Source organism: Pseudomonadota bacterium (assembly GCA_026388275.1).
Taxonomy (GTDB): Bacteria; Desulfobacterota; Syntrophorhabdia; order Syntrophorhabdales; family Syntrophorhabdaceae; genus JAPLKB01.
Map to the genome: position 1 here is coordinate 1 of JAPLKB010000063.1, position 86,247 is coordinate 86,247.

Annotated in this window: 77 protein-coding genes, 2 tRNA genes and 1 other RNA gene; 58 read left to right on the forward strand and 22 right to left on the reverse strand. The window is 40.5% G+C overall.

Going from position 1 to position 86,247, the window contains the following annotated elements; translation table 11 throughout:
* Nucleotides 1-245 precede the first annotated feature (245 nt).
* Nucleotides 246-1,139, forward strand: coding sequence for a DUF4115 domain-containing protein (locus tag NT010_15535; GenBank protein ID MCX5807453.1), 894 nt, complete (start codon nt 246-248; stop codon nt 1,137-1,139).
* Nucleotides 1,140-1,179: 40 nt separating this feature from the next.
* On the opposite strand, the gene ruvB is transcribed toward NT010_15535, so the two are convergent.
* From ruvB to NT010_15560, 5 genes are all read right to left on the reverse strand, one after another.
* Nucleotides 1,180-2,157 (reverse strand): Holliday junction branch migration DNA helicase RuvB, encoded by a 978-nt coding sequence (ruvB, locus tag NT010_15540; protein MCX5807454.1) that lies wholly within the window; start codon nt 2,155-2,157, stop codon nt 1,180-1,182.
* A 56-nt stretch (nt 2,158-2,213) separates the two neighbouring features.
* A complete protein-coding gene (locus NT010_15545) occupies nt 2,214-2,828 on the reverse strand; it encodes a helix-hairpin-helix domain-containing protein (GenBank protein ID MCX5807455.1) in 615 nt (204 codons plus the stop codon).
* Nucleotides 2,825-3,310: a crossover junction endodeoxyribonuclease RuvC gene (locus NT010_15550; protein MCX5807456.1), complete on the reverse strand. Its 486-nt coding sequence runs from the start codon at nt 3,308-3,310 to the stop codon at nt 2,825-2,827. The genes NT010_15545 and NT010_15550 overlap by 4 nt, the downstream gene beginning before the upstream one ends.
* A 5-nt stretch (nt 3,311-3,315) precedes the next feature.
* On the reverse strand, nt 3,316-4,074 hold the full coding sequence (locus NT010_15555) for a YebC/PmpR family DNA-binding transcriptional regulator (protein MCX5807457.1): 759 nt from the start codon (nt 4,072-4,074) through the stop codon (nt 3,316-3,318).
* A gap of 20 nt (nt 4,075-4,094) precedes the next feature.
* Nucleotides 4,095-4,171: transfer RNA gene (locus tag NT010_15560), tRNA-Val, on the reverse strand.
* Nucleotides 4,172-4,370: 199 nt separating this feature from the next.
* Between NT010_15560 and NT010_15565 the strand changes: the two genes are divergently transcribed.
* The 4 genes from NT010_15565 (at nt 4,371) to NT010_15580 (ending at nt 8,337) form a co-directional block, all read left to right on the forward strand.
* Nucleotides 4,371-5,246, forward strand: a complete 876-nt coding sequence (locus NT010_15565; protein ID MCX5807458.1) for a radical SAM protein — start codon at nt 4,371-4,373, stop codon at nt 5,244-5,246.
* Between the two features lie 52 nt (nt 5,247-5,298).
* Nucleotides 5,299-5,886 (forward strand): IMP cyclohydrolase, encoded by a 588-nt coding sequence (locus NT010_15570; GenBank protein ID MCX5807459.1) that lies wholly within the window; start codon nt 5,299-5,301, stop codon nt 5,884-5,886.
* Nucleotides 5,887-5,908: 22 nt separating this feature from the next.
* Entirely contained in the window at nt 5,909-7,210 is a 1,302-nt protein-coding gene (gene purD / locus NT010_15575) for a phosphoribosylamine--glycine ligase (protein MCX5807460.1), read from the forward strand.
* A gap of 62 nt (nt 7,211-7,272) precedes the next feature.
* Nucleotides 7,273-8,337: a 3-isopropylmalate dehydrogenase gene (locus NT010_15580; GenBank protein MCX5807461.1), complete on the forward strand. Its 1,065-nt coding sequence runs from the start codon at nt 7,273-7,275 to the stop codon at nt 8,335-8,337.
* 257 nt (nt 8,338-8,594) lie between these two features.
* Here NT010_15580 and NT010_15585 read toward each other — a convergent pair whose 3' ends face one another.
* A complete protein-coding gene (locus NT010_15585) occupies nt 8,595-8,867 on the reverse strand; it encodes a helix-turn-helix domain-containing protein (protein ID MCX5807462.1) in 273 nt (90 codons plus the stop codon).
* A gap of 168 nt (nt 8,868-9,035) precedes the next feature.
* Here NT010_15585 and NT010_15590 point away from each other — a divergent pair, with 168 nt between their 5' ends.
* The 16 genes from NT010_15590 to NT010_15665 all read left to right on the forward strand — a co-directional run bounded on the left by NT010_15590 (nt 9,036) and on the right by NT010_15665 (nt 28,556).
* Complete coding sequence (locus tag NT010_15590) at nt 9,036-10,034, forward strand: FAD binding domain-containing protein (GenBank protein MCX5807463.1); 999 nt, start codon at nt 9,036-9,038, stop codon at nt 10,032-10,034.
* 1 nt (nt 10,035) lies between these two features.
* Nucleotides 10,036-10,506 (forward strand): (2Fe-2S)-binding protein, encoded by a 471-nt coding sequence (locus tag NT010_15595; protein MCX5807464.1) that lies wholly within the window; start codon nt 10,036-10,038, stop codon nt 10,504-10,506.
* A gap of 4 nt (nt 10,507-10,510) precedes the next feature.
* Complete coding sequence (locus tag NT010_15600; GenBank protein ID MCX5807465.1) at nt 10,511-12,802, forward strand: xanthine dehydrogenase family protein molybdopterin-binding subunit; 2,292 nt, start codon at nt 10,511-10,513, stop codon at nt 12,800-12,802.
* Between the two features lie 46 nt (nt 12,803-12,848).
* On the forward strand, nt 12,849-13,271 hold the full coding sequence (locus tag NT010_15605) for a VOC family protein (GenBank protein ID MCX5807466.1): 423 nt from the start codon (nt 12,849-12,851) through the stop codon (nt 13,269-13,271).
* A gap of 54 nt (nt 13,272-13,325) precedes the next feature.
* Nucleotides 13,326-14,471: a saccharopine dehydrogenase NADP-binding domain-containing protein gene (locus NT010_15610; protein ID MCX5807467.1), complete on the forward strand. Its 1,146-nt coding sequence runs from the start codon at nt 13,326-13,328 to the stop codon at nt 14,469-14,471.
* Nucleotides 14,472-14,557: 86 nt separating this feature from the next.
* Entirely contained in the window at nt 14,558-15,817 is a 1,260-nt protein-coding gene (locus tag NT010_15615) for an aminotransferase class III-fold pyridoxal phosphate-dependent enzyme (GenBank protein MCX5807468.1), read from the forward strand.
* 92 nt (nt 15,818-15,909) lie between these two features.
* Nucleotides 15,910-17,400: an ATP-binding protein gene (locus NT010_15620; GenBank protein ID MCX5807469.1), complete on the forward strand. Its 1,491-nt coding sequence runs from the start codon at nt 15,910-15,912 to the stop codon at nt 17,398-17,400.
* 18 nt (nt 17,401-17,418) lie between these two features.
* The gene (locus NT010_15625; GenBank protein MCX5807470.1) at nt 17,419-18,759 is read left to right on the forward strand and encodes a sigma-54 dependent transcriptional regulator; all 1,341 of its coding nucleotides are present in this window, start codon (nt 17,419-17,421) and stop codon (nt 18,757-18,759) included.
* Nucleotides 18,760-19,085: 326 nt separating this feature from the next.
* Complete coding sequence (locus NT010_15630) at nt 19,086-20,252, forward strand: ABC transporter substrate-binding protein (GenBank protein MCX5807471.1); 1,167 nt, start codon at nt 19,086-19,088, stop codon at nt 20,250-20,252.
* 62 nt (nt 20,253-20,314) lie between these two features.
* On the forward strand, nt 20,315-21,181 hold the full coding sequence (locus tag NT010_15635) for a branched-chain amino acid ABC transporter permease (GenBank protein ID MCX5807472.1): 867 nt from the start codon (nt 20,315-20,317) through the stop codon (nt 21,179-21,181).
* A gap of 11 nt (nt 21,182-21,192) precedes the next feature.
* The gene (locus NT010_15640) at nt 21,193-22,149 is read left to right on the forward strand and encodes a branched-chain amino acid ABC transporter permease (GenBank protein MCX5807473.1); all 957 of its coding nucleotides are present in this window, start codon (nt 21,193-21,195) and stop codon (nt 22,147-22,149) included.
* Entirely contained in the window at nt 22,146-22,949 is an 804-nt protein-coding gene (locus NT010_15645; protein MCX5807474.1) for an ABC transporter ATP-binding protein, read from the forward strand. The genes NT010_15640 and NT010_15645 overlap by 4 nt, the downstream gene beginning before the upstream one ends.
* A complete protein-coding gene (locus tag NT010_15650) occupies nt 22,949-23,656 on the forward strand; it encodes an ABC transporter ATP-binding protein (GenBank protein ID MCX5807475.1) in 708 nt (235 codons plus the stop codon). The genes NT010_15645 and NT010_15650 overlap by 1 nt, the downstream gene beginning before the upstream one ends.
* Nucleotides 23,657-23,680: 24 nt before the next feature.
* On the forward strand, nt 23,681-24,361 hold the full coding sequence (locus tag NT010_15655; protein ID MCX5807476.1) for a flavin reductase family protein: 681 nt from the start codon (nt 23,681-23,683) through the stop codon (nt 24,359-24,361).
* A 145-nt stretch (nt 24,362-24,506) separates the two neighbouring features.
* Nucleotides 24,507-26,489 carry an ABC transporter substrate-binding protein gene (locus tag NT010_15660; GenBank protein MCX5807477.1) on the forward strand — a complete coding sequence of 661 codons (1,983 nt, stop codon included), beginning with the start codon at nt 24,507-24,509 and terminating at the stop codon, nt 26,487-26,489.
* Nucleotides 26,490-27,026: 537 nt separating this feature from the next.
* On the forward strand, nt 27,027-28,556 hold the full coding sequence (locus NT010_15665) for an AMP-binding protein (protein ID MCX5807478.1): 1,530 nt from the start codon (nt 27,027-27,029) through the stop codon (nt 28,554-28,556).
* Nucleotides 28,557-28,613: 57 nt separating this feature from the next.
* Here the strand turns inward: NT010_15665 and NT010_15670 are convergent, their stop codons facing one another.
* Nucleotides 28,614-29,336 carry a FadR/GntR family transcriptional regulator gene (locus NT010_15670; GenBank protein MCX5807479.1) on the reverse strand — a complete coding sequence of 241 codons (723 nt, stop codon included), beginning with the start codon at nt 29,334-29,336 and terminating at the stop codon, nt 28,614-28,616.
* Between the two features lie 190 nt (nt 29,337-29,526).
* On the opposite strand from NT010_15670, the gene NT010_15675 reads away from it, so the two are divergent.
* The 11 genes from NT010_15675 to NT010_15725 all read left to right on the forward strand — a co-directional run bounded on the left by NT010_15675 (nt 29,527) and on the right by NT010_15725 (nt 41,268).
* Nucleotides 29,527-31,026, forward strand: coding sequence for an AMP-binding protein (locus NT010_15675; GenBank protein ID MCX5807480.1), 1,500 nt, complete (start codon nt 29,527-29,529; stop codon nt 31,024-31,026).
* Nucleotides 31,027-31,123: 97 nt separating this feature from the next.
* Nucleotides 31,124-32,161, forward strand: a complete 1,038-nt coding sequence (locus NT010_15680; GenBank protein ID MCX5807481.1) for a TRAP transporter substrate-binding protein — start codon at nt 31,124-31,126, stop codon at nt 32,159-32,161.
* Nucleotides 32,162-32,274: 113 nt separating this feature from the next.
* The gene (locus NT010_15685; protein MCX5807482.1) at nt 32,275-32,760 is read left to right on the forward strand and encodes a TRAP transporter small permease; all 486 of its coding nucleotides are present in this window, start codon (nt 32,275-32,277) and stop codon (nt 32,758-32,760) included.
* Nucleotides 32,753-34,060 carry a TRAP transporter large permease gene (locus NT010_15690; GenBank protein ID MCX5807483.1) on the forward strand — a complete coding sequence of 436 codons (1,308 nt, stop codon included), beginning with the start codon at nt 32,753-32,755 and terminating at the stop codon, nt 34,058-34,060. The genes NT010_15685 and NT010_15690 overlap by 8 nt, the downstream gene beginning before the upstream one ends.
* Before the next feature lie 75 nt (nt 34,061-34,135).
* Nucleotides 34,136-34,597: a PH domain-containing protein gene (locus NT010_15695; GenBank protein ID MCX5807484.1), complete on the forward strand. Its 462-nt coding sequence runs from the start codon at nt 34,136-34,138 to the stop codon at nt 34,595-34,597.
* Between the two features lie 340 nt (nt 34,598-34,937).
* A complete protein-coding gene (locus NT010_15700; GenBank protein ID MCX5807485.1) occupies nt 34,938-36,080 on the forward strand; it encodes an acyl-CoA/acyl-ACP dehydrogenase in 1,143 nt (380 codons plus the stop codon).
* 145 nt (nt 36,081-36,225) lie between these two features.
* On the forward strand, nt 36,226-37,254 hold the full coding sequence (locus tag NT010_15705) for a TRAP transporter substrate-binding protein (protein MCX5807486.1): 1,029 nt from the start codon (nt 36,226-36,228) through the stop codon (nt 37,252-37,254).
* Between the two features lie 83 nt (nt 37,255-37,337).
* The gene (locus NT010_15710) at nt 37,338-37,826 is read left to right on the forward strand and encodes a TRAP transporter small permease (GenBank protein MCX5807487.1); all 489 of its coding nucleotides are present in this window, start codon (nt 37,338-37,340) and stop codon (nt 37,824-37,826) included.
* Nucleotides 37,819-39,120, forward strand: a complete 1,302-nt coding sequence (locus NT010_15715; GenBank protein ID MCX5807488.1) for a TRAP transporter large permease — start codon at nt 37,819-37,821, stop codon at nt 39,118-39,120. Before NT010_15710 ends, NT010_15715 begins: the two co-directional genes overlap by 8 nt.
* 48 nt (nt 39,121-39,168) lie before the next feature.
* On the forward strand, nt 39,169-40,716 hold the full coding sequence (locus NT010_15720; protein MCX5807489.1) for a long-chain-fatty-acid--CoA ligase: 1,548 nt from the start codon (nt 39,169-39,171) through the stop codon (nt 40,714-40,716).
* 78 nt (nt 40,717-40,794) lie between these two features.
* Nucleotides 40,795-41,268 (forward strand): response regulator, encoded by a 474-nt coding sequence (locus tag NT010_15725; protein MCX5807490.1) that lies wholly within the window; start codon nt 40,795-40,797, stop codon nt 41,266-41,268.
* 40 nt (nt 41,269-41,308) lie between these two features.
* Here the strand turns inward: NT010_15725 and NT010_15730 are convergent, their stop codons facing one another.
* Nucleotides 41,309-41,644: an S-layer homology domain-containing protein gene (locus NT010_15730; protein MCX5807491.1), complete on the reverse strand. Its 336-nt coding sequence runs from the start codon at nt 41,642-41,644 to the stop codon at nt 41,309-41,311.
* A gap of 35 nt (nt 41,645-41,679) precedes the next feature.
* Here NT010_15730 and NT010_15735 point away from each other — a divergent pair, with 35 nt between their 5' ends.
* On the forward strand, nt 41,680-42,150 hold the full coding sequence (locus NT010_15735) for a Fur family transcriptional regulator (protein MCX5807492.1): 471 nt from the start codon (nt 41,680-41,682) through the stop codon (nt 42,148-42,150).
* A 130-nt stretch (nt 42,151-42,280) separates the two neighbouring features.
* Nucleotides 42,281-44,464 carry a catalase/peroxidase HPI gene (gene katG, locus NT010_15740; protein ID MCX5807493.1) on the forward strand — a complete coding sequence of 728 codons (2,184 nt, stop codon included), beginning with the start codon at nt 42,281-42,283 and terminating at the stop codon, nt 44,462-44,464.
* Between the two features lie 112 nt (nt 44,465-44,576).
* Here the strand turns inward: katG and NT010_15745 are convergent, their stop codons facing one another.
* Both NT010_15745 and NT010_15750 read right to left on the reverse strand, forming a co-directional pair.
* A complete protein-coding gene (locus NT010_15745; protein ID MCX5807494.1) occupies nt 44,577-44,777 on the reverse strand; it encodes a hypothetical protein in 201 nt (66 codons plus the stop codon).
* A 96-nt stretch (nt 44,778-44,873) separates the two neighbouring features.
* Nucleotides 44,874-45,398, reverse strand: coding sequence for a ParB/RepB/Spo0J family partition protein (locus NT010_15750; GenBank protein ID MCX5807495.1), 525 nt, complete (start codon nt 45,396-45,398; stop codon nt 44,874-44,876).
* Nucleotides 45,399-45,850: 452 nt separating this feature from the next.
* On the opposite strand from NT010_15750, the gene NT010_15755 reads away from it, so the two are divergent.
* From NT010_15755 to NT010_15800, 10 genes are all read left to right on the forward strand, one after another.
* Nucleotides 45,851-46,945, forward strand: coding sequence for a (Fe-S)-binding protein (locus NT010_15755; protein MCX5807496.1), 1,095 nt, complete (start codon nt 45,851-45,853; stop codon nt 46,943-46,945).
* A gap of 1 nt (nt 46,946) precedes the next feature.
* A complete protein-coding gene (locus NT010_15760; GenBank protein MCX5807497.1) occupies nt 46,947-47,726 on the forward strand; it encodes an electron transfer flavoprotein subunit beta/FixA family protein in 780 nt (259 codons plus the stop codon).
* Nucleotides 47,723-48,658: an electron transfer flavoprotein subunit alpha/FixB family protein gene (locus NT010_15765; protein ID MCX5807498.1), complete on the forward strand. Its 936-nt coding sequence runs from the start codon at nt 47,723-47,725 to the stop codon at nt 48,656-48,658. Before NT010_15760 ends, NT010_15765 begins: the two co-directional genes overlap by 4 nt.
* 27 nt (nt 48,659-48,685) lie before the next feature.
* A complete protein-coding gene (locus tag NT010_15770) occupies nt 48,686-51,397 on the forward strand; it encodes an FAD-dependent oxidoreductase (protein ID MCX5807499.1) in 2,712 nt (903 codons plus the stop codon).
* Nucleotides 51,398-51,488: 91 nt separating this feature from the next.
* Nucleotides 51,489-53,162: a CoB--CoM heterodisulfide reductase iron-sulfur subunit A family protein gene (locus tag NT010_15775; protein MCX5807500.1), complete on the forward strand. Its 1,674-nt coding sequence runs from the start codon at nt 51,489-51,491 to the stop codon at nt 53,160-53,162.
* 125 nt (nt 53,163-53,287) lie between these two features.
* The gene (locus NT010_15780) at nt 53,288-53,698 is read left to right on the forward strand and encodes a hydrogenase iron-sulfur subunit (GenBank protein ID MCX5807501.1); all 411 of its coding nucleotides are present in this window, start codon (nt 53,288-53,290) and stop codon (nt 53,696-53,698) included.
* Nucleotides 53,688-54,698, forward strand: a complete 1,011-nt coding sequence (locus tag NT010_15785) for a 4Fe-4S binding protein (protein ID MCX5807502.1) — start codon at nt 53,688-53,690, stop codon at nt 54,696-54,698. The genes NT010_15780 and NT010_15785 overlap by 11 nt, the downstream gene beginning before the upstream one ends.
* Nucleotides 54,685-55,185 (forward strand): (Fe-S)-binding protein, encoded by a 501-nt coding sequence (locus NT010_15790; protein MCX5807503.1) that lies wholly within the window; start codon nt 54,685-54,687, stop codon nt 55,183-55,185. Before NT010_15785 ends, NT010_15790 begins: the two co-directional genes overlap by 14 nt.
* Nucleotides 55,182-55,862, forward strand: a complete 681-nt coding sequence (locus tag NT010_15795; protein ID MCX5807504.1) for a heterodisulfide reductase-related iron-sulfur binding cluster — start codon at nt 55,182-55,184, stop codon at nt 55,860-55,862. The genes NT010_15790 and NT010_15795 overlap by 4 nt, the downstream gene beginning before the upstream one ends.
* Complete coding sequence (locus NT010_15800) at nt 55,859-57,598, forward strand: FAD-dependent oxidoreductase (protein MCX5807505.1); 1,740 nt, start codon at nt 55,859-55,861, stop codon at nt 57,596-57,598. Before NT010_15795 ends, NT010_15800 begins: the two co-directional genes overlap by 4 nt.
* A gap of 397 nt (nt 57,599-57,995) precedes the next feature.
* Here the strand turns inward: NT010_15800 and NT010_15805 are convergent, their stop codons facing one another.
* The 7 genes from NT010_15805 to NT010_15835 form a co-directional block, all read right to left on the reverse strand.
* Nucleotides 57,996-59,189: a response regulator gene (locus NT010_15805; GenBank protein ID MCX5807506.1), complete on the reverse strand. Its 1,194-nt coding sequence runs from the start codon at nt 59,187-59,189 to the stop codon at nt 57,996-57,998.
* Nucleotides 59,186-60,058 (reverse strand): OmpA family protein, encoded by an 873-nt coding sequence (locus NT010_15810; protein MCX5807507.1) that lies wholly within the window; start codon nt 60,056-60,058, stop codon nt 59,186-59,188. Before NT010_15810 ends, NT010_15805 begins: the two co-directional genes overlap by 4 nt.
* Nucleotides 60,055-60,909, reverse strand: a complete 855-nt coding sequence (gene motA / locus NT010_15815; GenBank protein MCX5807508.1) for a flagellar motor stator protein MotA — start codon at nt 60,907-60,909, stop codon at nt 60,055-60,057. Before motA ends, NT010_15810 begins: the two co-directional genes overlap by 4 nt.
* 16 nt (nt 60,910-60,925) lie before the next feature.
* Entirely contained in the window at nt 60,926-63,709 is a 2,784-nt protein-coding gene (locus tag NT010_15820; protein MCX5807509.1) for a response regulator, read from the reverse strand.
* A 240-nt stretch (nt 63,710-63,949) separates the two neighbouring features.
* Entirely contained in the window at nt 63,950-64,876 is a 927-nt protein-coding gene (gene porB / locus NT010_15825) for a pyruvate synthase subunit PorB (GenBank protein MCX5807510.1), read from the reverse strand.
* On the reverse strand, nt 64,873-66,048 hold the full coding sequence (gene porA / locus NT010_15830) for a pyruvate ferredoxin oxidoreductase (protein ID MCX5807511.1): 1,176 nt from the start codon (nt 66,046-66,048) through the stop codon (nt 64,873-64,875). Before porA ends, porB begins: the two co-directional genes overlap by 4 nt.
* Complete coding sequence (locus NT010_15835; protein MCX5807512.1) at nt 66,045-66,338, reverse strand: 4Fe-4S binding protein; 294 nt, start codon at nt 66,336-66,338, stop codon at nt 66,045-66,047. The genes porA and NT010_15835 overlap by 4 nt, the downstream gene beginning before the upstream one ends.
* Nucleotides 66,339-66,729: 391 nt before the next feature.
* Between NT010_15835 and NT010_15840 the strand changes: the two genes are divergently transcribed.
* The 7 genes from NT010_15840 (at nt 66,730) to NT010_15870 (ending at nt 72,276) form a co-directional block, all read left to right on the forward strand.
* Nucleotides 66,730-67,017 (forward strand): GYD domain-containing protein, encoded by a 288-nt coding sequence (locus NT010_15840; GenBank protein MCX5807513.1) that lies wholly within the window; start codon nt 66,730-66,732, stop codon nt 67,015-67,017.
* A 91-nt stretch (nt 67,018-67,108) separates the two neighbouring features.
* On the forward strand, nt 67,109-68,149 hold the full coding sequence (purM, locus tag NT010_15845; protein MCX5807514.1) for a phosphoribosylformylglycinamidine cyclo-ligase: 1,041 nt from the start codon (nt 67,109-67,111) through the stop codon (nt 68,147-68,149).
* Nucleotides 68,150-68,251: 102 nt separating this feature from the next.
* Nucleotides 68,252-68,324, forward strand: a tRNA-Ile gene (locus NT010_15850).
* Between the two features lie 92 nt (nt 68,325-68,416).
* Nucleotides 68,417-69,127, forward strand: a complete 711-nt coding sequence (locus NT010_15855; GenBank protein ID MCX5807515.1) for a C4-type zinc ribbon domain-containing protein — start codon at nt 68,417-68,419, stop codon at nt 69,125-69,127.
* A gap of 394 nt (nt 69,128-69,521) precedes the next feature.
* An RNA gene (rnpB, locus tag NT010_15860) (RNase P RNA component class A) lies at nt 69,522-69,890 on the forward strand.
* Between the two features lie 177 nt (nt 69,891-70,067).
* On the forward strand, nt 70,068-71,714 hold the full coding sequence (locus tag NT010_15865) for a glycosyltransferase family 39 protein (protein MCX5807516.1): 1,647 nt from the start codon (nt 70,068-70,070) through the stop codon (nt 71,712-71,714).
* A 109-nt stretch (nt 71,715-71,823) separates the two neighbouring features.
* Nucleotides 71,824-72,276: a GNAT family N-acetyltransferase gene (locus tag NT010_15870; GenBank protein MCX5807517.1), complete on the forward strand. Its 453-nt coding sequence runs from the start codon at nt 71,824-71,826 to the stop codon at nt 72,274-72,276.
* Between the two features lie 129 nt (nt 72,277-72,405).
* On the opposite strand, the gene NT010_15875 is transcribed toward NT010_15870, so the two are convergent.
* A complete protein-coding gene (locus NT010_15875; protein MCX5807518.1) occupies nt 72,406-73,833 on the reverse strand; it encodes a transglycosylase SLT domain-containing protein in 1,428 nt (475 codons plus the stop codon).
* A 148-nt stretch (nt 73,834-73,981) separates the two neighbouring features.
* On the opposite strand from NT010_15875, the gene NT010_15880 reads away from it, so the two are divergent.
* The gene (locus NT010_15880) at nt 73,982-74,911 is read left to right on the forward strand and encodes a terpene cyclase/mutase family protein (protein MCX5807519.1); all 930 of its coding nucleotides are present in this window, start codon (nt 73,982-73,984) and stop codon (nt 74,909-74,911) included.
* 179 nt (nt 74,912-75,090) lie between these two features.
* On the opposite strand, the gene fmt is transcribed toward NT010_15880, so the two are convergent.
* The 3 genes from fmt to NT010_15895 form a co-directional block, all read right to left on the reverse strand.
* The gene (gene fmt / locus NT010_15885) at nt 75,091-76,011 is read right to left on the reverse strand and encodes a methionyl-tRNA formyltransferase (GenBank protein MCX5807520.1); all 921 of its coding nucleotides are present in this window, start codon (nt 76,009-76,011) and stop codon (nt 75,091-75,093) included.
* Nucleotides 76,008-76,508 (reverse strand): peptide deformylase, encoded by a 501-nt coding sequence (gene def, locus NT010_15890; GenBank protein MCX5807521.1) that lies wholly within the window; start codon nt 76,506-76,508, stop codon nt 76,008-76,010. Before def ends, fmt begins: the two co-directional genes overlap by 4 nt.
* A 250-nt stretch (nt 76,509-76,758) precedes the next feature.
* Complete coding sequence (locus tag NT010_15895) at nt 76,759-77,994, reverse strand: Tm-1-like ATP-binding domain-containing protein (GenBank protein MCX5807522.1); 1,236 nt, start codon at nt 77,992-77,994, stop codon at nt 76,759-76,761.
* 358 nt (nt 77,995-78,352) lie between these two features.
* Between NT010_15895 and NT010_15900 the strand changes: the two genes are divergently transcribed.
* The gene (locus NT010_15900; protein ID MCX5807523.1) at nt 78,353-79,165 is read left to right on the forward strand and encodes an alpha/beta hydrolase; all 813 of its coding nucleotides are present in this window, start codon (nt 78,353-78,355) and stop codon (nt 79,163-79,165) included.
* 180 nt (nt 79,166-79,345) lie between these two features.
* On the opposite strand, the gene NT010_15905 is transcribed toward NT010_15900, so the two are convergent.
* A complete protein-coding gene (locus tag NT010_15905; protein MCX5807524.1) occupies nt 79,346-79,549 on the reverse strand; it encodes an isocitrate/isopropylmalate family dehydrogenase in 204 nt (67 codons plus the stop codon).
* A 358-nt stretch (nt 79,550-79,907) separates the two neighbouring features.
* Between NT010_15905 and NT010_15910 the strand changes: the two genes are divergently transcribed.
* The 5 genes from NT010_15910 to NT010_15930 form a co-directional block, all read left to right on the forward strand.
* A complete protein-coding gene (locus NT010_15910) occupies nt 79,908-80,699 on the forward strand; it encodes a LamG domain-containing protein (GenBank protein MCX5807525.1) in 792 nt (263 codons plus the stop codon).
* Nucleotides 80,700-81,447: 748 nt separating this feature from the next.
* The gene (locus NT010_15915; protein MCX5807526.1) at nt 81,448-81,699 is read left to right on the forward strand and encodes a hypothetical protein; all 252 of its coding nucleotides are present in this window, start codon (nt 81,448-81,450) and stop codon (nt 81,697-81,699) included.
* 92 nt (nt 81,700-81,791) lie between these two features.
* Nucleotides 81,792-82,940, forward strand: a complete 1,149-nt coding sequence (locus NT010_15920) for a (Fe-S)-binding protein (GenBank protein ID MCX5807527.1) — start codon at nt 81,792-81,794, stop codon at nt 82,938-82,940.
* Nucleotides 82,941-82,998: 58 nt separating this feature from the next.
* Nucleotides 82,999-86,076, forward strand: a complete 3,078-nt coding sequence (locus tag NT010_15925) for a CoB--CoM heterodisulfide reductase iron-sulfur subunit A family protein (protein ID MCX5807528.1) — start codon at nt 82,999-83,001, stop codon at nt 86,074-86,076.
* A gap of 37 nt (nt 86,077-86,113) precedes the next feature.
* A partial coding sequence (locus NT010_15930) for a hydrogenase iron-sulfur subunit (GenBank protein ID MCX5807529.1) occupies nt 86,114-86,247 on the forward strand: 134 nt, incomplete at its 3' end.

Sequence of the window (86,247 nt, forward strand, 5' to 3'; positions counted from 1 at the left end):
ACCTTTCTTCTGGGTATTCTTTGATCCGCAATAGGGACAGTTTTTTTACCCATTTTACAGCCCCTTTTATTTTTGATGGCATAAAGCGTTGATAGTATAGCATTTAGGAGCTATTTTCGGCCCTAAAAAATCGTATTAAGCTATAAATTATTATAAAATTTTATTGAAAAAGTTTCTAAATAACTTATAATAATACAAAAAGGTTAATTGATTGGTTTTACTTACAAAAATTAATTTTTAAAAAAATGAAAAATAAAAACCCTTTAGGAAAATCACTAACTGAAATTATTGCAAAAACTAAAATTTCATCAGATGCAGATCTTACAATAAATAACGATATAAAAATTGAATCGGTTATCCAAAATAAAGTTAGTGAAAGTAAAAAAATTAAACAGAACCTAGTAAATCATACACATCCTCTGGAATTAAGTGCAATTGGACAATTACTTAAAAATAAAAGAGAAGAAAAACTGCTATCTGTTGAATTCATAGCAAGTAATCTTTGTCTGCAAAAATCCATTATTGAATCTATTGAACATGGAAATTGGGGAAACCTGCCTCATATAGTATATGTAAAAGGTTACGTGAGAAAATATGCTGAATTTTTGGGAATTTATGACCAAATACTGCCGTATATAGTTGAAAACCAATTAGAAAAAAATGCTGAAAAATCAAATAATCAAAGAAGCAACAAAATTGAGAACAAGATAAAATATTTTTCTACGCAGAAAAAAATGCCGAAGACTATATATATATATTCAGCCATTATTATTTTGATCTTAGGATTCTTTATTTTTGAAAAGACACAAAAGGATATTTCGGAAATATCAAAACTCGAAACTGCAGTGCAGGTAGCTAACAATATTAATAATAATGATAATAAAAGAAGTATCCCTGATATTATTGATACAAAAAAACTTTTGATTACCTGTCATGAAAGGACTTGGATAAGTGCAATCATTGATGACACAGAAAAAAAAGAATTCATGCTTAAACCTCAAGAAGTTGTAATGTTCAACGCAAAAGAAAAATTTGATCTACTTATTGGCAATGCCGGTGGTGTAAAACTTATACTTAACGGAAAGGACATTGGTTTTACCGGTGAAAACGGCCAAGTAAAAAGGGTAACCTTACCCTGAATGTCGTATGCCCTTCATAGTTTAGATTCCTATTTTGTAGTTAAAATAAGGAAACTTCCGACTTGCCGCTGTATGGAATGTTAAGGTGAAAATAAGCTTTCTCTGTGGCCCTTCTACCCTGCGATGTTCTTATTACAAAACCTGTTTTCAGCAAATATGGTTCGATCACTTCTATCAACACATCTGTTTCAATTTGAAGAGTTGCAGCAAGTGCTTCAATACCTGCCGGACCACCTTTATAGTTCAAAATAATTGTCTGCAATAGTTTTCTATCCAATTCTCCAAGCCCGCATTTATCAATACCTTCTAATTCCAATGCATTTATTGCTACTTTTTTTGTTATAATTCCATCTGCCCTAACTTGTGCATAATCACGAATCCTTTTTAAAAGCCTATTTGCAACCCTTGGTGTCCCTCTTGCTCTTTTTGCAGTCTCAAAGGCACCGTCATCATCTATAATAATTTTTAATATTGAGGCAGAACGCTTAATAATACTAACAAGGTCATTTTCATTGTAAAAATCAAGGTCTCTTGTAATCCCAAATCGTTCTCTTAATGGAGAAGACAGGAGCCCAGCTCTTGTTGTGGCTCCAATTAAAGTAAAATTTTCCAATCTGTATCTGTGGGTCCTTGCGTGTACGCCTTTGTCAAAAATAAAATCTACTGCGAAATCTTCCATTGCCGGGTAGAGAAATTCTTCTACGATCTTTGGTATTCTATGAATTTCGTCAATAAAAAAGACGTCCCCATTCTCTAAATGTGTAAGGAGTCCCATTAAATCCCCACCTTTTTCAAGTGCCGGCCCTGAAGACGTAATTATTTTTGCACTCATCTCATTGGCTATGATATGTGAAAGTGTTGTTTTTCCTAAACCAGGCGGACCGTTAAATAGAATATGCTCTAAGGGTTCATTTCTTTTTAATGCTGCTTCAATAGCAATTTTAAGCGTATCAACAATTTTTTCCTGACCTATGTATTCTGAAAGCAGCTTGGGTCTTAAATTAATATTTTGATCAATATCAAGCGCGTCGTCTTTAAGAATTACCTCTGAATAACTGTTAATTTCTTCGTCAATCAATATCTTTGACCCCTATATACTTCTTCAAATAATTCTTCGGAAGAAACTATGGATGGATTTTTTTTCATAGCATCGTCAATCATTTTACGTGCCTCTGTTATTTTATGCCCTAATTGAGAAACCAGTACGCTTTCAACTTCTTTTCTGAAATCTTCTTTAATTTCAGTTGTTGTAGCTGTTTCCGGGATAAGCGCGTATTTAGCAGTTTTCCCTTTAAGAGTGGCAACAATTTTCTCTGCTTTTCTTTCACCTATTCCTTTGAGTTGTTTTAAGGTTTTTATATCTTTATCTTCAATGGCTCGGGCAATTTCCCTGACTGGCCTTGTAATTGCCTTTATAGCAGCCGCAGGACCTATGTCCTCAACAGAAATAAACAACTCAAAAAAATCTTTATCTAGCTCGTTTTTAAAGCCAACAAGGATTGGTTTCGGTTGCCTCTCCGTTTGATTGTAAGATATGAACAGGTTTAATGCATCATCAGGTTCAGTTGTTTTTTTTATTTCATTTAATACATAAAACGGGATCATTATATCATACCCAACTCCATCAACGAGAAGAACAACGCGATCATCGTATATCTTTTTCAGCTTGCCTTCAAGATAAGATATCATTGGAGCCTCAAGGAACTATCTCTATAAAATGCAGTTAATGCTATTGCCAAAGCATCTGAAGCATGGAAAGACTTGATTTCCCCAATATGTAGTATTTTTTGAATTGTTTCACTGACCTGTTTTTTGGTTGCGCTGCCATATCCAACTAATGCATTTTTTACTTCTTTTGGGGTAATTTCTATCATTTTTATTTTATTTTGCGAAACCAAAAGGTATATAATGCCAAGTACACTCCCTAATAGTATGCCTGCTCTGGGATACCTTACAAGAGAAAAAGCGTTCTCTATTGCAATAACGTTTGGTTCAATGATTTCGATAAGATGGCTCACATCATTGTATATCTGCAAAAGCCTTCCTGAAATGTGTGAATCTGGAAATGTTTTAATGGAACCACATTTCAAAAGGGAAGGAGATGGACTACTGCAATTAATCGCACCGAAGCCTGTACTTGCCAAACCTGGGTCAATGCCAAGTATGATCACTTAATCTACTTGCCACCAGCTAATCTTTCCATTTCTTCAAAAGAGATATCGAAGTTTGCATATACTTTCTGCACATCTTCAGAATCTTCGAGCATCTCCATCAATTTTAACATTGTATCTGCAGTTTTCCCTTCAAGTTTAACGGATGTTTGTGGCACCATACTGATTTCTGCGACAGTATATTTTATATTATTTGATTCAAACATTTTTCTTATGGTTTCATAACTTGCAACATCTGTTATTACTTCTATTTCGCTATCATCCGAGGTAACATCCTCTGCACCCGCCTCAAGGGCAAGCTCCATAATTTTATCTTCATCTACATTGCTTTTATCAAAAGATATATATCCTTTTTTACCGAATAACCATGATACACAACCTGTCTCACCAAGATTTCCACTATACTTCGTGAGCATATGACGGACATCGGCAGTTGTCCTTTTTTTGTTATCAGTGAGTACTTCCACGAGGATAGCTACACCTCCTGGACCATACCCTTCATAAGTATACTCTTCGTAACTTACACCACCTTCAAGTGCACCAGCCCCTTTCTTTACTGCCCTTTCAATGTTGTCTCTTGGCATATTTTCAATTTTTGCTTGAGCTATAGCCGCTCGAAGTCTTGCATTTGATTCGGGATCGCCACCGCCAATCCTTGCTGCTGTAGTAATTTCTTTAATAAGTTTTGTGAATATTTTTCCGCGTTTTGCGTCAGCTGCACCTTTTTTATGCTTTATTGAACTCCACTTGCTATGTCCGGACATTGTGCCCCCTGGTTATTAAATGGTGGGCAGTATAGGATTCGAACCTACGACCTCTGGTATGTGAGACCAGCGCTCTAACCACCTGAGCTAACCGCCCATTTTGCTTTTAATGTTACTATAAATAAAAAAATAAAATCAATGTTGACTATATTTTTAGCATAGGTTTCTATCAATTTGAAACCTTTTTTATCAGTTAATGCATAAATTATATTTAATTTTTTCTGCTAATCGTTTATTATCATTGCATGGGAAAATTTACTTTTGGACCTGTTCCTTCCAGGAGGCTTGGGTTTTCGTTGGGTGTCGATATAATCCCAAGAAAAATTTGCACATTTGACTGCATATATTGCCAGATTGGAAAAACGACAAATCAGGAAATAAAAAGAAAAAGTTTCTTTAATGCAAATGAAATAGTTAAGGAAATAATTACCAAGGCAAAACAGCTAAGTCATATTGACCATATAACATTTTCCGGGTCAGGAGAGCCCACACTAAACTCGGATATTGGTTCAATGATAGGAGAAATTAAGAAAAGTATAGATATTCCTATAGCGGTTATAACAAACGGATCACTCTTGAATGATGAAGAGATAAGGAATGATCTTTGCTTGGCAGATGTTGTTTTACCATCACTTGATGCGGCAAGCGAAGATATATTCCGATATATCAACAGGCCTCACTCCTTGATCGAAATCAATACAATCATTGAAGGTATGAAAAAATTTAGAGATACCTATAAAGGGAATATCTGGCTTGAAATTATGCTTATTAAGAATGTAAACGATAATCCTGAAGAGCTTGAAAGGCTAAAAAAGGTTGTTAAGTATATTGGTGTTGAAAAAGTACAACTAAATACCGTTATCAGGCCCCCGGTTGACAGAACAACAGATGGTATTAGCAGTGCAGAGCTTGATCAAATTAGTAAATTTTTTGGCCATGAATGTGAAGTTATATACAATTTTGAAAAAGAAATAAAAAAGAACGAGGAGGAAGATTGGTCGGAAATGGTATTAGATATATTAAAGAGAAGATCATTAACTGTGAATGATATAATGAAAATCACAGGAAAACCGGAAAACAGGGTGAAAAACAGCCTAAATATTATGGAAGCTGAAGGAAAAATAAAACAGTTTATTTTTGAAGACAACATATTTTACATAATAAATTATTAAAAAATAAGTGCTTATATCATAACTATTTTTGGATATACAGAAAGGAGAGTTTATGAAAATTAGAAGAGCAGTTGTCAGTGTATCGAATAAATCCGGTCTGTCGGAGTTAACACCTTTTTTAAAAAGCTATGACATAGAAATACTTTCGACAGGTGGTACAAAAAAATATCTCGATGGAATTGGCGTCAATCCAATAGAAATCAGTGCATATACCGGATTTCCTGAAATTATGGATGGAAGGGTAAAAACACTACATCCTAAAGTCCACGGAGGAATTCTGAACATCAGGGATAACGTTGATCATCAAAGATCGATGGATTCTCTAGGCATAAAAAATATAGATATGATTATCGTAAACCTCTATCCATTTAAGGAAGTTATAAGCAAGGGCTGTACATTCGATGAAGCCATAGAAAATATTGATATTGGCGGTCCTTCCATGATAAGGGCAGCAGCAAAAAATTACAAATACGTTACAGTTGTTGTAGATCCTGAAGATTACACAAAAGTAATGGACAATATGAAGCAAAATAACGGCGAGACTACAGAAGACATAAGATTTTACCTTGCAAAGAAAGTTTTTTTCTTTACATCTGATTATGACAGCGCTATCTATACATATTTGTCTGGAATAAAATAGGTTATAAGAAGGAAAAAGATTTATGAAAATTCTTGTAATAGGCAGTGGCGGTAGAGAACATGCCCTTGTTTGGAAATTATCACAATCACAATATTTAGATGCCATTTTCTGCATTCCTGGAAATGGTGGGATTTCTGAAATTGCCGATTGCATTGATATGGATATAGCCAATATAGAGAATGTCATAACTTTTGCTAAAAAAGAAGGTATCGGGCTTGTTGTTGTTGGGCCAGAAAATCCCCTATCTATAGGCATAGTAGATGCCTTTGAAAAAATAGGTATACCAATATTCGGGCCTTGCCAAAAAGGGGCTATGCTTGAGACAAGCAAGGTTTTTGCGAAAAAATTAATGGACAAATACAAAATATCAACCGCTCCCTTTAAAGTATTTTCAAGCTACACAGATGCACGAACTTACCTTGATGGCTTAATGCCGCCTTTTGTTATAAAAGCGGATGGATTATGTGCGGGAAAGGGTGCTTATGTCATAACAGAAAAAGAAGAAGCGAAGAAGGTATTGAAAGATTTAATGGTCACTAATATTCATGGTAATGCAGGAAGTAAGGTTGTTATTGAAGAGTTTCTGCCTGGCATTGAAGCTTCATATATTGCCTTTACTGACGGTACATCTGTTCTTTCAATGCTACCTTCTCAAGACCATAAATCCTTATTTGATGATGATAAAGGACCCAATACAGGCGGTATGGGCGCATATACCCCCATACCTTTTATAGACAGGAATCTGGAAGAAGAGATAGATAGAGAGATAATGAGCAAAACAGTTAATGCGTTGAGAGATGAGGGCATAAATTACAAGGGTGTGCTGTATGGCGGTCTCATGTTGTCAGAAAACAACAATCCATATGTTCTTGAATTTAATGTGAGAATGGGAGACCCGGAAACACAGCCTATATTATTCAAAATGAAAAGTGATATTCTCCCGATACTTCTTGCATGTGCGGAAGGCAGATTGAATACCATAAAAAATATTGAGTGGAGAGAAGGTGTATCAATCTGTGTTGTAGTAGCGTCTCGAGGATATCCTGACAAACCTGAGATAGGGAAAATTATTGAAGGACTGGAAAAACTTAAATATAAAGAAGATATTATGGTGTTTCATGCAGGTACAAAAAGGGTAGGGAATGAGTTTTTAACATCAGGGGGAAGGGTTTTAGGAGTTACTGCTATCGGCAATACATATAAAGATGCAATAAGAAAAGTATATGATGCAGTATCATGCATAAACTTTGAAGGAATGCAATATAGAAAGGATATAGGCAAGAAAGCTTTAATAAGGAAACGGGAAAACGACAATAAAGAATGAAACGTTAAAAGCGCTTAATCTAAGTTTTTCATTTTAATATATTAATAAATCAGGAGGAATAGATGTCTAAAGCATATAATATTGGTGTAATCCCAGGTGATGGAACAGGCCCTGAGGTAGTGGCGGAAGGCATTAAAGTTTTAAACGCTGTATCCGACAAAATGGGATTTTTATTAAAGTATACTTATTATGATATTGGTGGAGAAAGGTATTTAAAAACTGGTGAAACACTGCCTGATAGCATCCTCGGTGAAATGAAGCAGCATGATGCGCTGTTTCTTGGAGCAGTGGGGCACCCTGATGTAAAACCGGGAATATTAGAAAAAGATATTCTTTTAAGAATACGCTTTGAACTTGATCAATATATTAACTTACGACCTGTAAAATTGTATGAAGGTGTCGATACACCGTTAAAAAATAAAGGACCGGAAGAAATTGATTTTATTGTTGTCAGGGAGAATACTGAAGGGCTGTATACAGGGTCGGGCGGGGTTTTGAAAAAGGGTACAAAAGATGAGGTTGCAATACAGGAATCCATAAATACAAGAAAAGGGGTTGAAAGATGTATTAGGTTTGCCTTTGCATACACAAAAAAGCGTAATAAAAATAATAAATTAACTTTATGCGGGAAAACAAATGTTCTTACATATGCATTCAACCTCTGGGATAGGACGTTCAATGAAGTAGCAAAAGAATATCCCGACATAAAAACAGACTATGCCCATGTGGATGCAACCTGTATGTGGATGGTTAAAAATCCTGAATGGTTCGATGTTATAGTCACCGATAATATGTTTGGGGATATAATAACAGATCTTGGCGCAATTATTCAGGGTGGATTAGGTATAGCATGCGGCGGAAATATAAATCCTGAAGGTGTATCCATGTTCGAACCAATGGGTGGTTCTGCTCCAAAATATACTGGCAAAAATATAATCAATCCTTTTGCTGCCATACTTTCAGGTGGTATGATGCTTGAATTTATTGGAGAAGAAGAAAGCTCGAAATTAATAGATTTGGCGGTCCAAAGAGCACTTAAAAACGATATTAAATCCCTTGATGCAGGTAAAATGGGTATGGGCACAAAAGAAATAGGAGATCTTATCTCAAATTATATTAAAGATTAGAAAAATCAGTTATGGCCTCTGACAAGATCGGAGGCCTGTATCATTTGGGCGCTTTCATATTACCTTAAAATAAATAAAAATACGAAAATCAGTCTTTTTTTTACTTCAATGTTATTTAGTTATACCTGCCAAGTCTGAACTAAACATAATCCCGAAAGTGTCAAAAGCTGTAAACCCCATACAGGATTGGGCTGCCTGATTGAGTTTTGTTCGGCCAGCCTTAAACTAACCGATATATTGGGTGATAGGTTAGTTAGTTAGATATCGGTTGCAGCCTTGAGTTCTTTGAGCTTTTTACTTAGTGTATTTCTGTTTATTCCAAGAAGTTTAGAGGCCTTTGAGATGTTGTTATTCGAAATTTTCATGGCAGAAATTATAAACACTTTTTCAATAACAGCCTGAACGTTCATTAATACGTTGTCATTGTTATTTGTTTTTGAAAGCAAGAGGTTATCTGCTATAAATTCAAGTTTTACCTCAAATAGATCATATAACTTATCAATATCATTATCTCTAACATTATTTATCATAAATAAACTGGTCATAAATATTTTGTTGACAAAAAAAATAATAAAATATAGTTTTAGACATATTGTATACGATTTATACTAATATTATTTGTTTAAGTATATTCAATATTAATAGCTGATGTCAAGATGTATAAAAATATTAAGGAGCATTAAACAAGGAGGTCCCTTATGAGACTGCCGCCTTTTAATATTTTAGAGCCAGGCACTAAAAAAAGTGCATTATCAATACTCGAAAACCATAGAAAAGAATTGAAAATTATTGCTGGGGGGATTGAAGTTGTTGTAATGATGAAGCTTGGCCTTTCAGCGCCATTATATTTAATGAGTTTGAAAAAAATAAAGGGCTTAAGGGGTATTAAAAAAAGAAATAATGAAGTTATCATTGGAAGTTCAACTACTATAAAAGAGATTCTGCAGTCTCCTTTAATAAATGATAATTTTAAATGTATTGCACAAGCAGCTCAATTATTGGCAGCTCCTCCAATACAAAACAAAGCTACCATTGGAGGTAACATACTTCAAAATACACGTTGCTTATATTACAACCAGTCGGAGCTTTTCAGAAACGGACTTAAACCATGTTTCAAGGGCGGAGGCAACATTTGTCATGCAGTCAAGGGCGGAAAGCATTGTTCCAGTGTATATCAGGGTGATATGGCGCCTTCATTAATTTCCTTTGGTTCAATGGTGAAATTGGAAAAAAAAGATTCTTCTCGTACTGTTTTATTATTAGATTTATTTACCGGTAAAGGCGAGAGTCCGTTTTCAATTCAGGATAATGAGCTTTTAACTCAAATCATTATACCGTTACCCGATGAAAATTACGGCTCTTCATATGAAAAATTGAGAATTAGAAAAGGTTTGGAATATCCTCTGGTTTCAGCGGCTGTATTTCTTTCAGAAGACAATGATGGCAATTTAGATAATGCGAGAATTGTTATCGGCGCTGCAGCTTCTGCTCCTAAAATAATTGAAAATGCATCATCATATATGAATAGGAGAAATCTTTCTACTGAATGCATAGATAAGGTTGTAAATCTTGCCGACAATCTGTCGAAAATGGTAAACAACCTATCCGTTCCGGCTGTATATCGACGAAAAATGGTTAAGGTTGTAATAAAGAGGTCCCTTCAAAATGCCTTTCAAGATTTAAAAAAGGGGGCTTAACATGGATAAAAAGACCATTCTATTAAAAATTAATGATGAAGAATATAGCATAACAACTTGCCCAAACCGCACTTTGCTTGAAATTCTACGAGATGATCTATCTCTCACAGGGGCAAAGGAAAGCTGTGGAGAGGGTGCATGTGGAGCCTGCACAGTTTTGTTGGATGGCCTCCCTATGCGGTCATGTTTACTTCTTGTAACAGAGGCTGAAGGAAAAGAAATTACAACAATTGAAGGCTTATCCGGCAATGGGAAGCTTGATCCTATTCAAGATGCTTTTATTGAATATCACGCCATACAATGTGGTTTTTGCAGCCCAGGAATGATATTGACTGCATATTCACTTTTGAAGAATAATCCTGATCCTGATGAAGAAGAAATAAGACATGCCATATCCGGCAATATTTGTCGTTGTACAGGATATGCAAAAATTGTTGAAGCCATACAAGCGATTTCTACAAAAGGGAGATAGAGCTATGGAAAAATATTCTCTCATTGGAAAAAGTGTAAAAAGGATTGATGTAACTTCAAAAGCAACCGGTGAGGCAATTTTTTCGGCAGATATCAAACTTTCCCGGATGCTTGTGGGAAAAATATTGAGATCGCCATACCCACATGCCAGAATAATTCGCATTGATACATCCGAAGCTGAAAATATCTCAGGAGTAAGAGCTGTTGTTACTGCATCGGATACATCAGGTGATAAATGGGGTGTTTTTCGTTATACGCAAGATCAGCAATTTTTGCCGACAGATAAAGTAAGGTATGTCGGTGAAGAAGTAGCTGCCGTGGCTGCAGTTGATGAAGATACTGCTATTAAGGCATTAAAGCTCATCAGAGTCGAATATGAAGAGCTTCCGGCTGTCTTTGATGTTGAATCCGCCCGTAAGCCTGGCGCTCCACTTATCCACGAACAATATCCTTCAAATATCAATATAAATATCAAAATAGATGTCGGTGACATAGAAAAAGGGTTCCAAGAATCTTATTATGTTCGTGAAGATACATTTATGGCTCCTGAGGATTCATACTTTCAGGGTGAGCCATATGCTGTAGCAGCGCATTTTGACCAGTCAGGCAATCTTGAGATATGGATGCCCAATGCAGGGCCTCATCTAAAAGCCAAACCGTTGTCGAATGTGCTGAAAATTCCTCTTAATAAAGTAAGAGTCCGTAAAGTAAGAATTGGCGGTGCATTTGGAGGCCGTTCAGAGATTTCTCCTGCTGATGTAATATGTGCGCTTCTTGCAAAAAAATCACAAAGACCTGTAAAAATTGTTTATACACGCGAAGAAAATTCAATAGCAACCCGCCAGGCCCACTCTATGGTTGCTACAATTAAAACCGGTGTCGATAAAGAGGGTAGGGTATTAGCAAGGGATATTACATGCTACATGGATGGCGGTGCATATAGCAGCACAGGCCCGATTGCTGTCAGTGTTCCTTTTTTATGTATGGAACAGGCATATCGTATGGATAATGTGCGCTATAATGGATACAGAATTTTTACGAACAAACCTGTCAGGGGCATGTTCCGTACACACGGAAGGGCTTTTGCATGCGGGATTGATTTGCAGCTTGATATGATAGGAAAGGAACTTGGACTTGATCCTGTTCAGATGCGTCTTAATAACGTACGGAAGACAGGTGAATATACCTCAACAAAGTCATATATAACAAGCTGTGGTATGACAGAGACTGTACTGAAAACAACAGAAAAGGCAAAATGGAATGAAAAATGGGGAAAATTGCCTCCTTATCATGGAATAGGCATAGGTTGTAATTCTGTTCAGACAGGATTCCCTATGGGGATAAGAGGAGGTTCTCAAGCATTTATTAAATTCAATGAAGAGGGGGGCATAAGTGTAATAACCGGCATAGTTGATAACGGTCAGGGCAATGACAGTATGATCGTACAGATTGCTGCCGAAGAATTGGGGCTTGATTTGAATAATGTTCAACTTATAACGGCTGATACAGAGGTTACACCAAGTGACCCTGGATCTTATTCAATGTGTGAAACTTTTATCGGAGGAAATGCAGTAAGGCTCGCTGCCCGGGATGCAAAAAAGAAGCTTCTGAAGATTGCTTCAGAGGCGCTGAAGGTCAATGCAGATCGCCTTGACTTGCGAGATAAAAAGATATTTGTTGTTGACAATCCGGAGCAATCAATCTCAATGTCCAAAGTAGTCAGAATGGCTCTGGGCAGAGGCGAGTCTATAAGCGGTGAAGGTACTTACTGGCCGAAGGTAGACAGCAGACGTGAATGGGTGGAAAATCCATCCGGGCAGCTTTCAGAGACATTTTCTTTTGGTTCAGTTGTTGCTGAGGTAAAGGTAGATCCTGAGACAGGCAAGGTTGATGTGCTCGAAGTTACAGCAGCACAGGATGTAGGATATGCCCTCAATCCGAAGGTTATTGAAGGTCAATTTGAAGGCGGGGTAGCGATGGGTGGTCAGGGCGGTATGCTTAGCGAATATGTGCTTTGGTATAATGGCAGAGTATTAAATCCGAACCAGCTTGACTACATGGTTCCCCTGGCAACCGATATGCCAAAAATAAATAATATAATAGTGGAAACAATTGATCCAAATGGACCTTATGGCGCAAAAGAAGCAGGTATGTCCGTTGCGATGAGTGCTGCCCAGGCTTATTGCAGTGCAGTTTGTAATGCCATTGGTGTGAATATAAAAGAATTTCCCCTTACACCCGACAAAATATTAACGGCTATTGAGGAGAAAGAAAAGTTTAAGCAAAATATTAAATAGACATACGATTAACAAGATACGGGTTTAAAAAGGAAAAGATGACGGAATGAAGATAGAAAAGATCGATCATATATGTTTTGCAGTAAAAGATCTTGAAGAGACAAAAACGGTATACAAAGAAGACTTTGGGTTAATACCGGCATTTGAATATATTGCAGAATCAGAAAAGATCAAAGTAGCACGGTATTATATAGGAGAGGTAGCTGTAGAGTTTATGGAATCTACTTCGCCGGATGGAGAAGTTTCTAAATTCATAAATAGCAGAGGAGAGGGTGCATTTCTTATATCATACAAAGTTGATAATCTTGATAATGCACTAGATGAATTGAGAAAAAATGGCAAACAACTTATTGATGATAAACCAAGAGAGCTTTTCGGAAATAGGTATGCCTTTGTGCATCATCCAAGTAAACTCCACGGCGTGCTTACCGAACTTCTAGAAGGGGATTTTGATATAAATAAGCGATGAAGACTATTTGAACATGTAAATCTATTAAAATAAAAGTTAAAGGCGGGAATGGGAATGCGAGTATTAGTAATAGGTGGAACTGGTGGGATGGGACAGGGAGTTGCCAGGGACCTTATTAAACAGGATCAAATCAATGCAGTCATTCTTGGTGACATAAATATAAACCCGGATAGAGTTCAGGATAAACTGCGTGCCAGTAAAAAAATATCACTCATCAAGATTGATGTAAACGATCATAAAGGCATGGTCGAAGCGATCAAGGGTGCAGATGTAGTTATCAACTGCGCAGGACCATTTTATAAAACGGCTGTTGCGGTAGCCAGAGCGGCTGTGGAAGCGAAGGTCAACTATATAGATATTTGTGATGACTATGAGGCGGTACCAATTCTTTTTTCATCTGCTGATATTGACCATGCTGCCAAAGAGGCGGGAATAACCGTTCTGACTGGCATGGGATCGGATCCGGGAACAAACAATGTTATAGTCAAATGGTTCGCAAATCAGCTGGATCGTGTTGATGAGATTCACTTATTCTGGGTTGTAAGTATTGCCGAACTCTCAGGTGCAGCTTGGGATCATAGCCTCCATATGGTTACAGGCAAAATCCCGCAATATCTGAATGGTAAGCTGGAATATGTAGATGGTGGTACCGGCGAGGAAATAGCTACATTCCTTGAACCTCTCGGTACTTGTAAGGTTCGTTATGTAGGACATCCGCAGCCAATAACAATACCCCATTATATTGGAGGTTTAAAAAAGGTAGTTATTAAAGGTGCACTTATACCGGCATGGGTAGACGAACTCATTAAAGATCAGAAAGAGACAGGCTTTCTCGGCACAGAACAGGTGGAGGTGAGGGGGACAAAGGTAGTGCCTTATGATCTGACTTTGCAGCTTTGGGATTCAATTCCTAATAACAGAGATAAAGGTCCCCTTGCTTCGGGCTTGAAAGTCATTGTAAAAGGCGAGAGAGAAGGAAAACAGGTAACATACACAGCAGATATAGTGGGCAGGATGGCTCCAGGAACAGGACTACCCGCCTCGATTGCTGCACTTATGATGTTTGCCGGTGATGTAAAGGTAAAGGGAGTGGTAGCCCCTGAAGGTTGCATAGATCCGGAAAAGTTTCTTGCAGCATTACTACAAAGAGGTGCCAGGATACATCAAACAGAAACGATAATATCCATGTTGACACTTTAATAAAATGTTTAAACCCTTCGGTCTATTGTTTATCATAAGTGGTATGAGAAGAAACTGACTATGATGGTTATATGAAAGGAGGATATATGAAAGATGTTCAAAAACTAAATATAACAAAAAGTCAGAAACTTTTTGAAGAGGCAAAAACATTGATTCCCGGTGGTGTCCTTGGTGCAAGAAAACCCGGCGATTTTATTATTGGGGAGTATCCGATCTTTCTTGAGTACGGCAAGGGGTGCAGGCTCATCGACGTTGATGGCAATGAATTCATTGACTTTCTTTGCGGATACGGACCAATTATACTTGGTTACAGGGAAGAAGAGGTTGATGATGCAGTTATTAAACAGATCAAGGATAAGGGTTTCTGCTTTTCTCTCACACAGCCTTATCAAAATGAACTTGCAGAAAAGTTGAATGCATTGATTCCAAGTTCTGAGTTGAGTATTTTTTTAAAAACAGGTTCTGATGCTACTTCGGCAAGTATCCGTATTGCAAGGGCTTATACAAACAGGATTAAGGTTATGCGATGTGGCTACCATGGCTGGCATGACTGGTGTGTTGAAATGAAAGGGGGCATCCCTGAAAAATTTTATGAGGATGTCTATGAATTCCATTATAATGGTCTTGACCAGCTTACAGATCTCATGAAAAAACATGGTGACCAGACAGCCGCCATAATAATGACCCCTTTTGGGCATCCTCTCCATCAGAAGATGCAGATACCGAAGCCGGGATTTCTTGAAGGCGTGAGAGAACTGGCCGACAAATATGGATCAGTCCTTGTTTTTGATGAAGTGCGTACATGTTTTAGGCTAAGAATGGGTGGAGCACAGGAACTTTATGGAGTAACGCCCGATTTGACGGTACTTGGAAAAGGCATGGCCAATGGATACGCGATCAGTGTTGTTACCGGGAAAAAAGACGTAATGATGGCTGCAGCATCCAAGCTTTTTATCTCTTCCACTTTCTTCCCGAATAGCGATGGCTATATTGCTGCCCTGAAAACAATCGAAATTTTGGAACGCGACAAAGTCCTTGACAACATATGGGAAAAAGGCGGGAGGCTTTTAATAAAAATCCAGGACATTATAGACAAATATGATATCGGTGCAGAGTTGTCCGGTGTCGCGCCGATGTTTCTTATAACCTTCAAGAGAGATGAGGCAGACACACAGAAAGCCAGACGCGATGAATTTTATACCCAACTTATCCGCCGGGGCTTCTTTTTCACCCCGCACCATCATGCTTATATTAGCTACAGACATAATGAAGAAGACCTGGACAAAACAGCTCGAGCAATAGACGAAGCTATGGCATATATAAACGAAAAATATCATCATATTTAGGATCAATGTGTTATAAATGCATGATATGTTTCTTCAAATAATAGTTTAAAAATGAATTTTAGTCCAACATTCTTATATAGGTTAAATCGTTAATGAAATTTGATTCTCAGATAGATTTCAATATTGTGCAGTCCATCCTTAATTCTTTGCCCATGGGCGTCTATGTTCTGAACCGTGGACGGAAAATCCAGTGGAAGAACGAAAGATTAGCACTTCGGTCACAAGAAGAAGGTGTTATTCAATCCGGAAAAGCTTTCTGTTATGGTGAAATCTTTAAAAGGAGAATGCCATGTAGTAATTGTCCGGGTTTAAGAACACTTAAAAGTGGCCGAATGGAACATACAGAAATAAGTAGCATGTATAAGGGGGAATTAAGGCATTACCTTATTACCTCGGCACCTCTCAGGAGTGGCATAGGAGAGGAAGAGACTTTTATCGTTGAGACAGTTCAGGACATTACGGATCAGAAAAGGGCAGAGGAAGCTTTACGACTCGTAAATGATTTTAATAAAGCTATTATTGATAATGCACCTGTAGCAATCTTTACTATAGACAGGAGTGGGAAGTTTATGAGCGTGAATCCTGCCTTGGCTACTCTTTCCGGTCTAGGGGTTGAGGCTGAAGAGAAACTCTTGCGTTTCAATTGGATTCAGAATCCTTACACGATCAGATGCGGCCTTGCAGAATACATAAAAAAAGGACTCGACGGTGAAGCGTTTGAGCTGCAGGACTTTCCTTTTACAACCTATCGGGGTGATCAGGGTCAATATATTCATTTCCGGGGAGTACCTCTGAAAGGTAAAAATGGTAAGGTAGAAGGGCTTTTATGTATTATTGAGGATAATACCGAAAAAGTGAAAGCTAAAATCCAGTCTATTCAGGATGCAAAAATGTCGGTTACAGGAAGACTACTGACAGGTGTTGCGCACGAACTTAATAATCCTCTTGCTACAATAGCTGCTAATTCTGAGCTTGCTTCTGAATTGATCCAGAGCTTTAAAGATTGCGATGCAAAAGAAGATGAAATTGATGATCTACGTGAATATATGGACGTCATACAGGAACAGGCATTTCGGTGCAAAAATATTATAAAGGATATGATAGATCTTACAAAGAAAAAGGGATTTGAAGTTCAGGAAATTGACTTAAACAGCTGCCTTAATGAACTTCTGAAATTGATAAATTTCAAAAAAATGAATATTCGGTTATTAAAGGATATTACACCGTACCTACCGCATGTCAAAGGAGATTTGAATGCTGTGAAACAGTCTTTCATGAATATTCTGCAGAATGCAGTGGACTCTGTTGAAGAAAGAGAAGGTGGCATAATAACGGTAAAGGCATATTCAACTGACAGTAAAGTGAGGGTAGAAATTGAAGATAATGGAGTCGGTATTCACGACGGCCTGATAGACCGGATCTTTGAACCTTTTTTTTCGACTAAAGCCACGGGGAAAGGCGTTGGATTGGGTCTCACACTTTGTCATGAGTTTTTAAACAGAATGGGTGGTAGCATTGAAGTAGAGAGCAAACTGGGAATGGGTACCCTATTCAAGGTCGCATTGCCTATATATACAAAATAAGGGGGCTGATAATAGACAATGGTTCGAGTTCTTATTGTTGATGACGAAAAGCAGCTTGTGGAAGCTTTTAAGAAAAAACTTTCCAAGGAAGGAATGGAGGTTTTTACCGCATTAAATGGACATGAGGCTCTTTTAGTAATGAACCAGGAAATCCTTGATATCGGACTTTTTGATATAATGCTTCCTGATATAGACGGTATTGAACTTCTCGGCAAGTTAAGAGAAATGCAACCCACAACAGAAGTTATTATGCTTACAGGCAATGCGTCAGTTGATACTGCCATAAGATCAATGAAGCTTGGTGCTTACGATTATCTTACAAAGCCTTGTAAACTTTCAGAATTGCATACAGTCATATTGAAAGCCTATGAAAAGAAACAATTGAAAGAAAAAAATATTGTTCTCGAGGAACATTTGCAACGGGTTGAACTCCATGACAAGTTTATAGGGGAGAGTAAAGAAATTAAGGAAGTAAAGAAATTTATTTCAATAGTCAGCGCTTCTACAGCACCTGTTTTAGTACTTGGAGAGACGGGTACGGGAAAAGAGCTGGTGGCAAGAGCAATTCATTCCCTTTCTGTGCGTTCTCCAAACCCATTTGTAGCGATTAACTCAAGTTGTCTACAGGAAAATATCCTTGAAAGCGAGTTGTTCGGATATAAAAAAGGTGCATTTACAGGTGCACAAACAGACAAAATGGGACTTTTACAGATTGCGGACAAGGGCACATTTTTTGTCGATGAAGTAGGAGATATGGGTACTTCTATCCAGGCGAAGCTTCTAAGGGTTCTTGAGACTTCCGTATTCAGGAAGCTTGGCGATACAAAAGAGACAAGAGTGGATGTACGTTTTATTTTTGCCACCAATAAAAGTATTGAAGAAGAAATTGAAACAAACAGATTTCGGAAAGACCTTTTTTACCGGCTTAATACCTTTACCATACTTGTACCTCCTCTTCGGGAACGAAAAAACGATATACCTGTTCTAACCGAATATTTTATGGAAAAACACACCAGAGGAAGTACAAAGAAAATCATTTCAAAACATGCTATGGACCTTCTTGTAGAATATCACTGGCCTGGAAATGTGAGAGAACTTGCAAATGTACTGGAGCGAGCCATATTGATTTCCGGGAACAGGATTGAAATTATCAGTGATGACTTTCCGAGAAGCATGACCCACAATTTATCCCCTGCTGCCGGAAGGGTAAAACAGGAATTGATTGAGAATAAACTACGGCTTGACAGTATGGAAAGGGAACATATTGAGAAGGTGCTGAAACATGCTGATGGCAATAAGAGCAAAGCCGCCAGACTTCTCGGCATAAGCCGCCGGAAGCTTTACAATATGCTTGAATAAGTGCAGATTAATATATTTCCCCTGAAAATAATTTTCATCTTTTTTTGTGCCGACAAGTCGGCATGTGTGTTTAATGTGGAGATGGAATCAGCTTTTTATTACCAATAAAAGGCCATATAATCCAAGATTTATTGTCTGAAAAAGTATCTAATTAATTTAATAAAAAAGATTATAGTAAAAAAGTACTTGGTTATGCCGGTAAAGATTAAGGATTCAGGCTATTATTATTTAATAATATGTTGCTTGGATTTAAGATAATCAGCTTCTCACAATACCATTGAGTTGGTGTTGTTGGAAGTTGTATTAAAACAAAGGGGAGGTTTGTTATGAAAAAGATGTTAGCAATAAGTACTTTAATTTTTGTTATGTTTCTTCTAACCACAAATGTCGGCCTAACACAAGAGACTCCGAAAGCTGCAAAAGAACCTTATGTAATCGGTGGAGTCTTTCCGTTAACAGGAGGTTTATCGTGGTTGGGAGTATACAAACAGAAGGGATCTGAACTCAAAGTGGAGTTGATCAACAAGGCAGGCGGCGTCAACGGTCACCCGCTGCAGTTAATCTCTTATGACGATCAGTCCTCTCCTGAACAGGGTGCCAAAGTAGCGCAAAGACTGATATCCAAGGATAAAGCCATTGCTATAATAGGCACGGCAAGTGTCCCGGTCTCAGGCGCTGTTGCTTCCCTTGGCAATAAATACAAGATACCTGTCATCATAGGATCAGGCTATTCGGTAGACACTCAGAAGGATAAGTTTATTTTTAATACAGCACACAAAACCGATTTTGCATGCGCCCGTCCTTTTCAGTACTTTAAAAGCAAGGGGATCACAAAGGTAGCACTTCTTATGCCCATAGGCGCTCTCGGCGAGTTGGGAAGCACTCTGGCAAGGAAATATGCTCCGACATATGGCATAACTATTGTTGGTGAAGAAAAATTTGACATAAAAGCACCTGATGTAACATCACAGCTTGCCAAACTGCGTACGCTCAACCCCCAGGTAATCTTCTCTTTTTGTACAGGCGAGCCGGCGGCTCTTGTGGCAAGGAACATGTCTCAAATGAATATGAATATTCCTGTGCTCGTGTCCCACGGCAATGCAAATCCGGGATTTCTTAAGCTTGTATCCAATCTGTCCATCCCGGTTATCGTGCCTGCAGGCAGAGCCGCAGCACCTGAGCAGGTCCCGGACAATGACCCTTGCAAAAAAGTAGTAGTGGAATTTAGCAAGGCCCATATGCAAAAGTACGGTGAACCGGCTAATTATTATTCGGCAGAAATGGTGGACGCCATTGACCTGATTGCAGCCGCTTTAAAAACTGCAGGATCTGCAGACGGAGAGAAACTGCGTGATGCCATTGAAAAAACTAAAGGCTTTGTCGGGATGAACGGGGTTTATAATTTTTCATCAACCGACCACCATGGTACCGTCCTCGATGACATGATGGTTATTGGAATAAAGGATGGGAAATGGATAGTACTTCTTAAATAAAGAGAAGCTTTTAATGTCACATGCAAGTAAAATCAAATATTTTCTGGAGCAAGGATACATAAATGGGTGACATTTCACATCTCGTCCAATTTTTCTTTAGTGGACTAACTACGGGCAGTATTTACGCTCTGATAGCGGTCAGTCTGGTAATTGTTTACAAGGTATCGCAGCTAATCTGTTTCTCCCAGGGAGAATTCTTTATTTTCGGGGCACTTATTATGGTCACTCTAACATCAAAAGGGATCCCGATGCCTCTTGCTTTTGTCCTTTCCATTCTTATTGCTATGGCCATCGGGGCGCTTATTCAACAGGCCCTGATAAGACCCATTCAGGGTTCCTCCATAGGGGCATTAATTGTTATGACTATTGCCATTTCCCTTGCACTAAGAGGGTTGGCAATGTTGATCTGGGGTAGGGAATCACATATTCTCCGTCCATTTACACAAGGCACACCATTACAGATTTTTGGTGCAACCCTTCAACTGCAGGTATTCTGGATTGTCGGGATAACCGCCGTTGTTTTGCTCCTTATATGGCTATTTTTTGAAAAGACCTCTCTTGGAATAGCCATGCGGGCATGTGCGGAAAATCCTCTTGGCGCAAGTCTGATGGGCATCAGTGTTCAGAAGACTGCGCTTTTTGCATGGGCTTGGGGGTCCGGAATAGGGGCATTGGCAGGTATTGCCGTTGCCCCTCTAATGTTCATGCAGTATACCAGTGGTGTAATGCCCATGGTGAAGGGATTTATCGCTATGTCCATAGGGGGCTTGAGCAGTATTGTAGGGTCAGTGATCGCCGGTCTCCTGCTCGGGGTTATTGAGTCATATACAATCGGGGTTATTTCTTCCAAATTTTCTGACACTATCGTTTTTGCACTACTGATGGTGGTACTCATAGCAAGACCAAACGGGCTTTTCAGCAAGTCATAGGCAGATGTGATATGGACAAGATAAAAAAAGTCTGGTGGTTGATCCCTGTAGTTATAATCTTTCTATATCCTGTAACCGTTGGCGGGAAATCGGCTTACTGGAGCGGTATACTTGTCTTCGCAGGCATCTATGTCATTTTGGCTGTTGGCCTTGATCTTCTGATGGGCTTTACAGGCCAGATATCCGTTGGCCATGCGGCGTTTTTTGCAGTGGGCGCTTATACATCCGCTGTTCTGACAGTTAAATACGGTTTTTCACCTGTGCTTGCCATGTTCGCCGGTATGTTCTTAAGCGGAATCCTCGCATGGATGATTGGAAGACCTGTTCTGGCTCTGAAAGAATACTACCTTGCTATGGCAACCCTTGCTTTTAATGAAATCATTATTACACTTATTGTCGGTTTCGAAAATATAACCGGCGGCGCCTCGGGACTTCGCGACATTCCGCCATTCAGCATATTCGGGCTTGTTCTTGATAATCATCTCCATTATTACTACTTTGTATGGGCAATTGTTCTCATAGTTATTGCAAGTTCTGTACTCATTATACGTTCACCCTTCGGAAGAACTTTAGTCGCTATCCACAGCGACGAGGTAGCGGCCCGCACTTTCGGGGTTGATTGTGCAAAATACAAGACCCGCGTTTTTGTACTTGCTAATGTTTTCGCTTCAATTGCAGGTTCTCTGTTTGCACATTCCATGGGATTTATTGCTCCCGATGATTTTGGTGTTTCAACTTCTGTCAATATTCTTGTTATGCTCTTTCTGGGAGGGATAGGGACCATATACGGTCCGATTCTGGGGGCTATCTTTCTTAAGCTCCTTCCGGAGATAACCTATCTGGTACAGGATTACGAATTGCTGCTTAACGGTGTTATTCTCATTATAGTTCTTGTTTTCATGCCGAAAGGCATTTATGGCATCTTTACAACTTTGAGAAACAGGGTTTTTGAAAAGGCAGGTAAATGACGGAACAGGACAGCACTATTTTAAAACTTGTTGATGTGCAAAAAAGTTTTGAAGGAGTACATGCGCTTGATCATGTGAGTTTTAGCATAAAGAAAGATCAAATCAAGGCATTGATAGGTCCGAACGGTGCAGGCAAAACCACGCTCCTCAATGCAATAAACGGTATAATACCTCCTGACAGCGGTCAAATATTTTTACTCGGCCAAAACCTGGTCGGACTTAGAACTGACAAAGTTGCTTCCCTCGGCCTTTCAAGGACCTTTCAGCTTGTAAGAATGTTTACGATAAACAATGCCACAGTGCTAGATAATGTTATGCTGGGCGCCCATACAAAACTTAAGCCAAGTTTACTCGAGTCAATCTTCCGTCGAGGTAAGGTAGAAAAAGAAGAGAAAGCGGCTCGCGAGAAAGCCTTACGGCTTCTGAAATTCGTGGGCCTTGAAAAAACAGCCGATGCTGTCCCAACAGCACTTTCTTTTGGCAACCAGCGTTTGGTTGAGCTTGCAAGGGCATTGATGACCGAGCCCCAAATACTTTTACTTGATGAACCGGCCTCCGGCCTGAATGACACCGAAGTGGAGGATTTTACAAAGCTTCTTCTATCTATCCGGGATAAGGGCATAACAATTCTTCTGGTAGAACACAATATGAAGCTTGTAATGAACATTGCTGATGATATCGTTGTTCTGGATTTCGGTAAAAAACTAGCAGAAGGCTCCCCGCAGGAGATCTGCGCCAATCCTGAGGTTATTGAAGCGTACCTGGGGGTAAAAAATAAAGAGTGTGAAATTAAAATATGATTCTGAATGTTGAACATATATCAGCAGGTTATGGCAAGGTTCAGGTCTTAAAAGAGATCAATCTGGAAGTGGGAAGCGGTGAAATAGTATGTCTTGTTGGAGCTAACGGCGCAGGAAAGACGACGCTTCTTAAAGTTATTTCCGGAATCATACCCTCAATACAGGGAAAATTATATTTTGACAGCCAGGACATAACCAATCGTAAACCTGATTACATAGTCAGGACGGGTCTGAGTCATGTCCCGGAAGGACGACAGATATTTGCTGACCTTACAGTACGACAGAACCTAATACTTGGTGCATATGTACATAAATTGAAAAAAGAGGAAATGGAGAAGCTGTTCAATTTTGTTTTTGATCTTTTCCCGATCCTGAAAACAAGGTTGACACAGAAAGCCGGGACTATGAGCGGAGGGGAACAACAGATGCTCGCAATCGGGCGAGGCCTAATGTCCCAGCCAAAGCTTCTTCTCCTTGATGAACCGTCTCTCGGCCTTGCGCCCCTTGTTGTTGAAATTATATTGAACGTTATCCAGAGTCTCCGGTCTGCCGGTATTGCAATATTATTAATTGAACAGAATGTCAACGCTGCTCTTCAAATAGCAGATCGGGCATACATCATGGAGACGGGCAGGATTGTCAGCCAGGGTAGTGCCAAAACACTGCTTGGAGACGATGAAGTACGAAAAAGGTATCTCGGCATGTAACAATTTTTAAAAAAAGGAGAAGCAATGTATTATGATCCTGATAAAAACAACCACGGACTACCTCATAATCCTTTCAAGTCCTGCGTTGTACCAAGACCTATTGGATGGATATCGACTATAAGCCCTGACGGATTTCACAACCTTGCACCATACAGTCAGTTTCAGAACCTCACTTTTGATCCACCTTATGTGATGTTTGCAGCAAATCAGAATACACGTGGAACTCGGAAAGATTCTGCAATAAATGCCGAGCAAACCGGTGATTTTGTCTACAATATGGCCACTTACGAACTTCGCGAGGCAGTAAACCGTTCTGCAGCAGAAGTACCGCCGGAGATCGATGAATTTGAAATTGCCGGACTGACCAAAGTGCCGTCTGTTATGGTAAAACCTTGCCGGGTAGCAGAATCGCCTGTTCAATTCGAGTGCCGCTACTATCAGACTATACGTCTGCCCGGTAACGGACTCATGGGCTCAGTAGATATCATAATAGGTCGTGTAGTTTTGATACATATTAAAGATAATGCAATCACCCCAGACGGACGCATTGATATTTTAAAAATCCGTCCGTTGGCACGCCTGGGTTACTACGACTATACAACTGTGGATTCTATCTTCGAAATGGTAATTCCGGGCGAGAATGAGTCCCTGCTAATTGGTCTCGAGGGTGCCGCAGAGAGTGCTCCCGCCAAAGACAAAAAGTAGTTTTGCTCAAGGTCAACTACTTTTCATGGAATAAAACGATTTAAATTGCCGAAACATTATCTTGCTTAAATGGCAAATATATTTGACATATCACAAAAACATTGTAAAATTGTGTTAAAACATACTAAGGGAGTTCACTGGCAGAATGTATACACCCAAAGGGCACTTCAGGGATGAGGAATTTCGTATCGGAGGCATCTTCCCTTTAACGGGATATCTATCCTGGTCTGGAGAATATAAGCGGAAGGCAGCCGAACTGAAAACCAGAATGATAAATGAAGCCGGTGGTATAAACGGATACCGCCTCAGATTGATAGCGTACGACGATCAGTCTTCTTCCGAACGGGCAGCTAAAATAGCTGAGGCTTTGATTTTCAAACACAAGGTAATTGCCATGGTAGGCACAGGTTCGCTCCCGATTTCCGGCGCGGTGGCCCGCATAGCCAACAAATATAAAATACCGGCATTTTTAAATTCCGGATATGCCATTGATCCCGTCAAAGACCTTTTTGTTTTTAACACCGCACACAAAACTGAATTCGCAATAGCATGTTCTTTTCAGCATTTTAAAGAAGAAGATATAAACAGAATCGCCCTTTTAATGCCAACCGGACTTCTCGGAGATTTAGGGAGTTGGCTGGGCCGACGGCTTGCAAGCCGTTTGGGTATAAAAATCATCTGCGAGGAAAGATTCGACGTCAGGTCGCCGAACATGACATTACAGATAGAAAGGCTGCGTGGCTTAAACCCCCAAGCGCTTTTTTCATTTGTCACAGGAGAACCGGCCGCATGGGTAGCCAAAAAAATGGCCCAGATAGGTTTAAATATACCTTTGCTCGTATCCCACGGCAATGCGAACCCCGGATTTCTAAAACTGGTTTCTCATATACCTGTTCCACTTATAGTGCCTTCAGGGAAAAGCATGATCCTCGATTCCATTCCGGAAAATGATCCATGTAAAAATGTCGTAATGAATTTTAATAAAAGACATATGCAGAACTATGGAGAACCTGCCAATTATTATTCTGCAGAACTGGCTGATGCTGTCGATCTGGTAGCTGAGGGTTTGAGGATTGCAGGGTCTGACCCTGAGGAACTGCGCGATGCTGTTGAAAACATAAGGGAATTCAGAGGAATGCAGGGAACCTATGATTTATCGCCGATTGACCACTATGGCACCCAGCTTGAGCATATGGTTCTGCTAACCATAAAAGAAGGTAAATGGTGCTTTGCTAAAGCGTTTTCCTCAATAGCGTTTTCCGAGAATATTCATATCAACCAAAAAATTGAGTTAATTAGCAAACTGGCTGACCTGTTGTCTGAACCCCATCCTAATGGCCTTGCCCAACCAAATCAGGCCCCTCTTTCTATAGGGCCGGAAATACCCTGGATCAATCCGAACCTTACGGATGCTGGTTCCGATACATATTTTGTCGCTAAACTTTACTGTCGGGATAAACACGACATGGTGCGCGCCGTTCAGAAAGAAGATAAACTCAAAGCCAGACAGATCCTTTATCGGCTGTTGACCGTCACCATTTTACAGCATTTCGAAAGTCTTGAAAGTTTTAAAATTTCAGTGCTTGAACTCTTTCTTGCTCTCTTTGATGCTGCCGCAGATGAGGGAGTCGATCTTGATAAACTGATAAAACTTAAACACAGATTTATCGTGGAGTGGAAAGGCACTAAAAACCAGGAGACGCTCTGCCTCTGGATTATCAGGGCTCTTGACAGAATACTTGACAGCTTTTCCAAAAAAATGTTGGGAAGGGATCTCAATTTGTTGAAAAAGGTATTTCATTACATAGATAAAAATTATGCTGATGATCTGAACGTGGACTGCATAGCGCGTGAAGTTTGCTTGAGCAAATCACGTCTGATCCACCGGATGAGAAGCCAGTATGGTTTAACGTTAAGCGATTGCATTGCAAAGATCAGGATAGAAAAAGCAAAAGTATTACTCAAGCAAACGGACATGCCTATAAGCAAGATTGCCCACGAAGTAGGTTACGGAGATCAAAGTTATTTCACAAAGGTATTTAAAAAAACTCTAAACTGTACCCCAAAGGATTTCAGATGCAGCGCATTGAAATTCTCAGCAGAATTTGAGAACTGGTGGGATGATTAAACCTCATTCCGCCATTTGTAGGATTTGACTTTTTTACAATAAAACCGTTCTGTTCAAGTCTTTTGTTAGTATCCGTCATGTTTGTGCCCGGTATAAGCATGATCTGATTTACATTTGAATTGCCGCAGGTTTAACAGATTTGACTGTTCAATGATGTTATGCCGATACATATTACAACTTTTAGCGAACCGAAAATGATAATTTATTTTGTTAAATTCATATTCTTAATAAAAATTTATGTCCTCCGAAATTATGTTTTATCTTTTATTTATTAAGATATGGGAAGTAATCCTAATGGCTTTTCAAGTGCTCATAAACCGTATATCGGCAATTTCAAAAAATATTTAAGTTCCCGGGATTATTCCACAGACTCTGAGAGATTACTGAAATTATTTTTTGACAAAAATATTTATCTATTGTAATTATTATACCAAAGGCGGCGCTGAAATATATGTGTATTTAGCAGGCATTAGGGGCCTGCAATGATCAGTTGCATACTTCGGCGTCCTATTAAAGACATGAACAAGGAGAATCCCTATGAATCTTGCAACTAATTTAGAGGCGTCGGCACAATATTTTCCATCTCAACCTGCCATCCGACAGGGCGAACTCCAATGGACCTATGCGGAACTAAACGAAAGGGCAAACCTGGTTGCAGGAGGACTTGTTAAACTGGGGGTTAAACCAGGTGAATATGTGGGACTCTGTTCACTAAACTCGGCTGACTGGATTGCCTTCTACTATGGTGTGCTTAAAACAGGAGCTGTGGCCGTAACTTTATCCGGGCTGTTAACAGAGGAGGAACTGGCTAATCTAATCAACCACGCAAAACCTCGTATTCTCTTTACGTCGGAATCAAGACTTAATGATGTAATGAAACTAAAAAGCACTGATGGTCTCCAGACAGTTATCTGCCCTGACGGAGATATGGACATTGCTCACCTGATGCAGATGGGGAAAGAATCGAGTGTTTTTAGGGCGATCAATAGAAATCGTATTGATACTGCTGCAATCCTTTATACAGGAGGAACTACAGGCATTCCGAAAGGTGTTATGCTGACACATGAAGGAATGAACTTCTCCGCCCGGGCCATTGCATATTATGAGCACTCCAACCAGAACGATCAGGCCCTTTGCTTTCTACCATTTAACCATGTTTTTGGTCAGAATCACATAATGAACTCCACCATCATGAGCTCAGGCTGCTTGGAATTACTCCCGACCTTTGATATGGATCTTATATTTGAAGCGATTGCAGCAGGCAGGGTTACAAAATTTTTTGCAGTGCCCACTGTTTATGTCCGTTTTCTTGGTATGCCTGACCTGGAAAAGAAGGTAGGGAAACTTCGGTATTGTTTTTCTGCAGCGGCAAGTATGGCAAGAGAAATTGTGAAACAATGGAAAGAGCGGACAGGTATTACGATAGCAGAGTCCTATGGAATGACGGAGGTTATGCCGATAACATTCAATCATTTCTATCCCGAACAACATGCTGTGGGATCTGTAGGCCCGGTAGTCCACGGTGTTGAAGCACAGATCAGAGATGCTTCAGGCAATGAGGTACCTCAGGGCCATGAAGGTGAAATTTGTATCAGGGGAAGGAATGTAATGAAAGCCTATCTTAATAATCCCAAAGACACTGCAGAGGCTCTCTGGCAAGGAGAATGGCTTCGTTCCGGTGATATAGGTTATGTCGACGAGCGTGGTTACTTTTATATTGTAGACCGCCTGAAAGACCTTATAATCACAGGTGGAGAGAACGTATTTCCTCGTGAAATAGAGGAAGTCCTTTATACAAGACCGGAGGTGCAGGAATGTGCCGTCATCGGGCTCCCGGACAAAGAGTGGGGAGAGAAAGTTGCCGCATACGTGGTGCCCAAGGAAGGACAACAAATATCCACGGATGCACTAAAATCCTTTATGAAGTCTACGCTTTCACCTTTTAAAGTACCCAAACAGTTCTTTATAGTCAAGGATTTACCGAAAAGCCCGGCAGGTAAAATTTTGAAACGAGAGCTCAAAAAACAGGTCCTTGAAAAACCCGATGATTCTGTAAAGAAAGGGTGAAATTTAATTTCTCATATATTAATTTTGTAGGACATATTATGTTTGGCAAAAAAAAAATTACAAAGCTCTTTCTCTGAAGCTTTTTTCTAAATTGATCAGATTTTCTCCGAATTCTATTGTATGACGCCGCATTTCTGCAGCAGCTAAGTCAGGTTTTCGGGCAAGAACGGCCTCAACGACAGAGCGATGCATTCCCGCCGGATGGATAAAGGGTTGCCCAGAATTTACCGTTTGAACAACCTGCCTGGTCAAGGCCATGAGTGACCTCTCCAGTGCCTCAAGAAAATGGTTTCCACAAATCTCAGCAAGTATATAATGGACAGCAGTCTTTCTGTCCAGGTCTTCCGCTAAAGAACACACTGGTAGATCCTCGATTTCTAAAGCTTCTTTCAAAAGCTTCGCATGTTTTCGTCCTATACGTGTGGCTGACAGCCGTGCTATTTCAGGCTCTACAAGAAGTCTTACCTCTACAAGTTCCGGAACAGATATTTTTTCAGCTAAAAAAAGATCAACAAAAGCATTACTAAGATGTTCAAATGTCAGGTCTGTAACAAATGTGCCGCCTGTAACACCCTGACGGGTAGCGACAAATCCCGTATTCTCAAGTCGCCTCAAGGCCTCGCGGACAGCAATTCGGCTTACCTGGAACTGATCTGCAAGATCGCGCTCAGATGGCAATTTATCTCCTGCCTTGAAGGTGCTCAAAAGAATGGATTGCTTCAGTTGTTCAGCCACTTCCTCTGATATTCTGGATTGTTTAATAGGTTTAAACGCAGACATTTTATTTTCCTTTTATGTTTTCTATAATATATACAAGGTAATCATTTTTGCAAGAATATTTTTAACTATTTTCTTGACAAAATTAATTCATGGGATTAAATATTATACCAATCATACATCGAACTCATCTTATAATGGAAAACATCGACTTTTCTAAGTATTTTTATTTTATATAGTGTGGAGGAAGTATATGAACGTTGCAAGGAACCTTGAAAGATCAGCCTTTTATTTTTCGGAACAGCCAGCGTTGGCTGAGGCTGGATCACAAATCTCTTATGGAGAACTGAACGATCGTGTAGACCGTATTGCTACAGGCCTAATAAAAATGGGCCTACAGCCGGGAGAACATGTCGGCATCTGTGCACCTAACTCATCTGATTGGATAACATTCTACTTCGCTGTTCTGAAAACAGGAGCCGTGGCAGTGACATACTCCAGCCTTTTGAGTAAAGATGAATTAAGACTACTTGTAGACCATGCAAAACCAAAGTTCATATTTGCCTCAGAAGATAAGTTAAACGATCTTGAGGTGCTACGGAGTTCAGCAGGTATAGAAAGTATTATATGTGATGGGGGCGACACAACCTTGCAACGCATTATAAACGCAGGAACAAATCATTTTAAGGCAGTCGAGAGAGAGCGAACCGATACTGCTGCTGTCCTTTATACCGGTGGTACAACCGGTGTTCCAAAAGGGGTTATGCTTACCCATGAAAATATCAACACATCTGCCCATAATGTAGCTCATAATGAACATTCCAACCAGTATGATAGAGCCCTCTGCTTCCTTCCTTTTAACCACGTTTTTGGTCAAGCTCATATTATGAATGCAACAATTTATAGTGCAGGATGCCTTGAAATTCTTCCAATTTTTAATCTCGATCAGGTTTTGGAAGCAACAGCCAGCGGCAGAGTGACCAAACTTTTTGCGGTACCTACCGTGTACACCCGTTTGTTAAATATTGAAGGTATTAAGGAAAAACTGGGAAAGGTACGCTATTGCTTTTCGGCAGCAGCTTCTATGGCAGAAGAAATAGTCCGGCAGTGGAAGAATCATACAGGGCTGACAATATATGAAGGCTACGGTCTTACCGAATCAGCTTCCGCTGTTACCTTCAACCATTATTACCCTGAAAGGCATGTAGTGGGGTCAATCGGTACAGAAGTCCCCGGCGTAGAAGTACAGATCCGTGATATATCGGGGAACGTGCTTGAACAAGGGCAAGAGGGCGAGATCTGCATTTTAGGACACAATATCATGAAAGGGTACCTGGATAACCCCGAGGCAACCCGTGAAGCCTTCTGGGAGGGCGGATGGTTCAGATCAGGAGACATTGGTTTTTTTGATAAGGACGGTTACCTTTACATAGTCGACCGCCTGAAGGATATGATTATTACCGGTGGAGAAAATGTCTATCCGCGCGAAGTGGAAGAAATAATTTATAAGAAGACTGAGGTCGAAGAATGTGCTGTTGTGGGATTTCCCGACAAGGAGTGGGGAGAGAAAGTTATAGCCTTTGTCGTACCGAGACCTGGAAAAACTGTTGTAGCTGAAGACCTAAAATCATTTCTGAAAGCCAGGCTTTCGCCTTTCAAAGTACCAAAGGAGTATGTTATATTGGAAGAAATGCCTAAGAGTCCTGCCGGTAAAATATTGAAACGTGAGCTGAAAAAAATATTTTCTCGGTGAAGCTTTTAGTGTGGTAATATGTAACATTGTAGGGGAGGTTGTTATTAAGTGCAAGCTAGCGGCAAATGCCGCAAAATTAACACAAGGAGGATTTATTATGAGGAAAAACAGTTTTAAGCGAGTTTTTGTTGCGTCAATGGTGCTTTTATTCTTTGTCTGCACCGCCCTTGTAGTCGCAGGTCCTTTGCACGCCCAGGAGAAGGCTATGAAGCTCAGACTTTCAACTATGTGGCCGCCTACACACCCTCATTCAGTATTGTTCAACCAATGGGGCAAGGATGTTGAGAAGGCAACACAGGGAAGGGTAACAGTGACTTTATTTGCAGCCAGTACACTTTCACCTCCGATGCAGGTCTATGACAACACTGTAAAAGGTATTGTTGATGTCGGCACAAACTTATTGGCATACTCACCCGGCAGACTTCCGCTTTCTGAAGTTTTACAGCAGCCGCTTGGATACAGGAACGGATTGCAGGCAAGCAAGCTGGCAAATGCATTTTATAAGAAATTCAAACCTAAAGAATTTGATGACGTAAAGGTTATGTTTCTCCATGGCGCGGCACCGGGTTTCATTTTTACGAAGAAAGTTATAAAATCAACTGATGAGATCAAAGGACTCAGAATCAGGGCCAATGCAGAGAATGCGGACATTGTAAAGGCTCTCGGCGCTTCTCCTGTAACCATGCCTGTTACTGAAGCATACGATAGCCTTTCAAGGGGTGTTGTGGATGGGACTCTTTTCCCGATTGAAGCATTACGGGGATTCAAAATCGGTGAGGTTGTCAAGACGGTAATTGAGAACTATGGCTCATCCTATATGACATCCATGTATTGTATCATGAACAAGGATAAATGGAATGCAATATCCCCGGCTGATCAAAAAGCAATAGAAACAATCAATGACGAATACAGTGAAAAATTCGGTAATCAGTGGGTTAAATTGGATAAAGGTGCAGAAGAATTCGCCAAATCTAAAGGCGTAACTTTTGTGACGGTTTCTAAAGCTGAAGAAGCAGCAACCATTCAAAAGATGAAACCTATTTTAGCAGACTATGTTAAAACGACAAAAGCAAAAGGTCTTCCAGGCGATGAAGCATTGAAATTCTGCCAGGACTTTTTAAAGAACAATCCGTAAAATTATTATTAGTAAAAGAGGGCTGTAGTAACACAGCCCTCTTTGCATTTAAACGATGATGATATAGAAAACGCAGACCCAAATCTCGTTTTTTTATAATATGGAGGCGAAAGATGAAACGCTTTATAGCAGGCGTTGCCAGTATCGATAAATTGTTGTACATCATTGCTGGGAGTGTATTGGCCTGTATGATTATGTTAACCCTCTGTGATGTGATTTTAAGAAACTTCGGCCATCCGATTACGGGATCCATGGAATTCATACAATACGGTGGGTGCATTGTATTCGGATTCTCAATTCCTTATGGGACAATGCTCGGGTGTCAGATAATTGTTGATATAATAACAGAGAAGTTCAGTCCGGAAAAAAGACGAGTCATAGAAATAATTACCAGATGCATAGGTATTCTGATATTCTTATTTGTTGCCTACAATTTTTATGTTTATGGGATAGATGTGAGAAAAACAGGTGAACGTACGGCCAGCTTTAAGATACCTTACTACCCGTTCAGTTTTGCCCTTTCATTCACTTTTCTGCTGCAGAGTTTAACGATATTTTGTGATCTGATAAAAAAAGTGAAAGGAGCAAATAATGAGTGATGTCGCCGTTGGAACATATGGAATAATACTGCTGCTGTTTCTTTTTTTAACAGGGCTTGAAATGGCTTATTGCATGATACTGGTTGGATTTCTCGGATTTACGTTTCTTATGTCCTTTCCAGCAGCATCCAATCTCGTAATTAAAGATTTCTTCGATAATTTTACAACATACAGCTACACGGTAATCCCCCTATTTATCGTTATGGGTGAGTTTGCCTCAAATTCAAATATCGCAAAGAGACTTTACCAGGGGGCGTATAAATGGTTTGGCCATATACCGGGAGGTTTGGCCATGACTACGGTAGTCGGCGCGACAGCCTTTAAAGCGATGTGCGGCTCAACCCTTGCTACGGTAGGCACCTTTTCAAACCTCGCACTGCCTGAAATGGACCGCTATGGGTATAAAAAGGAACTTTCTGCCGGCACGATTGCATCTGTCAGTACCATCGGTATGATCCTGCCTCCCAGCACAGTGCTTATTATCTATGGGCTTGAAGTTGAGCAATCCATAGGCAGGCTTTTCCTTGCAGGGATTATACCGGCGCTGATGATATCCTTTCTTTTTATGGTAGTTATAGCCGGGTGGGTAAGTTTGCAGCCTGGAATAGCTCCCAGGGCGGAAAAGGGAACATGGAAAGAAAGGTTCGCCGTAATCCCGGATGCATTGGTTGTTTTCATTATTTTCGGCATCGTAATAGGTGGGATGATAACCGGCTTTTTCAGCCCCACAGAGTCAGGCACAATAGGTACGGCTGCAATTTTTCTTTTGGCTCTTGTGCGAAGAGAAGTCAACCCAGGTATGATTATCAGATCTTTTAAGGGAGCATTGAAAACCTCTATTATGGTTCTTATGCTTATTGCCGGATCTGCTGTTTTTGGCCATTTTCTTGCTATAACGGAAATCCCGATGATTACAGCAAAGTGGGCTGCGGGGCTTCCCATACCCGGCGCATTTGTTATGCTCTTAATAGTCGCTATATACCTGATAGGCGGTTCAATCATGGATGACCTGGCATTTATGGTACTTGCCACTCCGATCTTTTTCCCGACAGCTATTGAGCTCGGTTATGATCCGATATGGTTTGGTATCCTGATTTGCGTTACGCTTATGATCGGCGGTATTATTCCGCCCGTGGCGATTTATGTGTTTATATTAGGGAACATAACGGGAATCCCTTTCAAAACGATTTATAAGGGTGTCGTTCCATTCCTTTCGGCCCTTGTCCTAGCTTTAATAATTCTGTTTGCCTTCCCGCAGGTTGCACTATGGCTGCCTAATTTAATGATGGGTAAAGGATAGACTTTATAAAAAATCATGATTATTTATAAAAGGTGAGCCTGCTGAATTTTATTTTTGGCAGGCTCTCTTATTTTAATGTATGAATATATGAATTCAACTAATGACAAACTAACCCAAGATGAAGCGGTTTTTTATCGTGCCAAATGTCACTGGGCTGTGCTTCTTGGTCCTGTATTGGTGATTATTATAGGAGGGCTGGCTCTGAGGTCTCAGGGGTATCATGCAATAGTGCTCATTGTCTTCGGTCTTTTTTGGGGAATATTTTCATATATAAGATTAAGCAGAACAGAAATAGGATTAACTCGAAATAAGGTTTTAATCAATGCCGGATTTCTACTGAATAAGTCTTATGATATCGAGCTTAATGAGATCATATTTATTGATTATTATCAGCCCTCTCTGGGTTCAATGTTAAATTTTGGCAAAATTATGATTGTCTATAAAGGAAAGAAGAAATGCACCTTACGGTTTGTTTCTTGCCCCGCAGAATTTGTAAGAGAAGTTCAGCAGCAAATAATAGCGCTTAGCACGTCTTAGACAGCAAAATAATGATAATCACGCGAAATGAACTGCCCCGCAGCAAGTCACATGTCTCAAAGGCGAGACAAGAATATAAAACATTCGTGAAATAAGCTTACAGGGTATGGACAGCGGGGTAATCAATTAGGTAAACACACATGCTCGGAGTTTTACTTTTCCTTATAAGGACAGGCATACAATCACAGACCATGTACTGGCGATTCAAAACATCCAGCATTTTTATTGGAGACCGGTTATCGTAACCCACAAGCTTATTGCGGGGCGTCTCTTTTTATGGCCTGATTATTGCATTTTGAAAACTTCATATGATGCCATTATATAAAAGGGAGGCTGATAGATGTTTGAACTGACACCAGAGCAGAAAGACATAAGAAATGCAGCAAGAGAGTTTGCCGAAGGGGAACTGAAGGAAATTGCGCGGGAGCTGGATGAAAAACAAGAGTTCGACGAAAAACTTTGGAAAAAGGCTGCAGATTTAGGTTTTCTTGGGGTCTTTATAGATGAAAAATATGGCGGTGCAGGTCTTGGGTATTTAGAACACAGCCTCATATGCGAAGAATTTTCCCGTATAGACTGCGGAATTGCTCATTCGATAACATCGTCATTTTTTGGTTCACAACTAATAAATCTCATAGGAACCGAAGAGCAAAAACTAAAATATCTCCCTTTAGTATGTACAGGTAAAGCCAAGATGGGTGTGGCCATAACGGAGCCGGACGCGGGAAGCGACGTATCTTCTGTGAAAACAATGGCAAAGAAAAATGACGACGGATATGTGATATCCGGCAACAAAACGTTCATAACAAACGCTAATCGGGGAGATTTTTTAATCGTCCTTTGCATTACCAGCCCTGAAGAGAAAAAAAAGTACGATCGTTTTAGCACTATTATTGTAGAGACTAACAGGCCGGGTTACGAAGCAAGCAAATTGAAAAACAAGCTTTCAATACGCTGCTCTGATACAGGAGAGGTTACCTTCAAAGACGTAACAGTTCCCAAAGAAAACCTCCTTGGCAAGGAGGGCAAGGGATTCTATAATATTATGGAATTTCTCAATCGTTCTCGCTTAGAAGCAGCAGGATTCGGGGTAGGAACAGCTCAGGGAGCATTAGAGAAAGCGATAGATCATGTGCGCAAAAGAAAACAGTTCGGGGTACCCCTTGCAGATTCACCGATAGTACAGTCAAAAATAGCCGAGATGGCTACCTTAGTCGAAGCCGCAAGAAGCTTCCTTTATTGTACCAGCGCAAAATTGGATAAAGGTGAATTGGACCATGCGCTTATTGCCATGACGAAATGGTATGCCGCAGAGATAGCAGTAAAAGTTTCCGATGAAGCTATACAGCTCCACGGAGGGTATGGTATATTGGAAGAATATGATGTAGGTCATTATTGGCGTGATGCAAAAGTCCTTGAGATTTTTGAAGGGACTAAAGAGGTTGAGAAATTGATTATAGGCAGGAGGTTGTTAGGGCGGTAAGAGTGTGCTAATATGATACAGACTGTATCCGAGATGCACATTGTACGAATATGGTTCAGTTTTTAAATGTGAATTAACAGGTTTTTCAATGTGGCATTAAAATTGCTTGTTCCAAATAGTAAATAAAATTTTAGAAGGGGGTATTATGAAACAGTTTCGCATTATTTGTTTGTTGGTCTTTGTTTTTTCCGTAGTGACATGTATGTCTGCAACAGTCAGTATTGCACAGGAAAAGGTAATTACAATAAAGGTTGCCAACTGGTTCCCTGTAGGAAGCAAGCACGATCTCATTTTACAGGAATGGGGTAAAGATCTGGAAAAACGAGCCGGTGGTAAAGTCAAAGTAAATTACTATGCTGCGGGCACGCTTGTTCCTGCTGCACAGTCATATGATGCCGTTGTTAAGGGAATTGCAGATGTTGGCAATCATGTCCTCGGATACACAATGGGCAGATTCCCCTTTTCACAGGTTCTCGATCTTCCAATCGGGTGGCCGCAAGGACCTGAAGCAACTAAGATTGCAAACGACTTTTATAAGAAATTTAATCCGAAAGAGTTTGATGATGTGAAGGTATTGCTGTTCCATGGGCAGCCAGGCGGTTATCTCCATACAAAAACAAGGCCTGTTGAAAAACTTGAAGATGCAAAGGGCTTGAAACTGCGGTGCTTCGGATCAAATGCAAAGTTTGTCGGTTTGATAGGTGCTGCGCCTGTAGCAATGCCTATGCCTGATGTTTATGATGCCCTTGCAAAAGGGGTTGTTGACGGGTTGATGTCGAGTTATGAAGCACTGCATAATTTCAGGACAGGGGAGCATGTAAAATATTCTACAGAGAACGTAAGCAGTGCATATTCAGCAGTATTTATCGTCATGATGAACAAGAAAAAATTTGCCTCACTTCCTCCTGATGTCCAGGCAATAGTAGATAAAATGAGCGTTGAATATATAGATAAGTACGGCAAGTTGTGGGCAGATATTACAAGGGATGGAAAGGACTGGCTGGTAAAGAGGGGCGTCAAAGTTATTTCTCTAAGCAAGGAAGAACAAGCCCGTTGGTATGAAAAAGGCTCCAAACCCCTCGTTGAAGCGTATATAAAGGATGCGAAGGAAAAGGGATTACCTGGTGATGAAGCGGTTAAGTTTCTTTTAGATTCTATCAGAAAGTATCACTAATAGTTTAAAAACCCACCCCGGGGAGTGTAATGTCCAAACTCCCCGGGCAATATACCCGAATACCGTAAAAGGAAGGTAAAAGAATGCAAAAATTTCTCAGTGCCACCTTAAAGATAAGCAGGATCACAAATTCTCTCGGAGGGGTAATACTTGCCCTGATGATGTTTTTCACGGTAGTTGATGTTGTTATGCGTTACATTGGAAAGCCTATTACAGGAACATTTGAGTTGGTAGCTTTTGCCGGAGCCCTGATTATAGGTATGTCACTTCCTCAGTCATCATTGGAAGGTGCGCACGTAAATGTTGATATACTTACAGAGTATCTCCCCGATTTTTGGAAAAGGATATTCTTAATTTTTACAAAACTATTAGGCTTTATTTTCTTCATCCTGCTCACATGGTCGTTTTTTTTAAAGGGGAACGACCTGTACAAAACCCATGAGGTTTCGCTTACCCTGCACGTACCTTATTATCCTGTAGCATACTTATTATCATTTTGCGGTCTTATAGAGTCTCTGGTACTCCTGTCCAACTTACTGAAGGCAATTTTTGGAGGTGGTAAGCATGAATGAGATTACATTCGGCATAATAGCGCTATTTTTGCTTTTATGTTTATTTCTTACAGGTATTGAACTTGCTTTTGGTATGGCTATCGTCGGTTTCATAGGGTTTGCCATGCTCAACGACTTTGATACTGCTATTAGTCTCCTGGCAAATGATTATTTTGACTCTCTCGCGTCTTACAGCCTCACAGCCATACCCCTATTTGTACTTATGGGCCAGATTGCCTTTAATGCAGGCATTGCAAGACGCTTATTCGATACTACACATAAATTTATAGGACATATCCCGGGAGGGCTTGCCGTAGCAACAGTGGCAGGCGCAACCGTGTTCAAAGCTATATGCGGTTCCGTGGCTGCCACAGCCGCAACATTTGCAAGCGTTGCTGTTCCGGAGATGGACAGATATGGTTACAGCAAAAAACTTTCGACCGGAATAGTTGCTTCAGTGGGGACGCTTGGCATTCTGCTCCCTCCAAGCGTGACCCTGATAGTTTTCGGTATCGTAACACAGCAGTCTATAGGGAAGCTTTTCATGGCCGGCGTAATACCGGGGCTTATTTTATCTTTCTTTTTTATGGTAGTAATTTTCGGATGGTGCAGAATCAATCCGTCCATTGGACCAAAGAGCGAAAAATATGACTGGCCGGCAAGATGGAAGACCGTTCCCAATGTAATATGGCCTATTGTCATATTTCTCGTATTGATAGGCGGCCTTATGTACGGGATTTTTACGCCCACAGAAGCAGGCAGCATCGGAGCATTCGCTGTGCTTGTTCTGTGTGCTCTAAAAAGGGATGTTAATTTCAAAGGCTTTATCAAATCGATTGAGGAATCTTTGCGCACCGCATGTATGGTGCTTATGCTTATTGCTTCATCAGCAATACTGGGCCATTTTATCGCTATTACCCAAATCCCACAGGTAGCAGCCGACACGATTACCGCACTGCCGATACACCGAATATTTATAATGGTTATCATTTTCTTAGTATATCTTATAGGCGGTTCTTTTATAGATGACCTTGCATTTATGATCCTTGCAACCCCGATCTTTTTTCCTATTGTATTAAAACTCGGTTATGACCCTTTATGGGCGGGCATTATGATTGCTCTTACAGTATGTATTGGTTCGGTGATTCCACCGGTGGCCATCTGTGTTTTTATCGTTAAAAATATCACTAAAGTACCCATGGGTATCATCTACAAGGGTGTTTATCCCTTTTTAATCTCAATGGTTCTTTGTGTAGTAATGCTGTTTATTTTTCCCCAACTGGTGACCTGGCTGCCCAACTTACTTATGAAATAATGGTCAGCATACCACATTTATATAAACAACAAGAGGAGGTCAATCATAATGCTCATTGGTGATATGCTTGTAAGAAATTCAAACAAGTTCCCTGCAAAAACAGCCATTGTCTCCGAAGAGGCAACGATGGACTTCAAAACATTGAACGAAAGGGTCAATTGCCTGGCAAACGCCCTATTAGGAAAGGGATTAAATAAAGGTGACCGTATTGGAGTGCTTATTCACAATTGTCATCAATTCATAGAGATTTATTTTGCAGCAGCCAAAACTGGAGGGATTTTCTGTCCTTATAACAACCATCTAACAAAAGGAGAACTTGTTGATATTCTGAAGTACTCTACCCCGAAGTTTCTTTTTTTGGATGAGGACTACGCTGAGATGATAGATATATCCAGGGCAGCTTTGAATTCAGTGAATCATTATATATGTCTCCAAACTGCGACGTTTCCTTATATGGAAGGCTACGAAAAAATTATTACCACTGGAAGCAAATCTGAACCTAATATCAAAATATCTGAAAACGATGTGCAAAGCATCATTTTTACCGCAGGTACAACAGGCAAGGCAAAGGGCGCGATGAGGACACACAGACACCTCTTATCCGATGCTGTAGCAAGTACAATCGATTTGAGGGTTGAATATGACGAGCGTGTATTGATCACATTTCCCATGTATCATGTGGCCTGTGAAGACAATATAGTCAGGCATTCTTATATGCCCAACACATTTTACATCCGGCGGGAAGGGGGATTCAACCCTGAACAAGTTCTGGAATATATCTCGAAAGAACAAATTACGAGATGCCAGATGGTGCCTACCATGATCCATAGCCTTCTCCAGGTGCCGGACATAAAGAAATTTGATTTGAGCAGCTTGCGGCTTATTCTTTATGCCGGTGCACCTATGCATGTAGAGCTTTTGAAAAAAGCACTTGAAGTATTTCCATGCGGTTTTGCCCAACTGTATGGGCAGACTGAAAGCGGACCTTTTACAACAGTATTAAAACCTGAAGATCATATCCTTGACGGGACTGAGAAGAAGATCAAGAGACTTGCTTCTTCCGGCAAACCTGCACTTAATTACGAGATCAGAATTGTAGATGAGAATGATAAAGACGTGGCTGTAGGCGAAGTAGGGGAGATAATAGGCAGAAGCGAGGCAGTTATGAAGGGGTACTGGCAGATGCCGGAGGAAACGGAAAAAAAGCTCAAAAACGGCTGGCTTCATACGGGCGATCTCGGTAAGCTTGATGAGGATGGATACGTCTATTTGGTGGAAAGAAAGAATGACATGATAATAAGCGGCGGTGTTAATATATATCCGAGAGAGATCGAGGAAATACTTTATAAACATCCGGCTGTACTTGAGGTATCGGTAATAGGCGTCCCTGATGAACACTGGGGTGAAGTGCCAAAGGCCGTTATTGTCCTGAAAGAAGGGGCCACTGTAACAGGAGAGGATATTATCAAATTTTGCGGTGAGCATCTGGCCGGATATAAAAAGCCTAAATCGGTTGATTTTTGGAAAGAACTGCCCAAGAGCCCGCAGGGAAAGATCCTGAAAAAGGAGATCCGCAAACATCTGGTGTCACTATGACGACATTGATAGAAAAAACTTTTGAAACATTGATGTATAGCCATAGACAGGTATGGCATCCAAGAGGAGGATTTTAATATGACAAAATCGATACTTGACGGAAAAAAGATTCTTGCTGTTGATGATGAACCGGATGTGTTGTCGCTACTGGAAGAAGAAATCAATGCCGAATGTTCAAGCTGCCAATTTGACAAAGCAACTACCTATGAGGAAGCTGCCAGAATGTTGAAAGAAAACGTCTATGATATTGTGGTCCTTGATATTATGGGAGTTAAAGGATTCGATCTTCTGGAACTGGCAGTAAGCCGTAATTTCAAGACAGCCATGCTCACTGCACATGCTTTAAGTGCCGAAGCACTAAAAAAATCACATGACCTGGGAGCAAGAGCTTACTTGCCGAAAGAAAAACTTGGTGAGATAGTCCCTTTTCTCAAAGACGTTCTGCAGTACGATGCCAGGTCAGGTTGGAAACGTCTTCTGGAAAAACTTGAAAACTTTTATGACAATCGTCTTGAATCTGATTGGAAAAGTAAAATCGGATTTTGGTATTAGCTAAACACGCCCATCAAGGGCGTTTTTTTACTGAGCAACTCTAATGAAACAGGGTCTGGTGCATTCTTACAAGAATGCTCGCTTTCTTATGGTAATACATAAGAATCAGGGGTATCACCCCCGATTCTCTGTTTGATATCGGAGTCTCCTTCATACCCGGAATTGTCTTTGCCGGGAACCCAGCCATCTGTGCCCGGTTAATAACAACATTTGGACTGTAGGTGCCGTATCCGCATCCGCTGGTCATCCCCGGATCATAGAGATATTTTACATAGATGCAGAACCAGTCCGATCTTACCCAGTCCTGACGAATAAAGTGCTGTTCATCTACACTAAAAGTTGTGTAAAATATCCCTTGACAGATGAGGAGAAACATCCTATAAAGTAATTATTAATAAGAATGGTTCCGAATTGAACAGAATAACCAAGGATTTTATAGCGCAACAGTTTAAAGCGAAGGGGTTGAGACTTACCCCTCAAAGGCTGGCTATCATAGAGGTGCTTATCGAAAAAGGGGATCTGCATCCTGGCACCCGTTACGTGTATGAGGAAGCAAAGAAGAAAAAGAAAAGCCTGAGCTTGTCCACCGCCTATGCGGCACTGAATGAGTTCTCCCGCCTCGGCATCATTAAAACGCTGCAGTTTGATTCCATGGAGAACCGCTATGAAGGTAGCCTTGAAGAGCACCTCAATCTGGTCTGCGAGCGTTGTGGTAAGATCATTGACTATGAAGTACCTCCTGTTGCCGACCAGCAGGAGATAGCGAAAAAAACCGGATTCTCAGTGACGGATACGAGGCTGGAGTATTATGGGTATTGCAGGGACTGTCATGTAAAAACAAAAGAGGGCGGAGATAATAGTGTTGAGGAAGAGGATTCCTGATGGACCTGTCACTTTGTCTTTTTTTGCGTTAGTTTCGTCCATTAATTTTTGGATGAATGGTCAGTAAGACACTGTTATTATTCAATAGTAGCAATGCTCAACAATTAACTCAACGAAAGGAGGAAATACCATGGACGAAGAAAGAACAGGCAAACTTTCCAAACACATTGCCGGTGGTGGCACGACGATCCTGGACTGGTGGCCGAATCAGTTGAAACTCGATATCCTGCACCAGCATTCCTGCAAGTCCAATCCGATGGGAGGGGATTTCAACTATGCCAAGGAGTTCAAGAGTCTGGACTTGGAGGCCGTGAAGAAGGATCTCAGTGAAATGATGACAAAGTCGCAGGAGTGGTGGCCGGCGGATTTCGGCCACTATGGACCTTTGTTTATCCGCATGGCGTGGCACAGCGCCGGCACCTACCGCACCGGTGACGGCCGCGGCGGCGGCGGCCACGGCAACCAGCGCTTTGCACCCCTCAACAGCTGGCCCGACAATGCGAACCTCGACAAAGCGCGCCGACTGCTCTGGCCGATCAAGCAGAAATACGGCCGGAAAATATCCTGGGCTGACCTGCTGATCCTCGCCGGCAACGTCGCCCTGGAATCTATGGGTTTCAAGACCTTCGGTTTTGCCGGCGGGCGTGAGGACATCTGGGAACCGGAAAAGGACGTATACTGGGGCTCCGAGACCGAGTGGCTTGGAGACAAGCGTTACTCCGGTGACAGGAAACTTGAAAATCCCCTCGCCGCCGTTCAGATGGGTTTGATCTATGTGAATCCGGAAGGCCCGAATGGTAACCCGGACCCGATTGCTGCGGCCAGGGATATCCGCGAGAGCTTCGGTCGCATGGCGATGAACGATGAGGAAACAGTAGCCCTCATCGCGGGCGGCCACGCTTTCGGCAAAACCCACGGCGCCGGTGACCCCTCACTGGTGGGCCCGGAACCGGAAGCTGCCGGCATCGAGGAACAGGGTCTTGGATGGAAGAGCAGCTTCGGCACAGGCAAAGGCAACGACACGATTACTGGCGGCCCGGAAGTCATCTGGACCAATACGCCCACGAAGTGGAGCAACAACTTCTTCCGTATCCTTTTCAGCTTCGAATGGGAACTGGAGAAGAGTCCGGCCGGTGCACAGCAGTGGAAGCCGAAGGGTGATGCAGGTGCCAATACCGTGCCGGATCCGCATGACCCGTCAAAGCATCGCGCCCCGGGCATGCTGACCACTGACCTTTCTCTGCGTTTCGACCCTGTCTACGAAAAGATCTCAAGACGCTTCTACGAGAACCCGGACCAGCTCGCGGACGCCTTCGCCCGGGCATGGTTCAAGCTGACGCACCGTGACATGGGCCCGCGCACACGCTATCTCGGCCCAGAGGTTCCTGCAGAAGAGCTCATCTGGCAAGACCCCATCCCTGCCGTCAATCACAAACTGATTGATGCACAGGACATTACCTCCCTCAAGGGCAAGATCCTTGCTTCCGGCCTATCGGTGTCGGAGCTGGTTTTGACCGCCTGGGCGTCTGCTTCCACTTTCCGTGGCTCCGACAAGCGCGGCGGTGCCAACGGTGCCCGCATTCGTCTGGCGCCGCAGAAGGATTGGGAAGTCAACGAGCCTGCCCAGCTGGCGAAGGTGCTCAAGACCCTGGAGAGCATCCAGGGTGCGTTCAACAGTGCCCAGTCCGGCGGCAAGAAGGTATCACTGGCTGACCTGATAGTTTTGGCCGGTTGCGCGGGTGTCGAAGAGGCTGCGAAGAATGCCGGTCATGAGGTGACGGTTCCTTTCACACCAGGACGCATGGATGCCTCACAGGAGCAAACCGACGTAAAGTCAATCGCCGTACTCGAACCGGCTGCAGACGGGTTCCGTAACTATCAAAAAGAGAAATATGCAGTGAGGCCAGAGGAAATGCTGGTTGACCGTGCGCAACTGCTTACGCTGACCGCTCCTGAGATGACGGTTCTCGTGGGCGGAATGCGTGTCCTGAAGGCCAATTTCGAAGGGTCCCGGCACGGTGTCTTCACCAGGCGGCCAGAGACTCTCACTAATGACTTTTTTGTGAATCTGCTCGACATGAGCACTAATTGGACGGCAACCGCTGAAGACGATGAGATATTCGAAGGTCGTGATCGCGCAACGGGCGCACTCACGTGGACCGGCACACGCGTCGACCTGATCTTTGGTTCGAACTCTCAGCTCAGGGCATTGGCGGAAGTGTACGGATGTGAGGACTCCCAGGAGAAGTTCCTGCACGATTTTGTAGCCGTGTGGAACAAAGTAATGAACCTTGACCGTTTCGACCTCTCCTGATTATGGCATAAACGTCTTCAATGGCTTATGACAGGCCGGTATAAAACGATCAGCTAACATTCCGGTTACAGTGGACGGTGTATCGCCGCCGCTGAACCGGAATGTTAATGCTTCACTTCTGGCAGTTCATCAAGGAATGTTTAAGTTCAGGTTTCGCATACATCCTGGTCTTTTTCTCAAAGTATGATTTTGCATTTTGTAAGACAGCAACTTTCTTTTTAATAGGCATAGGTTTAGATGTTGATTCCGGTTTTCTTCTTTTGTATGCGGTAAGTATCTTTTCTAATTTAACATTGGTTACAGGCGTCTCCATTATTTCATCAAATATGGTAAAAAAGTCAGGACTTCCAAGATTAGCGGCAAAGAGATATCCCTGGGAAACAGGGAGTTTTCCATTGGTACGGTTTAATCACGACAGCGGAGTGACAATTACGTCCTGAATTTTAGGAACCAGTTTTAAGAGTGAGATTACGTTAAACATTGTCGTTATTGACTTTCTGACGATTTTAAGAATTTCTTCAACAGTTGAAGAAAAACTTTCTGATACATATTTGGGGGACCGATTGTAACTTACCAAATCGCTTATCACTCCATCCAAATTGTAGCCTTTGTCAGGATGTTTTGCCTGAATATATCCAAGTATGCCTTTGGCCTGATCTATGGGATTTAAGTCCTCTCTCTGGAGATTTTCTGTTAGCTGGATGGCAAGTATTTCATCCTTTTGGGTGACTGTATTAACAATTCTTGCCGGGATTGTTTCCATACCGAGTTTTTGGGCTGCCAAATAACGGCGTTCCCCGCAGAGAAGAAGATACTTGTCATCTTTTTGAGTTAAAAGTACAGGCTCTAATACACCTTTTTCTTTAATTGACGACATAAGAGCTTTAAATGACTCGCTTGTTGTGTCAACGGCTGAACGAATCTCGTAACCCATCAATGTACTTGCTTTCAAAACATAATTCACGATCAAAGCTAAAAGGCCATATGCTCGAATTGTGAAATAGGAGTCATCCCAATAAGGACGGAAAGGGTAAATTTCAATCGTAGTCTTTGCCTCTGGAAAACCACGCAGTGTGTGCAGCGGAACCTTCTGTCAGAATACCGCATTCGATACTGAGGATGTAGCGATACAGGCTCCGCGGCACAGTTTGTTGGATATGCACGGTGTACAACAATGTGTCAGGTGTGCTATATTGGTACACATTGAAGCAGGGCATACTCATTTTTTCACTTTATGCGCTTTGATTTGGTTAGGTTTTTTCTTTTGCACTTTATGGTATATAAATTGCAAAATCAATTTAGAAATATTGGTATAGGTTTATTTATGAATGACAAGAGAATAAGATACTCTATTATAAGAAAGCCTTCATAACGAGGTATAAGCAAATGTCTATCCAGACTCAAACAAGGGTTTTAACATGCATCCAATGCGGAAAATGTACGGGGAGCTGCCCTGAGGCAGGAAGAACGCCCTTCAACATACGTATGCTTGTAAGAAAACAACAGTTTCATCACCAGATAGAGGAGTCGATCCCATGGTATTGTACATCATGCGGTGCATGTACCATAAGGTGTCCCAGAGATGTAAAGCCATCAGAAATGATTATTGAAGTAAGGTCTGTCATGGTTGAAGAAGGGGACATACCGGCAACCATTCAAAAAGCCCTTGAGAATACTTTTGTTCAGAGAAACCCATGGGGCCGTTCCCGCGCTAAAAGGGGAGCATGGTTCGAAAAACTTGATATCGAGATCCCTCATGTAAGCGAAACCGTATCAAAGAGGCTCCTTTTTACCTGTTGTATTCAGGCATACGATCCACGTTGCATGGTCATACCGGTAAATGTAGCAAAAATGTTCAAGAAAGGTGGCCTGGAGTTCGGCGTTCTTGGAGAAGAGGAAGCATGCTGCGGCAATGAGATACGGAGGATAGGCGAGTCGGGTCTTTTTGAGGAGCTTCAGGAAGAAAATATTGCCGCTTTTAAAGAATACGGAGTTAAGGAGATTATAACCCTTTCCCCCCATTGTATGAACACGCTGAAAAAGGAATACGGCAATCTGGGCATCAAGGTATCACATTACACAGAAATACTTGCAACCATGATAAAAGATGGATACCTCGTGCCCAAAATACCTTATAACAAGAAAGTAATTTACCACGATCCCTGTTTTCTCGGAAAGCAAAACGGCATCTTTGATGAACCAAGAGATATACTCAAAAGCATAGAAGGTCTGGAACTCCTTGAGTTTTCCAGATCAAGAGAAACATCCCTCTGTTGCGAAGGCGGCGGCGGAAGGATGTTTTACGAGGCTGAGACGAACTACCAGCGTAATAGCGAAATAAGAGTTCTGGAAGCAGTAGAAAAAGGAGCGGAAGTAATGGCAACAAGCTGCCCCTTTTGTGTAATGACGCTTGAAGATCCTGCAACCGAAAAGGGGTTGGCAGTAAAAGAGATATCCGAGATACTCATGGAGGTTTTATAAGATGAATCTATTAGTTTTTACAAAAAGAGTACCGGCGACACAGGAAGAAGAACTGCGTATTGTTGAAGAGGGTAGGGGGGTTGACCTTTCAAAGGTTCCCTTCAAAGTGAATGACTGGGATAATTACGCAGTGGAAGAGGCTGTGCGGATTGTTGAGAAGACAGGCGGATCTGTGACGGCAATCTCAATGGGCGATGCAGAATCCGACGAGGTCTTGCGAAGAGCCATTGCTATGGGTGCGAAGGACGGTTTTCTCATCGAGACTGATCAAATACTCCACGATCCAGGTGCAAGGGCGAACGTTATACAGAATTTCCTGAAAAAAGAAAACGTCTCTTTTGATGCAATCTTAACGGGTGTACAGTCCGAGGACGATCAGTTCGGCGCAACAGGCGGTATTCTCGCGTCAAAAATGGGGCTTCCCTTCGTATCTATGGTTATCGGCATCGATGCCTTTGAAAGTGACCATGTTATAGCAAGAAGGGAACTCGAAGGCGGTCTGCAGGAGAGAGTAAAGGTTATGCTTCCATGCGTCATATCGATTCAGACAGGAATCAACGAGCCAAGGTACGTTTCCATCATGGGAGTACGGAAGGCATCCAAGGTAGAACGTAAGATCTTTAAAGGAAAAGAGTACGAAGATAACGTAAACTCCAGTATAGAGCTTGTAAAATGGGTTTACCCGGTCAGGAAGGGCGAGGCAACCATGCTTACAGGAGAACTGGATGGTATATGTAAAGAACTTCTCGGAATTCTGAAGGAAAAGGGGGTGTACCAATGAGCTATACACTTGTTGTTGCTGAGGTAAGACGCGGGGTCTTTGAGGAAAGAAATCTGGATTCCATAGGTATTGCAGCCCTCCTGCAAAAAGATATCGTCCTTCTTGTTCCGGATGTTGCCTATGAAATGAAGGGAAATTTTGTTGACACAATAATGAAAGTTAACGTGGAAGAGGCTTTATTTTTCAATCCACTGAATTTTATAAACATTTTTGAGAAAGTAAAAGGTGCCCGCGGCAATCCGGATATGATTGTCTTCACACATTCGTCATCAGGCACTGAGCTTGCATCATATACAGCAGGTTATTTCAATATGCCTCTTATTACTGATGTCAGCGGTTTTGAAAAGGAAGGAAATATTTTCTATAAAAGCTACTATTCCGACAAGATTTTCGGTGAGTTCCGGCAGGCAGGGGAAGGACCATGCATCATTACTGTGAGGAGCGGCAGTTTTAAAGAAAATGCTGTTGAAAAAGGTCCTGCTGAAACCGTTACGCTTGAGGGTATTTCCCTTTCAGATATGAGAACCTTCGTTGAGTATGTTGAAGAAGAAAAGGGAGAGATAGATATCACAAAAGCAGATTTCCTCCTTTCCGTGGGAAGAGGGATTGGAAATAAAGATGAGATAGCTGATTACCAGGAGCTTGCCGGGCTGTTAAAGGCAACTATGTCCGGCTCTCGGCCGGTCATTGATAAGATGTGGCTTCCCAAGGCACAACAGGTCGGTACATCAGGCAAAACAGTCAAGCCTAAAGTATACCTTGCCATGGGCATAAGCGGGGCTTTTCAGCATATAGCCGGCATGAAAGATTCTGATTGTATTATAGCGGTCAACAAAGACCCGGAGGCGCCTATCTTTCAATATGCCCATTACGGCATAATCGGTGATGCAAACAAGCTAAGAGATAAGCTGAAGGATATTGCCAAGGGTTAATAATAGAACGAATTGTAAAGAATAGAAATGGATGAGACATATTCACAAGAAAAACACGTCCTTGTTGTAGGCGGTGGTATTGGCGGCATAACTGCTGCCCTTGAGCTTGCGGCCTGCGGCGTTCACGTAACCATGCTCGAGGAAGGCCCGTCCATAGGGGGACGGATGATTCAGCTCGATAAGACCTTCCCTACGCTTGATTGTTCCACATGCACCCTTTCACCCAAAATGGTTGAGGTAGCACTCAATCGTAATATAGAGCTGCTCTCATGGGCAAAACCCATGGCAGTAAAAAAAGCGGGGCAGGGCTTTCAGGTATCGATCCTGAAAAAATCGCGATATGTCGATATCCAGAAATGCACTGCCTGTGGATCCTGTTCACCGGCATGTCCTGTGGTAATGAAGAGTGAGTTCAACATGGGGACAGGACCGAGAAAAGCAATCTATATTCCTTTTCCTCAGGCCATTCCCAACAAGGCAAGTATTGACAAGCGTGTAGACCGTCCGTGTAAAGCCGCTTGTGTTGATGCATGTCCAATTCATACAAACGTTCTTGGATACCTCAAGCATATTAGTGAGGGAAGGTTTGCCGATGCCTACATGCTCATCAGGGCAACAAACCCATTCCCGTCGGTGTGCGGAAGGGTATGCTATGCACCCTGCGAAAAAGTTTGCAACAGAGGACAATTGGATGATCCATTGGCAATTCGTGACCTGAAAAGATTTGCGGTTGATCAATTTGATGTGGATTCTCTTGAAGTGCCCCAAATAACAAAGACAGAAAAAAAGGTGGCTGTTATCGGAGCAGGGCCGGCCGGCCTTGCCTGTGCACACAACCTTGCCATAGAAGGCCATGAAGTAACAGTTTTTGAGGCCCTTCCAGAGCCGGGAGGCATGTTGCGGTATGCCATACCTGAATACCGGCTTCCCAAAGAAGAGCTGAGAAAAGAGATCGGTTATATTGAAAAACTTGGTGTTGACATTAAATGCGGCATAGAAATAGGCAAGGATATGACTATTAATGCTGTAAAGAATGATTTTGATGCTATCTTCATCGGCGCAGGAGCCCCGAAGGGTTTGCTTCTTGGGGTGGAAGGGGAAGATACTGACGGTGTTATCGATGGTATACAATTTCTCCGTGCTGTCAATAGCGGTAAGTCCCTGGCAATAGGGAAGAATGTCACCGTCGTAGGCGGAGGAAACACTGCCGTCGACTGTGCGAGAACAGCAAAACGGCTCGGAAGCGAGAATGTAAAGCTCGTTTACCGGAGAACCCGTGATGAGATGCCAGCAGCCGGTGAAGAGATAGAGGCACTCATCCACGAGGGGATAGAAATACAGTTCCTTACAACACCGGTTCGCTTTTATGCAGAAAATGGAAGGCTCTCCGGGATGGAGTGCATCCGCATGGAACTCGGTGAGCCCGATGCAAGCGGCCGCAGGCGTCCGGTCCCCGTTGCAAACTCAAAATTTACACTCCCTGTCGATACGGTCATTACAGCCCTTGGTCAGGCAACCCAGACCTCTTTTGTCGAAGGGATAGGGGTGGTGTTGGCGAAAAACGGCACGATTGAAGTAGACCCTGCAACAGGCCAGACGAATATTGATGGCGTATTTGCCGGTGGTGATGTTTATACAGGACCTGCCTATGTGGTTGATGCCATTGCAGCCGGTCAGAAGGCGGCTTTTTCCATAAACAACTATTTGAAGGGTGCAGCAATAACTGAGGTCAGGGAAGAAAAGAAACCTGAGCAGCTTACAGAGGTTGAAGTGGCCCAACTGGCTGAGAAAACTCCACGGGCAGAGCGTATTCGTATGCCTGAAGCAAATGTTGAAGAGAGAGTGACCAATTTCGGCGAAGTGGCCATCGGCTACAGTCCGGAAGAAGCAATGGCTGAGGCAACACGATGCCTTGCCGGTCGTATAGAAGGCTGCATTCAGTGCGGTGAGTGCGAGAGACAGTGTGAAGTAAGAGCTATTGATCATGCCATGCAGGATGAGATTGTGGAAAGAGAGTACGACAGCATAGTCCTTGCCCCTGGCTTTGATCTATATGACCCGACGGAAAAAAAGGAATACGGCTATGGCACCCTTGAAGGGGTTTTGACAGGCATCGAGTTCGAGCGGATCTGTTCAGTCACAGGACCGACCGGCGGCGATATTGTGTTGAACGGAAAAGTTCCGAAGCGATTTTATTTTATACAATGTGTGGGCTCCAGGGATCGGCAAAGCGGTGCCAGGTTCTGTTCACGGGTATGCTGCATGTATACGGCAAAACATGCCAGTATCGTCAAGGACAGGATTAAAGATGCTGAGATTTATGTTTCCTACATTGATGTCAGGGCTTATGGAAAGAGTTATGAAGAATTTTACAAGAGCACTCAGGAAAGCGGAACCTTTTACATACGGGGCATTCCCGGAGAAATTACGAAGACTGAAAATGGCTTATTGGTAAGAGTGGAGGACATGCTAAGCAATGAAATGCTTGAGGTTGAAGTTGATCTGGTAATCCTCGCAACAGGGGTACGACCGCGTAAACAGACTGAAGACCTTTGCAGAATCATGTCCATAAAAAGAGATGAGTATGGTTTTATCAGGGTGGACTCAATACAGCCGTCACGGACAAATGTTAATGGCATCTTTGTATGCGGCATGGCCTCGGGGCCTAAGGATGTACCCGATACTGTCGCATCCGGCGGAGAAGCGGCTGCGCGATGCATGGAGTACATAAATAAGTGAAAAGTGAACGGTGCATAGTGAATAGTAGAAGATTTCTGAAATCTTGTTTGTGTCCCACGTCACACGTCTCACGTCCCACGGGGGTTTGGATATGAAGACCGGTATATTCATCTGCCATTGCGGTCACAATATCAAACACACCATTGATGTGAAAAAGCTGAGCCAGTACTTCAAAAAATATCCCGGTGTAACCGTTGCAGAAGACTATCCCTTTGTCTGTTCTGAGCCTGGTCAGGACATGATCAGGGACAGTATTGAAAAACAAGGACTTGATCGCGTGCTTATCGCATCTTGCACACCTTCACTCCACGGAGAATTGTTCAAGGACCTCCTGAAAAAGTCAGACCTAAACCCCTTTCTTTTAAGAAGAGTCAGCATCAGAGAGCATTGTTCCTGGGTTGGCGATGACCTTGACATCAATACAGAAAAGGCAAGAAGACTGATCCTGGCAGGACTTTATTCGGCAGCTCATTACGTTCCCCTCGAAGAAAAGGTAGTGGAGGTCACCAAGTCGGCACTTATCGTAGGAGGCGGAGTCTCAGGCTTAAGCGCAGCAGCATTTCTTTCAAAAATGGGAATGCAGGTATATCTTGTAGAAAAAGAAGCTGAACTTGGCGGTCATGTTCGAGCCCTTAAGGACATCTGGCCTGCCAGAAGGGACGGCAAGGAAATTATCGATGAAATGGTGGAGGAACTAACCGGTAAAAGCAATGTTGAAATATTCACCTCAACAACGATCAGCGCCTTTGAAGGTTTTTTCGGCAACTACGAAGTAACGCTCAATACCCCGAAGGGAGAGAAAAAATTAACTGCAGGCGGAGTGATTGTGGCTGCAGGATTTTCACCTTTTGATCCCCGCATAAAGCCGGAGCTGGCCTACGGTAAAGATAAAAGGATTATTACTACGCTCGATTTTGAAAGAGACAGTGACTCCCTCTCTCTTCCCGAGAATCCACGTATAGCTATACTCCACTGTGTAGGTTCAAGAGATGAACAGATAGGTAAACCATACTGTTCGAGGGTGTGCTGTATCAATGCGCTTCGTGTCGGTGATTCGATAAAAGAGAAATATAAGGATTCATACGTTGAATCATTTTATATGGATGTAAGGGCGCATCCGCGAGGCGGAGAAGAATTCTTTGAAGATACTCAGGAAAAGGGTGTCCTGTTCACGAGAAGCAATATCGCTGAGATTGTTCCGGGTTCTAAGGGTGTACTTGTCCGGGGAGAAGATACATTATTTAATGAGTTCTTTGAGAGGGAGTTTGATCTTGTTGTCCTTTCAATAGGCATGTCTCCCCCTGTTGACAATAAGCTGATTGCCACGCTTTTCAAGATAACCCTTGATAAAGATAAATTCTTCCTTGAAGCACATATTAAACTGAGACCCTTTGACACGGCGGTAAAGGGAATTTTCATAGCAGGATCATGTTCAGGTCCAAAGGATATTGAGGAATCAATCAACCACGGAAGGGCCTCTGCGGTGAAGCTCTACGGATTCCTTAACCTCGGATATGCCTTTGTAGACCCCTTTATATCAATCGTTGATCCAAAGAGGTGCAGCGGCTGCAGGATGTGTGAACAGGCCTGTGTTGCAAAAGCAATAAAGTATGATGAAACAAAGAGGATTGTCCATGTTGAGGAAGCCGCCTGCATGGGATGCGGCCTCTGTAACAGTACGTGCCCCTCATCGGCAGTAACCTTAAAAGGTTATGCGGACATGATTATTGATGATGAAATAAGCGCCCTCACGGAGGCAATATAAATCAGTGAATAGTGAATAGTATAAAAACAGTTTAAATTAGCAGGGACGTTTTGGTTGAATGGTATTAAACTATTCACTATTCACTATTCACTATTCACTAACGACTATTCACTACAGGAGGTACGATGGTTGAAGTAACAAACACCAAGAATACCGAGATCATCGGTTTCGCCTGCTCTTTTTGTACATTCAAGGCATCTGAGATGGCAGGAAGCCTGAGGATGAAATATCCGGACGGAGTGAAGCTCATTCAGGTGCCCTGTTCAAGCAGGGTGGACCCGGCATTTGTAATTAAGGCAATATTTGAGGGGGCAGATGGTGTCTTTGTGGCCGGATGTCATCCCGGTGATTGTCATTTTATTAAAGGGAATTATTTTACCAGGAGAAAGATGGCTGCCCTGAAAGAGATGTTCGACGTATTTTCCATTAAGGATAAATTACGCCTTTTCTGGGTAAGCGCTGCTGAGGCAAGACGTTTTGTTGAAAAAGTTACAGGCATGCATAACGAGATAAAGGAAAAAAAAAATGCAGAGTAAGCAGATTGAAAATGGCAATATCGAAAATGCTCTTAATCAGTTTTTGAAAGATGAGCAGCATCTGGTCCTTGGATTTGAAAAGGGCAAAGAAGGTTTAAATCATGGGATATTTAAAACACATGTGGATAATCTTACGCTTTTGAATCCAGTGTTCAGTATAAACGGGGCCTTATATCTACGCCGTCTATTCTCCAAAGGAACAGGGATTATTCTCATGCTAAGACCTTGTGAAATAAGGGCATACAACGAATTAGTCAAATTGAACCAGATCGAAAGAGAAGATATCATTGCTGTGTCCATCGATTGCCCGGGAACTGTGTCATCGAAACAGGGATTTGATGATATACCCGCAGAGGCATCAAAGATAGTAGAATATTTGCAGAACCCCGGCAAGATGCGATGGGCCTGCGAGGTATGCAGGGAAAAGAGGGGGGTTGTGGGAGATGCAGGCATCAGAATAGACAAAAACGGTATCTTCTGGGCATTTTCTTACACGGAAAAAGGAGAGACCCTTTTATCACTTATCGAAGGTGAGATCAAAGAAGCAACGGCAGAAATGCTCATCAGCGAAAGCAAGGAGCCCGTTAAATTTACCACCGATATGGAAGAATTCTCCAAAGACTTCTCAAAGTGTATCATGTGCAAGAATTGCAGGGATATGTGTCCGGTTTGTTACTGCATTGATTGTGTGTTCAACGGTGATGAGTACTTGCCCAAGGGCGATGCACTTATTAACAAAATATTTCGTATTGGCTCTTCAGCTATGCCCCAGGGTAAAGAGCTTTTTCATATGATCAGGATGTTCCATGTTTCACAGACCTGTGTGGGCTGTGGCGCATGCGAAGACGCATGTCCCCAGGGGATCCCCTTAACAAAGTACTTCAAGGGCACATCAGAAAGACTCCAGGGCATGTTTTCATATATATCAGGACGGAGTCTTGATGAAGAAATACCCTACCTTACATTTCTTGAAGACGAGTTGGAAGATGCAGAAGACTGATCACGTAATAGATTTAGCCGGATATAAAAAAGAAGACCTAACAGTCTGTCTGGGATGCAAAATCTGTGCATCTGTTTGCACGGTCAATGACCTTTCAATCAGCACGAGTCCTCAGGAACTACTCCAGACACTCTTTCTTGGAAAGGATATTTCTGCAGATAATCCGCTGGTGCGATACTGCACGGGTTGTTACCGGTGTACCCAGGCCTGTCCCTGGGATATACGAATCCCGGAAATAGTGAGGGCTCTCAGGGATGTGCTTGCCACGGGATCGCCTTTTGAAAAGGCATTCAAAGGTTCTTTAGATATATGGGGAAGGGTTTATGAGCCATATGTGCTTCTTAAGGCAGTACCTTTTCTTATTAAAGAAGGATACTTAAAACATATGAACAGATGGATTGAATATATGGGCATTCATTTACCCCATAAAGTTAAAAAGATAAATCCTTCAAACAATTCAAACGGCCAAAAAGGCGGAACATTATGAATTACGGTTATTACCCGGGTTGCTCGCTCACAGGATCAGCCCACAAGTTGGATAAAGGGGTAAGGAAGGTTTTAGAAAAACAGGGTCATGTCCTTAAGGAAATCCCTGATTGGAACTGTTGTGGTGCATTTGAATATGGCGACAGGAATGAACTTACCAACTTTTCCAAAAGAAACCTGGAAAAGGCCAGGGGTCTCTTTTCTGAGATCATTGCTCCATGCCCGGCATGCTATAAAAATCTGAAAGAGGCAGACGAGAATAATGAATTTGAAATTCAGCACCCCCTCGATCTTTTTGGAGAAGCTTTTCTTTCTTCAATGAAACAGGTGCACGATCTGAAAGGTAACGTATTTACACCATATTACGGTTGTATCCTTTTAAGGCCACGGGAAACTGCAATCACAAATAAAACAGTGATGGAAGACACAATTTCCCGCTTTGGTGGAGAAATTGCTAGCGAAAAAGTAAAGGATAAATGCTGCGGAGGGAATCAGATTTTTATTAATAAGTTTGCCACTGAGAAGCTTTCCAGGCTTATACTTGAAAAATCAAAAGGAACGTTGGTTGTGTTCTGCCCTCTCTGTCATATGGCTTTGAAAACATTTTCAGGGGACAGGAAGGTAATTTATTTCACTGACCTTTTGCTTTATATAATGGGAGAAAAGAACACGCTATGAACGTATTGATAGTAGGCGGTGGTATAAGCGGCATTTCTGCAGCAAAGGTTGCCCTGAAGGAACATCATAATGTTACAATCCTCGAGAAAACTGCTGAGCCGGGCGGACTCATGGCGCGTATAGCCAACTGCAGGGTAGGGTTCAAGACTTTCTTTGATGAGATCGTTAATGACAGCAATCTTCAAGTAATAACAGATACTAATATTATAAACGTTAATAAAATAGATGATAAATATATTGTAACAACTGATAATAATAAGGTAATAAATGCTGATAGAGTTATAGTTGCCACTGGCCTGTCACCATATGATCCTGTTGAGTATAAAGGAAAGAGAATACTTACAAGCCTTGAGTACGATGCTCTTATAGATCAGCGGAAAGGAGAACTTCCCAACGATTTTAATAAGATAGGATTTGTACTCTGTGTGGGTTCACGCTCAAAAGAGTATCCTCTTTGTTCATCGGTATGCTGTTCCTATACCATACGAGAGATTAAATGGACACTACAGAGGGCAAAACCGGAGATAAAGGTTTTTTACAATGACCTTCGTTTTTTTGGCCAGGAATTTTATATGGAAAAGGCATACAGGGATGCTGGTGTTACATTCATACGTGCCAATTCACGCTATTTTGAAGAAGACGAAAAGGGCGTAACAATCCGCTATTTTACGGACGAAGAAATCAGAGAGGAACGCTTTGATTATATAGTTTTGGCAATAGGGCTGAGGCCTAACCCTGAACTTGCAGCTTTAAGTAAACTATTCGGTTTTTCCCTCAATGAGTATGGATTTGTGAAAGAGATTGAACCATTAACCACAGATATTGAAGGGGTTTATGTGTCTGGCGGTGCACTTGAACCTATGAATATAAAGGATTCTATTCTTACTGGATTCGGAGCAGGCATGCTTGCTCTCAGGGGTAAAAATTTATCTTCAGAAATAATTAGGAATCAGGAAATGCTTTATAAAGAAACAGAACCTGATTTACCTAAAGTTGACGGTGATTTTTCATCGTATCTATTTTATCTTGGCACTGAAAATATTGGCACGGGTATATTCTACGAGTTTATATCCTCAAAATTTATTGCCATGGCGAGAGATTTAAAAAGGGCCGGAAAAACAGTATATGTATTCACACAAAATATGGTTATGCCTTCATATGATGAAATTGTATATGAGGATGCACGACGTGAGGGTGTTTTATTTATACACCTTGAAGAAGGAGAAAAGTTTACATTTAATCATGGCAAAGCCATTATTATGGGTCTAAAAAGACAACTCGATTTTGCTGTTGAAAGGATTATATGTTTCGACGATTATACAGATCTGTTTAAGGACAGAGAATTCCTTTCTCTTTACAGATCCGAACCTCAGCTCAGATGGTCGCCAACAAAATGGAGCAGAAAAAGATACCATGTCGGATTCATCAGGCATCCGCGTGCAGAACGTTGGGAACCGAGAGAGATTCTCGGAGCTTTAGGTGAGATGCTTCTTGATATGCAGGAGGAGAGATTATTTCCTGTTATAAATGAAGAGCGATGCAGTGGCTGCGGTTCATGCGAGGGGGCATGTCCCCATAGTGCCATTGAGATTGAAATGCGTGAAACGTCACTGGCTATTTTCGGGCCACTGGCATCAACAGTCGTACCAATTGCACATGTAAAGGAAGATGCCTGCGTGGGTTGTGGTCTGTGCGCATCAACATGTCCCTCTGATGTGATCAGTTATAATCCCTAACAAAAAATAAGTGCGTGCAATAAAGATCTAATTGTCAATTCTATAAAATAATTTTATTAGAAACATAGATCTAAACTAAAAGTCATTATAATTTCTTAATTTCAATAGGTGTTATGAAATCAGTTTTTAAATATGATGCATGCCTCTCAGAAATGCCACACAAATGCATTTTAATGGCTCTTTAATGGAAAATATTACACATACCATAAATCTTGTTGTACGTGCAAATTTGAAGGTCATTTTTTTGAGAAGTAGAGTAAACATATTTAAATGGTTAACAACAAATGATATATGAAAATATCAATATTAATATAAGTACTGATAAGAGATATTATGTTAACTTTTATTTATATCTAACATATATATTTTTAATTAAAAATAGAGCTAAAAAAGACATTCAATTTATAAAAATGTAGACTCCCCCGATAATGGGATCTACTATGTCCCGCTGGATAATTATATTAAGCATCCAATCTTCAATCCTGACATTTCTGGGAAGAATTTTTGCACCATTTGATGAATAAATATCTTCAGCAACTATCATTCCAGTTTTAAGGTCCTCAACGGGAATCTTCTCTTTATTATAAGACAGAATTTTATCATTTTTAATAAGATAATCTACCAAATGTGTTGCGACTACAGTATCAAGAGTTTTATTCATAAAAAGTCTTATCTGTTCGATAGCTTGCTCATTAGAAAAACCAGAATCAAAAAGTTCTTCCTGAAAATTTATAGTTCTTAAAATTTTCGCACCAATAGTGATTTCATCCTTCATAAGCCCTTCCGGCATTCCGGAACCATTATAGTTTTCATACTGATGATATATATCATGGGCAGCTTCTTTAAAACCGGAAATCGTAGAAACAATAATAGAACCTATAAGCGGGTGCTGATGAAATACTTCCTTTTCCTGTGCAGATAGATCTTTATATTTCTTTTTAATTATAGTATCCGGCAGACCTATCTTTCCAATTTCATGCAAAATAGCACCAAAAACTATTTTTTTTGCTTCATCTTCATTTATATCCATATTTACAGAAATATGTTGCGATATTTCCCTTGCTAAATGAGCACGATCACTCGCACCAGGTATCTGTACTTCAAGTATCTTCAGCAGGATTGCAATTAATTCCTCAAAGTTTTTTTTAAGAAGTTGATTGGCATTTTCAAGCTTTTCTTTTTCTTCAATCAATTCGTTTTGAAGACCTTTTATCCTTAAAAAAGCCTTCACTTTACCAAGCAATACGCTTGCAGAAACAGTTTTTTCAATATAATCGTCAGCCCCTTCTTCAAGACCTGTCACTTTTTTAATGATATCTGTTTCAGATGTAAGAAGAATAAAAATAGTCTTATTTAAATCAACATTTTTTTTAATATATCTGCAAAATTCAAATCCGTTTTTCCCTGGCATGTAATAATCACTTATGATGATGTCAGGCTTGTTTTCATGAGCAACAGCGATACCTTCATCAGCATCCTTAGCTTGTTTTATTTCATATAACTGTTCTTTTGACAGTACAACTTCAAGTATTTTTAATGAGACAGGATCATCATCTACAATCAATATTTTTGGTTTGTTAAATGTATTCATTTTTTTTCATTTCCTGGATTGGGAGGTATATTCTGTGGTTTGTTTTCATTAAGTGGATTAGCAGGTGCATTCTGTGATTTACTTTCACTAACTGGTTGTTTTGCTATTGCGACGATAATATTCACACGTCTATTTATATAATCCAAAGGCTTGTCAGGCTGTTTGAGATTACGATCTGCATATCCGCGTATTTCACTAACCTGATCTTTCCTTAGTCCGTTCTCATCCAGCAGTTTTCGTGCTGCATTTGCTCTATCAGCACTTAATTCCCAGTTTGAATAACCATGAGTTACATAGGGCCTTGCATCTGTATACCCTTCAATAATTACTTTGTTTGGCAATTTTCCAATTTCCGTAGCCATCATTTTTAAAAGTTTTATTGTCTCAGGTTTTACTTTTGCGCTACCAACATCAAAAAATAAACCTTTAGAATCTTCAATCAGTTCTATTTTCATACCATCTTTACTTACAGAAATTTGCATCTTGTCTATAAACTTTTCAAAAACAGGGGTTGAAGAAACTATGCCCTCAATCTTTTTCCCTTCGGCTGCCAGCATTTCCATTTCCAACTGAGTCTTATCCTTTTTAGCAACTTCAACTTTTGTTGATAAATCCAGTTTTGATGATGTTCCTTCGGATCCGGGAAGGATACCTTTTCCACCGGTAAAAACATTCGGGTTTGTAAAATACATGGAAATAGCTTCTTTTACTGGATTACTCTGGCCGAGTATCCATAAAACAATAAACAATGCCATCATGGCAGTAACAAAATCAGCGTATGCAACTTTCCATGCACCACCATGGGCACCGCCATGTCCTTTTTTCTTTATTACTATCCTGATTGGAGCATTAGATTTTTCATCGCTCATTTTACACCTTTAACATATTCTTCCATTTCCTGAAATGTAGGGCGAAAATCATTTGATATAGCACGTCGTGCAAATTCTACGGCAACAATAGGGTTTAATCCTTTTGCAGCACAGATTAATCCTGATTTTGCCACGTTAAAAATACTTGATTCATCCTGGGTGGACAGTTCTATGTTCGTGGCAAGAGGTTGGATCAAACCATAAGATAAGAAAATGCCAAGGAATGTGCCGACAAGGGCTGCGGCAACTTTTTGTCCGATTATTTCAGGCGGTCCGTTAATTGCCTGCATTGTAATAACGATACCAAGGACTGCAGCAACAATACCCAAACCAGGAAGCGCATCGCCTATTTTCTGCAGTATAGCGCTGGGCTTTAATCCTTCCTCATGGTGCAGTTCAATATCGGCATCCATAATCATCTCAATTTCATATGGGGCTACCCCACCCATAACGACAAGTCTCAGCGTATCTGTTATAAACAGTAAAAGGTGAAACTCGTTTAGAAACGCAATATATTTTGAAAATACAGCACTCTCAGCTGGCCGTTCGACATGTGATTCAAGGGCGATCAGACCCTCCTTTCTTATAATCATGGAAAGCTCATATAATAATTTCAAAAGTTCAAGAAATGTTTGTTTACTTATTTTACTACCCTTTAATGTGCCTATAAGCTTTTTCACTATCAGGCTCAATAATTTTGACGGTGCTGAAATAAGAAGTGCACCTATTGCAGCCCCTCCAATAATAATAAACTCAGAGGGCTGATATAAAACAAGAAGCGGGCCGTGATGCATCACATATCCACCTATTACTGAGCAAAAAACAACTGCTATGCCAATAATTGCAAACATTAATCTCTCCTCACATTCAGCTAAGTTTAACTTCTGTTAGAACATCCTTAAGTTCAATAAATTGATTCTCAATAGTATCAATAAGCGGCTTTATCATTTCAAGATTACTCTGTTTTGCGGCAAGTTCAATATCCTGGGCTGTTTTATTAATGGTTCCTACACAAAAATTTGCAGATGCTCCTTTAATAGAATGTGCACATCTCTGAATTAAGATAATGTCACCTTTTTCAAAACATTCTCTTAGTCTTGATAGCTGGATAGGTGTGTCACTCAAATATACATCCATTATTTCCTTCACAAGTTTTTCATCAATGCCCAGACGTTTCATTAATGCATCCATATCAAAAACAGCATTATTGAATACAGGCATTTTTTCCATATGCTCTTCTTCTTTATTAAAAACCACTTTTTCGATTGCTTCAATAATTTTTTCCGGAAAAACAGGTTTTGATATATAATCGTCCATACCGGCCTTAATGCAGCGCTCTTTATCTCCATACATTGCATCGGCTGTCATGGCAACTATATGGGTATGACGGCCGATGATCTTTTCTTTTTCACGTATTAATCTGGTAGCTTCAAACCCGTCCATTTCCGGCATATGTACATCCATAAAGATAAGATCATATTTATGTTGCTGCGACGATTTAACGGCTTCTCTCCCGTTATTCACAATATCTGCTTCAAATCCCATTTTATTTAGCATCATTAAAAGCAGTTTTTGATTCGGTATATTGTCTTCTGCAACGAGAATATGTATGCTGCGCTTCTTATCTTCAGCAATAGTAAAGCGTGTAATAATTCGTCTTTGATCAGGCTCAATTTTGCCCTCATGTATTACTGAGAGTAAACAATCATAAAGTTGGGAGCCTTTTGCAGGTTTTGTAAGAAAAGCTGAAAAGCCTATTTCTTTCATCCTGTTTACATCACCTCTTTTGCCGAACGATGTGAGCATAATCAATATTGTTTCACTGAGATTTATATCATTTTTTATCATCCTCCCCAGAGTCTCTCCGTCTCTTTCTGGCATATTCATATCTAATATTGCAATTGTAAAAGGATCGTTTTGTTTTATGCCATGAAAAAGCATGTCTAATGCCTCTCCTGCTCCTCCAGCTTTATCATATTTAAATCCCCAAAAATCAAGCATTTTACTTAAGACATAACAATTTGTCTTATTGTCATCTACAATGAGGATACGCTGATTGGTTTTGTCTATGGGCGTATGAAATGTTTCGGGTACGGTTTTTGATTGTTTTTCAAAAATAGCAGTGAACCAGAAGGTTGAACCTTTTCCATCCTCACTTTTTACGCCAATTTTGCCCCCCATCATCTCTACAAGGTTTTTTGATATTGCAAGACCAAGACCTGTGCCTCCATACTTCCGTGTTATCGACGAATCTATTTGAGAAAAAGATTTAAAAAGTTTCTGCAACTTGTCTTCAGGTATACCGGGGCCCGTATCAGTTATTGAGAAACTGGGTGCTACATTCACCTCATTTTCATATGCAAGGCCTACCATAACAGATACTGCACCTTTTTCTGTAAACTTTATAGAATTACCAATGATATTAAGTAAAATCTGTCGAAGCCTCCCAGGATCACCACGAAGCAAAGACGGGACATCAGGATTGATAAAACATACCAATTCCAGGCCTTTTTCATTTGCTTTAACTGCAAGTGTGTCTATTGTGTCCTCTATGGTAATATGTAAATCAAAATCAATTTTTTCAAAATCCATCTTTCCGGCTTCAATTTTAGAAAAATCCAATATATCATTAATAATATTAAGTAAGGCATTCGCAGATGTTTTTGTTATTTCAAGAAGTTCTCTCTGTCCCTGTGTAAGTTCGGTGTCCAGTATTAAATTTGTCATACCAATAATGGCATTCATGGGGGTTCGTATCTCATGACTCATATTAGCAAGAAAGTCTGATTTTGCCTTATTTGCAGCATTAGAATCTTCCATTGCTTTTTTCATTACCTCTTCAGCTTGTTTTTGCTCGGTAATATCAATTACAACCCCGACGATGCCTGCAAGCACACCATCTGAATTTGTAAATGTGGCTTTTTTTGTTATAATTTCTCTATTTATTCCCTTTTGATCTGCATAATTCAACCTATAAGTTTTTTGTCCAGGATTGTTGATAAGTTCCATATCAGAGGCAAAATGTAGGGATACTTCTTCATATGTATAATTTAGCTCCATTAATGTTTTGCCAATTAGTTCCTCTCTTGTAATACCCCTGTATTGCTCAAATGCTTTGTTGCAACCGAGATATAGACCATTTATATCTTTGTAAAAGATAGGGTTCGGTACATCATCGATAAGGGTTTGCAGAAAGTTTATTTGTTCGCTTAATTTGTCTTCAGTCTTTTTCCTTTCAGTTATATCTCTGAGAAAAGCAAGTGATGCCGGTTCGTTATTATATATAGTTTTTACTGCAGAAACTTCTATATATATAATTTTATCTTCTTTTGTAATTCCCTTAAATTCATAACTTAATGGAACTGAACGACCACTTTGCCACCGTCTGTTTAATGCCGAAACCCTTTCTCTGTCATCAGAGTGAATAGTTATGGCAATATCTTTGCCAATCACTTCTTCCGGTGAACCATATTCAAACATATCAAGATATTTTTTGTTTACATATTGCAGTCTGTCTCCCTTTACCAGGGCAATTCCATCATTCGAATTTTCTATGGCTGTCTTGTACCATTTTTCCTCAATCCCCGTAGAGCTTTTATTATCCTGTTGAGCAATAAATTCTGAATAAGTATCTTGTTTGTTTTCGTCCATATCCTTATCCCGGAAGATAACAAATGTTTTCTTTTCTCATATAAACATTGATTTCATGAAATAAGTCCTATGGTTGGAAAACCTTATTGGAAGACTCATGTTTTGGTTAGATTCGGTTATATAAATTTTCATTCAATTGTGGTCCCCATATAACGTTAATGAAAATAAACACTGACCGATTTTATTACACGGCTTAGCAGGTTAAAAAATTATGGGGATATTGGGGAACAAATCGTTCCCCTATTTTAATTCACACCGTGATTTAAGGTTAGCCCACTCTTTTGTAACTCGCTCCTGTATTTTTGCAATCTGCTCGTCGTTTAGATGCTTGAATCTACCCTGCCCTTTAATATATTCTTTAACAGATTTTAATGGTTCAGGGCTATGAGTAATTTTATATTGACCATTCTCAACTTCATACAACGGGAAAACACCTGTTCTTACGGCTAATTTTCCATATTCTATTGCAAGATCTGTAGGTATCCTCCAACCTGTAGGGCACACTGAAAGTATATGTAAATATGATGGACCTTCTGCCATGCGGGCTTTTTTTACCTTGCTGAAAAGATCAAAGGGGTATGAAGGACATGCGGTTGCCACATAAGGAATATTGTGTGCGACTGCAATTTTAGCCATATCCTTTTTCCATGTTGCTTGTCCTATGCTCTTCTTGCCAGGCGGGCTTGTTGTAGTTGAAGCACCGTATGGTGTAGCCGATGAACGTTGAATGCCTGTATTCATATAAGCTTCATTATCCAGGCACATGTATGTAAATTTGTGTCCTCTCTCCAAGGCACCGGAGAGAGCCTGTAGTCCTATATCGCTTGTTCCACCGTCACCTGCCATAGCAACAACACGAATATCTTCTCTTGGAATCTTGTTCTTTTCCATTAAAATTCTCAACGCTCCTTCAATACCGGATGCAACAGCAGCAGCATTTTCAAAAGCAACATGAATCCAGGGGAGCGTCCAGTTAGTTGTGGGCAGCGGAGTAGAAATAATCTCCATACAGCCAGTTGCCATTACAATTATTGTATTCTTTCCAAACACCTTAAGGGCAAGCCTTACAGCCAGTATTTCAGCACATCCCTGACATGCTCTGTGACCTGAGACGGCAAATTCTTCTTCGGGATTATCTGTATAAAGTTCAATGCTTTTCTGTCTCATCCTCTCACCCCTATAACTTTAAAATTTTTATCTCTGACAGGTACTGTACTCTCTTCATGAGCTGTTCCATTAAAAATATCAGTAAAACTTTCGGGAAGAACATCCCTGCCACCGAGTCCTACAATATAGTTATCCATTTGTACATTCATGTTATGTACACACATAAGCGAAGCAATTTCCTGATATAAAGGACCGTTGGCAGCGCCTGCAGGCATTACCCGTTCAATTACAGCAATTCTTTTTTTGTCTTTTAGGACTGAAAGAAGCTCATCTGATGGAAATGGCCGAAAAAGCCGTAATTGTACAAGCCCTGCGTTCTTTCCTCCTTCTTTCAGCTCATCGATGGCAGTTTTTATATTCTCTCCGATAGAACCGAGGGCAATAAAGACAAAGTCAGCATTATCTGTATTATATGTTTCAACAGGCTTATACTGACGCGCAAATTGCTTCCCAAATTCATCCATTGCTTTTTTTATTACTTCTTTAGAATTGATAATCGCCATTTCCTGGGCATATTTTGCCTCTGTGTATAATTCCGGCATTGCATAAGCCCCCATTGTCACAGGTTTATTAGGATGTAATGTATATAGAGGATTATATGGAGGGAGAAACTTATCAACCATCATCTGTGAAGGAAGTTCAATAGGTTCAATTACGTGGCTTAGTGAAAATCCGTCTAAATTTACCATTACGGGCAGTAGCACTCCTCTATCTTCAGCTATCCTGAAAGCCATAATGATCATATCGACCACTTCTTGACCGTTTTCACAAAATAGCATGATCCATCCGCTATCACGTGCTGCCATAACATCCGAATGGTCACCCCATATAGACAGAGGTGAAGATAACGCACGATTTACTGTAGCCATAACGATGGGAAGTCTCATACCCGACGCAATAAAAAGTATTTCATGCATCAACTCTAATCCCTGGGCGCTAGTAGAGGTAAAGGTCCGAGCGCCTGCAGCAGAGGAACCGCAGCAAGCTGACATTGCTGAATGTTCTGATTCAACATTGATATACACCGCATCTAATTCTCCATTAGCAACAATCTCAGAGAGGTGCTCCACAATGTGTGTTTGAGGGGTAATAGGATAAGCGGCTATTACTTCAACCCTCGCAAGTTTTGCCGCAATTGATGCTGCTATTGATACTTCAATACCTTTTTTCATCTTTCTTCCTCCACCATCTTGATTGCACCAGGCTTACACTCCTTTGCACAGATACCGCAGCCCTTGCAATAATCAAGGTTTGATAAGTAAAACCCTTCGCTTGTCTTATAGACCGTCGCATCAGGACAGTAGAGCCAACATAAGCCGCACTTAATACATTTTTCATTGTTCCATACAGGTTTAAATGAACGCCAGTCGCCTGTCTTATATTCCTTTGCATTTCCAACCTCTTCAATAACGCACCCGACATTCAACTCATGCCATTTATATTCTTCCATTGGTTTAGCCATTCTAGCCTCCTCAAGCATATTCTATAATATTATGGAAATTTTCTTAAAAAAAATTAAATGTGAAGTTATTAACAAACTCATTAAATAATCTTTAACAGCTATTCTATATATTTCTATTATAATAATCAAAATATTTCAATATAAATTTATTTCTAGAATTTTATAAGGTATTTGGCTTAGTTTGCATCATGCGTATTTGCAAACTATAAAGAAAAATGTGTTTTCAATAATCAATTCAAACCATTACATCCAATAATTCGTATAAATAAAAGTAGTAAACATTTAAACATTGTGAATTAATTAGCATACTTTTTAAATTGTATACATAATCAGAAATGTATTGACAAAAAAACTGCAGGATATTTAAATATAAAGAAAAGGAGGTTTTCATATGCCTATATACATAATGATAAGCACTCTGACTGATGAAGGGAGAAAAACAATAAAAAACCACCCTGAGCGAATTGAAGAAGTCAACAGGGAAATAGAAAACATGGGAGCAAAAGTCCTTGCCCAATATGCGTTGCTCGGACCATATGATTTTATCACTATACTTGATGCGCCCAGTAATGAGGCAGTATCAAAAATATCTATTGACCTTGGTTCCAGGGGAACTATACAAATAACTACCCTTCCAGCATTACTTGTTGATGAATTTATAGATGGAATGATGAAATAGACTTTATCTTTGCTAACCAACTGTCAATGCAGTCTTTTCTCTGATGGTTCACGGTTAAAGCTAAAGCTAACTAACATAAATAAAAAACAATATGCTTACATATAAAAAAGCCGGTGTTGATGTAACAAAATCTGAAAACCTTATTGAAGGTTTAAAAGAAAAAATTCATAGTACCTTCAATCCTTTCGTGTTGAATTCAATTGGCGGATTTGCATCTCTAACAGAAATACCACGAGGTTATCAAAATCCTGTGCTTGCAACATCAACAGATGGTGTGGGAACAAAACTGAAAATTGCATTTCAAAGCGGAAAACATGACACTGTCGGGATAGATCTGGTTGCCATGTGTGCCAATGATATATTGACAGTAGGTGCTCAGCCATTCTTTTTTTTAGATTACTATGCCTGTGGGATTGTTCAGGAAGCTGTATATAAAAATGTCCTATCCGGTATATGTGAGGGATGTGTACAGGCTGGATGTGCCCTTATAGGTGGAGAAACCGCTGAAATGCCCTCCTTTTACAGCGATAATGAATACGACCTTGCAGGTTTTGTTGTGGGCTTTGTTGAAAAAGAAAAAATTATTGATGGTTCAAAAATAATTGATGGGAACGTTGTAATAGCGCTACCATCGAGTGGTTTGCATAGCAACGGCTTCTCATTGGTGAGAAAAGTTTTTTTTGATGTACATAATTTTCTAGTTACTGATTATATAAAAGGAATTAACAGTATGCTTTATGAAGAGCTACTTAAACCAACAAAGATTTACGTTAAAGCTGTACAAAATATTCTTGAATCATTCAATATAAACGGAATGGCACATATTACAGGCGGTGGTCTGCCGGGAAATATTAAAAGGATTGTGCCAGATGGACTTACTGCAAGAATAAAACTTTCAAACGCTGAAATCCCACATATTTTCAAACTTTTAATGGAATTAGGAGATGTCAGTTTTGAAGAGATGTGTTCCACATTCAACATGGGTATTGGCTATATAATAATTGCTGATAAGAATGATGAACAGGGAATTATTAATAAACTTATGGATTCCGGAGAAAAGGCGTTCAAAATTGGATATATAAATAAAGCATCTGATAATGAAAAGGTTTATGTTTCTTTAACCGATCGCTGATAAACGAAAAATTAATTAGAAATAAAATAATTCAAATTAGGACACTGCCTATACTACCATGCCCTTGACAAAGCATACTACTATCGGTTAATCTAACTAAAAGGGCCCATAGCTCAGTTGGAAGAGCCACCGGCTCATAACCGGTAGGCCCCTGGTTCGAGCCCAGGTGGGCCCAAATAAAAATAAAAATTATGAATATCACAATAAAGATAATTTTGATGGGGTGCGCCATAATGTGCACCCCTTTTAATTTTTGGAGGGTGAAAATTGGAGCAAGAATTAAGAATAATCTATGAAGCACAGCAAATTGATACACAGATAGCCGAAAATGAAAGGAAAACTCATTCAGTTCCAAAAACAATAGAGGAGTTGGATAACGAAATAGATGAATTAAAAAATAAGATTGAAAAAGAGAAAGTTGTTGCTCAAGAGTTGGAAAAAGAGAAAAATAAAAAGGAAAAAGATCTTGATGTTGAAAAAGATAAAATAAAAAAATTTGAATCAAAACTTCATGAAATTAAAACAAATAAAGAATATCAAGCATTACTTAAGGAAATTGAAACAGTAAAAGAAACAAATGATAGAACCGAAGAAGAAGTTTTGGTATTAATGGATAAGATTGAAGAATTAAAAAAAGACTATGAAACATCAGAAAAATACCTTAAAAGCAGAAAAGTTGAAGTAGAAAAAGAAAAAAACAGGTTAAAAGCAGAATTAGATGTTATTGAAAAAACTATTCATGAATTTAAAGAAGCAAGAAATAAGCTTCTCAGTGCTGTTAGCGATAATTTGAGAGCTACATATAACACACTTATAGAAAAAAGAAGCGGTACAGCAGTTGTAAACCTGAAGAATGGTGTTTGTCTCGGGTGTTTTATGAATATACCACCACAATTATTTATTGAAGCAACAAAAAATAGACAGCTTATTCTTTGCCCAAGCTGCAATAGGATTTTTTACTTCTTAGAAGACGAATAATGGAATGGCATATTTATGTAGATGGAGCATCTTCCGGCAATCCAGGTGAATCAGGTGCAGGGATCGTAGCATTTAATGAAAACGGACAAGAGTTGTTCAGAGACAGTATATATCTCGGTCATATGACTAACAATATGGCAGAATATGAAGCTTTTGTGCGTGCGCTTCAAAAAGCCTATCAATCATCAGTTGAAAACTTATATATTTATACTGATTCATTGCTTATTGCAAACCAGATTACAGGTAAGTACAAAATAAAGAATCAAGAATTGATGAAATATGCTGAAGCAGCAAGGATTATTATAAAATATTTTAATAATTTTAATTTAAAATATATACCAAGAGAAAAAAATGCAATAGCAGACAAACTTGCAAAACATGCTGCATGCAAAAAAGGGGTAGACGGGTAATCGCAGGTTTTAAATCTGAGGAAAGTCCGGGCATCAAAGGGCAGGATGGTCCTTAACAAGGACTGGGGGTAACCCTAAGGAAAGTGCCACAGAAAATATACCACTTCGGTTTTTTTAACGAAGCAAGGGTGAAAAGGCGAGGTAAGAGCTCACCAGTTCCGTGGTGACACGGAAGCTTGGTAAACCCCATCCGATGCAAGGCCAAAAAGGGGGCTGTCAAAATCTGACAGCAAGGATTGCCCTTCCTCTAACCCAGGTAGGCCGCAAGAGATTCAGGGCAACCCGAATCCAAGAGAAATGATTGCCTGCTGATTTATCAGCAACAGAACTCGGCTTATAGTCTACCCCTTTTAATTATATAAAAAATTCAATTAAGGAAAACACCGGCTGGAACTGTAAAAAACTCAAAAGTAGTTGATTAAAAACTGTTATTATATTTTGACTTCAATAAAAATGGTGCTTAAAGAAAATATTTGTGAAACCGATATGGTTTTTGCATATTACATAAATAAAAGTGTAAATAAAATTCTATGAAAAAAGAAACTCCAAATATAAAACACATAATTGTCCTGATTTTACTGGCATATATTTTTTTGTTTCATGGCATTGGTGATTATTCATTAAAAGAACCTGATGAAGGAAGGTATGCTGAAATTCCAAGAGAAATGATCGAATTGAATGATTACTTGGTACCACATTTGAATTATGTAAGGTATTTTGAAAAACCACCTTTATTTTATTGGGCTGTTGCAGCTTCTTTCAAGTGTTTCGGCATAAATGAGTGGGCCTTCAGATTTCCAAATGCTTTTTCTGCGTTCTTGTGTGTAACTGCACTTTATATATTTATTAGAAGGTGGATCAACAGTGAAACCGCTTTTATATCTTCAATTATTCTTATGTCATCTTTTGGTTTTTTTTCGATGTCAAGAGTTGCAACTATTGACATGTTTTTCAGTATGTGGCTGTTTCTCTCTATTCTTTTTTTCTACGGATACTACAGGGAAAATAAATCTTTTTTTATTTACTCTTTCTATGCTGTTTTAGGAATGGCAACACTTGCAAAGGGTTTTGTTCCTATTATGCTTGTTGCAGTAACAATTATTATTTTCCTATTAACGGAAAGAAAGATATCTTTTTTAAAAAAACTAAAATTGGCAAAGGGCGCGGCTATTTATTGCCTTATTGTATTCCCATGGTTTTTAACAATTTCTTTAAAAGAAAAAGAGTTCTTCTATTTCTTTGTTATAGACCAGCACATATTGCGGTTCTTAACCTCAAAACACAAAAGAACAGGTTCTATTTTTTACTTTTTCCCTGTGTTGTTCGGTGGTATGTTCCCGTGGTCTCTATTTATACCGCGCAGCATCATGCAATTATGGAATAAAAGCGAATTAAGATTACTTATCATCTGGAGTTGTGTGGTTTTTATTTTTTTCAGTATCTCAAAATCAAAATTACCTCCCTATATTCTTCCCATTTTTCCTTCATTATCAATTTTAATAGGCTACTTATTCTATGAACAATGGCATCAGCCTGACAAAAAAAGTATTGAAGCCTTTTCATATATAATTGTTTTTCTTCTTTTTGCAGTAGCTTCGATGCTTGGGATAAGCGGAACATTAAATGAGTGGGTAAAAGAAATATCATCGGAAGCAATCATTATCCTTAATGGTTTGAAAGGTTTTCTCATTGCAGTTTTGGTTATTTCAATCATACCTGCATGTTTATTTTGTTTTCGCAAGTTCAACAGATTTTCCTTCATGTTTTATACTTTATTCATATTTTCTTTTTTATTTGTATTTGCATTACTGTTACATCTCAATACAATAGACATGCTGAATACTACTAAAACAATAGCTAACTCAATTAACGAAAAAAAAGATAATTATGATTATATAATCAATTATGCTTCATACGACCAAACACTCCCTTTTTATACAAAAAAAAGAATTATTATTGCTTCTTATAAGGGCGAATTGGAAATGGGATCTAAATATAATGATGCAAAAAAATATTTTATTGATGAGGATACTTTCATAAATCTATATAAAACCGATAAAAAAATATTTTGTATTTTAAAAGAAAAAAGACTGAACCGATTAAAAGAAAAAATACCAGATAAAATATTGATAATTAATTGCCATAATGAAAGGTGCTTAATTACAAATAAATATTAATCCCATTTACTAGGATATTAATTATTTAAGTTACAAAATTCACAAAGATGGTTGCTATTCTTGACAAGAATTTATTGATATGTTAATAAAATAACAAGCTGGAGAGACAATGAGTAATTTTTTTGATAAACTTACTGTTAGACAACTAACAACTGGAGATTTAGATTACATAGTTGATATAGATACGAAAGTTCTTGGAGAAACTAGACGGGATTACTGGGTTACAAAAATTGTCAAAGAAGCGGCAACAAGACCACCTGACGCATCCCTTGTTTCTGAAATAGATGGAAAAGTCGTGGGATTTATTCTTGGAGAGGTAAGTGGCTGGGAATTTAAAGTTCCAAATAATATTGGATGGATTGACACAATAGGCATTGATCCTGATTATCAAAATAGAGGTATTGCCAAAGTTCTGGCAAATGCTTTAATAACAAATCTTAAAAATTATAAAGTCGATACAATTTATACTCTTGTCAATTGGAATGACTGGGATTTGCTACAGTTTTTTCACGCTATGGGTTTTTCAAGAGGCGACATGATCAATCTTGTTCTTAACGTATAATAACCTTATACTTCACCAATAAGAATTTTTAACTTCATATTCGGATAAACTTTATTAGTTTTCATGTTGTTTGCTGACTTTATGCTTGCGATATCCATACCATATTTGTTTGATATGGCAGCAAGAGTTTCACCTTTCTTGACTATATGACATGTTGTTTGCTGACTTTATGCTTGCGATATCCATACCATATTTGTTTGATATGGCAGCAAGAGTTTCACCTTTCTTGACTATATGACATATTGTTTTTGAGTTTTCTTTCTTTTCTGAGCTATTAGCATCCGGTTTTTTTGATACATCTTTTGTGTCAAGTTTTGCAAATTTTTTATTCTTTCCAACTTTCCGTGAGTCAGCCTCTTTTATCAGTTGAGTAGCAAAGCGAGGTATATTGACAATCATGCCTGGTTTTACTTTTATTTCATCACCAGTTCCATTCACTAAAAAAATCTCAACGGGAGTTATCCTGTATTTTTTTGCAATTTTTATTATCGTGTCACCTTTCCTTGCCTTATAGGGAGATATGCCTTTTATTTTTTTCTCATTTTCCATAGCTGCTTGTAAATTATTATCAAAAGTACTTTTATCAACAGAATATGGCAGCTTTACAGAGTAATTATGGATATCTGGCGGAGTTATACCTCTCAATATTTCCGGGTTTATCGATTTTAAAACACTAATATCGATAGAAGCTGCTTTCGCAATGGTAATTAGAGGGGATCCTGCAGGCACTTTTACTTCCATGAATTTAATCGGCTGATCATATGTAATGCTCCCAAAGCCGAATTTTTCAGGTTCCTTTGCAATAATTGCTGCAGCAATGAGTTTAGGTATGTATTCTCTTGTTTCTTTTGGGAGTGTGTTGTATTTAACAAGCTCCCAGAAATTATTGGTATTGTGTCTCTCGATTGCCCGCCCTACCCTTCCTTCACCTGCATTATATCCTGCTGCAGCAAGATACCAGCACCCGAACTGATTAAATAAATCCCTTAGATATTTTGTTGCCGCAATTGTTGATTTTTCCGGGTCCCGCCTTTCGTCTATCCAATAATTTGACCTTAGCCCATATCTTCCGCCTGTTGTATATATAAACTGCCACGGTCCAGATGCATTAGCGGGTGAATATGCCTTCGGATTAAAGCCGCTTTCAATCATTGCAAGGTAAACAAGATCTTCAGGCAGCCCCTCCTCATTCAATATCTCCTTAATGATTGGGATGTAAAACCTTGATCTTTTTAACCAATTGCTGAATACCTTTCTTTTTTCCGTTGTAAAATATTGTATAAAATATTTAACTGCATCATTAAATACTATAGGAATGTCAAAATTCTTATAATAGTCTTCTCCTAAAAGTGATACTATATCTTCTTCATCATCAACATTTTGTGTTATTTTTTTGCCTGGGTTAACACTTTCCTTCCTAACAACTTCAGTATTATTTTCTGTTAAGGCGTTGTTATCATTATCAAAGAGCGGGTTATATACAATATTTCTCCCTGTCGTAGAACATCCAGCAAGAAGTATTAAGCTAATGGTGCATAATATTGAAAATCTTCTCATCTTCTCCTTAATGTAGCAAGAAACGTACCATTTCTCATAATGATAATAAATGTTATAGTTTATATATGTCAACAAAAAAGATTAAATATTGCATGATAATTTTAATGATGTTATAAATGTAAAAAAAGGAACAAGGAGGCAGGGGGCTATGAAAAAATTATTTTTTTTTGTTTTACTATCAATTTTCTTAATACCAATAGTTGCATTTTCCGATTCACAGGATACACTGAATAAATCTATAGCTCATATTGTGTCTGTCCAGGATGAAAGCGGTGCATGGTCAAGACTGAAGGGTGAGTTTCCCTTCGAGACAGAGCCCACAAGCTGGGCTGTGAAAGTTCTTGCCATGAACAAGGTTGCGCCGGACAAAGTCGAAAAAGGTGTAAATTTTATCCTTAAAGACCAGAAGCCGGATGGAAGTTGGAACAACAACACAGCACATACTGCCTTTACAATCCTTGCATTGAAGCAGGTAAACAAAGGTGATGAAGCAATAAGAAAAGGTGCAGAGTATTTAAGGGCAGTTCAAGATACAAACGGAGGGTTTAAAAGGATAGGAAAAGAAGGCGCTCCGCTTACGATTTATACGGCTGTTGTGTTGTGTGCGCTAAAGGAAGCGGGATACAATGAGAACGATCCTATGGTTAAACAGGCTATCGGCTGGTTGATAAGTTGCCAGAATGCCGATGGTGGTTATGGAATGCCAAAAGGAGCACCATCATTATCTCCAAGCACTGCCTGGACTATAAAGGCTTTACTTGCATTCGGGACGACACCGTCAGCACCATCTATCCAGAATGCTGTCAATTATTTATTAAAAACCCAGAAGCCTTCAGGAGGTTTTTCCCCTGTTCCGCCTGCACCGGAAGACCCTGAGGCTACCGCATATGCGATCATGGCATTAAGAGGTTTACAAGACAAAAAAGATACTATACAAAAGGCTTCTGATTATCTTGCAAAGGTACAGCAAGCTGATGGCGCCTATATAAGTAACTCACCTGTTCAGTTTAATAAGACACCGAAGAAAAATACTCAGACTACCGCCTTTGTTGCATGGGCGTTATCGGAAGGAAAATAATTAAACTCAAAGTTTAAGCTTGAGGTTGCCGGTTCTGAATTCGTAGAGAAGAAACTATAGAACCGGCAACAAGATGCATATAATTGAATTACCGGGATGGATTTGCTAAATAAACAGAAAATTTGGCAGGCATAAAAAAGTCAGGAAATTTCAGAAAAAGTAAAATATTATTATTCATGTTATTGCAATATTTTCCCTATTAAACCTTTATAGCCATTTGCAAATTCGTATGCATTCATTTTTTTCCTGTTCTCTAACTGTATTTCTTTAATAAGGATAGATCCATCTACTGTTGACACTAAAATTCCTTCTTTATTCTTCCCCAATATCATACCAGGCATTTCTTTCCTATTTACTGCATTTATTTCCCCATCAAATATTTTTAACAATACATTATCCAGGGTTGTATATGCTGTCGGCCACAGTGCAAAAGCCTTTATCTGCCTAACAATTTCAATTGCCTTTTTATCCCAATTTATCTTACCCATTTCTTTCTTGATTATTGGTGTATATGTTGCTTCTTCGATCTTCTGTTCAGTGCCTTCAACTAAGCCTTTTTCATTTATATAATCAATAATTTCGGGAAGTATTTTGGCAGACCTTTCGGAAAGCTTTTTTGAAAGGGTTATCATATTAGCATCATGATCTATTCTTGCATGTTCCTGATAAATTATATTGCCCGCATCCATTTTCTCAACCATTTTCATTATTGTAATACCTGTTATTTCATCTCCGTTTAAAATGGCCCACTGCATGGGAGATGGTCCTCTATGTTTTGGCAGTAAAGATGGATGAACATTTATTGAGCCAACAGCAGGCAAATCGAGAACCCATTTCGGGAAGATAAGACCGAATGAAACCACTACAAATAACTCCGGCTTGAGCCTTTGAAGCTCTATTGCAGCTTCATCTTTAAATGATTCTATTTCCATAATCGGGAGTTCCAACGCAATGGCTGCTTTTTTAACCTCATTATCATCAAGCGTATAGCCTCTGCCTTTTGGCTTTCCTTTTTTTGTTATTACAAGTGAAACGTATGGCGATATCGATTTCAAAGAAGGTACTGAAAAACTTGAAGAACCGAAAAAAATTATGTTCATCTTTCGTTCTTTAAATAATGTTTCTTAAAAAGATGTTTTTTAACCGGACTTAAATAATCTGTAAAAACAATACCATTTAGATGATCAACTTCGTGCTGGAATGCTCTTGCAAGATGTCCTTCGCAATCCATTTCAAAGGAATTGCCTGATAATGTCATCCCCTTTGCTGAAATACTTTTTGACCTTTTTATGTAATCATAATATTTTGGAACACTTAAGCACCCTTCTTCCTCGGAAATCTCTTCAGGATCTTTGTAAACTATTGAAGGATTTATAACAACAATGGGCTTGTTATCTTTTTTTAATTGCATGTCGAGGACAATGATCCTCAAAGAGATCCCTACCTGATTTGCTGCAAGACCCGCACCACGGGCAAGATACATCCTCTCCACCATATTCTCTGAAAGCTTTATTATCTCATCTGTTACATCTTTTACAGGTTCGGCAATTTTTCTGAGAATAGGATCGGGGTATGTTATTATTTCAAGAAATGGCATACATATTTTTAAATCAAATCTGATCTGGAGTCAATATTACATTTAAGGCCGGAAGTCTGCCCATCTACGGGAAGCATCCCTATTCCTTTAAACTATGTTACCAGTTTTTGTGCATTCAAAGGTTTTACGAGATAACAAGTGGCTCCGTCATGATAGTAAAGCCTAATGACTTTATTGAATAATTTCCCGGAAAATTAATAGAAAAGTCTGTTGACATTTTATCCGTCAACAGACTTGTTTTGCCCTGCTATTATTTGTTACTTGTCAACATACTGTCAAGACTATCCACCAGCTTCACAGCAAACTCTTCATCTTCCAGGCAGCAGTCGATTTCTTCTATATCAATCTTTGCTGTAAGAAGTTTTTTTAGTTCATCTAAAAATATCTTGTCTTCCTGAGGGTTATAAAGGATAGTGCCTTCTTTATCAATGTTGGACCAGCCTTTCATAGGGAAAATAAACTTTACGGGACCTTTTGCTTTGTTGAGTTTATCTGCATAAAGTTTTGCTGCAATTTTTAGCTCATCCGGGGTAAAGCGCACATACGATCTTAATTCATCGAGTTTGAAGGTCGGCCGCGAGGCATACATTTCATGATTTTTTCGGGTGGGACCGCATCCTGTCAGGTTCAGGCAGCATGGGGTAAGTACCATAGGAATGCCCCTCTCAATAGGCGCATCAAGTCTTTGCATACCTGCTGCTCTTGTTCCACCAAAATACTCTTCTACAAGACCTGCAGGAACAATATCTATAACACCATCAAAAAATCCATTTTCTATAAAATTGTCCATTACCCTGTCGCTTGTGCCCTGGGCATGAAAGGAAAAAACATTGTAACCCTTCTTTTCCAAAAGCTCTTCTACCCATCTGGCACACTTAGGCGTAAAATTCAGCTCCGTAATAGCAACTGAATTAGGAGGTAATTTTAATGTAGTATAGTTTCTGCCTATATCGACCATTCCTGAGATTGCTCCTGCCGCCTGTTCTATAGCATGCATGGACAGATCATTAATGCTGCCGACTTCCACAATGAGTTGCATAAGTGTAATGTCGGATGCACCGAAAAGGTCTTTCACATAGGCAACCATTGCTGCAGTTGTGCCGATTACTTTGGGAATCCCGAAGGGAAGTTTTTGCATAACCGATGCTGCAAGCATTGCCATGCTTAACCCGCCTAATGCGACAATCCCGTCAATATCTCCTTTCGATAAAAGCTCCATGACTTTATTCCCTGCCCCGATAGCCATAACTTTCTTTAATTCAGCAATACCCTTTTCTTTCAGAAAGGCCGGAACATCTGAACCTGAATTCGGACCTGAGCAGGATAGTATTTCGGAAGGGGTAATATCAGCTTTAAATGGGGGTTCACCGCCCATACTCAAATCCAGTATTACTGCCTCCTGTCCCCGTGCTTCAATCTGCTCTTTAAGATGCTTTATCTGTGGACCCTTTGTATCTAATGTCCCGAGAATGACAATTTTTTTCACTGTATACCCCTTTGCTATTTTTTCTTCTCAATTGTTCTGCTTGTGCAACTATATAAAAGTGGAGTACTTGAAATCAATTCAATTTATTTTATGGACCTATTAGGGTTTTTTATATCAATAAACTGAATGGACTTAAGTTATTGTATCACATTCGTTGTGAGACATACTGGTCCGAATAGTTTTTCTGCATAGTACAATGTGCTATCTATTAAGGGCATTAATGGATTCATAAAATAAATTGAATTGATTTCAATCAATTTCGCCTATTATAGTTATTTATATAAAGTAGCTAATTTTGCTGTCAAGATGTTGAGATAGAAAGGTTAAAAAATGATATATCTAAAGTACTTCTCTTCCAATGCCATTTGAAAAAATAAACAATATTCGCATCTATTATGAAGTGCATGGTGAAGGTGAAGTTATTATCCTTATGCACCATGGCTTCGGATCCACCAGAATCTGGGATTTTGTGTATCCGCGCTTTGTTGCCCAAGGATACCGGGTGGTCTTGTTTGACCGCCGGGGTTATGGCCGATCAGAGAGGGGCAATGATTTTCCTGAATTTTTTAAAAGCAGCCGATACCGGTTAGAAAGCGTGGAAGAACTGAGAATACTGAAAGAAAAGCTCGCCATTACGGAATGTCATTTAGTAGGACAATGTGAAGCGGGTGTTATCGGCATCGACTATGCAATAAAATATCCACAGGAGATAAAAACCCTGACTATTGCCGGTACTCAGTGCTACAGCAAAGTACCTATGACTGAATTCGTTGTTACAAAGTTTAAAAAACAATTTGCACAACTGGAACCTAATCTCCAGGCCAAAACAATTAAGAATCACGGGAAAGCCGCTGAGATAAATTACAATCTATTCATCGAGGCTGGCGGCGCTTATGGTTTAGATTATTTTGATCTTAGGCCTGTCTTGCATCTTGTTCCCTGCCCTACCCTTATAATTTATCCTGACCGCAGTATCTATTTCGACGTGGAACAGTCCATTGCCTTTTACCGTCATCTATTAAAGAGTGAACTCGCAGTTTTTCCGAAATGCGGCCACGATACCCATGAAGAACGACCTGAGGACTATGTCCGCACTATACTGGATTTTATTATGAGAGATACAGAAGACGAAGACTTAGGTACCCATCCGGGTATGACATGTTTGGCATGAACTGAAGCAAAATAAATAATGTATTATTAAATATAGTCCTATAATCAATATTGTAATATCATCTCCAATCTGTAATGTTTTATTTTTACCGCCACGATCCGGAGTTCTAACATTGCCGTACAACAGGTGGTTCTGGACTGCCTTTTTTATTTTCGACGCGTTTTCGGCTTCACCTAAAAATTATAACGTCATGCCGGCACTCAGAAAGGCTGCAATGGGGTTTGCTTTACCCTGTCCGGCAATGTCTGATATGGAGCCATGCACCGGCTCCAACATGGAAGGAAATTTCCTCGAAAGATTAATGTTAGCACTTCCTGCGAATCCCATGCCACCTACAATAATGGCCGCAATATTTGTTAGCCCTTCTTCCGCAGTTTGCTTCAATCTTCCATAAAATACAGACTAATTTCTTATAACAAAAGCTTGCCGTTCCGCCAACAAAAAAACAGCCTACATGAATAAGAAGACCAAGAATTTCGATTTGAAAGCAAGTACACTTATATGTTCCGAGATTCATCACAAGTAAATGTTGAAAAGCGCATTGATCCACTTTAACGTATTACAGCAATTATCGTAATTAACCTACATACATTGTCAAAAATATCCTACATACAAATAAATTTACAAGTTATACAATGTTTAACTGACTTGGCAAAGCCAAACTACCTGTGATGATAGAGATTATAAGCCAAATAGTTATTATATAATACATTGTTTGTAATTTAGAGATAGATAGGGAGGGATGATGAAGAAATTATTAACGGTTTTGGCAATAGTGGCAATATTTGGCGTCTCTTTCACGGCCAATGCTGCAACTTTTATCGGACATTGGGGTTTTGAAGAAGGCTCTGGATCCACCGCCTATGATTCATCTGCTAACGCTTTGAATGGAACTATCTCCAACGCAATATACACAAACGGCAAAGTTGGGAATTACGCCCTGGATTTTAACGGGTCCAACAGTTTTGTTGAGATCGGCTACAGCCCGCTCCTGAATCCTGAGTCTATCTCAATTGCACTCTGGTTTAAACCACGTGGAACTCAGGTCGAGTCAGCAGATATACTTGACAAGGGGCATGGTCAGGGAACGAATCCCTATTACGGCGGATACGTTTTCCAATATAGTGGAAGTAGCCGGACAATTGATACAGTATATGGCAATGGCGCAACCTTCCCAGGCATGAATACAGGTGGGAATTATAAGGACGACGTATGGCACCACATTGTTGCTATTTTAGGTGATAAAGGAATGGCTTTATATATAGACAATGTATTGATCGACTCGGATTCAACAAATTATGGACCAATCGTGGCAAACTATTCGAGTCTCTATTTTGGCAGGCACAGAACCTTGGGAAGATATTTTAACGGACTTATCGATGATGTACAAATATATGATGGTGCCCTCACCGTGAATCAAGTTGCAAACATATACAATACAGGCACAGTAGTCCGCATTCCATCTGCTATCTTCCTCCTTGTTCCCGGCCTCTTTGGGCTCGTAGGACTTAAGAGAAAATATCTGTGGCAATAAAACAATTGATGAATTACTGAGGCAGAGTCAATTCGGCTCTGCCTTTTTTGTTATTCTACTTAAATCATTACCACTTACAGCCTTGTATATCCTTTTTATTAAGTACATGAAAAAGCATTGCATCAAAGGCAAAAACTACGAAGTCTTAACTTCAACAAAACATTTTAGATAATTGCGCATGAACCGTGTAAAAACAACACTATCTCTTTACCGCTGCAGAGGTAAGATTTAACCATGCTAATATTATCACGAGGAGTTCGAGGAGAAAGCAACGAAAACATGCAAATGTATGCAAAATAGCATGAGGACATTGCTATTAAGAGCATTAATAGGTCCATAAAATATTTTGATTTGCTTAAAGTCTAATTCGCCTATATAGTGATTTTTATGAACACATGAATTTATCACTTGATTGAAATAAACAGATGCAGAAAAACGATGTACACGATTTTTTAAAAGGATTTGGGAATGCCGGAAATAATATTTATACTCAACAATAATACAGAAAAGGCAATATCTAATCACAGGAAAAATATATCTAAAGTGATCCATGAAGTTCTTATGCTGACCGGTAGAAATAAAAGTTGTTCTACAGATTGCTGCGGGACATACACTGTCATTACTGACGGTAAGGTATCTGTGTTGGAACAATACCCTGTTCTAAAGTCCAGCGATAAAGAGATCACAACAATTGTAGCGATTTCAGGACAAGGGGATTATTCAGCTACCTCAAAGATAAAGGTGACATATGAAAACATTTGTGCCGGACCTAACCCCGGAATATGTTTTAAAGGAACGAACCATCAAAGTTCGTTATTTTTACGGCGGGGGAGAAACCAGGGAAGTCTCTGAGGAAGAAGCAAAGACTATTGTGAGCGAAACCTATAATAACACTTATGGAGGGCTCATAGTCGACATGAAAACCAACAAAGTTATAGAGCACATAAACGCAGATGTTGAAGAAATCATGGTTGTAGAAGGAGATACTGTTGAAGAATGAGCTTTTGTTGTCAGTATCTCTTATTTTTATTAAATAGAATCAGCATATATTTGCAGAATGAATCAAGCAGCGATGAATAAGGAGGCGATAGAGTGGAGACAGTAGCACCATTTAAAGAGGCTATTGAAATGATAAGAGATGCCGGCGGAGAGATGTTCCGTAAATGTTTTCAATGCGGCTTGTGCACCGCCAGTTGTCCCTGGAACAACGTGAAGACCTTCATGCCCCATAAGAAGATGACCGAATCTAAGTTCGGGCTTGTGGAGCCTGGTGAGGAAGACTGGTGGCTCTGCTCAACATGCAATATGTGCGTCAGCCGTTGCCCTCGAGGGGTAGCTATCACCGATGTGATACGTGCTGTCCGTAACATAACCACCATTAGCGTCCCGCGCGCTGTGCCGGCAAGTTTAAAGAACGCCATAGGGAGTTTGAAAACTGCAGGTAACCCCTGGAGCGGGGCAAGGGATGAAAGGGCAAACTGGGCCCGTGATCTTGCCATTCCTTCTGTTGGTGGGGAGATAGAGACGCTCTATTTCTCATGCTGCACTCCTGCATTCGATCCAAAGATGGGAAGCATTGCCCGGGCCACTGCTAGGGTGCTGAAGGAGACAGGTGCGAAGTTCGGTATCCTCGGGGCCAAAGAGAGCTGCTGTGGTGAGAGCGTTCGAAAAGCGGGAAACTTCGATGTCTTTGAAAAACTCGCAACAAGTAATATAAATGCGTTTCATGAATCAGGAGTCAAGGAGATAGTCGTTACATCACCACATTGTTATGGAACCTTCAAGAACGAATATCCAGCAATGGGCGGTGAGTTCACCGTAGTTCACTTTGTCCAGTACCTGTCCGGGCTCTTGGACAAAGGTCAGCTTAAATTTAAGAAACCTTTTCCGAAAAAAGTCGTCTATCATGATCCTTGCTACCTGGGGCGTCACAACGGTATTTATGATGAACCGCGGAGTGTTCTTAAAAGCATCTCCGGACTAACCCTCGTAGACGAGATGAACACCAGAGAGAATAGCCTCTGTTGCGGCGGTGGCGGTGGAAGAATCTGGATGGAAACCAAAAAAGGAGAGCGTTTTTCAGACACCCTTGTGGAACAGGCTGTTGAATTGGGAGCTGAAGTCCTTGTAACGGCCTGTCCATATTGTATTCTCAATTTCAAAGACAGTGTCCTCACCTTGGGCAAAGAAGACGTCCTGGAGATCCGGGATATTTCAGAGATAGTTGACGAAGTAATATAGATCATGGAAAGTCCTTTTTATCTGATAGAGGATTAGAACAGGAGAGATTATGTCTAACATGTCTAATGAGATTAGCGTAAGTGAGATTCCCGTAAGTCAAGGAAAGATCGGGGCTGTCATGGTTGTTGGTGCAGGCGTCGGCGGCATACAGGCTGCATTGGACGCGGCTGCGGCAGGATTTAAGGTATATCTTGTCGACAAGGGACCTGCCATTGGCGGTAAAATGGCACAACTGGATAAGACATTCCCTACCAATGATTGTTCCATGTGTATCCTGTCCCCCAAATTCATCGAATGCGCATCAAATCCCAACATCACGATCATTACGAATACGCATGTTGAGAGCTTGGAAGGGGAGGCGGGAAATTTTCAGGTCCAACTCTACGAGGAACCCCGTTATGTTGATGAAGAAAAATGTACGGGGTGTGGCACATGCGCCGAATACTGCCCGATCTATGTACCCGATGTTTACAACGAAGGTCTTGCAAAGAAGAAATGTATTCATGTCCACTTCCCCCAGGCAGTACCTGCGGTTTCAATGGTTGATGCCGCTCACTGTCTTTTTCTTCAGAGAAAGATATGTCAGATCTGTGTGCCTACCTGCAAAAGTAAAGCAATAAATTTCAAGATGCAACCGAAGAGGACAACCGTTGAAGTAGGAAGCGTCATCCTGGCACCGGGATACGAAATATTCGATGCATATTCTCAGAGTCAGTACGGATACCATAGATTCTCGAACGTAGTCACCAGTCTTGAGTTTGAACGTATTATCAGCGCTTCAGGACCTAATGGCGGCGAAATCCTTCGCCCCTCCGACAACAGGACTCCGCACAAGATAGCATGGATTCAATGTGTCGGTTCAAGGGATGAAACATCTAACTGCACATACTGCTCCGCGGTATGCTGTATGTACGCCACGAAACAGGTTATTCTTTCAAAAGAACATCACCCTGAAATTGAAGCAGTGGTGCTTCACAACGATATCCGGGCCTATGGCAAAGGTTTTGAACGGTTCTACGAAAGAGCTAAAAATATGCCCGGAGTGCGCTACCAATGGGCCAAAACATCCATTGTCGGCGAAAACCAGGATAATAAAAATATTACACTCAGATACCGTGTAAACGGCAGCAAAGTTAAAGATGAGGAATTCGATCTCGTCGTTCTCTCAGTGGGACTTAATTCAACTGCAGGCAACAAGGAACTTGCCGAGAAACTTTCCATAGGGCTCAATGAACACGGTTTTTGCGAAAGCCCTGCTTTTTCACCCATGGAAACCTCAAGAGACGGCATATACTCATGCGGTGTTTTTCACGCACCCATGGATATTCCTGATGCCGTTACAATGGCAAGCGGAGCTGCATCTCTTGCTTCACAGCTTCTCTTTGAGGAACGCGGCACCCTGATGGAAGAAAAAGTTTATCCCGAGGAGCGCGACACCACAGGTGAAGCGCCACGGGTAGGCATATTCGTCTGCGACTGCGGCACTAATATCGCAAAGGTGGTGGATGTTCCACAAGTTGTGGAATACGCAAAGGGACTTCCCGGCGTGAGCCATTCAGTAGAAGAAACCTTTGCCTGCTCTGTTGACGCCGTCAACCACATGGCTGAGACAATCAGAAAGCAGGGGCTTAACCGGGTAGTAGTAGCTGCCTGTACTCCGAGAACACATGAACCGGTATTTCAGGCTGCGTTGAGGGAAGCCGGCTTGAATCCATTCCTCTTCCAATTTGCCAATATCCGGGAACAGTGCTCCTTTGTTCACATGAACGAAAAGGAAGTTGCAACGGAAAAAGCTAAAGACCTTATCAGAATGGCAGCATCAAAAGCATTGCTGCTTCAACCTCTGCATAGGGCAATTTACAACGTTACTCCCGAAGCTTTGGTTATCGGAGGCGGTATTGCGGGAATGACAAGCAGTCTCGCTTTGGCAAATCAGGGCATCAAGGTCCACCTTATCGAGAAAACAGAGTCACTGGGCGGCTTATCAAAAAGAATCCCCGTAACACTGGAAGGAGCGGATGTACAAAGTATGATAAAAAAACTTGTCGATGAGGTATATGCCAGCAATCTGATAGAAATCTCGACAAATGCAGAACTGGTAGAATATTCAGGATATGTGGGAAACTTTATATCCGGGATTAGGATAGGTAATGGAGAAGCCCTCAAAGAAGTTGAACATGGTATAACAATAGTTGCAGCAGGTGCTGAAGAACTGAAGCCCAATGAATATCTTTATGGCGAAGATGACCGGGTCATGACTCTTCTTGAACTTGACGAAAAAATAGAAAAAGACAGCGATCGGGTGAAAGAATGCGATAGTGCGGTCTTTATCCAGTGCGTGGGATCAAGGAATGACGAGAGACAATATTGCAGTCGTGTCTGCTGTTCCCACTCGGTAAAGAACGCACTCCAGCTTAAGAAACTCAAACCGGAAATGGATGTCTATGTGCTGTACAGAGATATGAGAACGTATGGTTTTAAGGAAGATTACTATAAGGAAGCTTCTGACCAGGGCGTCATTTTCATCCGATACCAGCCGGAAGATCCCCCTGATATACATTCTATTACAGAAAACGGAAAGTCATTCCTGAGATTAACCGCCACAGAACCGATTCTCGGACAGAGACTCGAAATTGATGCCGATCTGGTCTGCCTGGCTTCTGCTTCAGTGCCGCCTGCCGGCAACAAGCCTCTTTCCCAGATGCTCAAAGTCCCCCTTAATGAAGACGGCTTCTTCCTTGAAGCCCACATGAAACTGCGGCCTGTAGATTTCTCAACAGACGGTATCTTTATGTGCGGCACTGCCCACAGCCCTAAATTTATAGATGAGAGTATTGCTCAGGCCCAGGCTGCTGCTTCTAAGGCACTTGCCGTGCTGACCCGTACAAGCATTGAAGGACAGGCTGCTGTTGCAGAGGTAAGGGAAGAACTATGCAGCGGTTGTCGGGTTTGCGAAATGGCCTGCCCCTATGGTGCAGTAAAAAAAGACGAAGAGAAACGGGTTTCCGTTGTTAATCAGGCACTCTGCAAAGGATGTGGCACCTGTGTAGCGGCTTGTCCGAGCGGTGCAATGAATGGAAAACACTTTACCATGGATCAGATACTGGCAGAAATAAGGGCAGCCTTTGCTGCGTAATGAATATAGTATTACTGACGTAAGTAAGACGAGGTGACTGATGAACAAATTTGAGCCAAAAATAGTCCTCTTCCTCTGTAACTGGTGCTCCTATGCAGGAGCTGATCTGGCCGGTACATCCCGGCTTCAGTATGCACCGAATGTAAGGGTTGTGCGTCTTATGTGCAGCGG

Coding starts and splice junctions, on each gene's coding strand:
- NT010_15710 (MCX5807487.1), top strand. CDS start 37,338: ATGCAAAAATTTCTCAGTGCCACCTTAAAGATAAGCAGGATCACAAAT.
- NT010_15705 (MCX5807486.1), top strand. CDS start 36,226: ATGAAACAGTTTCGCATTATTTGTTTGTTGGTCTTTGTTTTTTCCGTA.
- NT010_15925 (MCX5807528.1), top strand. CDS start 82,999: ATGTCTAATGAGATTAGCGTAAGTGAGATTCCCGTAAGTCAAGGAAAG.
- NT010_15590 (MCX5807463.1), top strand. CDS start 9,036: ATGAGACTGCCGCCTTTTAATATTTTAGAGCCAGGCACTAAAAAAAGT.
- NT010_15535 (MCX5807453.1), top strand. CDS start 246: ATGAAAAATAAAAACCCTTTAGGAAAATCACTAACTGAAATTATTGCA.
- NT010_15635 (MCX5807472.1), top strand. CDS start 20,315: ATGGGTGACATTTCACATCTCGTCCAATTTTTCTTTAGTGGACTAACT.
- NT010_15875 (MCX5807518.1), bottom strand. CDS start 73,833: ATGAGAAGATTTTCAATATTATGCACCATTAGCTTAATACTTCTTGCT.
- NT010_15695 (MCX5807484.1), top strand. CDS start 34,136: ATGTATGAATATATGAATTCAACTAATGACAAACTAACCCAAGATGAA.
- NT010_15760 (MCX5807497.1), top strand. CDS start 46,947: ATGAATCTATTAGTTTTTACAAAAAGAGTACCGGCGACACAGGAAGAA.
- NT010_15820 (MCX5807509.1), bottom strand. CDS start 63,709: ATGGACGAAAACAAACAAGATACTTATTCAGAATTTATTGCTCAACAG.
- NT010_15655 (MCX5807476.1), top strand. CDS start 23,681: ATGTATTATGATCCTGATAAAAACAACCACGGACTACCTCATAATCCT.
- NT010_15555 (MCX5807457.1), bottom strand. CDS start 4,074: ATGTCCGGACATAGCAAGTGGAGTTCAATAAAGCATAAAAAAGGTGCA.
- fmt (MCX5807520.1), bottom strand. CDS start 76,011: ATGAACATAATTTTTTTCGGTTCTTCAAGTTTTTCAGTACCTTCTTTG.
- porA (MCX5807511.1), bottom strand. CDS start 66,048: ATGAAAAAAGGTATTGAAGTATCAATAGCAGCATCAATTGCGGCAAAA.
- NT010_15775 (MCX5807500.1), top strand. CDS start 51,489: ATGAAGACCGGTATATTCATCTGCCATTGCGGTCACAATATCAAACAC.
- NT010_15645 (MCX5807474.1), top strand. CDS start 22,146: ATGACGGAACAGGACAGCACTATTTTAAAACTTGTTGATGTGCAAAAA.
- purD (MCX5807460.1), top strand. CDS start 5,909: ATGAAAATTCTTGTAATAGGCAGTGGCGGTAGAGAACATGCCCTTGTT.
- NT010_15690 (MCX5807483.1), top strand. CDS start 32,753: ATGAGTGATGTCGCCGTTGGAACATATGGAATAATACTGCTGCTGTTT.
- NT010_15770 (MCX5807499.1), top strand. CDS start 48,686: ATGGATGAGACATATTCACAAGAAAAACACGTCCTTGTTGTAGGCGGT.
- katG (MCX5807493.1), top strand. CDS start 42,281: ATGGACGAAGAAAGAACAGGCAAACTTTCCAAACACATTGCCGGTGGT.
- NT010_15680 (MCX5807481.1), top strand. CDS start 31,124: ATGAGGAAAAACAGTTTTAAGCGAGTTTTTGTTGCGTCAATGGTGCTT.
- NT010_15865 (MCX5807516.1), top strand. CDS start 70,068: ATGAAAAAAGAAACTCCAAATATAAAACACATAATTGTCCTGATTTTA.
- NT010_15780 (MCX5807501.1), top strand. CDS start 53,288: ATGGTTGAAGTAACAAACACCAAGAATACCGAGATCATCGGTTTCGCC.
- NT010_15840 (MCX5807513.1), top strand. CDS start 66,730: ATGCCTATATACATAATGATAAGCACTCTGACTGATGAAGGGAGAAAA.
- NT010_15600 (MCX5807465.1), top strand. CDS start 10,511: ATGGAAAAATATTCTCTCATTGGAAAAAGTGTAAAAAGGATTGATGTA.
- NT010_15670 (MCX5807479.1), bottom strand. CDS start 29,336: ATGTCTGCGTTTAAACCTATTAAACAATCCAGAATATCAGAGGAAGTG.
- NT010_15790 (MCX5807503.1), top strand. CDS start 54,685: ATGCAGAAGACTGATCACGTAATAGATTTAGCCGGATATAAAAAAGAA.
- NT010_15805 (MCX5807506.1), bottom strand. CDS start 59,189: ATGAATACATTTAACAAACCAAAAATATTGATTGTAGATGATGATCCT.
- NT010_15580 (MCX5807461.1), top strand. CDS start 7,273: ATGTCTAAAGCATATAATATTGGTGTAATCCCAGGTGATGGAACAGGC.
- purM (MCX5807514.1), top strand. CDS start 67,109: ATGCTTACATATAAAAAAGCCGGTGTTGATGTAACAAAATCTGAAAAC.
- NT010_15620 (MCX5807469.1), top strand. CDS start 15,910: ATGAAATTTGATTCTCAGATAGATTTCAATATTGTGCAGTCCATCCTT.
- NT010_15610 (MCX5807467.1), top strand. CDS start 13,326: ATGCGAGTATTAGTAATAGGTGGAACTGGTGGGATGGGACAGGGAGTT.
- NT010_15785 (MCX5807502.1), top strand. CDS start 53,688: ATGCAGAGTAAGCAGATTGAAAATGGCAATATCGAAAATGCTCTTAAT.
- NT010_15870 (MCX5807517.1), top strand. CDS start 71,824: ATGAGTAATTTTTTTGATAAACTTACTGTTAGACAACTAACAACTGGA.
- NT010_15900 (MCX5807523.1), top strand. CDS start 78,353: ATGCCATTTGAAAAAATAAACAATATTCGCATCTATTATGAAGTGCAT.
- NT010_15660 (MCX5807477.1), top strand. CDS start 24,507: ATGTATACACCCAAAGGGCACTTCAGGGATGAGGAATTTCGTATCGGA.
- NT010_15665 (MCX5807478.1), top strand. CDS start 27,027: ATGAATCTTGCAACTAATTTAGAGGCGTCGGCACAATATTTTCCATCT.
- NT010_15835 (MCX5807512.1), bottom strand. CDS start 66,338: ATGGCTAAACCAATGGAAGAATATAAATGGCATGAGTTGAATGTCGGG.
- NT010_15755 (MCX5807496.1), top strand. CDS start 45,851: ATGTCTATCCAGACTCAAACAAGGGTTTTAACATGCATCCAATGCGGA.
- NT010_15605 (MCX5807466.1), top strand. CDS start 12,849: ATGAAGATAGAAAAGATCGATCATATATGTTTTGCAGTAAAAGATCTT.
- NT010_15585 (MCX5807462.1), bottom strand. CDS start 8,867: ATGATAAATAATGTTAGAGATAATGATATTGATAAGTTATATGATCTA.
- NT010_15750 (MCX5807495.1), bottom strand. CDS start 45,398: ATGGGTTACGAGATTCGTTCAGCCGTTGACACAACAAGCGAGTCATTT.
- NT010_15725 (MCX5807490.1), top strand. CDS start 40,795: ATGACAAAATCGATACTTGACGGAAAAAAGATTCTTGCTGTTGATGAT.
- NT010_15745 (MCX5807494.1), bottom strand. CDS start 44,777: ATGGAGACGCCTGTAACCAATGTTAAATTAGAAAAGATACTTACCGCA.
- NT010_15685 (MCX5807482.1), top strand. CDS start 32,275: ATGAAACGCTTTATAGCAGGCGTTGCCAGTATCGATAAATTGTTGTAC.
- NT010_15715 (MCX5807488.1), top strand. CDS start 37,819: ATGAATGAGATTACATTCGGCATAATAGCGCTATTTTTGCTTTTATGT.
- NT010_15720 (MCX5807489.1), top strand. CDS start 39,169: ATGCTCATTGGTGATATGCTTGTAAGAAATTCAAACAAGTTCCCTGCA.
- NT010_15795 (MCX5807504.1), top strand. CDS start 55,182: ATGAATTACGGTTATTACCCGGGTTGCTCGCTCACAGGATCAGCCCAC.
- NT010_15630 (MCX5807471.1), top strand. CDS start 19,086: ATGAAAAAGATGTTAGCAATAAGTACTTTAATTTTTGTTATGTTTCTT.
- def (MCX5807521.1), bottom strand. CDS start 76,508: ATGCCATTTCTTGAAATAATAACATACCCCGATCCTATTCTCAGAAAA.
- NT010_15595 (MCX5807464.1), top strand. CDS start 10,036: ATGGATAAAAAGACCATTCTATTAAAAATTAATGATGAAGAATATAGC.
- NT010_15810 (MCX5807507.1), bottom strand. CDS start 60,058: ATGAGCGATGAAAAATCTAATGCTCCAATCAGGATAGTAATAAAGAAA.
- NT010_15915 (MCX5807526.1), top strand. CDS start 81,448: ATGAAAACATTTGTGCCGGACCTAACCCCGGAATATGTTTTAAAGGAA.
- NT010_15910 (MCX5807525.1), top strand. CDS start 79,908: ATGATGAAGAAATTATTAACGGTTTTGGCAATAGTGGCAATATTTGGC.
- NT010_15545 (MCX5807455.1), bottom strand. CDS start 2,828: ATGATATCTTATCTTGAAGGCAAGCTGAAAAAGATATACGATGATCGC.
- NT010_15615 (MCX5807468.1), top strand. CDS start 14,558: ATGAAAGATGTTCAAAAACTAAATATAACAAAAAGTCAGAAACTTTTT.
- NT010_15880 (MCX5807519.1), top strand. CDS start 73,982: ATGAAAAAATTATTTTTTTTTGTTTTACTATCAATTTTCTTAATACCA.
- motA (MCX5807508.1), bottom strand. CDS start 60,909: ATGTTTGCAATTATTGGCATAGCAGTTGTTTTTTGCTCAGTAATAGGT.
- NT010_15640 (MCX5807473.1), top strand. CDS start 21,193: ATGGACAAGATAAAAAAAGTCTGGTGGTTGATCCCTGTAGTTATAATC.
- porB (MCX5807510.1), bottom strand. CDS start 64,876: ATGAGACAGAAAAGCATTGAACTTTATACAGATAATCCCGAAGAAGAA.
- NT010_15675 (MCX5807480.1), top strand. CDS start 29,527: ATGAACGTTGCAAGGAACCTTGAAAGATCAGCCTTTTATTTTTCGGAA.
- NT010_15800 (MCX5807505.1), top strand. CDS start 55,859: ATGAACGTATTGATAGTAGGCGGTGGTATAAGCGGCATTTCTGCAGCA.
- NT010_15730 (MCX5807491.1), bottom strand. CDS start 41,644: ATGTTTCTCCTCATCTGTCAAGGGATATTTTACACAACTTTTAGTGTA.
- NT010_15765 (MCX5807498.1), top strand. CDS start 47,723: ATGAGCTATACACTTGTTGTTGCTGAGGTAAGACGCGGGGTCTTTGAG.
- NT010_15570 (MCX5807459.1), top strand. CDS start 5,299: ATGAAAATTAGAAGAGCAGTTGTCAGTGTATCGAATAAATCCGGTCTG.
- NT010_15625 (MCX5807470.1), top strand. CDS start 17,419: ATGGTTCGAGTTCTTATTGTTGATGACGAAAAGCAGCTTGTGGAAGCT.
- NT010_15700 (MCX5807485.1), top strand. CDS start 34,938: ATGTTTGAACTGACACCAGAGCAGAAAGACATAAGAAATGCAGCAAGA.